The following is a 91,461-nucleotide window of genomic DNA, read 5'->3' on the forward strand; positions in this document are numbered from 1 at the left end:
AGAACTCTGTTGAGCCGATCGACCTCTGATATTTGGTAGTCGATCATCAGAAGTTCATACAACTCGTCATCTCGCATCAGCTTCATCTGACTCCTCTCAAAGCGCCTTGCGACGCCTAACGATTAAGCTAAGGGGCCGGCTTTAGCCGGTCCCAGCGAACGAAGTGAGCGCTTTGAGCGCATTGTTAGAGGTTTACTCATATGTGTCTGCGTAGCCACTTCTAATGAGTTGCACATCTGTTGCGTCGATGAAGTCTTGGTATTTAGCATTTTTGCAGTGGGCGCAAGCTTGAACTGGTTCTGCGCGTGTATTTAATTTTCTTGGATCTGGAAATATGGTGCCAATTTCAAGACAGACTAGTGCAATGGCTGAGCAGGTGGGGCATGAAATAAATTGAGGGTAGCCTTGGCCGCAGCAGGGGCAAATTACGCCTTTCGCATGCCACGTAGGGGGCTCAATTATCATGTTTACCTCTAACGTAATTTAGACCGCAAAACCTGCGGGATAAATTGGACCGTGCGGGATATTCTGGACACTGATTTCTCCTGGAGGCCGCTTGCAGCATAGCTTTGCAAGCGATGAGCTGATCAAACGTCCAAGTATAAAAATTCCATGAAACCCGGCACGCGTCAAGCCAGCAGACTATAGCTTGCTGCAGGCAGACACGAGGATTTCCAGCAGCCGCTGCAGCCAGTCAATGGCGGCTTCCAGGCGGCACTTCGGAACGGCGGCTCAGGGCCCGAAGCAGCCTTCGAGCAGTTGAAGGGCCAAGTCGGGCCCTTCTGATCTTCCTGCTGACTACTTGGCCACGTAGTCATGCCCGCGCGGATGCAACGGATGCGCAGGCTCCTCCACCGCCACCGCCGTATTCGCCCCAGGCACCGCCTTGCGTGCAAACAGCGTGTACATCGTCGGCACCACAAAGATGGTGAGCAAGGTGCCCAGCGACATGCCGCCCACGATGACCCAGCCGATTTGCATGCGCGTCTCGGCGCCGGCACCGCTTGCCAGCGCGAGGGGGATGGCGCCCAGCACCATGGCGCCGGTGGTCATCAGGATGGGGCGCAGGCGCTGTTCGGAGGCCTTGACCAGCGCATCGACCATCTCCATGCCCTGCTCGCGCAGCTGGTTGGTGAACTCCACGATCAGGATGCCGTGCTTGGTGATGAGCCCCACCAGCGTGATGAGGCCGATCTGTGAATACACGTTGAGCGAGCCGCCGCTCCACTTGAGCGCCAGCAGTGCGCCGATCATCGACAGCGGCACCGACAGCATGATGACCAGCGGGTCCACAAAGCTCTCGAACTGCGCGGCCAGCACCAGAAAGATGAACACCAGCGCCAGCACGAACACGATGCCCAATGCGCCCTGCGAGCTCTTGAACTCGCGCGAGGTGCCGTTGAGGTCGGTGGTATAGCCGGGCTTGAGCACCTTGGCGGCCGTGGTGTCCATGAAGTTCAGCGCCTCGCCCAGCGAGTAGTCCGGCGAGAGGTTGGCCGTGATGGTGGCCGAGCGGCGCTGGCCGAAGTGGTTCAGCTCGCGCGGGCTTACGCTTTCGCGCACGTTGACCAGGCTGGACAGCGGAATCATCGCGTCATTGCGGCCGCGCACGTAGATGGTGTCGATGTTCTCGGGCGTGGTGCGCCCGCGCGCCTCGGTCTGCACTATCACGTCGTACTGCTCGGCATCGCGCTTGTAGCGTGTCACGGTGCGTCCGCCCAGCATGGTTTCGATGGCCTTGGCCACCACGTCCACGCTCACGCCCAGGTCGGCGGCGCGCTCGCGGTTCACTTCGATGCGCAGCTCGGGCTTGTTCAGCCGCAGGTCCACGTCGGGGCCGACGATGCCGGGGTTTTGCGCGATCTCGGCCATGAAGGCGTTCACCACGCCGTTGAGGTTTTCGTAGCTGTCGGAGGTCTGGATCACGTAGGTAAGCGGGCGCGAGCGGAAGCCCTGGCCCAGGGAGGGCGGCGTGATGAGGAAGGCGTTGACGCCCGGCAGGCTGGAGACCTTGGGCTGCAGTTCGCGCGCCAGGTCCAGCGTGGTGCGCTCGCGGTTCTCCCAGTCCACCGTGCGGTAGATGACGCTGCCTTGTGCCACCGTAGGGTTGCCAATGTTGGCAAAGATGCGGTCGAACTCGGGGTAGTTCTGCCCGATCTTTTCCAGCTCCAGCGCGTAGCGGTTGGTGTACTCCAGCGTGGCGCCGTCGGGAGCCGAAACACTCGCCAGGATGGTGCCGCGGTCTTCCAGCGGCGAAAGCTCCTGCCGCATGCTGGGGTACACCACCGCCAGCGCGATGCCGCTGGCCGCCATCACGGCCAGCACCAGCCAGCGGGCCTGGAACACCGCACCGCGCCAGCCGCCGCGCTGGGGCGTGCCATCGGCGCCGCGCCGGCTCCAGCGGGCCGTGACCACCCAACGCAACAGCCGGCCGTAGGTGCTAGATAGCGACGTGAGCCAGCGCTCCATGGAGCGGTCGAACCAGTTGGGCTTGGGGTTGTGCTTGAGCAGCAGCGAGCACATCATGGGCGACAGCGTGAGCGCCACGAAACCCGACACCAGCACCGCCCCCGCCAGCGCCAGCGCAAACTCCACGAACAGCCGCCCCGTGCGCCCAGGCGTGAAAGCCAGCGGTGCGTACACGGCCACCAGGGTCAGCGTCATAGCCACGATGGCAAAGCCGATCTCCCGGGCGCCCTTGATGGCAGCCGAGAACGGGTCCAGCCCTTCCTCGATGTGGCGGTAGATGTTCTCCAGCATCACGATGGCGTCGTCCACCACCAGGCCGATGGCCAGCACCAGGGCCAGCAGCGTGAGCGTGTTGATCGAGAACCCCGCGAGCGACATCAACGCAAAGCTGCCCACCAGGCTGACCGGAATGGTGACGATGGGGATGATGGACGCGCGGAAGGTGCGCAGGAACACGAAGATCACCAGCGCCACCAGCACCACCGCCTCGGCGATGGTGGTGTACACGCTCTTGATGGAGCGGTCGATGAACAGCGAGTTGTCGTTGGCGATGTCGATGCCGATGTCGGGCGGCAAATCGGCCTTGAGCGTGGGCAGCATCTCGCGCACGCCCTTGGACAGTTCCAGCGGGTTGGCCGTCGCCTGGCGGATCACGCCCACCGAGATGGCTTCGCGCCCGTTCAGGCGCACGCGACTGCGGTCGCTGGCGGCGCCCTCTTCCACCCGCGCCACATCGCGGATGCGCACCGGAAAACCGTTCACGGTGCGGATCACCACGTTGGCAAACTGCGCGGACGTGGCCAGGTCGGTCTGCGAGGTCACGCTGAACTCACGCTGCTGCGACTCGATGCGGCCCGCGGGCAGCTCCAGGTTGTTGCGACGAATAGCATCCTCCACGTCCTGCGTGGTGAGGCGGTAGCCAGCCATGCGCTCGGGGTCCAGCCACACGCGCATGGCGTACTTGCGCTCCCCGTAGATGGGCACGTCGGCCACACCGGTCACGGTCTGCAGGCGGGGTTTCACGATGCGGTTGACCAGATCGTTAATTTCTAGCGGCGTGCGCGTTTCGCTGCTGAAGGCCAGCCACATCACCGGCGACGCGTCGGCCTCGACCTTGGCGATCACCGGCTCGTCTACTGCGTCGGGCAGGCGGTTGCGCACACGCGCGGTGCGGTCGCGCACCTCGGCGGCGGCGTTATCGGCGTCTTTCTCCAATCTGAAGCGCACGCTGATCTGGCTTTGCTCGGCCCGGCTGATGGAGGTGATCACATCCACCGCGTCGATGCCGGCAATCGAGTCTTCGAGCGGCTTGGTCACCTGCGATTCAATGACCTCGGCGGAGGCGCCTGCGTAGCGCACGCTCACCGTGACCACAGGCTCGTCGATCTTGGGGTATTCGCGCACCGACAGGCGCGTGAAGCTCACCGCACCGATCAGCAGCACCAGCAGCGACAGCACGGTGGCGAACACCGGCCGGCGGATGGAGATTTCAGCGAGTTGCATGGGCAGTTGGGGGGCGTCAAGAAGGAACGGAGCGGTTGGCAGCAGGAGCGGCAATCACGCCGGCGAGCGGGCGGGCGGCTGCGCAGCCGGTGAGCGCGGGCTGAGCGTGGCCGGAGCCGAGGAGCGGGTAGCCGGCGCCAGCGCCTGCTGGCAGGGGTTCGCGCCCGGAAGCGGATTGACCAGCGTGGTGCCAGCGAGGCGACCTGCGGCAGGCGCAGGCGATGCGGCCGGCGTGGAAGACGCCGCAACCGGCGTGCCATTGGACGCAGCAGCCGTTGCGGCGGGCGCGCCCGATGCCGGGCCGGCCGCTGGGCGTGCGCCATTGCCGCCCACGTTGTCGCCCGCCCCCAGCTCCACCACACGCACCGGTGTGCCGTCGCGCTGAACGCGCTGCTGGCCGGCGGACACCACGAGGTCGCCCAGGTTCAGGCCCTCAACGACCTCCACAAACCCGGGCATTCGCGCGCCCAGGGTCACCGGCGTGCGCTGGGCTACCCGCGTGCCCGGCTCCTTGCCATCCACGACCCTCAGCACGTAAGGTTTGGCACCGTCGGGCACCACGGCTTCTTCCGGGATCACGCGGGCATCGCCGCGCTCGGCAAACACGGTGGTCACGCGCGCGAACATGCCGGGGCGCAGTTGCAGACGCCGGTTGTCGATGCAGCCCCGCACCGCCACCGAACGTCCGTCCGCGTCGATCTGCGGATTGATGGCTTGCACCACGGCCGCATAGCGCATGCCGGGCAGGGCGTCAAAGGTCACCTGCGCGGTCTGGCCTGCGCGCACCTTGCCCTGAAGGCGCTCGGGAAGGCGGAAGTCCACATACACGGCATCCAGGTCTTCGACGTTGACGATGTCGGCGCCGTCTTTCAGATAGTCACCCACATTCACACCGCGGATGCCGGCGATGCCGTCGAAGGGCGCGACGATCTTCAAACGCGAGGCTGTGGCCTGGGCGAGGGCCAGCTTGGCCTGGGCGACTTCCAGGTTGGCCGCGCTTTCATCCACCGAGCGCTGGCTGATGAAGCCCTGGGCCACCAGTTCCTGGTTGCGCTTGTGGTTTGCTTGGGCAATGGACAACTCGGCCTGGCTTTGCTGCACCTGTGCACGGGGCAGTTGGTCGTCAAACTGCACCAGCACCTGGCCTCGCCGCACTCGCTCTCCGTCGCGGAAGTTGAGCGCGGTGATGCGTCCGCTGACCTCGGGGCGCAGCACCACGCTCTGGCGTGACCGCAAGCTGCCCACCGCCTCGGCATCGTCGCGCAAGGCCATCTGCCGAACGGCTACAGCCTCCACCGCCACCAACCGGGCTGCGCCGCCACCCCGCGCACCCCCGGCCCCACCCGGTGCAGAAGGTCCGGAGCCCGCAGCCGCCTGGCTGGCGGTTTCGGCGCGTGGCGCCTGTGACGGCTTTTGAAGCCACCAGGCGGCTACCGACGCGGCGGCGATGCCGACGACTGCGAAAACGAGGGTTCTTTTCTTGGACGCCATGGATCAATGAAACCGGGTGGGGACAAAAGTCAATCAGACAATGTATCAGTGCGTGTCTTGCGCCGCAGCCAACAGCACCAAGAACCCGGGGTCATCCCTGCGGGTTTTACGCGGGCTTTACACGGTGCGCGCAAAAAGGGCTCCCTAAGGAGCCCTGGCAACCCATGGTGGTGCGCGGCGCACCGCCTTGTGGCGGGCTATCCCCTGCCCAATGCTTGGTCTACCCCCTTATTGGCCAGACTGTCTGCCCTTTCGTTGCCCGGGTCACCCGAATGCCCCTTGACCCAGCGCCAGTCGATGCGGTGGCCACCCGTGCTGACCAGTGCGTCCAGCCGCTGCCACAACTCCACGTTCTTGACCGGTTGCTTGGACGCCGTGCGCCAGCCTTTGGCTTTCCAGCCGTGGATCCACTCGGTGATGCCCTTGCGCACGTATTCGCTGTCAAGGTACAGGGTGACGGCGCAGGGCCGCTTGAGGGCAGCCAGCGCCTCGATCACGGCCATTAGCTCCATGCGGTTGTTGGTGGTGCCCAGTTCGCCCCCAAAAAGCTCCTTCTCGATGGTCCCCGAGCGCAGAAGCACGCCCCAGCCGCCCGGGCCTGGGTTGCCCTTGCAGGCGCCATCAGTGTAAATCTCAACCTGATTCAATCTGTTGTCTTTCTGTCTGTGTGAACTCTGTGGGCCGGCGGCACCGCGCTGGCGGTGCGGGCACGGTTCGCAATGGGTACGGTGGCCGCAGCGCGCTGGCGCTGGGTGCGCCAGCCGGGCTCCATCAGCCGCATGCCATGCACACGCTTGACCGCCACGATGAAATACGCAGCTCCGAAGATGGGCCACCACTTTTCACCGAGCGAGTCCATGAAGCCCCAGCGGTCCAGCCACTGGGTGCTGCGGACGGCAGGACGATAACAGCCAAAACAGGCCGATTCGACCTCAAAGCTCAAAAGCCGCAGCCAGTCGCGCATCCGGCGATAGCCGATGAACTCTCCTACGTCGGGCAGATACAGCCGCCCCCGGCCCAGGCGCTGGTACAGCCGCGCCCGCCGCTGGCGCAGGCCCCAAAGGCTGGCAGGGTTGAGTCCGCTGATGACCACCCGCCCCTCCGGCACCAGCACGCGCTCCACCTCGCGCAGTGCGGCGTGCGGGTCGATGCTGAGCTCCAGCGTGTGGGGTAGAACCAGCAGATCCAGGCTGGCTTCCGCATATGGCAGTGCCACAGGCTCGGCCAGCAAGTCCACGGCGCGGCGCTGCAGGAGCGTGTCGGGGCCGTCCACCTCTGCAAAGGCAATGCGCCTCGTCACGGCCTCCTGCCCCAGCGCCAGCCATTGATGGGGCATGCGGTTAGCACGCAGGGCGTCGAGCATCGGCATACCCAGTTGCAGGCTGTGGTAGCCAAAGATGTCGGCTACCGCCTCGTCAAAGCAGGCCTGTTCCCACGCCAGCAGGTACCTGCCCGGCGGGGAGTCGAACCAGTGGTGCAAACCTATAATTTGATCGCTCATGAACTTGCTGCCACTGCCCGCCTTTACCGACAACTACATCTGGATGCTGCACGACGGCCTTCAGGCCGTGGTGGTGGACCCGGGGGATTCGGTCCCCGTGACCAAGGCACTCTCCGACCTGGGTCTGAGCTTGCAGGCCATTCTAGTCACGCACCACCACCCTGATCATGTCGGAGGCGTGGATGCGCTGCGCGACGCCACGGGTGCCACGGTCTATGGCCCCGCGCGCGAGCGCATTCCGGTGCCGGTGGTCCGGCTGTCGGCCGGGTACACCGTGGAGTGTCTGGGGCTGCGATTTGAAGTGCTTGACGTACCAGGCCACACGGCCGGTCACATCGCGTATTACTGCCCAGCCATGGACGGTGCGCCACTGCTGTTCTGCGGCGACACGCTGTTTTCGGGCGGCTGCGGGCGCCTGTTTGAAGGCACGCCCGCGCAAATGCTCCGTTCGCTGGACCAACTGGCCGCGCTGCCTGGCGACACGCGGGTGTGCTGCACGCACGAGTACACACTCTCCAACCTGAAGTTTGCGCGCGCCGTGGAACCCGGCAACGCGGCATTGCTCTACTACAGCAGCCGCTGCGAGGCGCTGCGTGCGCAGAACCTGCCCACCCTGCCCTCCACCGTGGCACTGGAGCAAGACATCAACCCTTTCCTGCGTGTGCGGCATGCCGCGGTGGCACAGGCCGCCCAGGCCCGCGACGCGCAGGTGCAACAAGAAGACGCCGTAGCGGTTCTGGCCGCGCTGCGCGAATGGAAAAACGAGTTCCGATGAAAATTCTGCACATTGCCTGCCTGGTCAGCGCGCTCTGGCTCACAGGCTGCGCCACGGTGGGTAGCCCCCAGGGCGACAACGCACCCACCACCAGCAGCAAGGCGCCGGCAACGCCCCCGGCAGCGCCGCAAGCCCCCCACACACCTGTTTTCCCCAGTGGCCCCCTGCAGCCCATTGCCCTGGCGCAAGCCACCAATGGCGAGGTGGCATCGTTGTCTGCCCCCACCGACCTGTGGGACCGCATCCGCCGCGGTTTCGCCATGCCCGACCTGCAGCATGAGCTGGTGCCGGACCGCGAACAGTGGTACGCAAGCCGGCCCGACTACATGCAGCGCATGACGGAGCGCTCCAGCAAGTACCTGTTCCACATCGTCGAAGAGTTGGAGCGCCGTGGCATGCCGACCGAACTGGCGCTGCTGCCCTACATCGAGAGCGCGTTCAACCCGCAGGCGGTCTCGGTGGCCAAAGCGGCGGGCATGTGGCAGTTCATGCCCGCCACGGGCACGTATTTCGACCTCAAGCAAAACGCCTTCCGCGATGACCGGCGCGACGTGCTGGCCTCCACCCGCGCGGCGCTCGACTATTTGCAAAAGCTCTACAACATGTTTGGCGACTGGCACCTGGCGCTGGCTGCCTACAACTGGGGCGAGGGCAGCGTGGGCCGCGCCATTGCCCGCAACCAGAAGGCCGGCCTGGGGACCAGCTACACCGAGCTGAACATGCCCGCAGAGACACGCATGTACGTGCCCAAGCTGCAGGCGGTGAAGAACATCGTGGCCAACCCCGAGGCGTTCAAGACCGAACTGCCGCTGATCGAAAACCACCCCTACTTCCAGACGGTGGACATCACGCACGACATCGACGTGTCGCTGGTGGCCTCGCTGGCCGGCATCCGCGAGGAAGACTTTCGCGCGCTGAACCCATCGTTCAACCGCCCCGTCATCTTCGCCGCGGGCACGCCGCAGATCCTTCTGCCCTGGGACAACGCCAAGGTGTTCCAGCGCAATCTGGAAGCCCGTCGCGAAGGCCAGTATGCGAGCTGGACGGTGTGGACCGTTCCTTCCAACATGAGCGTGGCTGAGGCCGCCCAGCGCGCGGGCATGAGCGAGGCCGACCTGCGCAGCGTGAACAGCATTCCTCCACGCATGTTGATCAAGGCGGGGTCGGCACTGATGGTGCCGCGCTCGACCACCACCCGCCAGGATGTATCGTCACACTTGGCGGACAACGGGCAGCTGGCCTTCACCCCCGAAGTGGTGACGCGCCGCACAACGGTGCGGGCGGGCAAGGGAGAAACCGTGGCCAGCATCGCGCGCCGCTACAAGCTGACGGCCGCCAACGTGGCCGACTGGAACGATGTGCGCGCCAATGCCGCGTTCAAAGTGGGGCAGCAGGTGGTGGTCTATCTGCCTGTACGCCCCGCGCGGGCCAGCAGCGCGGCATCACGCCCCAGCGTCGGCAGCAAGCGCCCGGCGGCGCCCCCTGCACGCAAGGGCGGAACCCCGTCGAAGGTCAAGCGGCGCTGACCGCTGCACCGTTGTCTGCAGGGCGCGCCACGCACAGGTGCGGCGTCATCGGTCAGAGTTTGAGCGAATGCATGCCCATCAGCCCCAGGATGCCCATGATGATGAGGTACAGCGCCACGATGGTGCTGAGCAGACGCGGCATGATCAAAATGAGAATGCCCGCGATGAGGGAAACAAGCGGGCCGATGCTGAGGGTAAATGTCATGGGAAAGTCCTTGAGAGACGGGTTGCACAGAACGCGATAGCAGCTTGCACAGACTAGCCAGCCGAAGCGTCGCCGAATGTAAGCCATCTTCCCGAGCAGAAGACTCCCACAGAGTCAGAGTGAGGCAAGAGCGAGACCGCAACGCCGGCTCGCAAGCAAGGCAAGGCTTCAGACGTTGAATTTCAGGCGTGCCTTGCGCACGAAGTCGTTGGTGAAAGTGCGGGCCAAATCCACCCGGGTGTCTGCAAGCTCCGGGTGCACCCGCGACAGCACCCGCAGCGCGGTGCTGGCGCCGTCGTCAGGCATGAGGCCGTTGGTGGAATAGGTTTCGCGCACGCGGCCAAAAGCTGCCAGGTACACGCCGCGGTCTCCCATCAAAAAACCGGCAGGCACAGTCTTGACGATGTCGGCCGGCACGGCCGTCTGCAGCCACTTGAGGGCGTGTACCACCCCATTGGCCAGAGCCTGCGCCTGCGCCGGGTTCTTTTGCACAAAGGCCTGCGGCGCATACAAGCAGCTCGCGGGCATGGGCCCGCCCAAAATCTCCTGCGAGGCCTTGAGCGAACGCAAATCGCCGACGATGCGCACATCGCCTTTTTGCTCCAGCAGCGTCATCAGCGGATCGGCGTGGCACAAGGCATGCACCTGGCCCGTGCGCAAGGCGCTCATGGCCGCGGCCCCCGAGCCCACGCTCGCAAAGCTCACATCCCCCGCGCCCATGCCAGCGCGCGCCAGCAGCAGGCTGGCCGCCAGATGGGTGGAGGAGCCCACGGACGATACGCCGATGCGGCGCCCGGCCAAATCCCCCAGGCCCTTGTACTGCGGCAGCGCCCGCAGGGACACCCCCAGCGCCAGTTGCGGCGCCCGCCCCTGCAACACCAGCGAGCGGTAAGCCTGCCCCCTCAGCTGCAGTCGGATGGTGTGTTCGTAGGCGCCCGAGCATACATCGGCAACACCTTCCTGCACGGCCTGCAGCGCCATGGCACCGGCAGAAAAATCACGCACCGACACGTCCAGCCCCTCGGCACGGAAGTAGCCCAGCTGATCCGCCAGCGCGAGCGGCAGGTGGTACAGCACACTCTGCCCGCCCACTGCAATCGTCAGGCGGCCCAGGGCCGCCGGCCCGTCGCCATGTGGCACGGCGGAGGATTGCAGCGGCGCTTGCGCCAGCAGCGTGGGCGCACACACCGTGGCAGCCGACAGGGCGGTCACGGCAGCAAACGCGCGGCGGCTGAGCAATGGGGAAGTCACAGGATCAAATCAGGCAAAAGAGGGCGAAACGCGGCGGTGCTACAAGCCAGGCACCCTAGCCGGTGTGCATGCTGCGTTGCAACAATCGTGCCGCAAACCGCGCACAACCGCATCAGGGTGAGCACCGTGGGGGTTTCTACGTAAGGGGCTGCGGCTGCCCCGCGCTGGTAAGCAGAACGCCCTGAGCCGGCACAACAGCAAGAACACGCCAACCACTCACGCTGGCAACCAAAGCCGCCATGTAGCGGGCGGCGCGTCGGGACGGCGGCCTATCGGTAGCCGATGAACAGAATCGCGATGTTCACCGCAAACCCGGCCGCCCACAGGGCGCTTCGCGCGGTGGGCATGTCCGACACGTACATCATGATGTAGAAGATGCGCAACATGACATACAAAAATGCCAGCATGTCCAAAAGTGTCTGGCCAGCGCCGAGCAGGTGCGCAATGATGACCGCGCCGATGAAGAACGGCAGGCTCTCAAAACTGTTGGCCTGCGCCGCATTGGCGCGGGCCCGCCAGTCGGTTTGCCGAGCCATCCATTCGCGCGGGTTGCGGTTGTCAAACCCACCGTCCTTGCGCGGTTTGCCAAAGCTGCCACTCTTGGCCAGCCAGGCGCAGCAGATGGGCAGCAACGCCGCGATCAGCACGCACCAATAAGCCACCGTAAACCGTGCAACGTGCATGCTGGTGTTCATGATATTTCAAGCCTTCTTGGGCTCCAGCGCTTACTAGACAAGCGCTGGCAGCTATTAAATCGGGAGTATTCTAGTCGCTGGCACGAGCAATCCGGCCGCCAGCAGCGCGGCTTATCTGCGGTCCACCAGCGCATGGGCGATCGTGCCCAGGTCCACATACTCCAGCTCGCTACCCACCGGCACGCCCCGCGCAAGCCGTGTGACGTGCACGCCCCGGCTTTTGAGGGCCTCGCTGATGACATGGGCCGTGGCCTCGCCCTCGGCATTGAAGTTGGTGGCCAGGATCACCTCTTGCACCACACCATCGCTTGCACGCTCCATGAGCTTGTGCAGGCCGATCTCCTTGGGACCCACCCCGTCCAGCGGGCTGAGCCGCCCCATGAGCACAAAGTACAGCCCCTTGAAAGCGCCCGTGCGCTCCAGCGCCGCCTGGTCCGCAGGCGTCTCCACCACACACAGACGCGTAGCGTCACGGTCCGGGTCCAGACAGGTGCTGCAGACCTCGGCCTCGGTGAACGTGTGACAGCGCGCGCAGTGGTGCACCGTGCCCACAGCCTCCGACAATGCCCGCGACAAGCCGAGCGCCCCTTCACGGTCATGCTGCAGCAAATGAAATGCCATGCGCTGCGCAGACTTGACCCCCACCCCCGGCAGCCGGCGCAGTGCCTGGATCAGGACATCAAGGGAATTGGTGGCGGGCATGGATAGTCAGGAGGCGTAAGAGACGACAGAGCCAGGCTTCGACAGGCTTAGCTCGAACGGATGGCGTAAGCGAGCGGAATGGCTCCGGCCTTCAAACCCCACCCTCAAGGGCGTAGCGAGCGGGATCAGCTGCTAGGCGGACGGAGCACAGGAACCGGAACGTACTTGCAGTACGTGAGGATTCCGAGCACCGCCCAACGACGCAGATGGCCCGCGCAGTAGCCAACCCCTCAAAAAGGGAATTTCATGCCGGGGGGGAGGCCTGGCATCCCCTGCGTCAGCTTGCCCATCTTCTCCGCCGAAGTCTCTTCAGCCTTGCGCACCGCCGCGTTGAACGCCGCCGCCACCAGGTCTTCCAGCATGTCCTTGTCTTCGGCCAGCAGGCTGGGATCGATGGTGATGCGCTTGACGTCGTGCTTGCAGGTCATCAGCACCTTGACCAGGCCCGCGCCCGACTCACCCTCCACCTCGATGAAGGCCAGTTCGTCCTGCGCTTTCTTGAGGTTGTCCTGCATCGCCTGCGCTTGCTTCATCAGGCCGGCGAGTTGTCCTTTGTTGAACATGGTGTGGTTTCCTTTTCGGTTTCTAACTAGTCAGTAAGTAACAAACAGAGCTTGTGGGTTCGTCATGCAGGCTTGATGCTGCCCGGCACGATTTTCGCGCCATAGTCGCGCATCAGCGATTGGACGAAGGGGTCGTTCATCACGATCTCTTCAGCACGGCGCTGGCGCTCGGCGGCTGCGGCCGCGTTGCGGCGGGCGGGGCTGTCGATGACCACGCCCACTTCCACGCTGATCTGCGTGGCATGCCCTGCAGCCTCCAGCGCGGCCCGCAGGCGCTCGCGCGCCACGGGCTGGTTCAAGGATTCTCGCTCCACACGCAGCAGCCAGTGGCCGCCGTCGCGCGCCACCAGCTGCGACTGCAGGGCCAGCTCGCGCACCAGCGCAGCAATGGCCTCGGCCTGCACCAGCTGCTGCACGGTCGCATGCCATACGTCCCCTTCTTCGGTCGGGGTGTAGCGGGCAGACACCGGCATGGGCGCGGACAGGGGCTGGGGTGTGGGCTGCAGCCGCTCGCCAGGCTCCGGTGCGGTACGTACGGGGATTGCTACAAACTCAGGAGCTTTCTGCGCTTGCTGAGCAAGCGCTGGAGCCGATTTTCTATCAAAATCTTCGGGCGAGCGGACAGGCAGTGGCGTGGCAGCAGCGCTGGCGGACCGCACACCCGGTGCCGCAGCCACAGCCGTGCTGCCGTCGTCGGGCGAGTCCGGCCAGGGTGGAGGCTCTTGGGACGCGTCTGGCGCCAGAGGCTGCGCTGCGGGCTGACGCTCAATGTGCGCTGCGCGCGCGGGCGCAGTTGCCACTGGCATCGGCGTCGGCAGCGGCGCGGCGGCTGCAGCCGGTGCCGCCGCAGGCTGCGTGGGTGCAGATTCAGGCTGCGCTAGAGTTTTTTTTTCAGCCGCCCCGCTCGGGGGTTTGAAAGCCAGCAGGCGCAGAAGCACCATGGTCAGCGCAGCGTACTCGTCAGGGGCCAGGCCCAGCTCGCCGCGGCCGTGCAGGCACAGGCTGTACAGCAGCTGCGTTTCATCGGCAGGCATCACGGCAGCCAGCCGCGCGGTCTCTGCGGCCTCGGGGTCGCCCGCGTCCACAGTGCCCGCCATCTGTGGCACGGCCTGGTACACCGCCATGCGCTGCAGCACAGCGCTCATTTCCTCCAGCGTGGAGGCGGCAGAGAGACCGTTCATGCGCAGCGCGTCCGAGGTTTCCACCACAGTCTTGCCATCACCCTGGGCCAGCGCATCGATCAGGCGAAAGACATACGAGCGGTCCACAGCGCCCAGCATCTGGCGCACGCCAGCTTCCTGCAACTGACCGCTGCCAAAGGCGATAGCCTGGTCGGTAAGCGACAGCGCGTCGCGCATGGAGCCGCGCGCGGCTCGCGACAGCAGGCGCAGGGCCTGCGGCTCAGCGGACACGTTCTCCTGGGCCAGGACCCGGGTCAGGTGCTCCAGCACCGTTTCGGGTGCCATGGGCCGCAGGTTGAACTGCAGGCAGCGGCTGAGCACGGTCACCGGCACCTTCTGCGGATCAGTGGTTGCCAGCACGAACTTGAGATATTCGGGCGGCTCTTCCAGCGTCTTGAGCATGGCGTTGAACGCCGTGTTGGTCAGCATGTGCACTTCGTCGATCATGAAAACCTTGAAGCGCCCCTGCACTGGCTTGTAGACAGCCTGCTCCAGCAGGCTCTGCACCTCGTCCACGCCACGGTTCGACGCAGCGTCCAGCTCGGTGTAATCCACAAAGCGGCCGCTGTCGATGTCGGTGCACGCTTGGCACACGCCGCACGGTGTGGCCGTGATGCCGCCGTTGCCATCTACACCTTGGCAATTGAGCGACTTGGCCAGAATGCGCGAGACCGTGGTCTTGCCCACGCCCCGCGTGCCGGTGAACAAATACGCGTGGTGCAGGCGCTGCTGCGTCAGCGCGTTGGACAGGGCCTGGACCACGTGCTCCTGCCCCACCATCTCGGTGAAATTGCGGGGGCGGTACTTGCGGGCGAGCACGAGGTAGGACATGGGGCGTGATTCTAGGGCCCACGGCAGACGGGGTTACGGCCTCGGTGGATTGCCTCACACCGAATCACTGCGCATGTAAGGGACAAGCAAAAATGGCAAGCACTGTTCCGAGGGTAGAATCTCGTCCTGACGGGCCTCCTCGCATGGTGAAGCGGCCAACCGGGTCAGGTGGGGAACCAAGCAGCCCTAACCGTGGAGTCAGTGCCGGGGGTAAGGCTCGTCAACTTCTCTTTTCTGCATCCCTTCTCTTTTCTTCCATCCGCACCTTGGTGCCGGTGGATGCCGTCTCCCTCTCCCTCTTGTTCTCTTGAGTTGCCCCTGAATGCGTCTTCGGGGCTCTGTCGGCGTTGTCCCACGATGGGATGCGGCGGTTGGAAACACGCGCCTGTGCAGGGTTTTTGCACACTTTGTGGCATCCGTTTCAACCGCTTTGCTACCCGGGTGCCCCATGCCAGCCCTCTCGACAACGCAATGTTCCGTGTCGTCGTTTTCCTTAAGGCGCGACCGCGCGCTGACAGCGCTGGGGGCCACCTGTCTGTGCTGGGCGTCATTGCAAAGCTGCCATGCAGTCGAGGCCTCGTTCGGCAGTGACGCGTTGTCGCGCTGGCAGGAAGAGTGGCAGGCGGAAAATCAGGCGTACGCGCCCAGCTTTGAATTGAACACTGCCATCCTGCCCAACGTGGGCGATGCGCTGAATTCAGGCGGTGCCTATCGGGGCGGCATGGCCAACGGCGCCGCTTCCAATTTTTCGAATGCCACGCAGCATCTCGACTTGACGCGCTGGCTCACGCCAGAGAGCCCCAACCGATTCGGCCTCACGCTCGGACTGAGCGGGCCCGTCAACTTCCTTCCTGCCCCAGCCAACAACTCCGCAGGCACCTCTGCGGGCGCTGCGCAACCGCCCATGCAGCTGGACCTGGGCGTTCGCTGGCGATCACAGTTGCAGCGAGGCCGTCACCTGGATGTCTCGGCATGGGCACAGACGCCCGACGCCATGGGGCTGATCTGGCAAACTCAGCCGCCTACATACGGCACGCGGGTGGAGGTGCAATGGGCCTCTTCACGCACGCGCGGGCTGATGCCCGAGTTCGGCGCCATTGGCGTGCAGCTGCAGGGCGGGTCACGCCTGGTGCTGCGGGCCCGCAAGGGCGGGCCGATGTTGTACTACCGCGCTAGATTTTGACTCCCCCCTGAGCCGCTGCGCGGCTTCCCCCCGGGGGGACGACGCCCTCGCTGCGGGGCGGCCCTTGCTTGGCGTCCGCTGGTATGGGCCGCGCCAGTTTTGAAGTCTGCTACGGCTTTTGCGACCGAATCCACCCCAGCGCACCTGCACCCGCCACGCGCCCGCTGGCCATGCTGGCGGTGAGCAAATAGCCGCCGGTGGGCGCCTCCCAGTCCAGCATTTCACCTGCAAAAAACACGCCGGGCAACGCGCGGGCCATGAGGTGTTCGTCCAGCGACTCAAAGGTGACGCCGCCTGCGGTGCTGATGGCTTCGTCGATGGGGCGGGCCGCCACCACCGTGACCGGTAGGGCCTTGATGGCGTGCGCCAGGGCCACGGGGTCGTTCATGCCGTCCTTGCCTAGGTGTTCGTACAGCACGCCGGCCTTGATGCCGTCGATGCCGAGCCGGCTTTTGAGGTGGCTGGACAACGAGCGCGAGCCGCGCGGGTGGCGCACCTCTACCAGCACACGTTCAGGTGTGTGGTCGGGCAGCAGATCCAGGTGGAAGGTGGCGTGGCCATGCGCCTCTATCTCGTCGCGCAACAAATGGGATGCCGCGTAGACCAGGCTGCCCTCCACGCCCGTCGCCGTGGCTACAAACTCACCCCGGCGCTGAAAACTGCGGCCCTGGCTGTCGGTAAATCTGAGCGCCACGGTCTTGAACGGCTGGCCCACGAAACGTTCGGTGAAATGCGGCGTCCAGCCCACTGCCGGCGCGGGCGTGCGGCCAATCAGCTCCTGCAAGAAGGCGCGACGCGTCTCGCCAGTGGGGGCGTCGGCGCGCAGCACGTCAAACCCGCAGTTGGCCGGGCGCAGCGGCGCCACCGATACACCCCGCTCCGTCAAATGTGGCACCCACGCCCCATCGGACCCCAGGCGAGCCCAGCTGGCGCCGCCCAGCGCCAGCACCACAGCGCTGGCGCGCACATGCACGGCGCCTGTGGGACCCGCAAAAACCAGCGTTCCGTCTTCGGCCCAGCCTTGCCAACGGTGACGCATGTGAAACTGCACGCCCTGCGCCCGCAGACGCTGCAGCCAGGCGCGCAGCAGCGGTGCGGCCTTCATGTCGGACGGAAACACACGGCCTGACGTGCCCACAAAGGTCTGCACGCCCAGGCCCTGCGCCCATTCACACACTTGCGGCCCGCCAAAGGACTGCAGCATCGGTTCGATCTGCGGCTGGCGCGCTGCAAAGCGGCTGGCAAATGCGGCGTGCGCTTCGGAATGCGTGAGATTGAGCCCGCCCTTGCCCGCCAGCAAGAACTTGCGGCCCACCGACGGCATGGCGTCGAACACATGCACTGACGCGCCGCCTTGTGCCAGCACCTCCGCAGCCATCAGGCCCGCGGGGCCGCCGCCCACCACGACGGCGTCGAAGTTGTGCGGTTCCAAGGCTGCTTCGTGGGACGGAGGAGTGGGTGCATTCATGGAGAGAAACCTTTGGATCAGCAGTCAACGATGTCGGGAAACGGCCGCGCTCAGAAGAGCGAACCTTGCACGGGGCCGGGGGCGCCCATGGGGGCTTCAGAAGGGGGACCATCCGACCCTTGCCCACCCGCCAGCGCAGCGGGGGCGAGAGTATGCCCCAGGGAGGCACTCGCAAATGCAGCGGCGTGGGCACCCTGCACCTTGTCCTCCCCCTCCTCCGGCACCACCACCAGACGCCCGTCGCCCGTGAGGAACGCAGCCCACACCGGCTCGCCGGGCACCTGCTGGCGCACGGCGGCGCGGTAGCGCTGCAGCTGGGTCATCAGCGCAGGCTGGCGCTCTGGCTGCGCCGCGCTTTTGTAGTCCAGCACCCACCAGCCCGCGTGCCCGGCGGGCTGGTGGCGATGCACCAGGCGGTCGATGCGCAGGCTCTGGCCCTGGTAGCGCAGCGGGGCTTCGTTGATGGCCATGTCCACCATGGCCTCATCCCAAGCCCAGGCGCCCTCGCCCGCCAGGATGCGCTGCGCCGTGTGCGCGGCGCTGCGCGCGGCCTCGACAGTGATGTCGAAGTCCATCGCCAGCCGCGCCACGCGCGCTGCGGGCCAGCCGTCGGCGCGCAAGCCAGCCAGCGCCGAGCCCGCAACGCCAGCCTGCTCCAGCAGCTGGTGCATGGCCTCGCCCCAGCGCGACAGCGGGGTGGATGCCGCAGCGCCAGATGCAGTCGCGTTGACAACACCGCCGGGCGCGTCGGACATACCTTCCACCCGCTGCTGCACGCGAAGCGCATCGGGCAGCGGCGGCAGTTCGGCCAGGGTGAATTCGCCGTGGTCGCTGGCGGCTGCGTCGCGCGGCTCAGCGGCCGGCACGCCTGCAGCCTCTGCAGCAGCAGTCGCATCCGCGTCCGCCAGCAGCGGCGCCAGACGGTTCCACCAGCTACCGGGCGCGGACACACTGGGCGCCACGGACGACAGCGCCAGGCAGTGTTTGGCCCGCGTCATCGCCACGTAAAGCATGTTCAGTTCTTCGCGCTGGCGGGCCTGCTGCTCGGCTGCCAGCGCAGCTTCGGCGCTGGGCGGCGGGCTAGATTCGCTGGCCAGAAAAACGAAGCCCGCGGGCTCGGTTTTCTCGCCGGGCCAGTCCACCAGCACGCCCATGGTTTCGGCCTTTTGCGGGCGGGTGTCGGTGTCCAGCAGCAGCACACAGCGCGCCTCCAGCCCCTTGGCACCATGCACCGTCAGCAGCCGCACGGCCTGCGCGTCCACGCGGCCGGGGGCACGCACGCCGCCTTTTTTCATGGCGCGCACAAATGCATACGGCGTAAGGTAGCGGCCGCCATCGTGCTGCAGAGCGGCCGACAGCAGAGCGCGCAGGTTGGCCAGCACCGCCGTGCGCTGCGCGGCCGGGGCAGCGGCGGCAAAGCGGGCCAGCACGTCGCCGTGCTGGTAGATGGCGTGCAGCGCATCGTGCGGCGGGAAGGCGTCCACCCAGGTCTTGTATTGAGCCAAATTGGCCGCCAGCGCTTGTGTACCAAGCGCTGGCGGCTCACATTTTTGAAGCAAATCAAACCAGCTGCTGCCGGCATGTTCGGGCTGGCGGCGCAGTGCGGCCAGGGCCACCAGCGTGTCGTCGCCCACGCCAAACAGCGGCGACTTGAGTGCGCGCGTCAGAGACAGGTCGTGCCCCGTGGACACCAGCGCATCGAGCAGCGCCACGATGTCCTGCACCTCGGGTGCGTCGAACAGGTCGGCCTTTTCGGGCTGCACGCAGGGCAGGTGCAGGGCGCGCAGGGCGTCCTGCATGGCAGCGAGCCGGTCGCGCTTGCGGGCCAGCACCAGCACTTCGTTCGGCGGCGTGCCCGCAGCGATCTGCGCGGCCACCCAGGCGGCGGCCTGCGCGCATTCGCGCATGCGCTGGGTTTCCTCGGCCTCGTGGCGCGGCTCGGTCAGGCTGTCGCGCCAGGCCAAGGGGTCCGCACCGCCGCCGCTGCCATCCGCCGGCAGGATGGCGGGCAGGCGCAGCAGCCTGCCGGGGTCTGTGGATTCGGTGGTGTGGTCGCGGAACCCGCTGGTCTCGCCCTGCGCCTGGGCCGCGTCCATGACGTGGTTGACGGCGGCGATCACGCCGGTGGCATTGCGGCGCGTGTGGTCGCAGCTCAACAGGTCGCCGCCCAGCCCGTCACGCACAAAGGCTTGGGCCGCGATGAACACCTGGGGCTCGGCGCGGCGAAAGCGGTAGATGCTCTGCTTGGGGTCGCCCACGATAAAGACACTGGGCGCGGTGTTGCCGCCGCCCGATCCTGCGTACCCCGCCAGCCACGCATGCAGCGCCTGCCACTGCAGCGGGTTGGTGTCCTGGAACTCATCGACCAGCAGATGCCGGATGCGCGCGTCCAGCCGCTCCTGCACCCAGCCCGACAGCACCGGGTCGGCCAGCATGACCAGCGCCGTGCGCTCCACGTCGTTCATGTCCACCCAGCCGTGCTGCTGCTTGACGGCGGCAAACTGCGCGATCAGGCAGCGAGTGAGGCGCGCCATGCGCTGCTGGTGTTGCCAGGCTTCGTGCTGGCGGCGTGCGGTCAGCAGACGCTGCAGTTCGGGCTCGGCCTCTTGCGCGGCAGCAAACTTCTCCAGGTTCTTGGAAAGCCGGTCTTCCTTGGCCACGAACAGGGCCTTGCGCAGCATGTTGAGCCGCTGGTTCGGGTCGGCACAGGCCAGCGCGTCGATGATGGCGTCGGCGGCCTTCTGGGGAGTTTTGTTGGCCTCGGCCCCCAGTACCTTGGCGCGGGCCAGCCAGCGCTGGTGGCAGGCATCGCCCTGCAGCGCGTCTGCCGGTTCGGTCAAGGTCGCGAGGTCGTGGTACTGCGCCTGGAATGGCGGCACCGACGCATCGACCACGCCAGCAGCGTCGGCCAAGTCAAACTCCACCCGCTTGGCCAGCGCCGCAGCCAGGGCCTTGTGGGTTTGCGAGCGGCCGTGGCGCGCCACCACGGCTTCGTAGTCGGCCCGCAGGCCGGGGCTGTCGGCCACCGCTTGCAAGAAGGGGCCCCACACCTCGCGCACGGCCTCGGCATCGTCTTCGAGCAGCTCGAAGTGAGCGGGCAGGCCCCGCTCTTGCAGCAGCGCCAGCGGTGCCGTGCCCAGCAAGGCGGCAAACCAGCTGTGAAAGGTGCGGATCTGCACCGGGCGGCCGCTGCCCAACATCTGGCGGTATAAATTTTGTAGCGCCTCGCGCTTATCCAGAGCGCGCTGAGGGCTGATTCCCCTTGAAATCAACTCCCGGGTCAGGTCCTCCAGCGGCGCATGGGCAAACGCCTCCAGCCACTCTTGCAAGCGCTGGCGCATTTCACCGGCCGCCTTTTTGGTGAAGGTGATGGCCAGGATCTCGTGCGGCGCGCAGCCGTCCAGCAGCGCGCGCAGCATGCGAGACACCAGCATCCAGGTCTTGCCCGCGCCGGCGCAGGCCTCCACGGCCACGCTGCGCGCAGGGTCGCAGGCAATGGCGTAGAACGCCTCGCGCGAGACGGGCTGGCCGTTGTGTTCGTACGCAGCGTTCATTGGATGCATCCCCTCGAACGGCGATGAGCGGTCGGCGGCTGAAACCGGCGCGGCCCGGGCGCGGGGACACCGAGCAAGGGCCGCCCCGCAGCGACGGTGTCGTCCCCCCTCCCGGCACAGCCGAGAGAGGGGGTGAAGGCGCGCAGCGCCACAGGAGGGTGCCCTCTTCTATTCATTCCAGAAATCTTTTCGGCACAGGCCGCGTGCGGCGCAGTAATCGCATACGGCGCCCTCGCCCAGCGCAGGCATGGGCGCACCCGCCGCGATGCGTGCGAAGTCGTGCTGGATGCCCTCCACCAGCAGGTCGCGCAGATGCACCACGTCCTCCTGTTCGTGCATCTGCGTCTCGCCACGCTCGCCCACGTTCACGTACGCGGCGCGCAGGGTGTCGTGGCTGAGCAGCGCGGCATAGAAAGCGAGCTGCGTGTCCTCTGCCCCCGCACCGATGCGCTTGCGGGTGACGGCGTCGTTCTCGGTCTTGTAGTCGATGACCAACGTGGTCGGTTCGCCCGTGGTCGATACAGTGTCGATGCGGTCGATGGTACCCACCAGTTGCAATGTGCCCAGCGGCTGCGTGGTCTGCACCTCGGCCTGGCGGAAGCGCCCGCCATCGCGCTCGTGCTGCGCCAGCCAGCGCAGGTAGCCGTCGCGCACCTGGGGCCAGCCCGCAGCAAAGGGCAGGAAGTCGCCCTCGCCCAGCCGCTGCGCCTGCGTGACGGCGTGGGCGGCGTGGTCCATGCGGGCCGTCCGCTCGGTCGGGTCATCGGTGGGGTCGGCCCGCAGCGCTTCGTGAAAGTGCTGCAGCACGGCGTGCAGCCAGTTTCCGAAGTCACGCTTGTCCACTTCGGCAGCCAGTTCATCGGCCTCCTGCAGCCCCAACTGGCGCAGCGCAAAGAAACGGTACGGGCAATGGCGCAGGTCGGCGTACGCGGTGGAAGAAAGCCGTTGCACGGGCAGCGCCTGGCCGGTGGGCATGGGGCGGGCGGTGGGCTGGGCGGCCACGGTGCGCGGGGCGCGTGTATCGGCACCCTGTATGCCTGTGCCCTCCAGCGGCAGGGCCAGTACCAGGGGGCTGGCCAGCAGGGGCTCGCCGCCCTCGTCGCCGGTGCGCCACAGCACATCTACGGCCGGGGTGCGCAGCGCCTGTTGCCAGGCGGCGCGCTGCGCGGCTTCCAGTGTTTCACGGGTGGGCAGGCCCCAGGCCTGGCGCTGCTGCGCGCTCCAGTCGCCCGGGGGTTCGGGGGCGGCCTGCAGGCGTTTTTCGTCACAGCCGGGCAGCACCAGGGCGGCAAAGGGGCGGGCCAGCAGCTGGGGCATGGGCAGCACGGTCACGGGCACGTCGCCGGACTGCAGGGGCACATAACGCGCAGCCTCCAGCACTTCATTGGCCCAGCGGGTGAACTCTGCCAGGGCCATGCGGCGGCCGGCGGCGCTCCAGCCTTCCAGTTCGGCGTCCTGGCCGGCCTGCAGGCGCAGCGCGGCCAGCACGCGCGCGCCTGCTGCATCGCACTCCAGCAGCGGCCACTGGCCGGTGGCCACCAGCAGTGCGCGCAGGGCAGCCAGCCATTGCGCCAGGGCGCGGGGGCCGGCCAGGGTTTGGCGCCAGGCGTCGGCCTGTTCCACACAAGCGGCCAGCGCTGCCCTGCCTGCGCCAGGGGTTCCCACCGCTCCCATCGCGCCGGCCCAGGTCGCCACGGCGGCCTTGCGCAGCGCGCGCTCCAGCGCATTGCCGGTGTCGGCGGGCAGCGTCGGCGCGTGTTTGAGCCAGTCCAGCACCTCGTCGGCCAACGCGTTCCAGGCGCAGGCCTTGAGGGCGGCCATCACCTGGGCCGCTGCGCGGGTGGTGGACAAGGTCCAGCCGTTTTCGTCGCGCACGGCCACGCCGCTGCTGGCCAGGTGCGCGCTGATGCGGCGCGTGAGGGCACGGTCGTTGGCCGCCAGCGCTACCGGCGTGCGACCTGCGGCGATGTGCGCAAGCACACAGGCGGCGGCACGCTGGGCTTCGTCCTCGGCATCGTGCGCGGCGTGCAGCGCGATGGAGCCGATGGCGGCATCGGCCACTGCGGGGCCAGCGCCCGCCAGGGTCACGGCAACGGCCTTGTCGCCCCAGTGAGCCAGCAGGGCGCGGGCCAAGGGCTCTTCCTGAAACCCCTGCAGCACCACCAGGGCGTCCACCGACTGGCGCACACCCGCTTCGAACAGCACATCGGTGGCATGGCGCGAGGCCAGCGTCCATTCCAGCGCAATGCGGGCCACCACCGCTTCCAGGCGCAGGGCCGACCCTTCGTCGGCCTCAGGCAGCAGGCTGCGCGCTCGGACGGCCCAAGCCTCGCGCTCGGTCAGCGGTACGGCCGCAACAGCGGGCGCCAACTGGGCTGCAGCCTCTTGCAAGGGGGCTGCCAGTACGTCGCGCTGGGCTGCCAGGCCTGCCTGGTCAAGCAGTGCGCGTGCGGTCAGCGTGTCACGCGCCACGTCGCCCGCCAAGTCGTTGCCCACGGGCACGAACACTGACAGTTGGCGAGCCCAGTTTCGTGTGGTTTCAAACCGCGGGGCAAAACCATCGGGGTGGCGCGCACCCCAATAGCGCTGCGCCACCGGCATGAGCTGGGCATAGGGCACCAGCACCACGGTCCGCGCCGGATGGGCGCCCTGCGCCTTGATATGCGCCTCCACCCGGGCCAGCGCCGCAGCCCAAAGCGCATCGCACTCATCGCTTTTCGCTATGACTGTCATAGCGTCGCAGGGCCCGGCCACACCGGTGAACGTGGAATTGGTTTCTGTCACAATCGCCAGACTTTAAACGTATACCGGTCGCCACCGGCCCAGACACAAGGAATCCGCCATGGCCAGCGAACTCATCAAACACGTCTCTGACGCCAGCTTTGAAGCCGACGTGCTCCAACCCGGCACACCCGTGCTGGTGGACTATTGGGCTGAATGGTGCGGCCCCTGCAAGATGATTGCCCCCATCCTCGACGAAGTCGCAGGCACCTACCAGGGCAAGCTGCAGATCGCCAAGATGAACGTGGACGAAAACCGCGAGATCCCTGCCAAGTTCGGCATCCGCGGGATTCCCACGCTGATGCTGTTCAAGGACGGCCAACTGGCCGCCACCAAGGTCGGCGCAATGAGCAAGGCGCAGTTGACGGCCTTCATCGACCAGCAACTGGCCTGACGCCCCTGCCCCGCCGGCGCGCCGCCTGCGGGGCTTTTTTTTTGCATCGCACGCGATGCGCATCCGGCGCCCGGGCGCCGTTGCTGCTCTCGTCACGGCAGCGCTTGAAACACCCGCTTTTTTTCCTGTCATAATTCCTCCCGATCACCGGCCTGCACGCATTGGCAGCCGAACCCAGATCCCCGGCGGGCCGGGCCTGCAAACAGCAGCCCTTCCGGCACCTGCCCACCTCCCCCAAGATTCATACCAGCTCCGCCAAGGAGTCAATCCATGCACTTAAACGAACTCAAGGCACTGCACGTGTCTGAAGTCCTGAAGCAGGCCGAAGAACTCGAAATCGAAAACACCGGCCGGATGCGCAAGCAAGAGTTGATGTTTGCCATCATCAAGAAGCGCGCCAAGGCGGGCGAGCAGGTGTTTGCGGACGGCGTGCTGGAGATCCTGCCGGACGGATTTGGCTTCTTGCGCAGCCCCGACACCAGCTTTACCGCAAGCACGGACGACATCTACATCAGCCCCAGCCAGGTACGCCGCTTCAACCTTCACACCGGCGACATGATCGAAGGGGAAGTGCGCACGCCCAAGGATGGCGAACGCTACTTTGCACTGACCAAGCTTGACGCCGTGAACGGCGGCCCCCCGGAGCAGAACAAGCACAAGGTGATGTTTGAAAACCTGACGCCGCTGTTCCCCAAGGAGCAGATGCGCCTGGAACGCGAGATCAAGGGCGAAGAGAACATCACCGGTCGCATCATCGACATCATCGCCCCCATCGGCCGCGGCCAGCGCGCACTCATCGTTGCCCCGCCCAAGAGCGGCAAGACGGTGATGATGCAGCACATCGCCCACGCCATCACGGCCAACAACCCCGACGTGCACCTGATGGTGCTGCTGGTGGACGAGCGCCCTGAAGAAGTGACCGAAATGCAGCGCACGGTGAAGGGCGAAATCATTGCCTCCACCTTCGACGAGCCTGCCGCACGTCACGTGCACGTGGCGGAAATGGTGATCGAGCGCGCCAAGCGCCTGGTCGAGCTGAAGAAGGACGTGGTGATCCTGCTGGACTCCATCACCCGCCTGGCCCGCGCCTACAACAACGTCGTGCCCTCCAGCGGCAAGGTGCTGTCGGGCGGTGTAGACGCTGCCGCACTGCAGCGCCCCAAACGCTTTTTCGGTGCTGCGCGCAAGGTCGAAGAAGGCGGCTCGCTCACCATCATCGCTACCGCGCTGGTTGACACCGGCAGCCGCATGGACGAAGTGATCTTTGAAGAATTCAAAGGCACGGGCAATTGCGAAATCCACCTGAACCGCCGCCTGTATGAGAAGCGCGTGTTCCCTGCCATCGAGCTGAACAAGAGCGGCACGCGCCGCGAAGAGCTGCTGCTGGCCCCTGAAATCCTGCAGAAGACCCGCATCCTGCGCCAGTTCATGTACAACATGGACGAGATCGAGTCGATGGAACTCATGATCAAGAACATGAAGGCCACCAAGACCAACGTGGACTTCTTCGACATGATGCGGCGCGGAGGCTAATTCTCCGCCTGTGCCATAATGGAGGGCTTTTTCTTGCGGAAAGTACATCGGACTGGCCGGTGCGGCTCCCGCAGTTGACTCAAAGGAAGATCATGAAAGAAGGCATTCACCCCAACTACCGCGAAGTTCTGTTCGTGGACCTGTCCAACGGTTTCAAGTTCGTGACCCGCTCGTGCGTGAACACCAAGGAAACCGAAACCCACGAAGGCAAGGAATACCCGCTGTTCAAGCTGGATACCTCTTCTGAATCGCACCCCTTCTACACCGGCACGCAAAAGTCCGTCGACAACATGGGTGGCCGCGTGGAGCGCTTCCGCAACCGTTTCGGCAAGACCGCAGCGAAGTAATTCGCCTCCTGCGTTCCCGCACAAAGGCAGCCCGGGCAACCGTGCTGCCTTTTTGTTTGCTTTTGCCTTTATTCTCGGTGGCTTCGCTGTGCACTCTACCGATCTCTGACGCGTGACCCCCCCCACCCCTGCCATCGTTACCCAGAACGCCGTGAGCCCGCTTCCGCGCTGGGCGCTGCTGCTGTTGTGCATTGCGTATGTGGTACCCGGCTTTGTGGGCCGGGACCCGTGGAAAAGTGCCGACGTCACGGCCTTTGGCTACATGCTGGAGCTGGCGCAGGGCCGCACGCCGTGGGGGAGCCCACTGCTGGGGGGCATGCCGCCTGAAACCGAAGGGTTGCTGCCTTATTGGCTGGGGGCATGGGCCATCCAGATTGCGCCGTCCTGGCTGTCGGCCGAAATGGCTGTGCGTGTGCCGTTTGCGACCCTGCTGGCGCTCACGCTCATGGCGACCTGGTATGGCGTGTACTACCTGGCGCGCAGTCCCGGCGCACAACCCGTGGCGTTTGCCTTTGGCGGCGAAGCCAATGCGCCCGACTACGCGCGTGCCATTGCTGACGGTGGCCTGCTCGCACTGATTGCCTGTCTGGGCCTGGCGCAGCTGTCGCACGAGGTCACCAGCTACTTGGTGCAGCTCAGCTGCACGGCCCTGGTGTTTTCTGCCGTGGCCGCCATGCCCCACCGTACCGTGGCGCCAACGGTGGCCTTGGTGGTGGGCATGGCCGGGCTGACGCTGGCGGGAGCGCCCGCGCTGGCTGCCATGATGGGGGGGCTGAGCATCGCAGTCGTGATTTTTGCGCCGGGCAGCAACGACGACCGGCGTCTGCGCTGGGCCGTGGTGCTGGCCGCAGGGATGGCGGCGGCCGCGGCGCTGGCCGTAGTGTTGGATCTGTGGCGCTGGCGGGTCGTAGGTGCCGAGACGGGTGGCAAGGAATGGCAGAGCCTGGCGCGCCTGCTGCTGTGGTTTGGCTGGCCCGCCTGGCCACTGGCGCTGTGGACGCTGTGGCGCTGGCGCAAGCAAATATTCAACATGCCCGGGCACCGGCATTTGCTGCTGCCGCTGGGGTTTCTGGTGATCTCCATTGCTGCCACAGTCACCACGGCGCCCGCGGACCGCGCCCTGCTGCTGGGGTTGCCCGCCATGGCGGCACTGGCCGCGTTTGCACTGCCCACCCTGGGGCGCAGCGTGGGCGCGCTGATCGACTGGTTCACGCTGCTGTTCTTTACCGTGTCCGCGCTGGCCATCTGGGTGATCTGGATCGCCATGCAGACCGGCGTTCCGGCCAAGCCCGCCGCCAACGTGGCCAAGCTGGCGCCGGGATTCGTGCCGGAGTTTTCTGCCGTCGCGCTGGCCGTGGCGCTGGCCGCCACCGTGGGCTGGGCGGGACTGGTGTGGTGGCGCGCCTCGCGCGACCGCGCGCCCATCTGGAAGAGCCTGGTGCTGCCCGCCGGTGGCGCCACGCTGGGCTGGCTGCTGCTGATGACGCTTTGGTTGCCGCTGCTGGATTTTGCGCGCAGCTACGCGCCACAGGTGCGCAGCGTGATGGCCGTGGTGGGGCCAGCCCCGGGCTGCGTGCAGACGCTGGGCCTGAGCCGCGCCCAGGTGGCTGCCCTGCAGTACCACGGCGGACTTGCATTGGAGCGTGCCGGGCTGCAGGATGAATGTGACTGGCTGCTGGCGGACATCGCCTCTTGGCCGGCCTCAGAACGTAAGGTGAATGTGGCGCTGTGGCAACTGCAAGCCACCCTGCCCCGCCCCACCGACAAGAACGACCAGCTCCTCGTGTTCCGCCGCACAGGGCCTGCGCCCTGATGTCCGAGCGCTCCATCATCACCCGCCATGCCCTCACAGTGCTGGCGGGGCAACTGGCCGTCATGGCTTTTGGGGTGACCGATACCATCGTGGCAGGCCGGCACGGCGAATCCTCGCTGGCCGCGCTGTCCGTCGGCTCGGCCATTTTCATCAGCGTGTATGTGGCGCTGATGGGCGGTCTGCAAGCGCTGCTGCCCGTGTGGGCCGAGCAGCGCGGTGCGGGGCAGACGGCCGCAGTGGGCCGGTCGCTGCGGCAGGCCCTGTACCTTTGCGCTGCGGCGTCCGCATTCGGCATGGCCGTGCTGCTCTCGCCAGCTCCGCTCCTGCGCTGGACGGAGGTCCCGCCCGAGTTGCGCGGCGAGGTGGAAAGCTATCTGGCGGTGCTGGCGCTCGCCTTGCCGCCCGCGCTGCTGTTTCGCATCTACAGCACGCTCAACCAGGCGCTGGGGCGGCCCAAGCTGGTGACCGCGCTGCAGGTGGGTTCGCTCTTCATCAAGCTGCCGCTGTCGGTGTGGTTCACCTTTGGCGGCGGCGGTCTGCCCGCAATGGGAGTGGTGGGCTGCGCCTGGGCCACGCTGGTGGTGAACTGCAGCATGCTGGTCCTGGCCGTGTGGCTGCTGCGCACCCAGGATTTCTACGAGCCACTCGCCCTCTGGCAGCGCATGGAACTGCCGCACTGGCCCACCATCGCCGGGTTTGCGCGGCTGGGCATTCCTGCCGGGCTGGCGGTGATGGTGGAGGTTACCTCCTTCACGCTGATGGCGCTGTTCATTGCGCGGCAGGGCACCACCGCGTCAGCCGCGCACCAGATTGCCGCCAACCTGGCCGCGGTGCTCTACATGGTGCCGCTGTCCCTGGCCATTGCCACAAGCGCACGCACCAGCTACTGGCTGGGCGCGCAGGACCCGGCCCGTGCACGGCAGGTGGTTTTTATAGGTTTTAGGCTTTCAGCGCTTATTGGCATTGCGCTAGCAGCTATATTATTGATAGCAAAAAATCAAATCGGAGCCGTCTATTCCGCCAACGCCAGTGTGATAGCCATGGCTGGCAGCGTGCTGGTATGGGTGGCGGCATACCACGCGGCCGACGCGCTGCAGACCTTGTGCGTGTTCGTGTTGCGCTGCTACCGCATAACCGTCGCACCGCTGCTGGTGTACTGTGGCCTGCTCTGGGGCGCCGGTTTGGGCGGGGGCTATTGGCTGGCCTACCGTGCTCACGGGCCGTGGGCCGGCAACCCGGCGCCCACGCCTTTCTGGGCAGCCAGTGCGGTGGCGCTGGCCGTGACAGCCGCGCTGTTCGTGGCGATGCTGTGGCGGGCCGTCAGCCCCGCAGCACAAACCCGCGCAGCCGGTTCGCCGGGAAGGTGACGGCAAACACCGATCCTTTGCCCAGCGTGCTGCTGATGTCCAGCGTCGCGCCATGGCGCTGCAGCACGTGCTTGACGATGGCCAGACCCAGCCCCGTGCCCCCGGTCTCGCGCGAGCGGCTGCGGTCCACCCGGTAAAAGCGCTCGGTCAGACGCGGAATGTGTTCTGGCGCGATGCCGGGGCCGGTGTCGCGCACTGAAAAAAGGGCGCTGCCGTCCTCCTGCCGCAGCCACTCCACCGTGATGGAGCCGCCGGCAGGCGTATAGCGCACGGCATTGCTGATGAGGTTGGACAGCGCGCTTTGCAGCTCGGCCGGTACGCCCGCGATGTCACCTTCCGCGCGCAGCACCTCGGCATGCGGGAAGTGCAGCGTGTGGGGCGTCTGGTTCTGCGTGAGCAGGGCCGACAGGGCCCTCCCTTCTTCCTCGCAGCGCCCCAGCAGCGCCTGCACCGGCGTCCACTCGGCCATGCCCGGCAGCGGGCTGCCCTCCAGGCGCGACAGCGTCAGCAGGTCCTGCACCACGCTTTGCATGCGCAGTGCCTGCTGGGCCATCATGCCCAGGTAGCGCGCGCGCTCCTCGGCCGTGAGAGGCAGGGTCTGCAGGGTCTCGACAAAACCGGTCAGCACGGTCAGCGGCGTGCGTATCTCGTGCGAAACGTTGGCCACAAAGTCCCGGCGCATGGCGTCCGCCTGCTCCAGCGCTGTCACGTCACGCGACAGCAGCAGGGTGCGGCCGTCGCCGTAGGGATGCAGATGCACGGAGATGCGCACGGGCCGCGAAGGGGTGCTGAACCGCCCCTCCAGCACCACATCGCTGCCAAAGTCCTGCGCGGCCAGATAGGCCGTGAAATCGGGGTCGCGCACCAGATTGCCGATGGACTGCATCACGTCGCGTTGTGCGTCAAAACCAAACTGGTTTGCCGCCATCTGGTTGCACCATTCGATGCGGCCCTGCGCATCCAGCAGCACCACCCCATTGGGCGTTGCCTGCAGAGCGGCCAGAATCTCCTGCAGCCGGTCCTGGCTTTCTCGAATCTGGGATTCCTGCCGGCGCAACAGGCGCCGGGCTCGGTCGGCCGCCTCGCCCCAGATCCCGCGCATCACGGGCACTTCGGCCAGGTCCCCATTACGCAGCCATCGCAGCACGCGCGCGCCGCGCAACAGGTCCCACACAAACCAGGCCCACGCCGCCAGGGCGGCACCCAGGGCAGCGCCCCAGGGCCCACCCTGCCATAAACCCAGACCACCCCCCGCAATCTGCCAGAGCAGAAAGTACGTAATTCGCCACAGCATGCGGTCAGCAAAGCCTTCCAAGAAACCAGGGTCGCGCAGGGCGCCCCATCCATACACTCAGGCTCGACCCGTCACGCCTGCAACTGCACCTGCGGCTGCGCGGTCAACCGGTAGCCGGCGCCCCGCACTGTTTCCACCATCACCGAGGCAGCACCCAGCGCCTCGCGCAGGCGCTTGACGTGCACGTCCACGGTGCGCTCCTCAATGAAGACATGATCGCCCCACACCTTGTCCAGCAACTGCGAGCGGCTGTGCACGCGCTCGGCATGCTTCATCAAAAAGTGCAACAACTTGAACTCGGTGGGCCCCACCTTGAGCGGCTGGCCCTGAAACGACACACGGTAGGTCGCGGCGTCCAGCACCAAGTCGGCAATGGTGACGCTGTCGCTCACCTGCTCCGGCGCGCGCCGGCGCAGCACGGCGCGGATACGCGCCAGCAGCTCCTGCGTGGAGAAGGGCTTGGTGATGTAGTCATCCGCCCCCGCGTCCAGCCCGGCGATCTTGTCGGGCTCGTCGCCGCGCGCGGTGAGCATGAGGATGGGAATGGGCTTGGTGCGGCTGTCGGCCCGCCACTTGCGGGCCAGCGACAGGCCGCTTTGGCCGGGCAACATCCAGTCGAGCAGGATGACATCCGGCAGCACGGCATCCAGCTCGCGCTGGGCCGAGTCGCCGTCTTCCGCCCAGAAGGGCTGGAATCCGTTGTGGCGCAGGTTCACCGCAATCAGCTCGGCGATTGCAGGCTCATCCTCCACGATCAGGACACGGGGAAGCTTTCTCATAACGATGCCAAAGCCCTTTCTTACAGGACTGCCGACTCGATCTCGTCGAGGGCAGTGTGGCGCACATCCTTGCCCTTGACCAGATAGATGATCAGCTCAGCCACGTTCTTGGAGTGGTCTCCGATGCGCTCGATCGCCTTGGCCAGGAACAGCAGATCCAGGCTGGGCGAGATGGTGCGGGGGTCTTCCATCATGTAGGTGATGAGCTTGCGCACGAAGCCGTCGAACTCCTTGTCGATGAGGTCGTCTTCTTTCAGGATGGCGACCGCGGCCTTGACGTCCAGGCGCGCAAACGCGTCCAGCGTCTTGCGCAGCAGGCCCGAGGCGAGCTCGGCCGCCGTGCGCAGGTCGCTCGATGGCAGCGAGCGCGGAGCGCCGCTCTCGATGATGGAGCGCACCATGCGGGCCATCTTGTTGGCCTCGTCGCCCATGCGCTCCAAGTTGGCCGTGGCCTTGGAGAAGGCCAGCAGCAGGCGCAGGTCGCGTGCGGTGGGCTGGCGGCGAGCGATGATGGACGACAGCTCTTGGTCGATCTCGACCTCCATCGCATTCACCCGCGTCTCGATGGAAGCCACCGTCTCCACGGCTTCCAGGCTGAACTGGGACAGTGCGTAGACCGCCTGGCGGATCTGCGACTCCACGAGGCCGCCCATCTCCATGACGCGGGCGGAGACGCTGTTGAGTTCGCTGTCGAACTGCGAGGAAAGGTGTTTGTCTGGCATTTGGCGTACAACCTCACGGTTTTGAATCAAATTGAGCCCTAGCGCTTATCTATAAAGCGCCACAAGCTATCAATAACGTAGCAATCACCGATCAGCCGAAGCGGCCGGTGATGTAGTCCTCGGTCTCCTTGCGCTCAGGCTTGAAGAAGATCTGCTCGGTGGCGCCAAACTCGATCATCTCGCCCAGATACATGTAGGCCGTGTAGTCGCTGCAACGGGCGGCCTGCTGCATGTTGTGGGTCACGATGGCAATCGTGTAGTCGTGCTTGAGCTCGTCGATCAGCTCTTCGATCTTGGCGGTGGACAGCGGGTCCAGCGCCGAGGTGGGCTCATCCAGCAGCAGCACCGAAGGCTTCACGGCCACGCTGCGCGCGATGCACAGGCGCTGCTGCTGCCCGCCGGACAGCGACAGGCCGCTTTGGTGCAGCTTGTCCTTCACCTCGGTCCAGAGCGCCGCCTTGGACAGCGCCCATTCCACGCGGTCGTCCATCTCGCTCTTGCTCAGGCTTTCATACAGCTTCACGCCGAACGCGATGTTGTCGTAGATGGACATGGGGAACGGCGTGGGCTTCTGGAACACCATGCCGATGCGCGCGCGCAGCAGGTTGATGTCCTGCTTCGGGTCCAGGATGTTCTGGCCGTAGAAGTTGATGGAGCCTTCGGCGCGCTGGCCGGGATACAGGCTGTACATGCGGTTGAGGGTGCGCAGCAGTGTGGACTTGCCACAGCCCGACGGGCCGATGAAAGCGGTGACCTTGTGCTCGGCGATGTTCAGGCTCACATTGCGCAGGCCCTGGAACTTGCCGTAGAAGAAGCTCAGATTGCGCAGCTCCAGCGCGTTCTTGGTAGCGGGGGCTGTAGCGGTTGCAGTGGCGTTCATTGTCAAATCCTGGGAATGGAGACGTTGTTCGTATCGTGAAGGCGATGGGCTGACGGATGGCGTCAGGTGCGGTTCTTCTCGCGCAGGAACACGCGGGCCACCACGTTGAGCACCAGCACAGACAGCGTGATCAGCAGCGCGCCGCCCCAGGCCAGGCGCACCCAGTTTTCGTAGGGGCTCAGCGCAAACTGGAATATCACAACGGGCAGGTTGGCCATGGGGGCGTTCATGTTGGTGCTGAAGAACTGGTTGTTCAGCGCGGTGAACAGCAAGGGGGCGGTTTCGCCGCTGATGCGGGCCACCGCCAGCAGCAGGCCGGTCATCACACCGCTACGGGCGGCGCGCAGGGTGACCATGGTGGACACCTTCCAGCGTGGTGCGCCGAGGGCAAAGGCCGCTTCACGCAGGCTGCCGGGCACCAGGCGCAGCATGTTCTCGGTGGTGCGCACGACCACCGGCACGGCGATCAGCGAGAGCGCCAGGCTGCCGGCCCAGCCGGAGAAGTTGCCCACCGTGGCCACGGCGATGGCATAGACGAACAGGCCCAGCACGATGGAGGGCGCGGACAGCATGATGTCGGTCACGAAGCGGGTGAGCTCGGCAATCTTGCTTTGCTCGCTGTACTCGGCCAGGTAGACACCCGCCAGCACCCCGATGGGCGTGGACACCAGCACGGTGAAGCCCACCATCATCAGGCTGCCGACGATGGCATTGGCCAAGCCGCCGCCTTCCGAGCCAGGCGCGGGTGTGGACTGCGTGAACATGTTCCAGTCCAGCGCAGCCAGGCCGTTGGCAAACAGCACGCTCAGGATCCAAAGCAGCACGGCCAGGCCCAGCACCATCGCGCCGAGCGACAGCGTCAAGCCGACGGCATTGGAACGCTGCCGCTTTTTGTAGAGTTGTTGGTTGAATTCCATGGAGCTTCTCTCAGAAGGTTTCGCTGTGGTTTTGCAGGATCAAACGACGCCCCGGCTTACAAGCCTTTGGCCTTTTCGGCGCGCAGCATCATGATCTTGGCCGCCGACAGGACCACAAAGGTGATCACGAACAGCAGGAAACCCAGGGCAAACAGCGTGGAGAGGTGGAAGTCGGCAGCCTCGCCAAACTCGTTGGCCAGGGTGGATGCGATGGAGGTTCCAGGCGAGAACAGCGAGGTCGGCATGCGGTTGGCATTGCCGATCACAAAGGTGACGGCCATGGTCTCGCCCAGCGCGCGGCCCAGGCCCAGCATGATCCCGCCGATGACGCCCTTCTGTGTGTAGGGCAGCACCACGCGGCGCACCACTTCCCAGGTCGTGCAGCCCAGGCCGTAGGCCGACTCGCGCAGGATGGGGGGAACGATCTCGAACACGTCGCGCATCACAGCCGCCACGAAGGGCAGCACCATGAACGCCAGGACGATGCCCGCCGCGAGAATGCCGAAGCCGTTGGTGCTGCCGCCGAACAGGAAGCCCACCAGCGGCATGGAGCCCAGCAGCTTTTGCACCGGCATCTGGAAGTAGTCGGCAAACAGCGGCGCAAACACAAACAGGCCGAACATGCCGTAAATGATGGACGGCACAGCCGCCAGCAACTCCACAGCGGTGCCCAGAGGGCGTCGCAGCCACACAGGGCAGGTTTCCGTCAGAAACAGCGCAATGCCGAACGCGAGAGGCACTGCAATCAGCAGTGCAATGCCCGCGCTGGCCAGGGTGCCGACGATGGCAATCGCGGCACCGAATTCTTCATTGATGATGTCCCACTCCACGCGCCAGATGAACTGGACACCGAACTTGTGGAACGTCGGCCAAGCGTAAACAAAAAGTGAAACGATGATGCCGAGCAGCGCAGCCAGCACCAGCAAGGACAGGCTTTGCGTAAGCCGGTGGAAAAATATGTCCTGAAGCCGTTGCCGCCGGGCAATAGCCACCATCGAGATGGTGGGGGCATCCGCTACCTTGGCGGATGCGGGTTGTGAACTCATGGTGGTTCCCACGCTCATGTTGACTCCCATCTGGCTTCTGGAGGCTCCACAAACCAGCGCCCATCGGCCAGCCAGGCCGACCCATGGGCGCTATTCTGGAGCAGACTGCTTACTTCTTGATCTGCGTCCACACCTTGGAGCGGATCTCGGCCGTCAGGCTGTCCGGCAGAGGTACATAGTCCAGCTCAGCAGCCATTTGCTTGCCATTCTTGAAAGCCCAGTCAAAGAACTTCAGCACTTCGGCCGACTGGGCCTTGTCTGCGGGGTCCTTGTACATCAGGATGAACGATGCCGTGCTGACAGGCCAGCTGTCGGCTCCCTTGGCATTGACCATGGAAATGCCCATGCCCGGCACGCTGAACCAGTCAGCACCTGCAGCGGCCGATGCAAAAGTCTTGTCGTCCGGATTCACGTACTTGCCATCAGCGTTTTGCAGCTGCAGGAAGTTCATGTTGTTCTTCTTGACATAGGCGTATTCCACGTAGCCGATGGCACCCTTCACGCGCGTCACGTTGGCGGCCACACCTTCGTTGCCCTTGCCACCCACCGAGGAGGCTGCGGGCCACTTCACGGCAGCACCCTTGCCCACGGTGTCCGCCCACTCCTTGCTCACCACCGACAGGTAGTCCGTCCAGTTGAACGTGGTGCCCGAACCGTCGGCGCGGTGCACCACGGTGATGGCCTGGTCAGGCAGGGTCTTGCCGGGGTTCAAGGCTGTGAGCTTGGGGTCGTTCCACTTGCTGATCTTGCCCAGGAACATCTCAGCCAGCACGGGGCCGGTGACGCGCAGCTCGCCGGGCTTGAAACCGTCCAGGTTGATCACAGGCACGGTGCCGCCGATGATGGCGGGGAACTGCACCATGCCATCCTTGTCCAGATCAGCGCCTGACACTGGCGCGTCTGTGGCGCCAAAGGCCACTGTCTTGGCGCGGATCTGGCGGATGCCACCGGAAGAACCGATGGACTGGTAGTTCAGACCCGTGCCGGTTTCCTTCTTGTAGGCTTCTGCCCACTTGGCATACATGGGGAAGGGGAACGTAGCCCCGGCGCCCGTGATGTCTGCCGCAAAGGCGGCGCTACCGACAGCCATCGTGGCCAGCGCTACAGCGACGGATTTGAGAAATGTGCGTTTCATTCGATAACCTTTTTGGGCTAGGGTTGACAGGAACAGGACGAACTCTAGGACGGCAAGATGACAATTCAGTGACACAAAGGGGCCTTCCGTCTTCTGGGAATGAAACATTTCAATGGCTCTGCGTTGTCACAAACCCGTCATCTATCAAGGCCACACTCCGCGAGTCCACGGGGGCTGCCCCAGCCTTCTCACGTACGCCCGCCGGGTGCCCAGGCACCACGCTCGCGGTACGATGCCGGGCCCAGCACCTTCAAGAACTCCATGCAGAACGGCACACGACTCGCCGCAGTCGATCTCGGCTCTAACAGCTTTCGCCTAGAAATCGGGCGCTATGAGTTCGGCCACATCCAGCGGGTGGAATACCTCAAGGAAACCGTGCGCCAGGGCAATGGCCTGGACGAAGACCGCAACCTGACCCCTGAAGCTATGGAACGGGGTTGGGCGTGCCTCGCACGCTTTGGCGAGCGCCTGGCCGGTTTCCCGGCGGCGCAGGTGCGCGCCGTGGCCACGCAAACCCTGCGGGAAGCTCGCAACCGGGACGAGTTCCTGTCCCGCGGGCGCGAAGTGCTGGGTTACCCGATTGACGTGGTGTCCGGGCCAGAAGAAGCACGCCTGATCTACCAGGGAGTCGCCCGGCTGCTTCCGCAGTCGGACGAGCGCCGCCTCGTGGTCGATATCGGCGGGCGGTCGACCGAGCTCATCCTCGGCCAGCAGTTCACACCGCACGCGGTGGCCTCGTTCCGGGTGGGCAGTGTCGCTTGGTCGCAACGCTACTTCGCCAACGGCGAATTCACTTTGCAGGCTTTCCTGGCCGCTGAAATCGCCGCCAAGGCCGTACTAGACGAAGCGCTGGAAACCTTCCGCCCCGACGCCTGGGACATTGCTTATGGCTCGTCAGGCACTGCGGGCGCCGTGGGCGACGTGCTTGCTGCCGCCGGAGGGTCCGAAGGATTGATCACCCGCGAAGGGCTGGACTGGCTGCAGGACAAGCTGCTGCGCGCACAGTCCGCGGACCGCCTACGCATGGACGGCTTGAAGGAAGAGCGCAGGGCCGTCATCGGCGGCGGCATCAGCGTTCTGCGCGCCGTGTTCGATCTGCTCGAAATCGACGAGATGCAGGTGGCCCAGGGCGCATTGCGCCAGGGTGCCCTGTATGACCTGCTGGACCGGGAGCAGCCGGGCACCGATCTGCGCACCAGCACCGTCAACGGCCTGATGCACCGGTTTGGCGTAGACATGGAGCATGCGGAGCGCGTGGCCCGCACTGCCTGCACCCTGTTTGAACAGGCTGCACCGCGGGGCAGCGAACGTGCGTCGCGCAAGCTGGAATGGGCCTCGCGCCTGCATGAAATCGGCTGCATCGTTTCGCACAGCGACCACCACCGGCATGGCGCCTACATTCTTGACAACACCGACGCCGCAGGTTTTGCACTGCCGGAGTTGCACCGGCTCAGCCAGCTGGTGCAGGGCCAGCGCGGCAAGGTGCGCAAGCTGGACGTGGACTTCAGCGACCCGGTTTTTGTCTTGCAACTGCTTAGCCTTAGGTTGGCTGTGGCACTGTGCCATGCCAGGCGCACGCCGGATACCCAGGGCCTATCACTGCGGCGCGAAGCGCAGCGTTTTTACATAGCGGCCCGCCCGGGCTGGGGCAATGCCTATCCGCAGTCCGCACATCTCTTGCGCGAAGAAGTGTGGGCTTGGCAGAAGACGCCTTGGGAGCTGGTGGCCGAACTGCCTTGAGCGGACGGACAAAACGGTATAAACTGTTTATACCGTTTACTTCCGTTTCTGCCATGACACCTTCCGCACCTGCTCCCGCACCGCTTCCGCCCTCCCCGACCGCGCCCCCTGCCGCCAAAGTCGCTAAAACAACAAAGCCCGCAAAAGCCGCCAAGGTGGTGAAGCCTGCCGAGCCAGCCAAAGCGGCAGCGCCCGCAGCAACAGCCAAGGCCGCGACGCCAAAGGCGCTCGCAGACTCCAAAGCGGTCGCGAAAAAGCCTGCCAATACCTCTGCCGCCACGGCAGCCAAAACGTCTGGCAAGGAGGCCACCAAAGAATCCAAGGCGAAGAAGCCCAAGCTGGTGCGCGACAGCTTCACCATTCCCAAAGACGAATACGCCGTCATAGACATCCTCAAGGAGCGAGCGACATCGCTGGCGCAACCCGTCAAGAAGAGCGAGATCCTGCGTGCTGGCCTTAAGGTGCTTGCCGGGCTTTCGGACAACGCGCTGCGCAGTGCCTTGCAAGCCGTCCCCTCCATCAAGACGGGACGCCCAAAGGCCGATGCACCAGCCGAATCGCCCGCCCCCGCTGCCAAACCGTCGGCCAAGCCCGCACGCAAGTAGTCCCTGCCCCGAGCGGTCTGCGGCCAATGCGCCGCTGCTACAGGAGCTCGGGCGACTGCACCGTCAGCAGCACTGTCTGGCTCTGGTCCAGCCGCTGCCGCTGGCGGAGCCACCACACCGCGCCCTTGCGCACAGAACACTCGGCCGCCTCCATCCCCAGCAACTGGGAGATGGTCTGACCCAGCACCGGCTGGTGCCCAATGATCAGCACCGCTCCGCGGGCGCGTGGCCACTGGGCCAGTTCCAGCAGATCCTGCGGCGTAGCTCCGGGCAGCAACTCGGCCCGCATCTTGAACTTGCGCCCCAGGGCGCTGGCGGTCTGCTCGGTGCGGCGGGCCGGGCTGGCGAGCACGCGCAGACCCTCGGGCAGTTGGCGGTCCAGCCAGGCGGCCATGCGCGCCGCCTGCTTTTCGCCCCGCGCCGTCAAGGGCCTGGCAAGGTCGTCCGAGCCTTCAGGGCATTCCTCTGCCTCCGCATGGCGCCACAGGATGAGATCCATCATGCGGCCCCTTGTGTGATGGGAGCCACCAACGCGGGGGATTTGGGGCCATACCGCACCATCAACGCATTTTGCGCGCCCAAGCCGTCGCCGGGGCGCGGAGCGCGGTCATAGGTTCCTTGGGCGTTCAACGTCCAGGCGTCGCGGTCATCGCACAGGTAGGCGACCAGGCACTCGTCCACAATTTGCTGGCGCAGCGCAGGGTCCGTCACCGGCCACGCCAGTTCCACGCGGCGCATCATGTTGCGGTTCATCCAGTCCGCGCTGGAAAGGTAAAGATCTTCGTCCGCCCCGCAGCGGAAATAGAACACACGGGTGTGCTCCAGAAACCGGCCAATCACCGACCGCACACGGATGTTGTCTGTCAGACCCGGCACCTGCGCAGCCAGCATGCAAGCCCCTCGCACGATGAGGTCGATGCGGGCGCCACGTTGACCAGCCAGGATCAGCGCGCGCATCAGTGCCTCGTCCGTGAGCGCGTTCATCTTGGCAACGATGCGCGCGTCTTCGCCGCGGCTTGCCGCCAGGCCCGCCTGTTCAATCTTCTCCAGCATGCGCCGGTGCAGATGGAACGGCGCCAGCATCAACTTGCGCAGCTTGGGAGGGCGGTTCTGGCTGGCCAGGTGGTTGAAGACGCCGTCCATGTCGGCCGTGATCTCGTCGTCCGCCGTCAGGTAGCTCAGATCGGTGTACATGCGGGCGGTCCGCCCGTTGTAGTTGCCGGTGGACAAATGCCCGTAGCGCCGCAAGTGGCGCCCCTCGCGGCGGGTTACCAGTAGCATCTTGGCGTGCGTCTTCAGCCCCACCACGCCGTATACCACCTGGGCGCCGATGGACTCCAGAGCCTCGGCCCAGTTGATGTTGGCCTCTTCGTCGAACCGCGCCTTGAGTTCCACCACTGCCATCACCTCCTTGCCGCGGCGCACTGCCTCGGTCAGAAGGTTCATGAGTTCGGAGTCGGCACCCGTGCGGTAAATGGTCTGCTTGATCACAAGCACCTGGGGGTCGTTCACGGCCTCGCGCAAGAACGCCAGCACCCCATCAAAGCTCTCGAAGGGCTGGTGGATCAGCACATCCCGATGGTGCAACTGCTCCAGGATGGGCATGTCCTGCCGAAGCTGGCGCGGCCAAGCGGCAGTCCACGGAGGGAAAAGCAATGCGGGGTCGTTCACCAGATCCACCAGCTGGTTGAGTCGAACGAGGTTGACGGGGCCATGCACGCGGTACAGCGCCGCGGAAGGAAGCCCGAACTGTTCCAGAAGGAATTGGGCAAGGAACGCCGAGCAGCCCGCCGACACCTCCAGCCGCACAGCTTGGCCGTAGTGGCGTTGCTGCAGACCCTGCCGCAGCGCGGTGCGCAGGTTGCGCACATCCTCTTCGTCCAGAGCCAGGTCCGAGTGGCGCGTGACGCGGAACTGGGAAAACTCGGTCACCTCGCGGCCCGGGAACAGGTCTGCCAAGTGCGCGCGGATGATGCTCGACAAACTCACGAAAAGCGACTCGTTCGGCGCCACCTTCACCGGCATGCGCACCAGGCGCGGCAATGCACGGGGCACCTTCACGATGGCAATTTCGTTCTCCCGCCCGAACGCGTCATGCCCTTTGAGCCGAACGATGAAGTTGAGCGATTTGTTGGCGACCTGCGGGAATGGGTGTGCGGGATCCAGCCCCACGGGGATCAGCAGGGGGCGCACCTCGCGCACAAAGTAGTCGTGTACCCACCGCTTTTGAGCGCCCGACCGGTCGCCGTGCGACACGATGCGGATGCCATGCTGAGCAAAGGCCGGCACCAGCGCATCGTTGTACAGGGCGTATTGCCGCTCTACCAGGTCGTGCACCTTGGTGGCCAGTGCCTCGAACGAAGCGGTGGTGTATGTGCCCTTGGTCTCCCCCCGCTTGGCCGCCGTGATATGGGCCTCGGCCCGCACCTCGAAAAATTCGTCCAGGTTGGACGACACGATGCACAGGTAGCGCAGCCGTTCCAGCAAAGGGATGTCGGTGCGCGCTGCCCAGTCGAAAACCCTCTCGTTGAAAGCCAGGATGCTGTGGTCCCGGTCCAGAAACATGTGCGGCCAGGGTTGCGCCACCTGCGCTGGCTGCAGGGGTTCACCAACGGGGGCTGCGGTGCTGGAAGGCGCGGCCGGGGCGGAGGCATCATGCTGCAGCTCGGCGGCATCATGGGGAGGCAAGGGCAACATGGGTACGCGGGCGCGGCAAGTGCGGGATCGCGCCAGTATTTAACGACCAGATGACAATGATGTGACAGACTTTGTGACAGACACAGGCGTTTCACCCGACGCACGCGCGGGCACCAGGTATTGCTGAAACAGGCGTGCGGCCTGGGCCCATGTGAAATCCAGGGCCCGGCTGCGTGCTGCCGCCCGCGGGATCGCAAGGGCTTCCTGCGCGGCAACCAGAAGGTTGTCACGGAGAACGCCTCCCCGGGGCTGCCCCCCGCACTGCGCTCCCAGCACCTCCATCGGGCCCTCGACCGGGTACGCGGCTACGGGTGTTCCACAAGCCATCGCCTCCAGCATGACCAGGCCGAAAGTTTCGGAACGGCTAGGGAACACGAACACGTCGGCCGCGGCATAAACCTGGGCCAGCGCTGCACGGTCCAGGATGCCCAGCCAACGCACCTGGGGGTATCTGGCGCGCAACCGTGTCTCCAGCGGTCCCACTCCACACACCACCTTGGTACCGGGCTGTTCCAACTGCAAGAAGGCCTCGATGTTCTTCTCGTACGACACCCTCCCCACGTACAGGGATACGGGATGCGCCAATGCCCCCGTGAGCGGGCTTGGGCATACCTCTCCCTGGAACGGGAACACCTGCGTGTCCACCCCGTGCGTCCACTGCCGCAGGTTGCAAAAGCCGCGCTGCTCCAGCATCCGCAGAACCCCCTGTGTGGGGACCATCACCCCGGACGAGGGCCGGTGGAAGTGCCGGAGCAGCGCATAGCCCCAGTTGAGTGGCACGCGCAGCGCCGCTTGCAGGATTTCAGGAAACCGCGTGTGAAAGGCGGTGGTAAAAGCCAGCCGGTGCCGCAGGCAGTAGCTGCGCGCCGCCCAGCCCAGCGGGCCTTCGGTGGCGAGATGGATGGCGTCGGGCTGGTATGCCGCCAGCATGCTGGCCACCTGCTTGCCAGGGCGCACCGCCAGATCAATGCCGGCGTAGCCCGGGCAGGGTCGCGTCCGGAACTGGCCGGGCTGCACCACCAGCACCTGGTGCCCGGCTGTTTCCAGCTCGCGCACCAGCTCCAGCAAGGTGGTCACCACCCCGTTCACTTGAGGCAGCCAAGCATCAGTTACAAGCGCGATTCTCATGCGGCCACTTCCATCGGGCTGCGCGATTCCTTCGCCGGTCCCGGGGTGGTCCTCTGCAGCAGCTCCAGCCGTCCATCCAGGTGCTCCACCAGCGCCGTGTGGCTTTCCACCCAGTCGCCATCGTTGCAGTACAGGGTGCCGTCGATCTCACGCATCTCGGCGCGGTGGATGTGTCCGCACACCACGCCATCGTGCCCCCTGCGGCGTGCCTCGGCGGCCACCGCCACCTCGAAGTCGGTAACGTAGTTCAGCGCGGTTTTCACCTTGCCCTTGAGGTAGGCGGAAAGGGACCAGTACGGCAGACCCATGCGGGCGCGCAGGATGTTGAGGTGGCGGTTCAGCTTGAGCGTGAACTCGTACAGGTTGTCACCCAAATACGCCAGCCATTTGGCGCACTGGATCACGCCGTCGAAATGATCGCCGTGGGTCACCCACAGGCTGCGTCCGTCCGCCGTGGTGTGCACCGCGTCGGCCACCACCTCGATGCCGCCAAAGGAGTGCCCCACGAAGGCGCGCGCAAACTCGTCGTGGTTGCCAGGCACGAACACCACCCTGCATCCCTTGCGAGCGCGGCGCAACAGCTTTTGAACCACATCGTTGTGGGCCTGGGGCCAGAACCATTTGCGGCGCAGTTGCCAGCCGTCCACGATGTCGCCGACCAAGTACAGATGGTCGCTCGGGTGGTGCTTGAGGAAGTCCAGCAGCGCAACGGCCTGGCACCCCGGCGTGCCCAGATGCAGGTCAGAGATGAACACCGCGCGAAACCTGCCCCCACCCGACATTGGCAGGCGCGTGTCGGTCGCCGCATCCTCGGGCGCCATGGCGTCGTTCATCCAGGGGCCGAGGGCGTCGAACGCGGCGCGCATCACGCCCCCAGGAAGTGCTTGCGGTAGCGTGGGTGCAGATCGCCCAGCCGCATGAGCATGGGCAGGTCGGCCGTGTTGAAGTCCGGGTCCCACGCCGGAGCCCCCAGCACACGCGCTCCCAGGCGCAGGTAGCCCTTGATGAGCGCAGGTGGCTCCACAGCGGTCGAGCCGTCGAGCTGGTCCACCGGCAAAGGTAGTCTGGGCAGCACGTGGTATTCAATGGGTGCGAGGTGCGTCTTGCGCACTTGCTGCCAGATGCTCGCTGCGGCATCACCGCTGACTACGCCGTTGTACAGCATCGGAATGCTGGCGCAGCCGATCATTGTGTCCAGCTGATTGCGCACCATGAAGTCGGCCAGCGCACTCCACAGCGCCATGATCACCCCCCCGTGGCGGTGGTCCGGGTGCACGCAGCTGCGGCCCAGCTCCACCATGCGGGGGCGCAGGCTGCGCAGGCGGGTCAGATCGAATTCCGTGTCGCTGTAGGTGCCACCCACCCGCTTGGCCTGTGCGGGAGTGAGCACGCGGTAAGTCCCAATGACTTGCTGGCTCAGCGCGTCGCGCACCAACAGGTGCTCGCAGTAGTCGTCAAACAGGTCCACATCGTGGCCGGGAATGGGGGTCGTCAATCGAGCGCCCATTTCCGCCGCAAAAACGTCGAACCGCAGGCGTTGTGCCTGGCGCACCTCGTCCTGGTGCCGCGCCCAGGTGACCTCAATCGCGCCACGCTCTGGCACAGGCCTTGCAATACCGGGACCAACAGCCGGACTATGAAGCGCAGGGGTTGTGGCGGCGTCGGAAGGCACAGTCAGGGTCAGATTGGGCAGCTCATTCATGGTGCGACATCTCCTTGTGGGAGGCCGACGTACACCCCGGCCCCTGCGCAGCAGTGTCGAGGGGGCGGGTGACGGGAACATGTCCAAACCATGTCAAAGCGATGACGCGTGCCCCAGCCGCATCCCAGGGGCAACCCGGGCGTGCGCCCGCATGCTCGGCCTTCATAATCGCCGGAGGAATTGCACAGTGGCCAATCTTGCCTCCACCTTCACACAACGGCCCACCCTCGCATCAGTGGTGGTGTTTGTGCTGGCCGCCGCTTGCGCGGGGGCGCTGGTGTGGACCCTGGAGCGGCAGGACCGGGCTCAGCAGCACACCCAGGTCGCCGACATGGCAGGCGACCATGCCCAGGCCTTGCAGCGTGCGATAGGCCTGGCGCTGTCGGCCAACAACGCGCTGGTGGCCCTGGTGCGCCAGGGCCAGGGCAGCGTGGCGCAGTTTGAAGACATCGGAACCCAGATGCTGCCCTTCTATCCTGGCATTGCCGCCATGGGGCTCTCCCCTGGCGGCGTGGTGAGGCAGGTGGTGCCCCGCAAGGGCAACGAGAATTCCATTGGGTTCGACCAGCTCAATGACCCGCGCCAGGGCGCGGAATCCGTGCGCGCCCGCGAGTCGGGTCAGCTCACGCTGGCAGGGCCCGTCGAGCTGGTGCAAGGTGGCCTCGGGGTAGTGGGCCGCCAGCCCGTGTACCTGGAGGATGCCAGGGGCGAGCGCCGGTTCTGGGGGTTCACCTACGTCACTATCCGCCTGCCCGACGTGCTGGCGGCCGCGCGCCTGCCGCAGCTGACCGAGCGGGGCATGCGCTACCGCCTTTGGCGCGTGCGGCCCGATGGCGGTCAGGAGCAGACCATTGCCGCATCAGACCCCGCCCCGGGCGCGGACGCCGTGGGCCGAACCCTCACGCTGCCCAATGGCGAATGGACCCTGAGCCTGGCGCCAGCGCGCGGGTGGGGAGACGGCGGTGTGCTGGCATCGCGCATCCTGGTGGGCCTGCTGTTTGCGCTGCTCATGGCCTACCTGGCCCGCCTGCTGGCGGCGCTGAAGGCGCACGAGCGCGGACTGGAGCTGCAGGTGGCGCTGCGCACCTCGGTGATCGAGGCCACCCAGCAACAGCTGCGCGCCACCATCGACGCCATTCCCGACCCGCTGTTCGAGATCGACGAAGAAGGCGTCTTTCACAGTGCGCACAGCCAGCGAGCCGATCTGCTGGCCGCCCCGGCCGCCCAGTTGATCGGCCGCAACGTGGCCGAGGTGCTGCCCGAGGCTGCGGCCCAGACTGTCATGGGAGCGCTCGCCGAGGCGCAGGCACAGGGCTGGTCTGCCGGTCGCCAGTTCATGCTGGAGCTGCCGCAGGCGGGCGCCACCTGGTTTGAACTGTCGGCCGCTCGCAAACCGTCCGCCCCTGGCGCCAGGCCGCGCTTCATTTTGCTGTCGCGCGACATCACGCAGCAGCGCCTGGCCCAGGACCGGATCCAGAGGCTGGCGCATTTCGACCCACTGACCGGCCTGCCCAACCGGGTGCTGCTGGCAGAACGGGCTCAGCGCCACATTGCCGAAGAGCAGGTGCGCGGCGGCAGTCTGGCCATGCTGTTTGTGGACCTGGACCACTTCAAAAACGTGAACGACTCCCTGGGCCACCGCATTGGCGACATCCTGTTGGTGGCGGTGGCGCGGCGGCTGGAGGCCCTGGTGCAAGGGAACGACACTGTGGCGCGGCTGGGCGGTGATGAATTTCTGCTGCTGTTGCCCGCCACCACGGCGGCGCAGGCGGCCGAGGTGGCCAACAAGCTGCTGGCGGCGGTGTCCCAGCCGTTCCAGGTCGATCCCTACGAACTGACCACCACGCTTTCCATCGGCATAGCGATGTACCCCGCGGACGGCGACACCTTCGACACGCTCTACCAACGCGCCGACGCAGCCATGTACCGCGCCAAGCAGGGTGGTCGCAACCGGCACGGGTTTTTCACGGCCGACCTTGAGGCGCGCACCGCCCGGATGCTGCAGATCGAAAATGCCTTGCGCAGGGGGCTGGAACGCAACCAGTTCCAGTTGCACTATCAGCCTCAGGTGTCGCTGGCAACCCGCCAGGTGGTGGGGGCCGAGGCACTGCTGCGCTGGCACCACCCTGAGCTTGGCAATGTGTCGCCCGCCGAGTTCATCCCCGTTGCGGAGAGCAGCGGCATGATCGTGGCGATTGGCGAGTGGGTGCTGAGCACCGCGGTGCAAGACGCCAAGCGCTGGCTGGACCTGCAGCTGCCGCTGCGGGCCGTATCGGTCAACCTCTCGGCGGTGCAGTTCCGTCACCCGCAGTTGCCCGAAATGGTGACGCGCTGCCTGCAGCAGGCTGGCCTGCCCGCACGCCGGCTGGAGCTGGAGCTGACCGAGGGCGCCGCCGTGGACGACCCTGTAGCTGCGCTCGCCATGATGGACCAGTTGCACGACCGTGGGGTGCGCCTGTCGATGGACGACTTCGGCACGGGCTATTCGTCGCTGAGCTATCTCAAGCGGTTCCAGATCTACAAGCTCAAGATCGACCAGTCTTTCGTTCGCGACCTGGACGACGACGCCAACGACCGCGCCATCGTCAGCGCCATCATCCGCATGGCCCAGGCACTGGGCATGCAGACCACGGCCGAAGGCGTGGAAACCGATGGGCAGTTGGAATTCCTGCGCCAGCAGGGTTGCGACGAGGGCCAGGGCTACCTGTTTGGCCGCCCCCTGCCCGCAGCGGAGTTCGAGGCATACCTTCGCCAGCACTTCGACGCCGCGCCCACACGGTAGATGCCGCGGCTGCGGGATAGCCCTCAGGGCCTCCAAAAACCCGCGCTGGTACAATTTGGTACAAATTACCGAGGCCGTTTGGCCATTTCTGGCCCTTTTGCCCTGTAACGGTCTTCATGCTTGCGCCGTATGGCACCCCGGATCTGCAGCGTCCGGCCATTGCCACCGACACCCCCTTGCAACGCACCCTGCGCGAGCAGCAGACCCTGCTCGACAGCGCGGGCGTGGGCATCGTCTTTTTGCGCCAGCGCAGCGTAGTGAGGTGCAACCAGCGCTATGCCGAAATTTTTGGCTACGCCAGCCCCGAACAGCTGGTAGGGCTGAACACCGAGGCGTTCTACCCTGACAGGGAGGCCTTCCGCGAACTGGGCCGCAGCGCCTATCCCGTCCTGGTGCAGGGCGAATCGTTCCGCGTCGAGCGCCAACTGCGCCGCCGGGATGGCACCTTGTTCTGGGGCAACCTCACCGGGCGCCTCATCAACCCGCAGGACACCACGGACGGCTCGATCTGGATCGTGGACAACATCGACGACCACAAGCGGGCCCAGGCCGCGCTTAACGCGGCGGTGCGTGAAAAGCAGCTGCTGTTCGACAGCGCCATGGTGGGCATCGTCTTCCTGCGCGACCGCCACCTGACCCGTTGCAACGGACATTTCGAGCAAATGCTGGGCTACGAGGCAGGCGAGCTGATGGGCAGTTCGTCGCGGCGGTGGTATGCCAGCGACGCCGCATGGGAAGAAGTGGGCCAGCGCTGCTACCCGCTCATGGCGACTGGCAACCCCTATGAAGGCGAGGTGGAGCTGTGCCGCAAGGACGGTACGACGGTGATCTGCGAGGTACGCAGCAAATCCATCGACCCCGCCGATCCGTCGCAGGGCTCCATCTGGATCACGATGGACATCACCGACCGCAAGCAGGCGCAGGCCGCTCTTGCGCGGGCGCACGAACACCTGGAGCAGCAGGTGCAGGACCGCACCCGCGAACTGCGCGAGACGGTGGACAACCTGCATCGCGAAATCACCGAGCGCAAGGCCGACCAGGAGCGCATCTACTGGCTGGCGCACTACGACGCCCTGACCGGCCTGCCCAACCGCGCGCTGCTGGCCGAACGCGCACAGCAGGCCATCCAGCTGGCCCAAGACAACAACACGCCGCTGGCCGTGATCTTCCTGGACCTGGACCACTTCAAACACGTGAACGACTCGCTGGGCCACCGGGTGGGTGACAACCTGCTGGTGCAGATCGCCCGGCGCCTGCGCGCCGTGGTGCGCGACAAGGACACGGTGGCCCGCCTGGGCGGCGACGAGTTCATCCTGCTGCTGCCGGGCGCCAACGCGCACGGGGCGGCCCGCGTGGCCGGCAAGCTGCAAGAGGCCTCGCGCCAGCACTACCAGATCGACCACCACGAACTGACCATGGCTCCGTCCATGGGCATTGCGCTGTTCCCGCAGGACGGCGCGGACTTCGACACGCTGACCCAGTCGGCCGATGTTGCGATGTACCGGGCCAAGCTGGATGGGCGCAACACCTTTCGCTTCTTCACGCCCGAGATGCAGGCCCAGTCGGTGCGCGCACTGCAGCTGGAGAACGCGCTGCGCCGCGCGCTGGAGCGCGACCAGTTCCACCTGCACTACCAGCCGCAGATGAGCCTGTCGACTGGCTCGGTGCACAGCGTGGAGGCGCTGTTGCGCTGGCAGCACCCGCAGCTGGGAGGCGTCTCACCCGCCGAGTTCATCCCCATTGCAGAAGACAGCGGGCAAATCCTGCAGATTGGCGAATGGGTGCTGCGCACGGCGCTGGCGCAGCTCAAGGCCTGGCGCAGCAGCGGGTTTCCGGGGCTGACCATGGCCGTCAACCTGTCGGCCATCCAGTTCCGCCAGCCACAGCTGCCCGAGTTGGTCAGCCGCATGCTGGCCGAGTTCGACCTGCCACCCGATTCGCTGGAGCTGGAGCTGACCGAGGGTGTGGCAGTGGATGACCCGCACGCCGCCGTGGCCACCATGGACCAGCTGCATGCGCGTGGCGTGCGCATGTCGATGGACGACTTCGGCACCGGGTACTCGTCGCTGAGCCAGCTCAAGCGGTTCCAGATCTTCAAGCTCAAGATCGACCAGTCCTTCGTGCGCGACCTGGGCGACGACAGTAATGACCGCGCCATCGTCAGCGCCATCATCCGCATGGCGCAGGCGCTGGGCATGCGCACCACGGCCGAAGGGGTGGAGACCGCAGGCCAACTGGCCTTTCTGCGCGAGCAGGGCTGCGACGAAGCGCAGGGCTACCACCTCAGCACCCCGCTTCCGCCCGACGAACTGGAACTGTTCATGCGCCGGCACACACGCACGGCGGAGCCGGCCCACTATCAAATTTAGAGCTGCCAGCGCTTGCCAGACAAAGGTTTCAGGCATTTATGACCTGAAGTCCTTGTGGATCAAGCGCTACCAGCTATGTTTTTTGCAGCATTCCATCGCGGTGGTGCTGGCTGGCGACGGCGATGGGTCAGTGTCCCAGGATCTTTGACAGGAAGTCCCGGCTGCGCTCGTTCTGCGGGTTGTGGAAGAACTCGGCCGGCGTGTTCTGCTCGACGATCTGACCCTGGTCCATGAAGATCACGCGATCGGCCACGGCCTTGGCGAAGCCCATTTCGTGCGTCACGCAGATCATGGTGATACCCTGGTTCGCCAGCTCGATCATGACGTCCAGCACCTCCTTGATCATCTCCGGGTCCAGCGCGCTGGTGGGCTCGTCAAACAGCATGATCTTGGGCGTGAGGCACAGCGCCCGCGCAATGGCCACGCGCTGCTGCTGCCCGCCCGACAGCTGCAGCGGGTATTTGCCCGCCTGCTCGGCAATGCGCACACGCTCCAGCTGCTGCATGGCGCGCGCCTCGGCCTCCTTCTTGGGCAGCTTGCCCACCCACATCGGCGACAGCGTGAGGTTCTCCAGCACCGTGAGGTGCGGAAACAGGTTGAACTGCTGGAACACCATGCCCACCTGTTTGCGGGTGGCGTCAACGGCTTTCACATCGTCTGACAGCTCCACACCGTCCACCACCAAACGACCTTCCTGGTGCTCTTCCAGGCGGTTGATGCAGCGGATCAAGGTGGACTTGCCGGAGCCCGACGGCCCGCAGACCACGATGCGCTCACCCCGGGCTACTTGCAGGTCAATGTCGCGCAATACATGAAAGTGGTTGCCGTACCACTTGTTGACTTTGTCGAAGATGATGATGGGTTCAGACATGGCGGTGTGGAATGGTGGTGGCACTAGCGCTGGCGTCCCTTGTTGGCCTGCTTTTCCACCCACAGGCTGTAGCGCGACATCGAAAAGCAGAACGCGAAGTAGATGAGCGCGATGAACAGGTAGCCCTCAATCTTGTACGGACGCCAGTCGGCGTCGGAGTTGAGCGCCAGGCCCAGCGAGCCGGTTAGCTCGTACAGGCTCACGATGGTGACCAGCGACGTGTCCTTGAAGATGGCAATGAAGCTGTTCATGATGCCGGGCACCACGATGGCCAGCGCCTGGGGTAGCACGATCTTGCGCTGCGTCTGCCAGTACGACAGCCCCAGCGTGGCCGCAGCCTCCACCTGCCCTTTGGGGATAGCCTGCAGCCCGCCCCGGATCACCTCCGCCAGGTACGCCGCCGCAAACAGCGTGATGCCCGCCAGCACCCGGATCAGCACGTCGATGGTGACGCCTTGCGGCATGAACAGCGGAAACATGAACGACGCCATGAACAGCACCGAGATCAGCGGCACGCCCCGCACCAGTTCCACATAAATCGTGCACGCCGTGCGGATGGCCGGCAGCGACGAGCGGCGGCCCAGTGCCACCACCAGCGCCAGCGGAAAGGCCATCACGATGGACAGGCTGGCCAGCAGAATGGTGAGCGGCAGCCCGCCCCAGCGGTCGGTCTCCACCTTGGCCAAGCCCAGCACATTGCCATACATCAGCGTGAAGAAGCTGGCCAGCACAACCGCCCACAGCAACACCAGCCAGGGCCGCCAGAAGTACCGGGTACAACTGGCCACGAGCATGGCCACCATGAGCAGCGTGGCCACCAAGGGGCGCCATTGCTCGTCAAACGGATAGCGGCCGAAGATGATGAGGCGGTACTTCTCGGCCACCACGCCCCAGCACGCGCCCACGCCGTCGGCACGGCACGCGTCGGAGTCGGGCCGCCACACGGCCTGGAACAGGCCCCAGTTCAGCAGCTGCGGCAGGTACCACAGCAGCAGCCCGGCAATGAGCACGGTGGACAGCGAGGTCTTCCAGTCTGCAAACAGGTTGGCGCGCAGCCAGCCCGCCAGGCCACGGCTTTGCACCGGCGCCGGCCGGGCGGCGATGGGCTCGAAGGTCTTGGCGGCCATGGGTCAGCGCTCCTTGATCGCGGCGCGCGCGTTGTACCAGTTCATCAGCAGCGATGTGATGAGCGAGGTGCTCAGGTACACCAGCATCACGATGGAGATGCACTCCACCGCGCGTCCCGTCTGGTTGATCGCCGTGTTGGAAATCGACACCACGTCCGGGTAGCCGATTGCCACCGCCAGCGACGAGTTTTTGGTGAGGTTGAGGTACTGGCTGGTCAGCGGCGGGATGATGACCCGCAGCGCCTGCGGCAGCATCACCAGCCGCATCTGCTGCCCGCGGCTCAGGCCCAGCGCCGATGCCGCCTCGCCCTGCCCGCCCGACACCGACTGGATGCCGGCGCGCACCACCTCGGCCACAAAGGCCGAGGTATAGAAGGTCAGCCCCAGCAGCACCGCCAGAAACTCCGGCGTGAGCGCGCCGCCATGCTCGACCGCAAACTCGCCTTTTTCAGGCAGGTTGAACTGCGCAGGCGCACCGCCAGCCAGCCAGCCCAGCAGCGCCCCGCAAAGCGCAATCGCCAGGGGCGCCCACACCAGGCTGTGCGCGTGCCCAGTGGCTTCAAACCGCCGCCGGGCCCAGCGCCGATAGCCCCAGGCTGCCACACAGCCCAGCAGAAGGCCGATGGCAGCCATGCCATGGCCGGTGCTCCACACGGGAATGGGAAAGTTCAACCCCCCCTTGCTCAAAAAGAACGGGCCTACTTGCCAGGGCTCATAGCTGGCGGGCAGGGTCTCGGTCAGCACCAGGTACCAGGTAAGCAACTGCAGCAGGATGGGAACGTTGCGAAACAGCTCCACATAGGCCGAGCACAGCCCCCGCACCAGCGCATTGCGCGAGAACCGCCCCACCCCGAGCAAGGTGCCCAGCACCGTGGTCAGCACGATGCCGACGACCGCCACGCGCAGCGTGTTGGTCACGCCCATCAAGAATGCGCGCCAATACGGCTCGCCAGAATCAAACGGGTACAGACCTTCGCCGATGTCGAAACCCGCCGGCTGGTTCAGAAAATCAAAACCGCTCTGGATACCGCGCACCTGCATGTTGTGCAAGGTGTTGCGCGCCAGAAACCAGACCACCAGCGCAACGAGCCCTACGGCCACCGCCTGGTAGACAAGGCCCCGGAAGGCTTGGCTGCGCCAGGACCAGGAGCGTTTTTTGGGAGGAAGACGAGGTGGAGGCATGCCTGCTCAATCCAGAACGAAGGGGCCCGCACCGCCGGCCGAGGCAAGGCGCGGACAAGCCAGGCACCACACCCCGGTGTGGCGACCTCGCTGCCAGTCAGTTAAATCACTCAGTCGCAACCGGTAACGCGCACCGCTGTGCGCAGGGCATGCAGCGTGCTGTGCGCGTCACACGCAGCGTCAGCGAATCGGGAAGGCATACATCAAGCCGTCCTTGTTCCACTGATTGTTCAGCCCGCGCGGCAGGGCCAGCGCCGACTTGGGACCCACGTTGCGCTCGAAGATCTCGCCGTAGTTGCCTGTGGTCTTGATGGCGCGCGCCAGCCAGTCGCGGTCCAGGCCCAGCAGCTTGCCGGTGTCTTCGGTGGTGCCCAGGATGCGCTGCACCACCGGGTCGGTGCTGGACTTCATCTGCTGCAGGTTGGCCTGCGTCACACCATATTCCTCGGCTTCGATCAGGCCATACACAACCCATTTCACGATGGCAAACCACTCGTCGTCACCGCGGCGCACCATGGGGCCGAGCGGCTCCTTGGAGATGAGCTCGGGCAGGATGAGGTGCTCGGCCGGGTCCTTGGCCTCCTTGTTGCGCACCGAGGCCAAGCCCGAGGCGTCGGTGGTGTAGGCGATGCAGCGGCCGGCGAAGTAGGCGCCGGTGGCGGCCTCCACCTTCTCGAACACCACGGGCTTGATGCCAAGGTTGTGGGCCTTGGAATAGTCGGTCAGGTTCTTTTCAGTAGTGGTGCCGGACTGCACGCACACCGTCTGCCCCTTGAGCTGCTTGGCACTCTTGATCTTGCTCTTGGTGGGCACCATGAAGCCCTGACCGTCGTAGTAAGTCACAGCGGTCTGGTGCAGGCCCAGCGACGCATCGCGCGTGAGCGAGAACGTGGTGTTGCGCGACAGCACATCCACCTCGCCCGACTGCAGCGCGGTGAAGCGTTGCTGCGCATTCAGCGGCACATACTTCACCTTCTCGCCATCCCCCAGCACAGCCGCCGCCACGGCGCGGCAGATGTCCACGTCCAGGCCCGACCACTTTCCGTTCGAATCCGCCGCAGAGAACCCGGCCAGGCCCGTGTTCACACCGCACACCACCTGCCCGCGCGACTTGATGCCGTCCAGCGTCTTGCCTGCATGCGCAGGCACTGCCGCAAAGGCAGCCAAGCTGGCCAGGCAGGCCGCAGCGATACGGAAAGAGGATTTGTTCATAACGGTCCACTCCAGCAAGTAGGTTTGAATTGCACGACCTCGAACCCCTGCGATGCGCGTTCTTGGTGCAGAGCCCAGACCTTAGCGACACGCACCGCCCGGGGGCATCGGTGTTTACGCGGGTCGTGCGAACCCTGCAGCGCCAGACCTGCATGCAGTTTTGCCACCACCACGCTCCTGAGGCGATGGAACAAGAATGGGCCGAAAGCGGCGGCTGCCAGAGGGCACGAGGAGCGCGCGTGCTGCAAGCCGGCCGGTGGCAGCCCCTCTCGCCCAGCTGAATTCAGCTGAGCAATTTTTGCAAGAACTGTGCCTGTCCCATCTCAGGGTCCAGCGTGTAGGGCGCGAAGCCCTCGCGCGCATAGGCCCGCAGCGCGCTGTGGTTGCCCGAGAGCACTTCCATCGTGAGCTTGCAGGCACCGCGCTGCCGCGCAATCGCTTCCACGGCGCGCAGCATCTGCTGCGCCACCCGGAGCCCGCGCCACGCGGGCACCACCACCACGTCATGCACGTTGACGAGCGGCTTGCAGGCAAAGGTGGAAAAGCCTTCAAAGCAGTTGATGAGGCCCACGGGCACCGGCGCTGCGTCGGCCAACGCGCCCGGCGCCGAGCCGCCGCCCTCGCGTGTCCACGCCATGACGCTGAACGCTTGCGGGCGAACGCGCAGGGCCTCGGCCAGGCCCTGCTTCACGGCAGGGCGCAAGGCCTCCCCGCCGCCCGCCGGGTCTTGTGCATATCCGTCCAGCAGATCGACCAACGCGCCGGCCTCGTACGGATTGCCGTAGTCAACCTGGCGGACCGTGATCAGCAGCGGGCCTTCCTCGTGGTGCCTGTGCATGCCTCAGCCCGCCCGGGCCGCGTCGACCAACCGCTGCGCGCAGGTGCTGGCCTGCTGGGCATTGCGGGCCTCCACCATCACGCGCAGCAGCGGCTCGGTGCCGCTGGCGCGGATGAGCACGCGGCCGGTGGCGCCCAGTTCCTCCTCCACCGCCTGGGTGGCCTCGGCAAGCCGTTGGTTAGCCTTCCAGTCCTGGCCCGGCTGCAGCCGCACATTGAGCAAGACCTGCGGGTAAAGCGTGACGTCGGCCAGCAACTGCGCCAGCGTGCGGCCGCTGCGAACACAGGCCTGCAGCACCTGCAGCGCGCTCACCAGGCCATCACCGGTTGTGTGGCGGTCCAACGCCAGTAGGTGGCCCGAGCCCTCGCCGCCCAGCACCCAGCGGTGCCGCGCCAGTTCTTCCAGTACGTAGCGGTCACCCACTTTGGCACGTACAAACTTCACACCACGCGCCTGCAGCGCCACTTCCACGGCCATGTTGGTCATTAGCGTACCGACCACACCCGGCACGTGCTCGTCGCGCGCCATGCGGTCGCTGGCCATTAAGTACAGCAGTTCGTCTCCGTTGTACAGGCGGCCTGTGGCGTCCACCACCTGCAGTCGGTCGGCATCGCCGTCCAGCGCAATGCCGTAATCCGCCCGGTTGGCCCGCACTGCGCGCACCAGGGCGTCGGTGTGGGTGGCACCCACGTCATGGTTGATGTTGAGGCCGTCGGGGGCGCAGCCAATCGACATGACCTCAGCTCCCAACTCATGGAACACCTTGGGGGCCACTTGGTAGGCCGCACCGTGGGCCGCATCCACCACGATCTTCAGACCCTTGAGCGTGAGATCCTGCGGAAAGGTGCTTTTGCAGAACTCGATGTACCGCCCGGCCGCATCCTCCAGGCGCCGGGCCTTGCCCAGGCTGGCCGAGTCGGCCCAGACGGGCGGCTCGTTCAGGGCCGCCTCCACATCCTGCTCCCACGCATCGGGCAGCTTGGTGCCCTGGGCACTGAAAAACTTGATGCCGTTGTCGGGGTAGGGGTTGTGGCTGGCGCTGATGACCACCCCCAGGCTGGCACGCTGCGCCCGCGTAAGGTACGCAACGCCAGGTGTGGGCAGCGGGCCCAGCAGCACCACGTCCACCCCGGCGGAGTTGAAGCCGGACTCCAGCGCGCTCTCCAGCATGTAGCCCGAAATCCGCGTGTCCTTGCCGATCAGCACCGTGGGGCGGTCTTCGGTGCGGCGCAGTACGCGCCCTACGGCATGGGCCAGGCGCAGCACAAAGTCGGGTGTGATGGGCGGCTGCCCCACCGTACCGCGTATGCCGTCGGTTCCAAAATACTGGCGTGTCATGTTGCAGCGTCTCCTCGTATCGTTTCAGCTTGTCGCTGGTTGTTGTGATTGCCGCGCGCTCGCGCGTGCGCCCTCTTCACTGTCTTAGCTCCTCATCTGTCGCTTATCGCTTGGTGGGCAACATGCATCCGCTCCATGGCTGCCCACACCGCCAAGGCAGCCACGGTCTCGCGCACATCGTGCACCCGCACAATCGATGCACCCCGCTCCACGGCCAACAAGGCTACGGCCACGCTGGGTGGCATGCGCTCCTCTACCGCGAGACCGGTCACCGCACCCAGCGACGATTTGCGCGACCAGCCCGCAAGCAGGGGGTAGCCCGCTGCGGCCAACACGGATTGCCGGGCCAGCAGTGCGAAGTTCTGCTCCACCGTTTTGCCAAATCCGATGCCCGGGTCCAGAACAATTCGGGCCTTTTTGACCCCTAGCGCTTGCAGATCAAGCGCCGAATGCTCCAAAAACGATAGCACCTCAGGCACCACGTCACCCTGCATAGGCTGCGCCTGCATGGTCTGCGGGTCGCGATGCATGTGCATCAGGCACACGCCGCACTGCGGGTGGCGCGCCACCACGGCGGCGGCACCCGGCTGGCGCAGTGCCCAGATGTCGTTGATGATGTCGGCCCCCAGGTCCAGCACGGCCTGCATGACCTCGGGCTTGTAGGTGTCCACCGAGATGGGTACGCCTAGCGAAACGGCATCCCGCACTAGCGGCACGACGCGGGCCAGTTCTTCCTGCAGCCCCACGGCGGGGCTCCCGGGCCGGGTGGACTCCCCCCCGATGTCGAGGATGTGCGCGCCGTGCCTGAGCAGTTCTTCGCAGTGGCGCAGGGCGCTGGCTGTGCTCGCGTGGCGTCCGCCGTCCGAAAAAGAATCCGGCGTCACATTGACGATGCCCATCACCCGAGGCGCCGAAAGGTCAATCGCAAAACGGGCCGTCTGCCAGATCATGAAACCACACACCGTTGCGCCCCTGTCGGCATCTGCGATACCGGCATGGGCCTCGAAAAGCCATGAAAAACGGGGCCGCAAGGCCCCGTGGGAAAACCAGTGAAGCGGATCCGGGATCCGATGCGCCCTGGTCAGGCGGCCGTCGGTGCCGGGTCCGTGCTCACGGCGGGCGTGCCGCCGTTGGAGTTGTCGCCGCCCGAAGACGGAGGCGTTCGCGGCGTCCAGTCCTTGGGGGGGCGCGGCTCCTTGCCGGCCATGATGTCGTCGAGCTGCTCGGTATCTATGGTCTCCCATTCGAGCAGTGCCTTGGCCATGGCATGCATCTTGTCGCTGTTTTCTTCAATCAGGCGGCGCGCCAGGTTGTACTGGTCGTCGATGATGCGGCGCACCTCCATGTCCACCTTTTCCATGGTCTGTTCGCTCATGGTGGTGGTCTTGGTGACGGACCGACCCAGAAACACTTCACCTTCGTTCTCGGCATAGACCATCGGGCCCAGCGCGTCCGTCATACCGTAGCGGGTGACCATATCGCGGGCGATGTGCGTTGCGCGCTCAAAGTCGTTGCTCGCGCCAGTGGTCATCTGGTTCATGAACACTTCTTCGGCGATGCGGCCACCAAACAGCATGCTGATCTGGTTGAGCATGTATTCACGGTCGTAGCTGTAGCGGTCCTGCGCGGGCAGGCTCATGGTCACACCCAGCGCACGGCCACGCGGGATGATGGTGACCTTGTGCACAGGATCGCACTTGGGCAGCAGCTTGCCGATGAGCGCGTGGCCAGCCTCGTGGTAGGCCGTGTTGCGGCGCTCTTCCTCGGGCATGACCATGCTCTTGCGCTCGGGGCCCATGAGGATCTTGTCCTTGGCCTTCTCAAAGTCCTGCATCTCCACGGTGCGCGCATTGCGACGGGCAGCCATCAAAGCAGCTTCGTTGCACAGGTTGGCCAGGTCGGCACCGCTCATGCCGGGCGTGCCGCGGGCAATGATGCCGGGGTTCACGTCTTGGCCAATCGGAATCTTGCGCATGTGCACGTTCAGGATCTGCTCGCGGCCACGGATGTCGGGCAGCGTCACATACACCTGGCGGTCGAAACGGCCGGGGCGCAGCAGAGCGGCGTCCAGGATGTCGGGGCGGTTGGTGGCAGCGACCACGATCACACCCAGGTTCGTTTCGAAGCCGTCCATCTCCACCAGCATTTGGTTGAGGGTCTGCTCGCGCTCATCGTTGCCGCCGCCCAGGCCCGCACCACGCTGGCGGCCCACCGCGTCGATTTCATCGATAAAGATGATGCAGGGGGCATTCTTCTTGGCGTTGTCGAACATGTCGCGCACACGGGCCGCGCCCACGCCCACGAACATTTCCACAAAGTCGGAGCCCGAGATGCTGAAGAAAGGCACCTTGGCTTCGCCCGCGATGGACTTGGCCAGCAGCGTTTTGCCGGTACCGGGAGGGCCCACCAACAGCAGACCGCGCGGAATGCGTCCGCCCAGCTTCTGGAACTTCTGCGGGTCCTTCAGGAAGTCCACAACTTCCTTGACTTCTTCCTTGGCCTCGTCACAACCCGCCACGTCCGCGAACGTGACCTGATTGTTGTTCTCGTCCAGCATGCGCGCCTTGCTCTTGCCGAAGCTGAAGGCGCCGCCCTTGCCGCCGCCCTGCATCTGGCGCATGAAGTACACCCACACGCCGATGAGCAGCAGCATGGGGCCCCAACTGACGAGAAGCGTCATCAGCAAAGAGCCTTCTTCGCGGGGTTTGACGTCGAACTTGACGTTGTTGTTGATCAGATCGCCCACCAGGCCCCGGTCGAGGTAGGTGGCGGTGGTGCGGATCTTCCGGTCGTCGTTGGTGACAGCCACGATCTCGGTCCCGCCCTGGCCTTCCTGAATGGTGGCGCTCTTGATGCGGTTGCTGCGGACTTCCTCCAGGAATTCCGAGTAGCCGACGTGGCCTGCGCTGGCGCCTGCACGGGTGTCAAACTGTTTGAACACCGTGAAAAGCACCATGGCGATGACCAGCCACACGGCAATTTTTGAAAACCACTGATTGTTCAAGCGGGGCTCCAGTTACGGGGAACAGAAAACGGACACACTGCCGTCACGGCTCGCATGTGTGGCTGATTTTAGGTGTTTCAAGCCGCGCCACCATGCGTATTCCCCCTTTCAGCCATGGAAACAGCACGGGTTTTGCGGTCGTTTTTCACGCCGCCTTGACCTGAGGCAAGCTCACCCAGCCCGGTTTTTGAGGCCCATTCCCACAAGAAACGTCTCCGACGACTTGTCCCGCGAGGCCTTGGGTTTCAACGGTTTGACTACCTTGAAGGTCTGTTTGAACAGCGTCACCAGATCGCTGTAACCGCTGCCGTGGAACAGCTTGACAACCAGGGCACCGTCCGGTTTCAAATGGTTGCAAGCAAAATCGACCGCCAGCTCCACTAGGTGGGCGATGCGCGCTGCATCGACTGACTCGATGCCTGAAAGGTTGGGCGCCATGTCGGACACCACCACGTCCACCACGCGGCCGTCGAGCGCCTGCTCCAGGCGTTCCAGGACCTCGGGCTCGCGGAAATCGCCGTTGAGGTAAGTCACGCCTTCGATCGGCTCCATGGGCAGGATGTCCAGCGCGATGATCGCGCCATTGAGTTGCCCCGCAGCCGCACCTGTGGGTGAAAGCCGGCGGCGCAGGTATTGGCTCCAGGCGCCGGGTGTCGAGCCCAGATCCACCACCGTGTAGCCCGGCTTGATGAGCCCCAACTGCTCGTCGATCTCCTTGAGCTTGTAAGCGGCGCGCGCGCGGTAGCCCTCTTTCTGGGCTAGCTTCACATAGGTGTCGTTCACGTGGTCGTTCAGCCACGCCTTGTTGACCTTCTTGCTCTGGGTTTTGACTTTCATACGGGCTCCATTGTCTCTCGCCGGCCGCACATGCGACCACGGCGGTTCCTGACTCAAGATGAAATCAGCGCCCGCGCCGCAAAGCCCGGCACTTAAAATGCCACCCATGCCCCAAATTCAACTGACTCCCTCCGAGCGCCGGGAACACCGCGCCAACGCCCATCACCTCGACCCAGTGGTGCTGGTTGGCGGCGACGGCCTGACCCCCGCCGTCAAGAAGGAGATTGACGCTGCCCTGAACGCCCATGGCCTCATCAAGGTGCGCGTGTTCAACGATGACCGCGCAGCGCGCGAACTGATGTACCAGCAGATTACGGCCGACCTGAACGCCGCGCCCATCCAGCACATCGGCAAGCTGCTGGTGCTGTGGCGCCCCCAACCGGAAAAAGCGCGCACGGTGGATGAAGACCGCATGCCTGGCCCACGCGATGTGAAGGTACTCAAGTTCAGCAAGCGCGGTGGCCAGCGCCCCGAAATCAAGCAGCTGCGTGTGCTGGGCAACCAGCGCCTGACGTCGGGCGGACAGATCAAACGCGCCAAGCCCAAGCAGAAGTCCGTGAAGAAGCGCCAGGCTGATTGATGAACAGCGCCCCGGCAGCTTCCGCAGGCGCCTCCCCCACCCGCCACATTCTTTGCATGAAGTGGGGCACGAAGTACGGCCCCGAGTACGTGAACCGGCTTTACGCCATGGTGCGGCGGCACCTGACGGGCGACTTCCATTTTGTGTGCCTCACCGACGACAGCACCGGCATCCGCAGCGAGGTGCAGTGCCTGCCCATTCCGCCGCTGGATTTGCCGCCCGGCATTCCCGAGCGCGGCTGGACCAAGCTGGCCACGTTCAGCGAAGACCTGCACGGACTGAGGGGCACGGCGCTGTTTCTGGATGTGGATGTGGTCATCACCGGAAGCCTGGATGGATTCTTCACACAGCCGGGCGAATTTCTCATCATTCACGACTACAAGCGTCCGTGGCGCGTCACCGGCAACTCGTCGGTTTACCGCTTCGAGCTGGGTGCGCACCCCGACGTGCTGGCGTACTTCCGCGGACACTTTGCCGAGATCCGGCAACAGTTCCGCAATGAGCAGGCCTACCTTTCGGACTTTCTGCACCGCCAGGGCAAGCTGCAGTACTGGCCTTCATCGTGGTGCCCTAGCTTCAAGTACCACTGCATCCCCCCCTGGCCCACCAACTACTGGCGCGCGCCGTTTGTTCCACACGACGCGCGCATCGTGATTTTCCATGGGGAATGCAACCCGCCGGATGCCCTGGCCGGCCGGCGCAACCGGCGCCTGCGCTACATCTGCCCAGCCACTTGGGTAGCAGAGCACTGGCGCGAGTAAACTGCCGCAGCGCGCCGCCTTCTCCGATCAAGGGTAGCGCGGGCGGGTCTCTATCCCCGGTCTTGAGGAGCTTCGTTCGAATCACCCGGTGGCGGCGCCCCGGTCTGCAGCGTGAGCCACAGCACAGCCAGCGCGCAGCACCACTGCAGCGCATACATCACGGTGCCAACCGAATGCCACAGGCGCAGATCCTGCCGCGCCACGATGCGTGGCGCCACGCCAAACTGGGTGAGCAGGGCCAGCAACATGCCACCCAGTATGAAAACCATAGCTGCTTGCGCCCATGGATAAAGCGCTGGAGCCTGTTTTGGTCTTGAAATGATCAGCAGCACCACGCAGCAGGCCACCGCCACCCATGTCTGCGCTGCAAACAACTTGGCCGCCATGAACCCCGCCAGCGACGGCGACGGGAGATGGGAGAACAGCATGGGGACCACCAGGAATCCGATCGCCGTCATGCTGCCCCACCACAATGCCGCGACCAAGGCGGGAAGACGCTGGCGCATACCACCGGGTCCGGGCTGCATCGTCAGAGGTAGCTGACAGCCACCACCTCATAGCGGCGGATGCCGCCTGGGGCCTGCACTTCCGCCGTGTCGCCCTCTTCCTTGCCGATGAGCGCGCGGGCGATGGGGCTGGAGATGTTGATGAGGCCCTGCTTCAGGTCGGCCTCGTCCTCGCCCACGATCTGGTACTTGACCGTATCACCGGAGTCTTCATCCTCCAGCTCCACCGTGGCGCCAAACACCACCTTGCCACCCCCGTCCACGGCGCTGGGGTCGATCACCTGCGCTACCGACAGCTTGCCCTCGATCTCCTGGATACGGCCTTCGATAAAGCCCTGACGGTCCTTGGCGGCGTCGTAGTCGGCGTTTTCGCTCAGATCGCCCTGGGCACGTGCCTCGGCGATGGCGGTGATGACCGCAGGACGCTCCACGGTCTTAAGGCGATGCAGCTCTTCCTTGAGCTTTTCAGCGCCACGCTTGGTAATGGGAATGGTCGCCATTCTTGTGAGTCTCCATAAATCAAGGCAGCAGCGGCACGGCAGCGCCGCTGCAGTTGGGCCCGCCTGCCCGGCACAGCCAGTGCCCGCAGACATTGCGACCCTACAAAAGGAAACCGCCGCGAGTTGCCGCGCGGCGGTGTCTGTTCAAGCGGCGATTATGCCGCGTTTGGTGGGGCTTAGGCCAGCAGTTGGGCGTGCAGCTCCTGCACCGAGTACACATCGAGCTTGTCCATGTACTTCATGCCTTCCACGGCCGCCTCGGCGCCGAAGATGGTGGTGAAGGTGGTCACGCGGGCCAGCAGCGAACTGGTGCGGATGGCACGCGAATCGGCGATCGCATTGCGGCGCTCTTCCACGGTGTTGATGACCATCACGATCTCGTTGTTCTTGATCATGTCCACGATGTGCGGGCGGCCTTCGGTCACCTTGTTGACGACCTGCACCGGCACGCCGGCCGCATCAATGGCCGCGGCCGTGCCCTTGGTGGCTACGAGTTCGAAGCCCATGGCGACGAGCTGGCGCGCAATGTCCACCGCGCGCGGCTTGTCGGCGTTCTTCACCGTGAGGAAGACCTTGCCGGCCGTGGGCAGCTTGGTGCCCGCGCCCATCTGGCTCTTCACAAAAGCTTCGCCGAAGGTCTTGCCCACACCCATGACTTCACCGGTGGACTTCATCTCGGGGCCCAGGATGGTGTCCACGCCCGGGAATTTCACGAACGGGAACACCGCCTCCTTCACGCTGAAGTACGGCGGCGTCACTTCCTTGGTGATGCCCTGCGAGGCCAGCGTCTGGCCGGCCATGCAGCGTGCGGCCACCTTGGCCAGCTGGATGCCTGTGGCCTTGCTCACGAACGGCACCGTGCGCGACGCGCGCGGGTTCACTTCCAGCACGTAGATCACGTCCTTGCCTTCAGTCTCCTGAATGGCGAACTGCACGTTCATCAGGCCGACCACGTTCAGGCCCTGGGCCATGGCGGCAGTCTGGCGCTTGATCTCGTCCACGGTGGCCTGAGACAGGTAGTACGGAGGCAGCGAGCAGGCGGAGTCGCCGCTGTGCACGCCGGCTTGCTCGATGTGCTCCATCACGCCGCCGATAAAGGTGACGCCTGTGGAGTCGCGCACGCAGTCCACATCGCACTCGATGGCGTTGGAGAGGAAGCGGTCGAGCAGCACGGGCGAGTCGTTGCTCACCTTGACGGCCTCGCGCATGTAGCGCTCCAGGTCCCGCTGCTCGTGCACGATTTCCATCGCGCGGCCACCCAGCACGTAGCTGGGGCGCACCACCAGGGGGTACCCCAGGGCGGCGGCCTTTTCCAGAGCCTCGGCTTCGGTACGGGCCGTGGCGTTGGGCGGCTGGCGCAGGCCCAGGTCGCCCAGCAGCTTCTGGAAGCGCTCGCGGTCTTCAGCCGCATCGATCATGTCGGGCGTGGTGCCAATGATCGGCACGCCTTCTGCCTCCAGGCCCAGGGCGAGCTTCAGGGGCGTCTGACCGCCGTACTGCACGATCACGCCAACCGGCTTTTCCTTGTCCACGATCTCCAGAACGTCTTCGAGCGTCACGGGCTCGAAGTACAGGCGGTCGGATGTGTCGTAGTCGGTGGAGACCGTCTCGGGATTGCAGTTGACCATGATGGTCTCGTAGCCGTCCTCACGCATCGCCAGCGCTGCGTGCACGCAGCAGTAATCGAACTCGATGCCCTGGCCAATGCGGTTGGGGCCACCGCCCAGCACCATGATCTTCTTTTTGTCGGTCGGCTCGGCCTCGCACTCTTCGTCGTAGGTGGAGTACAGGTAGGCCGTGTTGGTGGCGAACTCGGCAGCGCAGGTGTCCACGCGCTTGTAGACGGGGCGCACGTTGAGCGCGCGGCGTGCCTCGCGCACGGCCTTCTCGCTGGTCTTGAGCAGCTTGGCCAGGCGGCGGTCAGAAAAGCCCTTTTGCTTGAGGGTGCGCAGCGTGGTGGCATCCAGTGCTGCGAGCGCGCCTTCACCCTTTTCGGCCACCAGCTTGTCGATATCCAGCTCGATCTTCACGATCTGCTCAATCTGCACCAGGAACCAGCGGTCGATCTTGGTCAACTCGAACACTTCATCGACCGACAGGCCCATGGCGAAGGCATCGCCCACGTACCAGATGCGCTCGGGGCCGGGCTCGCCCAGTTCCTTTTCCAGCGTCTCGCGGTCCTGGGTCTTCTCGTTCATCCCGTCCACGCCGACTTCCAGGCCGCGCAGGGCTTTCTGGAAGGACTCCTGGAAGGTACGGCCCATGGCCATGACCTCGCCCACGGATTTCATCTGCGTGGTCAGTCGGCTGTCGGCCGTGGGGAATTTCTCGAAAGCAAAACGCGGGATCTTCGTGACCACGTAGTCGATGGAGGGCTCGAACGACGCGGGCGTGGCGCCGCCGGTGATCTCGTTCTTGAGCTCGTCGAGCGTGTAGCCGACGGCCAGCTTGGCGGCGACCTTGGCGATCGGGAAGCCCGTGGCCTTGGAGGCCAGCGCCGACGAACGCGACACGCGCGGGTTCATCTCGATGACGATCATGCGGCCGTCCTTCGGGTTCACCGAGAACTGCACATTGGAGCCGCCCGTGTCCACGCCGATCTCGCGCAGCACCGCGAGCGAGGCGTTGCGCATGATCTGGTATTCCTTGTCGGTCAGCGTTTGCGCAGGGGCCACCGTGATCGAGTCGCCGGTGTGCACGCCCATCGGGTCCAGGTTCTCGATGGAGCAGATGATGATGCAGTTGTCCGCCTTGTCGCGGACCACTTCCATCTCATACTCCTTCCAGCCCAGTAGCGACTCTTCGATGAGCAACTCGTTGGTGGGGGAGGCTTCCAAACCGCGTTTGCAGATGGTTTCGAATTCTTCGGGGTTGTAGGCGATGCCACCGCCCGTGCCGCCCAGCGTGAAGCTGGGGCGGATAACAGTGGGAAAGCCCACGTTCTTCTGCACCGCCCAGGCTTCTTCCATGCTGTGCGCAATGCCCGACCGCGCGGAGCCCAGACCAATCTTGGTCATGGCGTCCTTGAACTTGAGACGGTCTTCCGCCTTGTCGATAGCTTCGGGCGTGGCGCCAATCAGCTCCACCTTGTATTTATCGAGCACGCCGTTGTGCCACAGGTCCAGCGCACAGTTGAGTGCGGTCTGGCCGCCCATGGTGGGCAGAATGGCGTCGGGGCGCTCTTTGGCAATGATCTTCTCGACCGTCTGCCAGGTGATGGGCTCGATGTAGGTGACGTCGGCCGTGGCCGGGTCGGTCATGATCGTCGCGGGGTTGCTGTTGATCAGGATGACCTTGTAGCCCTCTTCGCGCAGCGCCTTGCAGGCCTGCACGCCGGAGTAGTCGAACTCGCAGGCCTGGCCGATGATGATCGGGCCAGCGCCAATGATGAGGATGCTTTTGATGTCTGTACGTTTTGGCATGTTCTGTCGATCAATCAGTCGATCGTGGGTTCTGCTGCCTGGGGGCCAGAGGTCTGGGCGGGGGTGTCGTCGCCGGTCTGGGGTCGTCGCTCGGCGAGCTTGGCCAGAAGTGCCTGGGCACGCTCGGCCGGCAGGTTTTTCTGCATGAGTTGCAGCAGGCCGTCGCCCTGGATCAGCGGGCGCAGCACTTCTTCTTCAGCGTCATAAAACGTGACCTCCCAGTCGCGCAGCATCTCCGCGAATTCCGCGTCGTCCATGGTCTTGCATTTGGCCACCAGCGTGACCAAGGGCATGGCCTTGTTCTCGACAAAAGACTTCTTGTAGGGCTTCTGGGCCCAGCGCACGGAAAACCACTCGCGGTGGTGCGGCGGCAGGGTCAGCACGCGCTTGTGAATGGCCTTCTCAAGCGATGCGAGGGGGAAGCTGAACAGTTTCATGGCGCTCTTCCTTGGGGCCTCAGGCCGGCGCTTTCGCGGCACGCATCGTGTCCGTGAAGCGATCAAACAGGTAGGCGATATCGTGCGGGCCGGGCGAAGCCTCAGGGTGGCCCTGGAAGCAGAACGCAGGCTTGTCCTTGTGCGCCAGGCCCTGCAGCGTGCCGTCGAACAAACTCACATGGGTAGCGCGCAGGTTGGACGGCAGCGAATCCATCTCCACCGCAAAACCGTGGTTCTGGCTGGTGATGCTCACGCGGCCGGAGTCGAGGTCCTTCACCGGGTGGTTAGCGCCGTGGTGGCTGTTGGTCATCTTGAAGGTCTTGGCACCGGCGGCCAGGGCCATGATCTGGTGGCCCAGGCAAATGCCGAAGGTAGGTACGCCGCTGTCCACGATGGTGCGCGTAGCTTCAATGGCGTAGTCGCAAGGCTGTGGGTCGCCAGGGCCATTGGACAGGAACACGCCGTCCGGCTTCATGGCCAGCACGTCCGCCGCAGGTGTCTGCGCGGGCACTACCGTGACTTTGCAGCCACGCTGTGCCAGCATGCGCAGGATGTTTTTCTTGACGCCGTAGTCATAGGCCACGACGTGAAACTGCGGGGCGTCGAGCTTGCCGTAGCCCTTGCCCAGCGCCCATTCGGTCTCGGTCCACTCGTAGGTTGCCTTGGTGGAGACGACCTTGGCCAGGTCCAGCCCTGCCATGTTGGGCGCTGCCTTGGCCGCTGCCAGCGTTTCGTCAATCAGCGCTTGCGTGACAGCCTGGCCCGGTGCGAGCCCCATGATGGCGCCGTTTTGTGCCCCCTTTTCGCGCAGGAGGCGGGTGAGCTTGCGGGTGTCGATGTTGGCAATGGCCACCGTGCGTTCACGCACGAGATACTGGGACAGCGTCTCGGTGGAGCGGAAGTTGCTGGCCAACAGAGGCAAGTCCTTGATGATCAGGCCTGCGGCATGGACCTTGTCGGCTTCGATGTCCTCGGAATTGACGCCGTAGTTGCCGATGTGCGGGTACGTCAGGGTGACGATCTGCTGGCAGTAGCTGGGGTCGGTAAGGATTTCCTGGTAGCCGACGATGGAGGTGTTGAACACCACTTCGCCGACGGTGGTGCCAACGTCTGCAGACGCAGCACCGATCGAATTGCCGATAAAGACCGTGCCGTCTGCGAGCGCCAGGATGGCGGGCGGGAAGGTTCCCTGTAGAGACAAAAGCACTGGGTTCTCCGGATGGTTACGGTCGCCCGGCGCCTGCAGGCCGCTTGCAAAGGATGTTTGCAATCGAATGCCGGCGGCTGCTCTCAGATGGGTTGTTGCTTTGGGTGCGGTCGGGCGACGCTGTTGCGAGAAAAGCTCCCGATTATACCCCTGGCCCATGACTGATCCGGAAATGCAGGTCTTGCATAACCTTGTCAAGCAGGTTTACACAGGGTCCCGCAGTGCAGTGCGCTGCAACCGCCCCCGTCCAGTGGGGCTACAGCCCAGCTCCACTCGCATGCAGGCAGATGGCCGCCGCTGCTGCCACGTTCAACGACTCTTCGCCGCCAGGCTGTGCGATGCGGATGCGCAGGGCGGCACGGTCTTCCAGGCCTTGAGAGACGCCCTGCCCTTCATGGCCCATCACCCAGGCACAGGGCCAGGGCAGTGCCGCGCGATGCAGAAAATCGCCTGCGTGAGAGCTGGTCACCAGCAGCGGCACCTGCAGCGCTGCCAGGTCGCTCTCACCCACGCCTTCAACCAGGCTCAGCGCAAAATGCGCACCCATGCCAGCGCGCAGCACTTTGGGCGACCACAGGGCCGCGCTGCCCTTGATCGCCACCACCTGCCGGAACCCGAAGGCCGACGCGCTGCGCAAGATGGAGCCCACGTTGCCGGCGTCCTGGACGCGGTCCAGCACCACCGTGGCGGCATGGGGCTGCACGGCCGCGTGGGGCGGCAAGTCCAGAAGAAAACCCATGCGGGCCGGGGATTCCAAACCGCTGATGTCTGCGAACAGCGCATCGGCGATTACTACGGTTTTGATAGCTGCTTGCGCCCATTCCACCTGCGCTAGCGGCCAAAAAGATTCAGAAAAAACAGACACCGCCGGGCGCAGCCCGCGCGCCAGGGCAGCCCGGCACAGGTGGTCGCCCTCCAGCCACACGCGCCCCTGCTTGCGGTAGGCGGTGGTGTCCTGGGCGAAGCGGCGCAGTTCTTTGACAAAACTGTTGTCGCGCGAGTGGATGGTGGTGACGGAGGGCGAAGTCATACAGCGGTGGTCGTCAAGGGGCCGACCTGCAGGCTCTGCGCCACGGGCGCAAAGGAGCGGCGGTGGTACACACACGCCCCATGCGTCCGCAGCGCCTCCATGTGCACGGCCGTGCCATAGCCTTTGTGTCCGGCAAACCCGTAGTGCGGAAACTCAACGTGTACCTGCTCGCACCATCGGTCGCGGTGCACCTTGGCCAGGATGGACGCGGCGGAAATCGACTTCACGAGCGAGTCGCCCTTGATGATGGCCTCGGCGGGCACGTCGAGCGTGGGCAGGCGGTTGCCATCCACCATCACCCGCACGGGCTTGAGCCGCAGGCCCAGCACGGCGCGGCGCATGGCCAGCAGCGTGGCCTGCAGGATGTTCAGCTGGTCGATCTCTTCCACGCTGGCTTCGGCGATGCTGCAGCACAGCGCCTTGGCGCGGATCTCGTCATACAGCTTCTCGCGCCGTGCGGCCGTGAGCTTTTTGGAGTCATCCAGGCCTGCGATGGGATGCAGATCATCCAGGATGACGGCCGCCGCCACCACGGGCCCTGCCAGGGGGCCGCGCCCGGCCTCGTCCACGCCCGCCACCAGGCCGGGCGGGTGCCAGGGCAGGCTGGCCTGCTCAGTCAGCAGCGGAGGGGTTGAGGATGATTTTCTGGATCGCATCGGCAGCCAGTTGGGGGGTGTTGCGGTGCAGGCTCTCGTGCAAGGCCGTAAAGCGCTGCTCCAACGCCGTGATTTTCTGCGGATTGTGCGTTCGCGCGTCCAGCCAATCCAGCGTCGCCGCGCAAAGGGCCTGCGGCGTGGCCGCGTCCTGGATCAGTTCAGGCACCACAAAGTCACGGCACAGGATGTTGGGCAGACCCACCCAGGGTTGCAGCTGCTTGCGCCGCATCAGCCACCAGCTCAGCGGGTGCATGTGGTATCCGATGACCATGGGGCGCTTGAACAGCGCGGCTTCAAGGGTGGCGGTGCCGCTGGCGATCAGCGTGGCGTCGCACGCCGCCAGCGCCGTGTGAGACTGGCCGGTGATGATCTGCACCCGGCCGCCCAGCCCGCATTGGTGTATCACCTGCTCAATGCGGGTTTGCAGGGCAGGAACGGCAGGCACTATTAATTTGATAGCTTGTCGCGCTTGCTGGATAAGCGCTGCAGCCTGAAAAAACGGTTGTGCAATGTACTGAATCTCTGACGACCGGCTGCCCGGCAGCACAGCCAGCACCTCGTCGCCATCGTCCAGGCCCAGCTGTGCGCGGGCCGCCGAACGGTCGGGCACCATGGGGATCACCCCCGCCAGTGGATGGCCCACGTAGGTGGCGGCAATGCCGTGCTGGGCGAGCAGTTCGGGCTCGAAGGGGAAGATGCACAGCACATGGTCGGCGCTGCGGCGGATTTTTTCCACACGTTCTGCTCGCCAGGCCCAGATGGAGGGGCAAACGAAATGCACGGTCTTGATGCCTGCGGCGCGCAGGTCCGCCTCCAGTCCCAGATTGAAATCCGGTGCGTCCACGCCGATGAACACATCGGGGCGGTCGCTGAGCAGGCGCGCGCGCAGTTGCTTGCGGATGCCCAGTAGCTCGCGCAGGCGGCGCAGCACTTCCATGCTGTAGCCGTGCACAGCCAGCTTCTCGCTGGGCCACCAGGCGGCAAAGCCACGGCGCTCCATCTGCGGGCCACCAATGCCAAAGGACGCGAGGCCCGGCCAATGGGCCTGCATGCCGTCAATCAACAGGCCGGCAAGCAGATCTCCCGAAGTCTCGCCCGCCACCATGGCGATGCGGGGGGAAGCACGCATCACCGCTCCTCAGCGCGCAATGCCGCGCGTGGACGCATCCAGGAACGCCAGCACCAGCGCCACATCGGCCGCCGCTTCGGGATGGGAGGCCTGCAGGTCGTTGATGGCAGCGCGAGCGGCCTCCAGCGTCAAGCCCTGGCGGTACAACGCGCGGTGCACCTGCTTGATGGCCGCCACACGCTCGGCCGAGAAGCCCCGGCGGCGCAGACCTTCCAGATTCAGGCCCCGCACGGACAGCGGGTTGCCGTCTACCATCATGAAAGGCGGTACGTCCTGCGACACGGCGCTGGAAAAGCCGATCATGGCGTGCGCGCCAATCTTCACAAACTGGTGGATGCCGGTCAGGCCACCCACCGTCACCCAGTCGCCGATCAGCACATGGCCGGCCAGCGTGGTGTTGTTGGCCATGGTCGTGTGGTTGCCCACATGGCAGTCGTGCGCGATGTGGGTGTAGGCCATGATCCAGTTGTCGTCGCCAATGCTCGTCTTGCCGCCCGCACCCGGCACGCCGCGGTTGAAGGTGCAGAACTCGCGCACGGTGTTGCGGTCGCCGATGACCAGCTCGGTGTCCTCGCCCTTGTACTTCTTGTCCTGTGGATCCGCCCCCAGCGACGCGAACTGGTAGATGCGGTTGTCCCGGCCGATGGTGGTACGCCCCTGGATCACGCAGTGCGAACCTACCGAGCTGCCAGCGCCAATCACAACCTGCGGTCCAATGACCGCATACGGCCCCACCGTGACGGAAGGGTCAATGCGCGCACCCGCCTCGATGATGGCAGTGGGATGGATGTTGCTCACGGTCCAGCGGTCTTGTCTTAATCTGTCAATTCAATGCATCAGTCGGCCAACCGGCCGATCAGCCCACGCTGCGCATGGTGCACATAAGCTCGGCTTCGCAAGCGACCTCTTCGCCCACGCTGGCCACACCCTTGAACTTCCAGATGCCGCCGCGTACGCGATCAATGGTGATGGTGAGGATGAGCTGGTCGCCTGGCTCCACGGGGCGCTTGAAGCGCGCGCCATCGATGCCCACAAAGTAGTAGATGTTGTTTTCGTCGGGCACCTTGCCCATGGCATCAAAGGCCAGCAAGCCAGCGGCCTGCGCTAGCGCTTCCAGGATCAACACACCCGGCATCACCGGACGACCGGGGAAATGCCCCATGAAATAGGGCTCGTTGAACGTGACGTTCTTTATGGCCTTGATGCGGGTGTTGCTCTCCAACTCGATCACCTTGTCCACCAGCAAAAAGGGGTAGCGGTGGGGCAGTTGCTTGAGAATTGCGTGAATATCCATCATCGAGTTGTTCTTCCGTCGTCTTTCATGCTGCCTTGAGAGCCTGTTCCAGCGCCTTGATCCGCTCGCGCAGGCTGTGCAGTTGTTTGAGTGTTGCAGCGTTTTTTTCCCAGCGCGCATTGTCGTCGATGGGGAACATGCCGGTGTACTGACCAGGCTGTGTCAGCGAACGCGTGACCACCGTGGCCGCCGAAATGTGAACGTTGTCGGCCAGTTGCAGGTGACCCAGCACGATTGCACCGCCCCCCACGGTGCAGTGCGCCCCGATGGTGGCGCTGCCCGCAATGCCCACGCAGCCCGCCATGGCGGAGTGTTTTCCGATGCGCACGTTGTGGCCCACCTGGATCAGGTTGTCGAGCTTCACGCCGTCCTCGATGACCGTGTCTTGCAGCGCGCCTCGGTCGATGCAGGTGTTGGCCCCGATCTCGACGTCGTCGCCAATGCGCACGGCCCCAAGTTGCTCGATCTTGACCCACTGGCCGTTTTCTGGCGCAAAGCCAAACCCGTCGGCACCGATGACCGCACCCGCGTGCACGATGCAGCGCGCACCGATGTGGCAGTCCTCGCCCACGGTCACCCGCGACTTGAGCACGGTGTGCGCACCCACGTGTGCCCCCCGCTCCACCACACACAGCGGGCCGATGGTCGCCGTGGGATGCACCTGCGCCATGGCATCCACTACCGCGCTGGGATGCACGCCCGCTGCCCGCGCCGGGGCATTGCGCTGCCGCCACAACTGGGTGGCACGCGCAAAGTAGACATAGGGGTTATCCGCCACGATGCAGGCGCCTCGGGCCAGAGCGGCTTCGCGCAGGGTGGGAGCCACAATGACACAGGCCGCCCGGGAGGCGGCCAGTTGTTGTTGGTAGCGAGGGTTGCTCAGGAAACTGAGGTCTCCCGGGCCCGCAACCTCCAGTGGCGCAATGCGGGCGATGGCGGTATCCCGCGCCCCACCCTCCAGCGAACCACCGAGCGCATCAACAATGTGCCCGAGTAGCAAGCTGCTCACGCGTCACCTGCCCAGCGGTTTTGCAGCTTACTTGGTGCCTGCAGTGGCATTCAGTGCCTTGATCACCTTGTCGGTGATGTCATGCTTGGGGTTGATGTAGACGGCCTCTTGCAGGATCACGTCGTACTTCTCGGCTTCAGCGACCTGCTTGACCACCTTGTTGGCACGGTCCAGCACTTGCGACAGCTCTTCGTTCTTGCGCGCGGTCAGGTCTTCCTGGAACTCACGGCGCTTGCGCTGGAAGTCACGATCCTGGTCCACCAGTTGGCGCTGGCGTGTGGTGCGCTGGCTTTCTGCCATGGTGGGCGCTTCGCGCTCGAACTTTTCACTGGCAGTCTTCAGGGTGTTGCCCAAGTCCACCAGCTCTTTTTCCCGGCGGGCGAACTCCTGTTCCAGCTTGGCCTGCGCGGCCTTGGCCGTGTTGGCCTCGCGGAAGATGCGGTCGGTGTTGACGAAACCGGCCTTGAAGGATTCTTGTGCTTGCACGGGAGCCGCGACGGCAATGGTGCCCAGCAGCAGAGCCAAGGAAATACGGCGGGAGAATGATTTCATTAGAAAGACGTTCCGATCTGGAATTGCAGTTTCTGGATTCTATCGCCAGCGAACTTGCGCACCGGCTGCGCAAACGCCAAGCGCAGAGGCCCCAGCGGAGAAATCCAGCTCAGGCCCAAGCCGACGGAGGAGCGCATGTCACTGAACGTGACCTTGTCATTCTCTCCGTACACATTACCCACATCCACGAAGGTAAACACGCGCAGGGTCCGGTCGTTCCCTGCGCCAGGAAACGGGGCAATCAGCTCCGCGTTCAAGGTGACCTTTTTAGGGCCGCCCAAAGATGCGCCAGTGACGTCGCGCGGGCCCAGCGTGCCCTGGTCAAAGCCGCGCACCGAACCCAGTCCGCCCGAATAGAAATTCTTGAACACCGGGAACGGACGACCGTTCATGCCCTTGCCCACGCCCACTTCGCCGTTGAACGCCACGGTGAAGCGCTTGTTGAGCGGCACATACTGCTGGTACTGGTAGTTGGCCCGCACATAACGCGCATCGCCCGCCACGGACCATTCGGAATTGAGACGCTGGTACCGCCCGGAATTGGGCGCGAGCGCGCTGTCGCGGTCATCGCGCGACCAGCCGATAGTGAGTGGAATCGAAGTGCTGCTGTAGCCGAACTTGTCGGCGTAGGCGAGATACGTGGCCGGGATATTGGTCCCTGGCTTGATCTTGGTCTGCTCCAGCCCGCCACCGAAGAACACCGTATCGGTCTCGCTGAACGGGATACCAAAGCGCACCGACGTGCCGGTGGTGATCAGCTCGTAGTTGCCACCCTGGTCCTCGTAAGGCTTATCCGTGCGGTAGTACACGTCCAGCGTGCGCGAGATGCCTTCCGGCGTGAAGTACGGGTTGGTGGTGCTGAACACCAGGGTGCGGCGGTACTTGCTGGTGTTTACGTCGATACCCAGGTAGTTTCCCGAGCCGAAAATGTTCTCCTGCTTGATACCGAACGAAAGCGCCACCTTTTCGGCGCTGGAGAAGCCAACGCCCATTTGCAGCGAGCCCGTGGGCTTCTCGGCCACGTTGATCACCAGATCCACCTGGTCCGGGGAGCCCGGCACTTCCTGGGTTTCGACATTGACTTCAGTGAAGAAGCCGAGACGGTCCACCCGGTCGCGCGATAGGCGGATCTTCTCTCCGTCGTACCACGAGGCCTCGTACTGGCGGAACTCACGCCGGATGACTTCATCCCGCGTGCGGTTGTTGCCGCTCACGTTGATGCGCCGCACGTAAGCCCGGCGCGCAGGCTCGGCCTGCAGCGCAAAGGTCACGCGGTTGTTTTCGCGGTCGATTTCAGGCACGGCTTCGACGCGCGCAAATGCAAAGCCGAAACGGGCGAAATACTCGGAGAACGCCTTGGTCGTCTCCGTGACCTGATCTGCGTTGTAGGGCTCGCCAACACGGATCGCAACGAGCGACTTGAACTCATCCTCACGGTCCAGGTAGTTGCCTTCGAGCTTGACGCCGGACACCACAAAACGCTCGCCCTCGGTCACGTTGACGGTGATGGAGATGTCCTGCTTGTCCGGCGAAATGGCCACCTGCGTGGAGTCCACACGGAACTCCAGGTAGCCACGCTGCAGGTAGTACGAACGAAGAGTTTCCAGGTCGGCGTTGAGCTTTGCGCGCGAATAGCGGTCGGACTTGGTGTACCAGCTCAGCCAGCCGCCGGTGTCCTGGTCGAACAGGCCTTTCAGCGTGGATTCGCTGAACGCCTTGCTGCCCACGATGCGCACCTCCTTGATGCGAGCGGGTTCGCCCTCCACGACGGTGAACGTGAGATTCACCCGGTTGCGCTCGATGGGCGTCACGGTGGTCACAACCTCGGCGCCATAGAGGCTCTTGTTGATGTACTGGCGCTTGAGTTCCTGCTCGGCGCGGTCGGCCAGCGCCTTGTCGTAGGGACGGCCTTCCGTCAGACCAACGTCCCGCATCGCTTTCTTGAGCGCGTCCTTGTCGAACTCGCGCGTGCCCGCAAAGTCCACGTCCGCGATGGTGGGGCGCTCCTCAACTACCACCACCAGCACATTGCCGCTGGCCTCCAGGCGCACGTCCTTGAACAGGCCCAGGCCGAACAGTGCACGGATGGCCGCGGCGCCTTTTTCGTCGTTGTAATCGTCGCCCACGCGCAGCGGCATGGAAGCAAACACCGTCCCGGGCTCCACGCGCTGAAGCCCCTCCACCCGGATGTCCTGCACCTTGAAAGGCTCCAGCGCCCATGCCGCGTTAGCGACAAAAATCATGGCGGCAATGGCCGATGCAGTGCGCACGCCCAGGCGATTGATGTGTTTTTTCATGAGTGAAGCTGGCGCCGCAGCAGGCTGGCAAGCGCGGCAAAAGAGTTAGCCAAAGAGCCGGGTGACATCGTTGAACAGGGCTATGGACATCATCAGAAGCAGCACAGCAACACCTGCGCGTTGCAGTCGCTCCATCCATGCGTCCGACACCCCCCTGCCGGTCACACCCTCCCAAAGATAATACATCAGGTGTCCCCCATCGAGGACCGGCAAGGGCAGCAGGTTCAGCACCCCCAAGCTGACGCTGATCAACGCCAGAAACACAAGGTACTGCGTGAGGCCCAGGCTGGCCGAGCGGCCTGCGTAATCGGCAATGGTCAGTGGACCGCTGAGGTTCTTGAGCGATGCCTCTCCAATGACCATGCGGCCCATCATGCGCAAGGTGAGCACTGACACGTCCCAAGTCTTCACCACGCCGGCCCACGCACCTTCCAGCATGCCGTACTCCACCGTCACGAATTCTGGCGCAGCGCCCACGTAGGCCCCAATCCGGCCCACGGTGCCGCTCGGTTCGGTCTTGGCGTCGGGCAGCACGTCGAGCGTGAGCACTTGTCCACCACGCTCGACCCGCCATGGCTGGGCCAGCGGCTCCTCACCGCGCACCGATTGGCGAATCAGCTCACGCAGCTGCTGGCCATCCACCACGTCCGTTGTGCCCAGCTTCAGCACCACGTCGCCCTGACGCAGGCCGGCGCGCTCCGCCGCTCCGCCAGCCATCACCTCGCCCAGCTCGGGCCGCGTCCACGGCCCCAGGATGCCGATCTTTCGGAACAATTGGGCGTCCGCCTCGCGTGTGTCGATGCGAGACATGTCGAGCAGAATTTCACGGTGCGATGCGCCTGCCTGGGGCACCACGTCCAAGCGCACCGTCTGGCCCTCCAGCGCGCCCCGGGTTAGCAGCCAGCGCAGGTCTTCAAACGAGCGCACAAGCTCCATGTCGTCAGACCCCAGAGCGGCGCGCTCCACCAGCTCGCCGCCGCGCAATCCCGCGCTCTGCGCCACAGACCCCGCCACGGGGCTGGCCAGCACGGCACGGGGTTCCTCCACGCCGTTCCAGTTCACCAACGAATACAACAGTACGGCCAGCAGCAGGTTGGCGGCTGGCCCCGCCGCCACGATGGCGGCACGCGAGCGCAGCGGCTGCGTGTTGAAGGCCAGATGGCGCTCTTCGGCGGCCACCGGCGCCTCGCGCTCATCCAGCATGCGTACATACCCCCCCAGCGGAAACGCACCCACCACAAATTCGGTGGGCGAACCCTTGGGCTGCCAGCGCAGCAGGGGCTTGCCAAAGCCCACGGAGAATTTCAGCACCTTGACCCCGCAGGCAACAGCCACGCGGTAGTGCCCGTATTCGTGCACGGCAATCAAGAGGCCCAGGGCCACGATGAAGGCAACAACGGTCAGGAGCATGGGTGGGTGTCCAGTTTCAACGCGCTGTGGCCTCAGGCCGCCAGTCGGCCTGCGGCGTGTTCTGCCGCATGGCGGGCTTGGGTGTCCAGGTCGAGCAGCGCTTCCAGCGAATCGGGCTTGGAGGGAGAAACCGCGTCCAAAGTTGCAAGGTTGACGGCATGGATGTGATCAAAGCGCAGCCGGCCCGACAAAAACGCCCCGACAGCGACCTCGTTGGCCGCATTCAGCACGGCCGTGGTTCCTTCAGCCGCCTTCAGGGCCTGCCAGGACAGGTGCAGGCCGGGGAAGCGGATCGCATCCGCATCCTCAAACGCCAGCGCAGACAGCGTGGAGAAATCCAGCTTGCTGGCGCCGCTGGCAATGCGCTCCGGCCAGGCCAGCCCGCAGGCAATGGGCACGCGCATGTCTGGCGTGCCCAGTTGCGCCAGGATGGACGCATCCTTGAACTGCACCATGGAGTGGATGATCTGCTGCGGATGGATCACCACCTTGATCTGGTCTGGGTGCAGATCGAACAGCCAGCGCGCTTCGATCACTTCGAGCGCCTTGTTCATCATGGTGGCGGAATCCACCGAGATCTTGCGCCCCATCGAAAAGTTGGGATGCGCGCACGCTTGCGCAGGCGTGATCTGCGACAGCGTAGCGGGATCCCGCTGCCTAAACGGCCCGCCCGAGGCCGTGAGCAGGATGCAGTCCAGCCGGTCCGCCCACGTGGCAGGGTCCTCGGGCAGGCACTGGAAGATGGCGGAGTGCTCGCTGTCGATGGGCAGCAGCGTGGCGCCCCCTTCGCGAACCGTCTGCATGAACAGAGCGCCGCCCACCACCAACGCTTCCTTGTTGGCCAGCAGCAGGCGCTTGCCAGCCCTTGCAGCCGCCAGGCAGGGAGCCAGGCCCGCCGCGCCGACGATGGCGGCCATCACGGCATCCACGTCGGGGTGAGACGCTACAGTTTCAAGAGCATCTTGCGCTTGCAGCACCTGCGTTGGAAGGCTGTTTTGCTTCAATTTTTCAGCCAACTGTGCCGCATGGGCTTCGCTGGCCATCACCGCATAGCGCGGACGGAACTGGGCGCACTGCGCCAGCAGCACGTCCACCTGCGTTGCCGCGCTCAGGGCGAACACCTCGAAGCGCTCGGGGTGGCGGGACACCACGTCCAGCGTGCTCGTCCCGATCGAGCCCGTCGAGCCCAGAACAGTCAGTCGTTGTTTCATCATTGCGTCGTCAGGCTCGTGAGCATCATGGCCAGTGGCAGCGTGGGGAGCAGCGCATCCACCCGGTCGAGCACGCCGCCGTGGCCAGGCAGCAGGCCGCTGCTGTCCTTGACCCCCGCGCTGCGCTTGATGAGCGACTCCACCAGGTCACCCGATACGCTCATGGCCACCATAAACAAGGCCCCGATCACCAGGAGCCACCAGCCCTGTTGGGCCATACGGCTGTAAAAGCTGGGCACCGCCGCTCCCCAGTGAGCGTCTGCAGCTACCCAGACAAAGGCCATGACCATCACACCCGCCAAGCCACCCCACACCCCCTCCCAGCTCTTGCCCGGGCTGATCGTGGGCGCGAGCTTGCCTTTGGTAAAGCGCAGTCCGAAGGCGCGGCCTGCGAAGTAGGCAAAGATGTCTGCGACCCACACCAGCAGCAGCACAGACAGCAAAAAGTTGATGCCCACCTTGCGCGCCTGCACGACGGCCAGCCAGGCCAGCCAGAGCGCCAGCACGCCCGCCACCAGACGCAGCGCTGAGGGAATGCGCGGCCACCCGGGCACACCGGCTTTCAGCAGCCAGGCCGTGGAGAGCACCCAGAGCCCCCCGCCCACCACCCAGAGCGCGGTCAACGGTTGGTCCAGCCAGCCCAGTGCCCACGAGCCCAGGCACAGGGCCACACAGGCGGCCCCAACGGCTACGGAGCCGGCCTGGCCAAAACCGCTGAGGCGCCCCCACTCCCAGGCCCCCGCCGCCATCAGCACCAGGACCACCACGGTGAATGGCAGCGTGGACGAATAAAAAAGGGCCGGCAGCAGGATGGCCAGCAGGACGAGGGCTGTGATGACGCGCTGTTTGAGCATGGAGCCTTTCGGAACCTGTGAAGGTTCTTAGCCCGGCATCGGATCGGGATGCGCGGACAGGATTTGTTCGGAGGTTTTGCCGAAACGGCGCTCGCGGCGGCTGAACGAGGCAATCGCTTCATCCAGCGCCGATTCATCGAAATCCGGCCACAGCCGGTCACTAAAAACAAACTCGGCGTAGGCCGACTGCCACAGCAGGAAGTTGCTGATCCGCATTTCGCCACCGGTGCGAATCACCAGGTCTGGGTCGGGCACATGCGCCAGACCCATGGCTCCCTGGAGGCTGGCTTCGGTGATGGGCTCTCCCCGCGCAGCCAGCGATGCTGCGGCCTGGGCAATGTCCCATCGCCCGCCATAGTTGAAACACACGTTGAGCACAAGCCGCGAGTTTTCGGCCGTGGCGGCTTCCGCCTGGACCAAGCCGTCGCGGACTTTGTCTGACAGCCCGGCGCGCTCGCCCACGAAGTACAGGCGCACGCCATCATTCTTGAGCTGTGGCACCTCGCGCCCCAAGGCCATCGCCAGCAGTTCCATGAGACCGGAGACCTCGTCTGCGGGACGGTTCCAGTTTTCGGAAGAGAACGCAAATACGGTCAACACCGCCACGCCACGCTCAGCGCATGCGCGCACACAGCGGCGCAGCGAGTCCACCCCTTGCTTGTGACCTGCCAAGCGCGGCAGAAAGCGGCGCTTGGCCCAGCGGCCGTTGCCATCCATGACGATGGCGATGTGGTGTGGCACCACGGGAAATACAGACATGGGAACGATCAAGCCCTGGGGGCTTAAACCGCCATGATTTCCTGCTCTTTGGCGGCCACCAGCGCATCGATCTCGGCGATGTGCTTGTCGGTGAACTTCTGTACGTCGGTTTCGGCGCGCTTCTGGTCGTCTTCGGATGCCAGCTTGTCCTTGACCAGCTTCTTGACGGATTCGTTCGCGTCGCGGCGCAGGTTGCGCACGGCAATCTTGGCGCTCTCGCCCTCGTTGCGCGCGAGCTTGGTCATTTCCTTGCGGCGCTCTTCGCTCATGGGGGGCATGGGCACGCGGATCAGGTCGCCCATGGAGGCCGGGTTCAGGCCCAGGTCGCTCTCGCGGATGGCCTTTTCGATCTTGGCGCCCATGCCCTTTTCCCAGGGCTGCACGCTGATGGTGCGCGAATCGATGAGAGCCACATTGGCCACCTGGGAGAGGGGCACCAGGGAGCCGTAATACTCCACCTGCACCGTGTCGAGCAGTGCTGGGTTGGCGCGGCCCGTGCGGATCTTCTGCAGGTTGTTCTTGAAGGCCGTGATGGACTGGTCCATCTTGGTCTCTGCGGTTTTCTTGATGTCGGCAATCGTCATGTTTTCTCCTGCGGCCAGCCTGCATCCGGTGCAGGCCCATCCATCGTGATCAAGCGTAAACCAGCGTACCTTCGTCTTCGCCCATCACCACGCGCTTCAGGGCGCCGTGCTTGATGATGGAAAACACCTTCACCGGCAGCTTCTGGTCGCGGCACAGGGCAAAGGCGGTCGCATCCATGATGCCCAGATTGCGGGACATGGCCTCGTCAAAGCTGAGCTTTGTATAGCGCGTGGCCGTGGGGTCCTTCTGGGGGTCGGCAGTATATACGCCGTCCACCTTGGTGGCCTTGAGCACCAGCTCGGCGCCGATCTCGGCACCGCGCAAGGCTGCTGCCGTGTCCGTGGTGAAGAAAGGGTTGCCCGTGCCAGCGGCAAACACAACCACCTTGCCCTCTTCGAGGTACTGCAAGGCCTTGGGGCGCACATAGGGCTCAACCACCTGCTCGATGGCGATGGCGGACATCACACGGGCCACCAGGCCTTGCTTGTCCATGGCATCGGCCAGGGCCAGCGCGTTCATCACGGTGGCCAGCATGCCCATGTAGTCGGCGGTGGCCCGGTCCATGCCGACCGAGCCGCCCGCGACACCACGGAAAATATTGCCCCCACCGATCACCACCGCCACCTGCACACCCAGACGGGTGACTTCGGCGATCTCCTCCACCATGCGAACGATGGTGGCGCGGTTGATGCCAAAGGCGTCATCCCCCATCAGCGCCTCACCAGACAGCTTGAGCAGGATGCGCTTGTGGGCTGGTGCAGCGTGGGACATGGGTGATTTCTCCAAAGGCAGGTACGGCGGTAAAAAAAGTGGGGGACGGGGCTGCGGTGCAGCCGATCAGGCAGCCGCGGCCTTGGCGGCAGCCACCTGGGCAGCCACTTCGGCAGCGAAGTCGTCAGCCTTCTTCTCGATGCCTTCGCCCACCACGTAGAGGGTGAAGCCCTTCACGTTGGTGTTGGCAGCCTTGAGCATCTGGGCCACGGTCTGCTTGCCGTCGGCAGCCTTCACGAAGACCTGGTCGGCCAACGAGACTTCCTTCAGGTACTTCTGCACGGCGCCGTCAATGCGCTTGGCCGTGATTTCGGCGCTCTGTGCAGGCTTGCCAGCAGCCACGAGTTCCTTGTTGGCTTCGTCGGCCTTGCCTTCGGCCACCGAGCGCTCCTTGGCGATCAGGTCGGCGGGCACGTCGGCGCTGGTCAGGGCCACGGGCTTCATGGCAGCCACGTGCATGGCGACGTCCTTGGCGGCGGTGGCGTCACCGTCGAACTCGACGACCACACCAATGCGCGAACCGTGCAGGTAGGCAGCCAGGTTGGAGCCGCTGAAACGCTTGAAGCGGCGGAACGACATGTTCTCGCCGATCTTGCCAATCAGGCCCTTGCGCACGTCTTCCAGCGTGGGGCCGAAGCTGTCTTGGCTGTAGGGCAACGCACCCAGGGCTTCGATATCGGCGGGATTGTGCTCAGCCACCAGCTTGGCAGCGGCGTTGGCCATGGCGATGAAGCTGTCGTTCTTGGAAACGAAGTCGGTTTCGCTGTTGACTTCGACCAGAGCGCCCGTGGTGCCGTCGATGTAGCTGGCGACCACGCCTTCAGCCGTCACGCGCGATGCGGCCTTGCCAGCCTTGGTGCCCAGCTTGACGCGCAGCAGCTCTTCGGCCTTGGCCATGTCGCCATCGGCTTCGGTCAGCGCCTTCTTGCATTCCATCATGGGAGCGTCGGTCTTGCCACGCAGTTCAGCCACCATGCTTGCGGTAATTGCAGCCATCTTTATTCCTTCAGTATTCAGTTCAATGGGTTCAGATTCGGGCTAAAAAAAAGGGGGCTCACCAGGGGCCCCGCTTTTGTTCGCGACGGATCGCGCAGCCGGGCGCTCAGGCAGCGGCTTCTTGCACTTCCACGAATTCGTCGGTGCTCTCGCCAGCGGCAGCCTTCACGACTTCGTTCACCGCATTGGCACGGCCTTCGATGATCGCGTCAGCGATGCCACGGGCGTACAGCGTCACGGCCTTGGCCGAGTCGTCGTTACCAGGGATCACGTAGTCGATGCCTTCAGGCGAGTGGTTGGTATCGACCACACCGATCAGCGGGATGCCCAGCTTCTTGGCTTCGGCCACGGCGATTTTGTGGAAGCCCACGTCGATGATGAAAATGGCGTCGGGCAGAGCAGCCATGTCCTGGATACCGCCGATGTCCTTTTCGAGCTTTTCGATTTCGCGGGAGAACGTCAGTTGCTCCTTCTTGCTCAGACTGTCGAGGCCAGCTTCTTGCTGAGCCTTCATGTCCTTCAGGCGCTTGATCGAGGTCTTCACGGTCTTGAAGTTCGTCAGCATGCCACCCAGCCAGCGCTGGTCTACGAAAGGCACGCCAGCGCGTTGCGCTTCGGTGGCCAGAATTTCACGGGCTTGGCGCTTCGTGCCGACCATCAGGATCGTGCCGCGATTGGCAGCCAGTTGCTTGGCGAACTTTTGGGCCTCCTGGAACAGTGGCAGCGACTTTTCCAGGTTGATGATGTGAATCTTGTTGCGATGGCCGAAGATGTAGGGGGCCATCTTGGGGTTCCAGAAGCGGGTTTGGTGACCGAAGTGGACACCGGCTTCCAGCATTTCGCGCATGGTGACGGACATAAAAATACTCCAAAGGTTGGGTCTAAAATCAGCCCCCATATTTGCAACGCCGTGTTTCAACGACGATTGCAACACCTTGACGGGGCTGGTTTGCGATTGGTTTTGCCGCGGCCGGCACGCACCGTGTGCAAGGTTTGCACCATTGCGCGACTGGTCCCAGCAAAACCCAAAGATTCTAGCACACCATGCTTCCTGACCTGATCGCCACCCGCGAGTTGCTGCGGGATGGCGCGACCACAGCGCCCGCCGAGCTGGAGCGCTGCATCGACGCCGCCCAGAGCCCCGCCAACGCCCACAGCTTCGTGAGAACAATGTTTGAAGAAGCGCGCACCACGGCGGTGCAGCCGGGCCTGGCACAGTTGCCACTGGCCGGGCTGGCGGTCTCCATCAAAGACCTGTTCGACGTCGCGGGCCAGCCCACACCGGCTGGTTCCACCGTGCTGGCCGACGCGCCGGCCGCCGCCCAGGACTGCCCGGCGGTGGCGCGGCTGCGGGCGGCCGGCGCAGCCCTGATCGGCCGGACAAACATGGTCGAGTTCGCTTTTTCGGGCGTGGGCGTGAACCCGCACCACGGCACGCCCGCCGCGTGGGATGCGCGCTCCGGCGCCCTGCCCGGCGCGCCGCGCGTGCCCGGGGGCTCGTCCTCCGGGGCGGGAGTGTCGGTCGCCACGGGGGCGGCGTTCATCGGGCTCGGGTCGGACACCGGGGGCTCTATCCGCATCCCGGCGGCGCTCAACGGCATCGTAGGGTTCAAGAACACCGCGCGGCTGGTGCCCGCCACCGGCGCCGTCCCTCTGTCCACCACCCTGGACACCGCCTGCGCCATGACGCGCACCGTGCGCGACGCCATCGTGGCGCACGAGGTGCTGGCCGCCCGCCGCGTGACGCGCAGCCTGGCGCCGCTGTCACAGTACAGGCTGGCCGTGCCGTCTACGGTGTTTCTGGACGGCATGGACGCAGCGGTGGCCACGGCCTTTGAGCGCACCCTTGCCCACCTGCGCGGTGCCGGCGCGCAGATCGACACCATCGCCCTGCCCGCCGTGGCCGATCAGCCCGCCTACGGCTTTGCCGCGCCCGAGAGCTACGCGTGGCACCGCGCCCTGCTGCAGCGCGCAGGCGACCGCTACGACCCCCGTGTGCGTACCCGCATCGAGCGTGGCGCCACGCTCATGGCCTGGGAATATGTGGACTTGCTGCAGGCCCGCCAGCAGTGGATTGCACGCATGCAGGCGGACATGGAAGGCTATGACGCCCTGCTGTCGCCCACCGTGCCCATCTTCGCACCCCTGCTTACCGACGTGGCACCGGCCGATGGCGCTGATGCCGTGCTGGACGCCGCGCGCGACGCAGAATTCTTCCGCGTAAACAACCTGCTGCTGCGCAACACCAGCGTGGTCAATCTGTTGGATGGCTGCGCGCTGTCGCTGCCCTGCCACGTGCCGGGGGAACTCCCGGTAGGCCTGATGGTCTGGCACGGGGCTTTGCGCGATGACACCGTGCTGAACGTCAGTTTGCAGATCGAGCAGGCACTACAAAAAAAATAGCTGCCAGCGCTTGACCATCAAGCGCTAGAGGCCAAAAACACCAAAATTCATGAATATTGCCATCGTGGGCGCCGGCATTGTCGGCGTCACCACTGCGTATGAACTGGCCCGCGACGGCCACGAGGTCACCGTGTTTGACCAGCGCAGCGCTGCTGCAGAGGAAGCCAGCTTTGCCACCGCCGGCCTGCTGGCGCCGTTGCTGCTCAGCCCCTGGGCCCTGCCTGGCTACGGGCTGCCGCTGCGCCTGCTGGGCGCCCAGGCCACCCTGCGTGTGGCGGGTGGCCTCAACCAGCGCAACCTGGCGTGGCTATGGCGCTGGCGCGCTGCGGGCCTGGCGCACAGTGCGCCAGCCACCGCGTTGGAGCGGCTTGCCCAGTACAGCCAGGCACGTGTGCAGACCATTGCCCAGCAGCACGAGTTGGACTTCGAAGCCAGTGAAGGTCGCCTCGTGCTGCTGCGCACCGAAGCAGAGCGCACCACCCTGCAGCCCGCGCTACAGGTGCTGCGCGACCTGGGCATGGCTGCGCACGAGATCGACGCCGCAGCAGCGCAAAAGCTCGAACCCGGCCTGTCGCCCGAGACGGCGCTGGCGGGCGCCATCCACTTGCCGGGTGCGGGCGCCGGCAACTGCCGCCTGTTTGCGCAGTTGCTGCGCCAGGGCACACAGGGGTCTGGCGTGCACTTTGCCTTCAACACCCGCATCGAGCGCATTCACAGCGCGCCCACAGGCCTTCAGGTCCACGGTGAGCCCGACCTTCGGCGCTTTGATGCCGTGGTGCTGTGTGCGGGCATGGCTTCGGCCGCGCTGCTGCCCGCTCTAGGGCTGCGGCTACCGATGACGGCTGTGTACGGCTACTCGGTCAGCGCGCCACTGCGCGAAGACACGCATGCGCCGCGCGCCAGCGTGGTGGACCTGGGCCATCAGATCTCCATCACCCGCCTGGGCCAGCGCGTGCGCATTGCGGGCGGTGCCGAGCTGGCGGGCGCCGACGCCGCGCACCATGCGCCCACGCTGCAGCGCCTGTACCGCACGCTGAACGACTGGTTTCCGGGCGGTGCGCAGCTGTCATCTGGCCTGCAGGTGTGGCGCGGCGCGCGCACCATGTTGCCGGATGGCGCACCGGTGCTGGGCGCCAGCGGCGTGCCGGGCCTGTGGCTCAATACCGGCCACGGTGCAGGCGGCTGGGCGCTGGCCTGCGGCAGCGCGCGGGCGCTGGCCGACCTGATCGCGCAACGCGAACCCGAGGTGTCGCTGGACGGACTGGGCATGCGGCGGTTCTGACCCGCCAGCGCTTTCCGCTTGAGATATGTTCAAAGCGGAAAGCGGGGGCGCACAATGGCAGGCGCCTGCCGTTTGCAGCGCCCCTGCCCTCGCCCCATGCACCGCATCACCCCTCACCAGCCCCACCCCCTGTTCAACACAGCCGCCACGCGCCGCCTGGAAAAAGCTGCCGCGGCCGCCCTGCCCCCCCACACCCTCATGCAACGCGCCGGCCTGGCCGTGGCGCAACTGGCCCAGGCGTTGGCACCGCACGCACGCACCGTTTGGATTGCCTGCGGTCCTGGCAACAACGGTGGTGACGGGCTGGAGGCTGCGATGCATTTGCAGCGCAGTGGCCGCAAAGTGGTCGTGACCTGGCTGGGCCAACCCGACACAGCCCCGGACGACGCCAGGGCATCGTGGCAGCGCGCACGGGCTGCGGGTGTGGCCTGGGGAAATACCGCGCCCGACGACCTGGATGCCAACGACCTGTGCATCGATGCGCTGCTGGGCATTGGCGTCTCGTCTTCACCCCACCGCACCGCACGCACACCCGATCCCCGGCTCCTGGACTGTCTGCAAGCCCTGCACCACAGCCCTGCGCCGGTGCTGGCCGTGGACCTGCCGAGCGGACTGGACGCAGACACCGGCCAGTTTGCAGCGGGCCTGGCGCCCGACACCCCAACCCACCGGCACCAACACCTGCACCACCACGCGCCGCCGCCACGCCACACACTGAGTCTGCTCACCCTCAAGCCCGGGCTGTTCACCGCTGCCGGGCGCGATGCTGCAGGCCAGGTGTGGCTGGACGACCTGGGCGTGGCTCCCGGGCATGAGCCACCCAATGCCTGGCTCTCCGGCCCCGCCCTGACCAGCCCCCGCGCCCATGCCAGCCACAAGGGCAGCTATGGTGATGTCGCCGTGGTGGGAGGCGAGGGCCTGTCAGCACGCGGCATGGGCATGGCAGGCGCCGCCCTGCTTGCGGCATCGGCGGCCCTGCACAGCGGCGCAGGCCGGGTGCTGGTGGCCTTGCTGGACGACGGTCATCTGCAACTGGACCTGCAGCAGCCCGAGCTGATGCTCCGTAGCTTTGACGCGCTGGCGCTGGAGCAGCTCACCGTGGTCTGCGGCTGTGGCGGCGGCCAGGCCATCGCTCGCGTGCTGCCCGAAGTCATAACCCGCGCAGCCCGCCTGGTGCTGGATGCCGATGCACTCAACACCATCGCCACCCAGGCCGCATTGCATGCGCTGGTGGTGGCACGTGGGCAGCATGGGCAGCCCACGGTCATCACCCCCCACCCGCTGGAGGCAGCCCGCCTGCTGGGCCTGACCACGGCCGAGGTCCAAGCTGACCGACTGGATGCCGCGCAACAACTTGCAGACCAATTCAACTGCGTGGCCGTGCTCAAGGGTTCGGGCACCGTCATTGCCGCACCCGACCGCGTCCCCGCCATCAACCCCACAGGCAACGCGCGGCTGGCCACGGCGGGCACGGGCGATGTGCTGGCGGGCATGGTGGGCGCGCAACTGGCCGCGGGTGCCAGCGCATTGCGCGCTGCGAGCGAAGCGGTGTACCAGCACGGACAGGCGGCGGATGCATGGCCAGCAGGCCCAGCCCTCACCGCCAGCGCACTGGCGCGGCGCGTGGGCGGGTGACAGGGGTCAATCCAACAGCGTGACCTGCTTGAGCGGCTTGAGCACGCTCGACGGCGTCATGCCAAAGGTCTGGCGGAACATGCGGCTGAAATGCGCCGAGTCCGCAAAGTCGCCGTGCAGCGCCGCGTCCGTGAGGCGCGGGCTGACCGCCAACCCGGCCATGGCCAGCCGCACTTGCGACCACACGCGGTAGCTGCGCAGGCTCACACCCATTTCGGCGCGGAACAAATGGTTGAAGCGCGAGGCAGACAGCTGCACCCCGGACGCCAATCCCGCCCGCGCCAGGCGCCCATGTTCCTGCTGCGGGCGGCGCAGGGCATGCAGGCTACGGGCCACGCGCAGGTCCAGCGGGGGCGCCGCCTGCAGCAGGTGGCGCTGAAGCAGGGTCGGTAGATCAAAGGCACGCAGATGGCCCTCCATGGCCGCACGCGCCCCCACCGGCGCCGCCACATCCAGGAGCACGCCACCCTGCCGCTGGAACACGCTGCGCAGGCTGCGCGCCTCCGGTGAATCCGGCTCCAGGTACACCAGCGCGACCACTTCACCGCAGGGATCGAACAGATGCTCCACCCCGCCATCCACCAGCGCGCTGTGGCAAGTCTCCACCGGCCCTGCACCCCAGTGCAACGCAAACCGGCCCGAGAGCCCCATCAGCAGCACGGGCGACGCGTGGAAATGCCAGCCCGTGGCCGGGATCTCGCCCACATACAGCGCGCGGTCAGTGCCCAGCGTCAGGGTGTTCTTGCGCTGCGGCATAGCCCAAACCTACAAGTTTTGCGGCACGGTTCTCGGTAGCCTTGCCCGGCCCCGGCGCGCGCCCACAGCGGAGCACCACGGCACCCCATCGTTCTATTGGAGACTGGTTCTTGAAACGCATTGCCTTCTATTCTGTTGCCGTCACCCTCGTGCTCAGCGGTGTAGGCCTCTACTACGGCGCCCCGTCGCTGCTGAAGGAGCCCCTGCTCCACCTCAACCGCAGCCTCTCGGGCATGGAAGAAATAACCACCACCGCCGCGCTGCACACCATCCACTACCTGGACAGCGGTGCGCCGTCCCAACCGGCGCCTGGCAACCCAGGCGCCACGCCTCTGGTGCTGCTGCACGGCATATTTGCAGAGAAGGACCATTGGGTGAATTTTGCGCGCCCCCTCACCGGCCAGTACCGGGTGATTGCCCCAGATTTCCCGGGTTTTGGCGAGAGCACGCGGCTGAACGACCAACCTTACGACTACGCCGCACATGTCCAACGCCTGGGCGCGATGCTGGATACGCTGGGCATCGAGAAAGCCCACCTCGCGGGCAACTCCATGGGCGGCACCATTGCGGCGCTGTTTGCATTGCAACACCCCGAGCGCGTGGCCAGCGTGGCCTTCATCGGCGCGCCCCATGGCATCCGCTCGCCACAGCCCAGCACCATGGACCGTCTTATCGATGCCGGGCAGCGCCCACTGGTGGCCCACGACGCCGCAGCCTTCAGCGCGATGATGGATCTTATATTTGAGAAGCGTCCGTTCCTGCCGTATCCCATCCTGCACGCCACGGAGCAGACAGCGCTGCGCAATGCCCAGTCCAACGCCCGCCTGTGGGATGCGCAACTCAAAGACCGCTATCTGCTAGAGCAACGGCTGGGCGACTTGCAGCAGCACCGCGTGCTCGTGTTGTGGGGCGATAAAGACCGCGTGTTTGACCGTTCGGGCCTTCAGCCTTTGCAAAAGCTGTTGCCCCAAGCGCAACTGGAGGCCCTGCCCGGCATCGGCCATCTGCCCATGATGGAAGCACCCGCCGACACGGCGCACAGATATGCGCGCTTTCTGGATCAAACGAAGCCAGCTCACCAATAAAATAGCCGCTAGCGCATGTTGAATATGCGCTAGCAGCTATCAATTAAGTAGCAATTTGCAGGCTGAACTGGAAGCCCTCAGGCCCACCAGCACAGGGCCGTCAGCCGCGGCGTGGCTTGCGCGCCTTGCCCTTGCTGGACTTGCCCGCCACCGCCTTCTTGACCGACGCCTTCAGCGACTGGATGGGCGAACGCGCCGCGCGCTCACGGTTCAGGCCCGCCTTTTCGGTGGCTGACATCGCAGCGCCTTTGTCTGCCTTGCGGCCACCCGCACGGCCACCGGCCTTGCGGGCCCCGCCGCCTGCACCATCAGCGCCAACACCCTTGTCCTTGAGCGCACGGCCGAGCAGCTCTTCGCCCTCGCGCACCAGGCGGAAGTCGATCTTGCGGCCATCCAGGTCCACACGGCTCACCTGCACCCGCACGCGGGCGCCGATGGCGTAGCGAATGCCCGTGCGCTCGCCACGCAGCTCCTGGCGGGCCTCGTCGAACTTGAAGTATTCGCCGCCCAGCTCGGTGATGTGCACCAGCCCCTCGACGTACATCGCGTCCAGCGTCACGAAGATGCCGAAGCTGGTCGCGGCGCTGACCACGCCGCTGTATTCCTCGCCCAGGTGCTCGCGCATGTACTTGCACTTGAGCCAGGCTTCCACGTCGCGGCTGGCCTCGTCGGCGCGGCGCTCGTTGGCACTGCAGTGCAGGCCGGCGGCCTCCCAGGCCTGGGTGTCGCGACTTGGCGGTGCCACATCCTTTCGGGGCTTGGTACCGGGCGCCGCCACGCGGGCCGCCAGGCGCTTGGCCAGCTTGGCATGGGCTTCGCCGGGTGTGGGCAAGGACGGCAGCGCGTACTTCGTCTTGCCCAGAATGGCCTTGATGACCCGGTGCACCAGCAGGTCGGGGTAGCGACGGATGGGGCTGGTGAAGTGGGTGTAGGCATCAAAGGCCAGCCCGAAGTGGCCGCTGTTGATGGGCGTGTAGATGGCCTGCTGCATGGAGCGCAGCAGCATGGTGTGGATCTGCTGCGCGTCGGGCCGCTCCTTGGTCGCCTCGGCAATCGCCTGGAAGTCACCCGGCTTGGGGTCGTCGCCAATCGTCATGCCCACAGCCATGGCCTTGAGGTAGTTGCGCAGGATCTCCTGCTTCTCAGGCGTGGGGCCTTCGTGCACGCGGAACAGGCCAGGCTGGCCGCCCTGGGCGATGAAGTCGGCGCTGCACACGTTGGCCGCCAGCATGGCTTCTTCGATGAGCTTGTGCGCATCGTTGCGGGTGCGGGGGACGATCTTCTCGATGCGGCCGTTCTCGTCGCAGACGATCTGCGTCTCGGTGGTCTCGAAGTCCACGGCGCCGCGCGCCTGGCGGGCAATGAGCAACGCGCGGTACACATCGTGCAGGTTGAGCAGATCCTTGACCCGGTCCTTGCGTTTGCTGGCCTCGGGGCCGCGCGTATTGGCCAGGATCGCGGCCACCTCGGTGTAGGTGAAGCGCGCGTGGCTGAACATCACGGCCGGGTAGAACTGGTAGGCGTGCACCTCGCCCTTGGCCGTGACCAACATGTCGCAGACCATGCACAGGCGCTCCACCTCGGGGTTGAGCGAACACAGGCCGTTGGACAGCTTCTCGGGCAACATGGGGATCACGCGGCGCGGGAAGTAGACGCTGGTAGCGCGGTCGTAGGCGTCGATGTCGATGGCGCTGCCGGTCTCCACGTAGTGGCTCACGTCGGCAATGGCCACCAGCAGGCGCCAGCCCTTGCTGCGGCCGACCTTGGCGGGCTCGCAGTACACGGCATCGTCGAAGTCGCGCGCGTCTTCGCCGTCGATGGTGACCAGGGGCACGTCGGTCAGGTCTACGCGGCGTTTCTTGTCCTGCGCACGCACCTTGTCGGGCAGGGCTTTGGCCTGGGCCAAGCATTCCTCTGAGAATTCGTGTGGCACGCCGTACTTGCGCACGGCAATCTCGATCTCCATGCCCGGGTCGTCGACTTCACCCAGCACCTCGGTGATGCGGCCCACAGGCTGGCCAAATAACGCGGGCGGCTCGGTCAGCTCGACCACAACAACCTGCCCCGGCTTGGCGGCGCCAGTGGCCCCCTTGGGGATCAGCACATCCTGGCCGTAGCGCTTGTCCTCAGGCGCCACGAGCCACACGCCGCTTTCCTGCAGCAGGCGGCCGATGATGGGCTGGGGCGGGCGTTCGATGATCTCGACCACGCGGCCTTCGGGGCGGCCGCGGCGGTCTTGGCGCACGATGCGCACGCGGACACGGTCCTTGTGCAGCACAGCACGCATTTCGTTGGGAGGGATGTAGATGTCGCCATCGCCATCGTCGCGGATGACGAAACCGTGTCCATCACGGTGCCCCTGCACGCTGCCTTCGATCTCCTGCGACAAATGTGCGGCAGGTTGGGTGCTAGGGGAGTTTTTTTTGATATACAATCTGAGTCTTTCCTGAAATGCCCAGGTGGCGGAATTGGTAGACGCACTAGTTTCAGGTACTAGCGAGTAACATCGTGGAGGTTCGAGTCCTCTCCTGGGCACCAAGTTTAACGAGAACCGGCGACGGTTTTCAAAATATCAAAGCCGCTGAGACTTCAGCGGCTTTTTTATTTTTTAGCTCGTTCAATGTGAGCCTGTAACGCTGTGAGGCCGACAACACCACAGGACCCGGCCTCCCATTTCTTTTGGCATTTTTTGGGCCAGCAGCCAAAACGTTTGAATTGTTGTTCTATAATTCGAGGCTAATCTGAAAGCCCAGGTGGCGGAATTGGTAGACGCACTAGTTTCAGGTACTAGCGAGTAACATCGTGGAGGTTCGAGTCCTCTCCTGGGCACCAAACACACAAAAAGCCGTTGCATCCGCAACGGCTTTTTTGTTTTCGGTGACCCGTCCTGAATAGCGTTGACACGAGGACCTTTCAAAAAGGGCATGTGTCATGGAATCGAGTGTCAAACGCACGCAGCGCGACTACACGCTGGCCTTTAAATTGGCGGTGGTGGA

The 91,461-nt window shown here is 65.1% G+C and carries 75 protein-coding genes, 2 tRNA genes and 1 other RNA gene; 21 read left to right on the plus strand and 57 right to left on the minus strand.

Annotated features, from left to right (window positions below; translation table 11 throughout):
- Positions 1-798: 798 nt before the first annotated feature.
- From ACK4HJ_RS16810 to ACK4HJ_RS16825, 4 genes are all read right to left on the minus strand, one after another.
- Positions 799-3,972, minus strand: coding sequence for an efflux RND transporter permease subunit (locus ACK4HJ_RS16810; protein ID WP_409833694.1), 3,174 nt, complete (start codon positions 3,970-3,972; stop codon positions 799-801).
- A gap of 54 nt (positions 3,973-4,026) precedes the next feature.
- The gene (locus tag ACK4HJ_RS16815) at positions 4,027-5,463 is read right to left on the minus strand and encodes an efflux RND transporter periplasmic adaptor subunit (protein ID WP_409833695.1); all 1,437 of its coding nucleotides are present in this window, start codon (positions 5,461-5,463) and stop codon (positions 4,027-4,029) included.
- Between the two features lie 197 nt (positions 5,464-5,660).
- Positions 5,661-6,110, minus strand: a complete 450-nt coding sequence (rnhA, locus tag ACK4HJ_RS16820; RefSeq protein WP_409833697.1) for a ribonuclease HI — start codon at positions 6,108-6,110, stop codon at positions 5,661-5,663.
- Positions 6,107-6,964, minus strand: coding sequence for a class I SAM-dependent methyltransferase (locus ACK4HJ_RS16825; RefSeq protein WP_409833699.1), 858 nt, complete (start codon positions 6,962-6,964; stop codon positions 6,107-6,109). Before ACK4HJ_RS16825 ends, rnhA begins: the two co-directional genes overlap by 4 nt.
- Between ACK4HJ_RS16825 and gloB the strand changes: the two genes are divergently transcribed.
- Positions 6,963-7,739 carry a hydroxyacylglutathione hydrolase gene (gene gloB, locus ACK4HJ_RS16830; RefSeq protein ID WP_409833700.1) on the plus strand — a complete coding sequence of 259 codons (777 nt, stop codon included), beginning with the start codon at positions 6,963-6,965 and terminating at the stop codon, positions 7,737-7,739. The genes ACK4HJ_RS16825 and gloB overlap by 2 nt on opposite strands.
- A complete protein-coding gene (locus ACK4HJ_RS16835) occupies positions 7,736-9,265 on the plus strand; it encodes a transglycosylase SLT domain-containing protein (protein WP_409833702.1) in 1,530 nt (509 codons plus the stop codon). Before gloB ends, ACK4HJ_RS16835 begins: the two co-directional genes overlap by 4 nt.
- Positions 9,266-9,317: 52 nt before the next feature.
- On the opposite strand, the gene ACK4HJ_RS16840 is transcribed toward ACK4HJ_RS16835, so the two are convergent.
- The 6 genes from ACK4HJ_RS16840 to dnaX form a co-directional block, all read right to left on the minus strand.
- Positions 9,318-9,470, minus strand: a complete 153-nt coding sequence (locus ACK4HJ_RS16840; protein WP_409833704.1) for a DUF3096 domain-containing protein — start codon at positions 9,468-9,470, stop codon at positions 9,318-9,320.
- A gap of 168 nt (positions 9,471-9,638) precedes the next feature.
- The gene (locus tag ACK4HJ_RS16845) at positions 9,639-10,721 is read right to left on the minus strand and encodes an ABC transporter substrate-binding protein (protein ID WP_409833705.1); all 1,083 of its coding nucleotides are present in this window, start codon (positions 10,719-10,721) and stop codon (positions 9,639-9,641) included.
- A 269-nt stretch (positions 10,722-10,990) separates the two neighbouring features.
- Entirely contained in the window at positions 10,991-11,416 is a 426-nt protein-coding gene (locus tag ACK4HJ_RS16850; protein WP_409833707.1) for an MAPEG family protein, read from the minus strand.
- Positions 11,417-11,527: 111 nt separating this feature from the next.
- Positions 11,528-12,118: a recombination mediator RecR gene (gene recR, locus ACK4HJ_RS16855; RefSeq protein ID WP_409833709.1), complete on the minus strand. Its 591-nt coding sequence runs from the start codon at positions 12,116-12,118 to the stop codon at positions 11,528-11,530.
- Positions 12,119-12,348: 230 nt separating this feature from the next.
- The gene (locus ACK4HJ_RS16860; protein ID WP_409833711.1) at positions 12,349-12,681 is read right to left on the minus strand and encodes a YbaB/EbfC family nucleoid-associated protein; all 333 of its coding nucleotides are present in this window, start codon (positions 12,679-12,681) and stop codon (positions 12,349-12,351) included.
- Between the two features lie 62 nt (positions 12,682-12,743).
- Positions 12,744-14,693, minus strand: coding sequence for a DNA polymerase III subunit gamma/tau (gene dnaX / locus ACK4HJ_RS16865; protein ID WP_409833713.1), 1,950 nt, complete (start codon positions 14,691-14,693; stop codon positions 12,744-12,746).
- A gap of 128 nt (positions 14,694-14,821) precedes the next feature.
- Here dnaX and ffs point away from each other — a divergent pair.
- An RNA gene (gene ffs, locus ACK4HJ_RS16870) (signal recognition particle sRNA small type) lies at positions 14,822-14,918 on the plus strand.
- A gap of 223 nt (positions 14,919-15,141) precedes the next feature.
- On the plus strand, positions 15,142-15,876 hold the full coding sequence (locus tag ACK4HJ_RS16875; protein ID WP_409833715.1) for a hypothetical protein: 735 nt from the start codon (positions 15,142-15,144) through the stop codon (positions 15,874-15,876).
- A 109-nt stretch (positions 15,877-15,985) separates the two neighbouring features.
- Here the strand turns inward: ACK4HJ_RS16875 and ACK4HJ_RS16880 are convergent, their stop codons facing one another.
- From ACK4HJ_RS16880 to ACK4HJ_RS16890, 3 genes are all read right to left on the minus strand, one after another.
- Positions 15,986-17,344: a TIGR03862 family flavoprotein gene (locus ACK4HJ_RS16880; protein ID WP_409833717.1), complete on the minus strand. Its 1,359-nt coding sequence runs from the start codon at positions 17,342-17,344 to the stop codon at positions 15,986-15,988.
- A gap of 50 nt (positions 17,345-17,394) precedes the next feature.
- Positions 17,395-20,907: a UvrD-helicase domain-containing protein gene (locus ACK4HJ_RS16885; protein WP_409833719.1), complete on the minus strand. Its 3,513-nt coding sequence runs from the start codon at positions 20,905-20,907 to the stop codon at positions 17,395-17,397.
- Positions 20,908-21,066: 159 nt separating this feature from the next.
- Positions 21,067-23,631 carry a PD-(D/E)XK nuclease family protein gene (locus ACK4HJ_RS16890; RefSeq protein WP_409833722.1) on the minus strand — a complete coding sequence of 855 codons (2,565 nt, stop codon included), beginning with the start codon at positions 23,629-23,631 and terminating at the stop codon, positions 21,067-21,069.
- Between the two features lie 109 nt (positions 23,632-23,740).
- Here ACK4HJ_RS16890 and trxA point away from each other — a divergent pair, with 109 nt between their 5' ends.
- From trxA to ACK4HJ_RS16915, 5 genes are all read left to right on the plus strand, one after another.
- On the plus strand, positions 23,741-24,073 hold the full coding sequence (trxA, locus tag ACK4HJ_RS16895) for a thioredoxin TrxA (protein ID WP_099656170.1): 333 nt from the start codon (positions 23,741-23,743) through the stop codon (positions 24,071-24,073).
- A 270-nt stretch (positions 24,074-24,343) separates the two neighbouring features.
- On the plus strand, positions 24,344-25,606 hold the full coding sequence (gene rho / locus ACK4HJ_RS16900; RefSeq protein ID WP_063459546.1) for a transcription termination factor Rho: 1,263 nt from the start codon (positions 24,344-24,346) through the stop codon (positions 25,604-25,606).
- Between the two features lie 92 nt (positions 25,607-25,698).
- On the plus strand, positions 25,699-25,953 hold the full coding sequence (locus ACK4HJ_RS16905) for a type B 50S ribosomal protein L31 (protein WP_015013594.1): 255 nt from the start codon (positions 25,699-25,701) through the stop codon (positions 25,951-25,953).
- A 112-nt stretch (positions 25,954-26,065) separates the two neighbouring features.
- Positions 26,066-27,766: a hypothetical protein gene (locus ACK4HJ_RS16910; RefSeq protein ID WP_409833724.1), complete on the plus strand. Its 1,701-nt coding sequence runs from the start codon at positions 26,066-26,068 to the stop codon at positions 27,764-27,766.
- On the plus strand, positions 27,766-29,133 hold the full coding sequence (locus ACK4HJ_RS16915; protein WP_409833726.1) for an MATE family efflux transporter: 1,368 nt from the start codon (positions 27,766-27,768) through the stop codon (positions 29,131-29,133). Before ACK4HJ_RS16910 ends, ACK4HJ_RS16915 begins: the two co-directional genes overlap by 1 nt.
- On the opposite strand, the gene phoR is transcribed toward ACK4HJ_RS16915, so the two are convergent.
- The 7 genes from phoR to pstS form a co-directional block, all read right to left on the minus strand.
- Positions 29,087-30,427 carry a phosphate regulon sensor histidine kinase PhoR gene (phoR, locus tag ACK4HJ_RS16920; RefSeq protein ID WP_409833728.1) on the minus strand — a complete coding sequence of 447 codons (1,341 nt, stop codon included), beginning with the start codon at positions 30,425-30,427 and terminating at the stop codon, positions 29,087-29,089. The two genes, ACK4HJ_RS16915 and phoR, sit on opposite strands and share 47 nt — an antisense overlap.
- A 71-nt stretch (positions 30,428-30,498) precedes the next feature.
- Positions 30,499-31,206 (minus strand): phosphate regulon transcriptional regulator PhoB, encoded by a 708-nt coding sequence (phoB, locus tag ACK4HJ_RS16925; RefSeq protein ID WP_409833730.1) that lies wholly within the window; start codon positions 31,204-31,206, stop codon positions 30,499-30,501.
- A 20-nt stretch (positions 31,207-31,226) separates the two neighbouring features.
- Positions 31,227-31,928 carry a phosphate signaling complex protein PhoU gene (gene phoU, locus ACK4HJ_RS16930; RefSeq protein WP_409833732.1) on the minus strand — a complete coding sequence of 234 codons (702 nt, stop codon included), beginning with the start codon at positions 31,926-31,928 and terminating at the stop codon, positions 31,227-31,229.
- Between the two features lie 91 nt (positions 31,929-32,019).
- Positions 32,020-32,808 carry a phosphate ABC transporter ATP-binding protein PstB gene (gene pstB / locus ACK4HJ_RS16935; RefSeq protein WP_409833734.1) on the minus strand — a complete coding sequence of 263 codons (789 nt, stop codon included), beginning with the start codon at positions 32,806-32,808 and terminating at the stop codon, positions 32,020-32,022.
- Positions 32,809-32,870: 62 nt separating this feature from the next.
- Positions 32,871-33,725 carry a phosphate ABC transporter permease PstA gene (gene pstA, locus ACK4HJ_RS16940; RefSeq protein ID WP_409833736.1) on the minus strand — a complete coding sequence of 285 codons (855 nt, stop codon included), beginning with the start codon at positions 33,723-33,725 and terminating at the stop codon, positions 32,871-32,873.
- 56 nt (positions 33,726-33,781) lie between these two features.
- Complete coding sequence (gene pstC, locus ACK4HJ_RS16945; RefSeq protein WP_409833738.1) at positions 33,782-34,771, minus strand: phosphate ABC transporter permease subunit PstC; 990 nt, start codon at positions 34,769-34,771, stop codon at positions 33,782-33,784.
- 109 nt (positions 34,772-34,880) lie between these two features.
- Positions 34,881-35,906, minus strand: a complete 1,026-nt coding sequence (gene pstS / locus ACK4HJ_RS16950) for a phosphate ABC transporter substrate-binding protein PstS (RefSeq protein WP_409833740.1) — start codon at positions 35,904-35,906, stop codon at positions 34,881-34,883.
- Positions 35,907-36,167: 261 nt separating this feature from the next.
- On the opposite strand from pstS, the gene ACK4HJ_RS16955 reads away from it, so the two are divergent.
- Together ACK4HJ_RS16955 and ACK4HJ_RS16960 are read left to right on the plus strand one after the other, a co-directional pair.
- Positions 36,168-37,646 (plus strand): exopolyphosphatase, encoded by a 1,479-nt coding sequence (locus ACK4HJ_RS16955; RefSeq protein ID WP_409833742.1) that lies wholly within the window; start codon positions 36,168-36,170, stop codon positions 37,644-37,646.
- Positions 37,647-37,804: 158 nt separating this feature from the next.
- Positions 37,805-38,251: a hypothetical protein gene (locus ACK4HJ_RS16960; RefSeq protein WP_409833743.1), complete on the plus strand. Its 447-nt coding sequence runs from the start codon at positions 37,805-37,807 to the stop codon at positions 38,249-38,251.
- 37 nt (positions 38,252-38,288) lie between these two features.
- On the opposite strand, the gene ACK4HJ_RS16965 is transcribed toward ACK4HJ_RS16960, so the two are convergent.
- The 5 genes from ACK4HJ_RS16965 to ACK4HJ_RS16985 are packed head-to-tail and all read right to left on the minus strand — an operon-like array spanning position 38,289 to position 43,778.
- Complete coding sequence (locus ACK4HJ_RS16965) at positions 38,289-38,753, minus strand: SixA phosphatase family protein (RefSeq protein ID WP_409833745.1); 465 nt, start codon at positions 38,751-38,753, stop codon at positions 38,289-38,291.
- On the minus strand, positions 38,750-40,948 hold the full coding sequence (ppk1, locus tag ACK4HJ_RS16970; protein ID WP_409833746.1) for a polyphosphate kinase 1: 2,199 nt from the start codon (positions 40,946-40,948) through the stop codon (positions 38,750-38,752). Before ppk1 ends, ACK4HJ_RS16965 begins: the two co-directional genes overlap by 4 nt.
- Before the next feature lie 39 nt (positions 40,949-40,987).
- On the minus strand, positions 40,988-42,076 hold the full coding sequence (locus ACK4HJ_RS16975) for a glycosyltransferase family 4 protein (RefSeq protein ID WP_409833748.1): 1,089 nt from the start codon (positions 42,074-42,076) through the stop codon (positions 40,988-40,990).
- Entirely contained in the window at positions 42,073-42,942 is an 870-nt protein-coding gene (locus tag ACK4HJ_RS16980) for a UDP-2,3-diacylglucosamine diphosphatase (RefSeq protein ID WP_409833750.1), read from the minus strand. The genes ACK4HJ_RS16975 and ACK4HJ_RS16980 overlap by 4 nt, the downstream gene beginning before the upstream one ends.
- A complete protein-coding gene (locus ACK4HJ_RS16985; RefSeq protein WP_409833752.1) occupies positions 42,942-43,778 on the minus strand; it encodes a GNAT family N-acetyltransferase in 837 nt (278 codons plus the stop codon). Before ACK4HJ_RS16985 ends, ACK4HJ_RS16980 begins: the two co-directional genes overlap by 1 nt.
- Before the next feature lie 187 nt (positions 43,779-43,965).
- Between ACK4HJ_RS16985 and ACK4HJ_RS16990 the strand changes: the two genes are divergently transcribed.
- Positions 43,966-46,560 (plus strand): EAL domain-containing protein, encoded by a 2,595-nt coding sequence (locus ACK4HJ_RS16990; RefSeq protein ID WP_409833754.1) that lies wholly within the window; start codon positions 43,966-43,968, stop codon positions 46,558-46,560.
- Between the two features lie 116 nt (positions 46,561-46,676).
- Positions 46,677-48,929 carry an EAL domain-containing protein gene (locus ACK4HJ_RS16995; RefSeq protein WP_409833756.1) on the plus strand — a complete coding sequence of 751 codons (2,253 nt, stop codon included), beginning with the start codon at positions 46,677-46,679 and terminating at the stop codon, positions 48,927-48,929.
- 127 nt (positions 48,930-49,056) lie between these two features.
- Here the strand turns inward: ACK4HJ_RS16995 and ACK4HJ_RS17000 are convergent, their stop codons facing one another.
- The 9 genes from ACK4HJ_RS17000 to ACK4HJ_RS17040 all read right to left on the minus strand — a co-directional run bounded on the left by ACK4HJ_RS17000 (position 49,057) and on the right by ACK4HJ_RS17040 (position 59,338).
- On the minus strand, positions 49,057-49,800 hold the full coding sequence (locus tag ACK4HJ_RS17000; protein WP_409833758.1) for an amino acid ABC transporter ATP-binding protein: 744 nt from the start codon (positions 49,798-49,800) through the stop codon (positions 49,057-49,059).
- A gap of 23 nt (positions 49,801-49,823) precedes the next feature.
- On the minus strand, positions 49,824-50,927 hold the full coding sequence (locus ACK4HJ_RS17005) for an amino acid ABC transporter permease (RefSeq protein WP_409833760.1): 1,104 nt from the start codon (positions 50,925-50,927) through the stop codon (positions 49,824-49,826).
- Between the two features lie 3 nt (positions 50,928-50,930).
- Entirely contained in the window at positions 50,931-52,109 is a 1,179-nt protein-coding gene (locus ACK4HJ_RS17010; protein ID WP_409833762.1) for an amino acid ABC transporter permease, read from the minus strand.
- Positions 52,110-52,289: 180 nt separating this feature from the next.
- Positions 52,290-53,321 (minus strand): amino acid ABC transporter substrate-binding protein, encoded by a 1,032-nt coding sequence (locus ACK4HJ_RS17015; RefSeq protein WP_409833764.1) that lies wholly within the window; start codon positions 53,319-53,321, stop codon positions 52,290-52,292.
- A 283-nt stretch (positions 53,322-53,604) separates the two neighbouring features.
- Positions 53,605-54,159: a GNAT family N-acetyltransferase gene (locus ACK4HJ_RS17020; protein WP_409833766.1), complete on the minus strand. Its 555-nt coding sequence runs from the start codon at positions 54,157-54,159 to the stop codon at positions 53,605-53,607.
- 3 nt (positions 54,160-54,162) lie between these two features.
- On the minus strand, positions 54,163-55,497 hold the full coding sequence (glmM, locus tag ACK4HJ_RS17025) for a phosphoglucosamine mutase (RefSeq protein ID WP_409833768.1): 1,335 nt from the start codon (positions 55,495-55,497) through the stop codon (positions 54,163-54,165).
- Between the two features lie 92 nt (positions 55,498-55,589).
- Entirely contained in the window at positions 55,590-56,447 is an 858-nt protein-coding gene (gene folP / locus ACK4HJ_RS17030; protein WP_409833770.1) for a dihydropteroate synthase, read from the minus strand.
- Between the two features lie 131 nt (positions 56,448-56,578).
- The gene (ftsH, locus tag ACK4HJ_RS17035; protein WP_409833772.1) at positions 56,579-58,501 is read right to left on the minus strand and encodes an ATP-dependent zinc metalloprotease FtsH; all 1,923 of its coding nucleotides are present in this window, start codon (positions 58,499-58,501) and stop codon (positions 56,579-56,581) included.
- Positions 58,502-58,672: 171 nt separating this feature from the next.
- A complete protein-coding gene (locus ACK4HJ_RS17040; protein WP_409833774.1) occupies positions 58,673-59,338 on the minus strand; it encodes an RlmE family RNA methyltransferase in 666 nt (221 codons plus the stop codon).
- 106 nt (positions 59,339-59,444) lie between these two features.
- Between ACK4HJ_RS17040 and ACK4HJ_RS17045 the strand changes: the two genes are divergently transcribed.
- Together ACK4HJ_RS17045 and ACK4HJ_RS17050 are read left to right on the plus strand one after the other, a co-directional pair.
- A complete protein-coding gene (locus tag ACK4HJ_RS17045; protein WP_409833776.1) occupies positions 59,445-59,918 on the plus strand; it encodes a YhbY family RNA-binding protein in 474 nt (157 codons plus the stop codon).
- Positions 59,918-60,679: a glycosyltransferase gene (locus tag ACK4HJ_RS17050; protein WP_409833777.1), complete on the plus strand. Its 762-nt coding sequence runs from the start codon at positions 59,918-59,920 to the stop codon at positions 60,677-60,679. The genes ACK4HJ_RS17045 and ACK4HJ_RS17050 overlap by 1 nt, the downstream gene beginning before the upstream one ends.
- 50 nt (positions 60,680-60,729) lie before the next feature.
- Here the strand turns inward: ACK4HJ_RS17050 and ACK4HJ_RS17055 are convergent, their stop codons facing one another.
- The 21 genes from ACK4HJ_RS17055 to rpsB form a co-directional block, all read right to left on the minus strand.
- Complete coding sequence (locus ACK4HJ_RS17055; protein ID WP_409833779.1) at positions 60,730-61,185, minus strand: DUF4149 domain-containing protein; 456 nt, start codon at positions 61,183-61,185, stop codon at positions 60,730-60,732.
- A 23-nt stretch (positions 61,186-61,208) separates the two neighbouring features.
- On the minus strand, positions 61,209-61,685 hold the full coding sequence (gene greA / locus ACK4HJ_RS17060; protein ID WP_409833781.1) for a transcription elongation factor GreA: 477 nt from the start codon (positions 61,683-61,685) through the stop codon (positions 61,209-61,211).
- A 176-nt stretch (positions 61,686-61,861) separates the two neighbouring features.
- On the minus strand, positions 61,862-65,107 hold the full coding sequence (carB, locus tag ACK4HJ_RS17065) for a carbamoyl-phosphate synthase large subunit (RefSeq protein WP_409833784.1): 3,246 nt from the start codon (positions 65,105-65,107) through the stop codon (positions 61,862-61,864).
- 14 nt (positions 65,108-65,121) lie between these two features.
- Positions 65,122-65,544, minus strand: coding sequence for a hypothetical protein (locus ACK4HJ_RS17070; RefSeq protein ID WP_409833786.1), 423 nt, complete (start codon positions 65,542-65,544; stop codon positions 65,122-65,124).
- A 19-nt stretch (positions 65,545-65,563) separates the two neighbouring features.
- The gene (gene carA, locus ACK4HJ_RS17075; protein ID WP_409833788.1) at positions 65,564-66,751 is read right to left on the minus strand and encodes a glutamine-hydrolyzing carbamoyl-phosphate synthase small subunit; all 1,188 of its coding nucleotides are present in this window, start codon (positions 66,749-66,751) and stop codon (positions 65,564-65,566) included.
- Between the two features lie 256 nt (positions 66,752-67,007).
- Positions 67,008-67,781, minus strand: a complete 774-nt coding sequence (locus ACK4HJ_RS17080; RefSeq protein ID WP_409833790.1) for a TrmH family RNA methyltransferase — start codon at positions 67,779-67,781, stop codon at positions 67,008-67,010.
- Entirely contained in the window at positions 67,778-68,437 is a 660-nt protein-coding gene (gene rnhB, locus ACK4HJ_RS17085) for a ribonuclease HII (protein WP_409833792.1), read from the minus strand. Before rnhB ends, ACK4HJ_RS17080 begins: the two co-directional genes overlap by 4 nt.
- Positions 68,394-69,566, minus strand: coding sequence for a lipid-A-disaccharide synthase (gene lpxB / locus ACK4HJ_RS17090; protein WP_409833794.1), 1,173 nt, complete (start codon positions 69,564-69,566; stop codon positions 68,394-68,396). The genes rnhB and lpxB overlap by 44 nt, the downstream gene beginning before the upstream one ends.
- Positions 69,567-69,575: 9 nt before the next feature.
- Positions 69,576-70,364 carry an acyl-ACP--UDP-N-acetylglucosamine O-acyltransferase gene (lpxA, locus tag ACK4HJ_RS17095; RefSeq protein WP_409833796.1) on the minus strand — a complete coding sequence of 263 codons (789 nt, stop codon included), beginning with the start codon at positions 70,362-70,364 and terminating at the stop codon, positions 69,576-69,578.
- Positions 70,365-70,422: 58 nt separating this feature from the next.
- On the minus strand, positions 70,423-70,863 hold the full coding sequence (fabZ, locus tag ACK4HJ_RS17100; RefSeq protein ID WP_291433164.1) for a 3-hydroxyacyl-ACP dehydratase FabZ: 441 nt from the start codon (positions 70,861-70,863) through the stop codon (positions 70,423-70,425).
- Positions 70,864-70,885: 22 nt separating this feature from the next.
- Positions 70,886-71,869, minus strand: a complete 984-nt coding sequence (gene lpxD, locus ACK4HJ_RS17105; RefSeq protein ID WP_409833798.1) for a UDP-3-O-(3-hydroxymyristoyl)glucosamine N-acyltransferase — start codon at positions 71,867-71,869, stop codon at positions 70,886-70,888.
- 27 nt (positions 71,870-71,896) lie between these two features.
- Entirely contained in the window at positions 71,897-72,421 is a 525-nt protein-coding gene (locus ACK4HJ_RS17110; protein ID WP_409833800.1) for an OmpH family outer membrane protein, read from the minus strand.
- Positions 72,421-74,718, minus strand: a complete 2,298-nt coding sequence (gene bamA, locus ACK4HJ_RS17115; protein WP_409833802.1) for an outer membrane protein assembly factor BamA — start codon at positions 74,716-74,718, stop codon at positions 72,421-72,423. The genes ACK4HJ_RS17110 and bamA overlap by 1 nt, the downstream gene beginning before the upstream one ends.
- Positions 74,719-74,763: 45 nt before the next feature.
- A complete protein-coding gene (gene rseP, locus ACK4HJ_RS17120) occupies positions 74,764-76,128 on the minus strand; it encodes an RIP metalloprotease RseP (protein ID WP_409833804.1) in 1,365 nt (454 codons plus the stop codon).
- A gap of 32 nt (positions 76,129-76,160) precedes the next feature.
- A complete protein-coding gene (ispC, locus tag ACK4HJ_RS17125) occupies positions 76,161-77,339 on the minus strand; it encodes a 1-deoxy-D-xylulose-5-phosphate reductoisomerase (RefSeq protein WP_409833823.1) in 1,179 nt (392 codons plus the stop codon).
- Positions 77,339-78,193, minus strand: coding sequence for a phosphatidate cytidylyltransferase (locus ACK4HJ_RS17130; protein WP_409833806.1), 855 nt, complete (start codon positions 78,191-78,193; stop codon positions 77,339-77,341). Before ACK4HJ_RS17130 ends, ispC begins: the two co-directional genes overlap by 1 nt.
- A gap of 27 nt (positions 78,194-78,220) precedes the next feature.
- A complete protein-coding gene (gene uppS, locus ACK4HJ_RS17135; protein ID WP_409833808.1) occupies positions 78,221-78,952 on the minus strand; it encodes a polyprenyl diphosphate synthase in 732 nt (243 codons plus the stop codon).
- 23 nt (positions 78,953-78,975) lie between these two features.
- Positions 78,976-79,536 carry a ribosome recycling factor gene (gene frr / locus ACK4HJ_RS17140; protein WP_094287828.1) on the minus strand — a complete coding sequence of 187 codons (561 nt, stop codon included), beginning with the start codon at positions 79,534-79,536 and terminating at the stop codon, positions 78,976-78,978.
- A 49-nt stretch (positions 79,537-79,585) separates the two neighbouring features.
- Positions 79,586-80,308 carry a UMP kinase gene (pyrH, locus tag ACK4HJ_RS17145; RefSeq protein ID WP_026436856.1) on the minus strand — a complete coding sequence of 241 codons (723 nt, stop codon included), beginning with the start codon at positions 80,306-80,308 and terminating at the stop codon, positions 79,586-79,588.
- 66 nt (positions 80,309-80,374) lie between these two features.
- Positions 80,375-81,304 carry a translation elongation factor Ts gene (gene tsf, locus ACK4HJ_RS17150; RefSeq protein ID WP_409833810.1) on the minus strand — a complete coding sequence of 310 codons (930 nt, stop codon included), beginning with the start codon at positions 81,302-81,304 and terminating at the stop codon, positions 80,375-80,377.
- A gap of 106 nt (positions 81,305-81,410) precedes the next feature.
- Positions 81,411-82,163 carry a 30S ribosomal protein S2 gene (gene rpsB, locus ACK4HJ_RS17155; protein WP_094287824.1) on the minus strand — a complete coding sequence of 251 codons (753 nt, stop codon included), beginning with the start codon at positions 82,161-82,163 and terminating at the stop codon, positions 81,411-81,413.
- Between the two features lie 185 nt (positions 82,164-82,348).
- Between rpsB and ACK4HJ_RS17160 the strand changes: the two genes are divergently transcribed.
- From ACK4HJ_RS17160 to ACK4HJ_RS17170, 3 genes are all read left to right on the plus strand, one after another.
- Entirely contained in the window at positions 82,349-83,707 is a 1,359-nt protein-coding gene (locus ACK4HJ_RS17160; protein ID WP_409833812.1) for an amidase, read from the plus strand.
- 49 nt (positions 83,708-83,756) lie between these two features.
- Complete coding sequence (locus ACK4HJ_RS17165) at positions 83,757-84,989, plus strand: FAD-dependent oxidoreductase (protein WP_409833814.1); 1,233 nt, start codon at positions 83,757-83,759, stop codon at positions 84,987-84,989.
- Between the two features lie 96 nt (positions 84,990-85,085).
- Positions 85,086-86,624 carry an NAD(P)H-hydrate dehydratase gene (locus tag ACK4HJ_RS17170; RefSeq protein WP_409833816.1) on the plus strand — a complete coding sequence of 513 codons (1,539 nt, stop codon included), beginning with the start codon at positions 85,086-85,088 and terminating at the stop codon, positions 86,622-86,624.
- 6 nt (positions 86,625-86,630) lie between these two features.
- On the opposite strand, the gene ACK4HJ_RS17175 is transcribed toward ACK4HJ_RS17170, so the two are convergent.
- Positions 86,631-87,380 carry a helix-turn-helix domain-containing protein gene (locus ACK4HJ_RS17175; RefSeq protein ID WP_409833818.1) on the minus strand — a complete coding sequence of 250 codons (750 nt, stop codon included), beginning with the start codon at positions 87,378-87,380 and terminating at the stop codon, positions 86,631-86,633.
- A 110-nt stretch (positions 87,381-87,490) separates the two neighbouring features.
- Here ACK4HJ_RS17175 and ACK4HJ_RS17180 point away from each other — a divergent pair, with 110 nt between their 5' ends.
- The gene (locus ACK4HJ_RS17180) at positions 87,491-88,465 is read left to right on the plus strand and encodes an alpha/beta fold hydrolase (protein ID WP_409833820.1); all 975 of its coding nucleotides are present in this window, start codon (positions 87,491-87,493) and stop codon (positions 88,463-88,465) included.
- 100 nt (positions 88,466-88,565) lie between these two features.
- On the opposite strand, the gene rnr is transcribed toward ACK4HJ_RS17180, so the two are convergent.
- Positions 88,566-90,899: a ribonuclease R gene (rnr, locus tag ACK4HJ_RS17185; RefSeq protein WP_409833822.1), complete on the minus strand. Its 2,334-nt coding sequence runs from the start codon at positions 90,897-90,899 to the stop codon at positions 88,566-88,568.
- Between the two features lie 19 nt (positions 90,900-90,918).
- Between rnr and ACK4HJ_RS17190 the strand changes: the two genes are divergently transcribed.
- Together ACK4HJ_RS17190 and ACK4HJ_RS17195 are read left to right on the plus strand one after the other, a co-directional pair.
- Positions 90,919-91,003, plus strand: a tRNA-Leu gene (locus tag ACK4HJ_RS17190).
- 209 nt (positions 91,004-91,212) lie between these two features.
- Positions 91,213-91,297 (plus strand) — tRNA-Leu (locus ACK4HJ_RS17195).
- Positions 91,298-91,461: the final 164 nt, after the last annotated feature.

The organism is Acidovorax sp. (assembly GCF_046294525.1).
Classification (GTDB): Bacteria; Pseudomonadota; Gammaproteobacteria; order Burkholderiales; family Burkholderiaceae_C; genus Acidovorax.

Bases quoted from the DNA above. Each gene is read 5' to 3' on its own strand.
- ACK4HJ_RS17170 (WP_409833816.1), top strand. From the start codon at position 85,086: ATGCACCGCATCACCCCTCACCAGCCCCACCCCCTGTTCAACACAGCC.
- ACK4HJ_RS16890 (WP_409833722.1), bottom strand. From the start codon at position 23,631: ATGACAGTCATAGCGAAAAGCGATGAGTGCGATGCGCTTTGGGCTGCG.
- ACK4HJ_RS16995 (WP_409833756.1), top strand. From the start codon at position 46,677: ATGCTTGCGCCGTATGGCACCCCGGATCTGCAGCGTCCGGCCATTGCC.
- bamA (WP_409833802.1), bottom strand. From the start codon at position 74,718: ATGAAAAAACACATCAATCGCCTGGGCGTGCGCACTGCATCGGCCATT.
- ACK4HJ_RS16905 (WP_015013594.1), top strand. From the start codon at position 25,699: ATGAAAGAAGGCATTCACCCCAACTACCGCGAAGTTCTGTTCGTGGAC.
- ispC (WP_409833823.1), bottom strand. From the start codon at position 77,339: ATGAAACAACGACTGACTGTTCTGGGCTCGACGGGCTCGATCGGGACG.
- tsf (WP_409833810.1), bottom strand. From the start codon at position 81,304: ATGGCTGCAATTACCGCAAGCATGGTGGCTGAACTGCGTGGCAAGACC.
- ACK4HJ_RS16840 (WP_409833704.1), bottom strand. From the start codon at position 9,470: ATGACATTTACCCTCAGCATCGGCCCGCTTGTTTCCCTCATCGCGGGC.
- ACK4HJ_RS16825 (WP_409833699.1), bottom strand. From the start codon at position 6,964: ATGAGCGATCAAATTATAGGTTTGCACCACTGGTTCGACTCCCCGCCG.
- ACK4HJ_RS16810 (WP_409833694.1), bottom strand. From the start codon at position 3,972: ATGCAACTCGCTGAAATCTCCATCCGCCGGCCGGTGTTCGCCACCGTG.
- ACK4HJ_RS17055 (WP_409833779.1), bottom strand. From the start codon at position 61,185: ATGCGCCAGCGTCTTCCCGCCTTGGTCGCGGCATTGTGGTGGGGCAGC.
- ACK4HJ_RS16915 (WP_409833726.1), top strand. From the start codon at position 27,766: ATGTCCGAGCGCTCCATCATCACCCGCCATGCCCTCACAGTGCTGGCG.
- rseP (WP_409833804.1), bottom strand. From the start codon at position 76,128: ATGCTCCTGACCGTTGTTGCCTTCATCGTGGCCCTGGGCCTCTTGATT.
- ACK4HJ_RS17080 (WP_409833790.1), bottom strand. From the start codon at position 67,781: ATGACTTCGCCCTCCGTCACCACCATCCACTCGCGCGACAACAGTTTT.
- ACK4HJ_RS17020 (WP_409833766.1), bottom strand. From the start codon at position 54,159: ATGCACAGGCACCACGAGGAAGGCCCGCTGCTGATCACGGTCCGCCAG.
- ACK4HJ_RS16850 (WP_409833707.1), bottom strand. From the start codon at position 11,416: ATGAACACCAGCATGCACGTTGCACGGTTTACGGTGGCTTATTGGTGC.
- pstC (WP_409833738.1), bottom strand. From the start codon at position 34,771: ATGAGTTCACAACCCGCATCCGCCAAGGTAGCGGATGCCCCCACCATC.
- ACK4HJ_RS16980 (WP_409833750.1), bottom strand. From the start codon at position 42,942: ATGCGCGCCGCGTTCGACGCCCTCGGCCCCTGGATGAACGACGCCATG.
- dnaX (WP_409833713.1), bottom strand. From the start codon at position 14,693: ATGTCCTACCTCGTGCTCGCCCGCAAGTACCGCCCCCGCAATTTCACC.
- ACK4HJ_RS16975 (WP_409833748.1), bottom strand. From the start codon at position 42,076: ATGAGAATCGCGCTTGTAACTGATGCTTGGCTGCCTCAAGTGAACGGG.
- ACK4HJ_RS17130 (WP_409833806.1), bottom strand. From the start codon at position 78,193: ATGCTCAAACAGCGCGTCATCACAGCCCTCGTCCTGCTGGCCATCCTG.
- pyrH (WP_026436856.1), bottom strand. From the start codon at position 80,308: ATGTCCCACGCTGCACCAGCCCACAAGCGCATCCTGCTCAAGCTGTCT.
- ACK4HJ_RS16885 (WP_409833719.1), bottom strand. From the start codon at position 20,907: ATGCATCCAATGAACGCTGCGTACGAACACAACGGCCAGCCCGTCTCG.
- lpxB (WP_409833794.1), bottom strand. From the start codon at position 69,566: ATGCGTGCTTCCCCCCGCATCGCCATGGTGGCGGGCGAGACTTCGGGA.
- carB (WP_409833784.1), bottom strand. From the start codon at position 65,107: ATGCCAAAACGTACAGACATCAAAAGCATCCTCATCATTGGCGCTGGC.
- ACK4HJ_RS17050 (WP_409833777.1), top strand. From the start codon at position 59,918: ATGAACAGCGCCCCGGCAGCTTCCGCAGGCGCCTCCCCCACCCGCCAC.
- phoB (WP_409833730.1), bottom strand. From the start codon at position 31,206: ATGAGAAAGCTTCCCCGTGTCCTGATCGTGGAGGATGAGCCTGCAATC.
- trxA (WP_099656170.1), top strand. From the start codon at position 23,741: ATGGCCAGCGAACTCATCAAACACGTCTCTGACGCCAGCTTTGAAGCC.
- ACK4HJ_RS17000 (WP_409833758.1), bottom strand. From the start codon at position 49,800: ATGTCTGAACCCATCATCATCTTCGACAAAGTCAACAAGTGGTACGGC.
- rpsB (WP_094287824.1), bottom strand. From the start codon at position 82,163: ATGTCCGTCACCATGCGCGAAATGCTGGAAGCCGGTGTCCACTTCGGT.
- ACK4HJ_RS17070 (WP_409833786.1), bottom strand. From the start codon at position 65,544: ATGAAACTGTTCAGCTTCCCCCTCGCATCGCTTGAGAAGGCCATTCAC.
- ACK4HJ_RS17005 (WP_409833760.1), bottom strand. From the start codon at position 50,927: ATGGCCGCCAAGACCTTCGAGCCCATCGCCGCCCGGCCGGCGCCGGTG.
- fabZ (WP_291433164.1), bottom strand. From the start codon at position 70,863: ATGATGGATATTCACGCAATTCTCAAGCAACTGCCCCACCGCTACCCC.
- phoR (WP_409833728.1), bottom strand. From the start codon at position 30,427: ATGCTGTGGCGAATTACGTACTTTCTGCTCTGGCAGATTGCGGGGGGT.
- pstS (WP_409833740.1), bottom strand. From the start codon at position 35,906: ATGAAACGCACATTTCTCAAATCCGTCGCTGTAGCGCTGGCCACGATG.
- rnhB (WP_409833792.1), bottom strand. From the start codon at position 68,437: ATGCGATCCAGAAAATCATCCTCAACCCCTCCGCTGCTGACTGAGCAG.
- frr (WP_094287828.1), bottom strand. From the start codon at position 79,536: ATGACGATTGCCGACATCAAGAAAACCGCAGAGACCAAGATGGACCAG.
- uppS (WP_409833808.1), bottom strand. From the start codon at position 78,952: ATGTCTGTATTTCCCGTGGTGCCACACCACATCGCCATCGTCATGGAT.
- ACK4HJ_RS16985 (WP_409833752.1), bottom strand. From the start codon at position 43,778: ATGAATGAGCTGCCCAATCTGACCCTGACTGTGCCTTCCGACGCCGCC.
- pstB (WP_409833734.1), bottom strand. From the start codon at position 32,808: ATGAACGCCACTGCAACCGCTACAGCCCCCGCTACCAAGAACGCGCTG.
- ACK4HJ_RS16880 (WP_409833717.1), bottom strand. From the start codon at position 17,344: ATGAATGCACCCACTCCTCCGTCCCACGAAGCAGCCTTGGAACCGCAC.
- ACK4HJ_RS17165 (WP_409833814.1), top strand. From the start codon at position 83,757: ATGAATATTGCCATCGTGGGCGCCGGCATTGTCGGCGTCACCACTGCG.
- recR (WP_409833709.1), bottom strand. From the start codon at position 12,118: ATGCCCGCCACCAATTCCCTTGATGTCCTGATCCAGGCACTGCGCCGG.
- ACK4HJ_RS16955 (WP_409833742.1), top strand. From the start codon at position 36,168: ATGCAGAACGGCACACGACTCGCCGCAGTCGATCTCGGCTCTAACAGC.
- ACK4HJ_RS17015 (WP_409833764.1), bottom strand. From the start codon at position 53,321: ATGAACAAATCCTCTTTCCGTATCGCTGCGGCCTGCCTGGCCAGCTTG.
- ppk1 (WP_409833746.1), bottom strand. From the start codon at position 40,948: ATGTTGCCCTTGCCTCCCCATGATGCCGCCGAGCTGCAGCATGATGCC.
- ACK4HJ_RS16815 (WP_409833695.1), bottom strand. From the start codon at position 5,463: ATGGCGTCCAAGAAAAGAACCCTCGTTTTCGCAGTCGTCGGCATCGCC.
- ACK4HJ_RS16875 (WP_409833715.1), top strand. From the start codon at position 15,142: ATGCCAGCCCTCTCGACAACGCAATGTTCCGTGTCGTCGTTTTCCTTA.
- ACK4HJ_RS17160 (WP_409833812.1), top strand. From the start codon at position 82,349: ATGCTTCCTGACCTGATCGCCACCCGCGAGTTGCTGCGGGATGGCGCG.
- ACK4HJ_RS17175 (WP_409833818.1), bottom strand. From the start codon at position 87,380: ATGCCGCAGCGCAAGAACACCCTGACGCTGGGCACTGACCGCGCGCTG.
- ACK4HJ_RS17110 (WP_409833800.1), bottom strand. From the start codon at position 72,421: ATGAAATCATTCTCCCGCCGTATTTCCTTGGCTCTGCTGCTGGGCACC.
- folP (WP_409833770.1), bottom strand. From the start codon at position 56,447: ATGATCTGGCAGACGGCCCGTTTTGCGATTGACCTTTCGGCGCCTCGG.
- ACK4HJ_RS16835 (WP_409833702.1), top strand. From the start codon at position 7,736: ATGAAAATTCTGCACATTGCCTGCCTGGTCAGCGCGCTCTGGCTCACA.
- glmM (WP_409833768.1), bottom strand. From the start codon at position 55,497: ATGACACGCCAGTATTTTGGAACCGACGGCATACGCGGTACGGTGGGG.
- pstA (WP_409833736.1), bottom strand. From the start codon at position 33,725: ATGGAATTCAACCAACAACTCTACAAAAAGCGGCAGCGTTCCAATGCC.
- ACK4HJ_RS17010 (WP_409833762.1), bottom strand. From the start codon at position 52,109: ATGCCTCCACCTCGTCTTCCTCCCAAAAAACGCTCCTGGTCCTGGCGC.
- phoU (WP_409833732.1), bottom strand. From the start codon at position 31,928: ATGCCAGACAAACACCTTTCCTCGCAGTTCGACAGCGAACTCAACAGC.
- ACK4HJ_RS16965 (WP_409833745.1), bottom strand. From the start codon at position 38,753: ATGATGGATCTCATCCTGTGGCGCCATGCGGAGGCAGAGGAATGCCCT.
- greA (WP_409833781.1), bottom strand. From the start codon at position 61,685: ATGGCGACCATTCCCATTACCAAGCGTGGCGCTGAAAAGCTCAAGGAA.
- gloB (WP_409833700.1), top strand. From the start codon at position 6,963: ATGAACTTGCTGCCACTGCCCGCCTTTACCGACAACTACATCTGGATG.
- rho (WP_063459546.1), top strand. From the start codon at position 24,344: ATGCACTTAAACGAACTCAAGGCACTGCACGTGTCTGAAGTCCTGAAG.
- ACK4HJ_RS16860 (WP_409833711.1), bottom strand. From the start codon at position 12,681: ATGTTCAACAAAGGACAACTCGCCGGCCTGATGAAGCAAGCGCAGGCG.
- ACK4HJ_RS17045 (WP_409833776.1), top strand. From the start codon at position 59,445: ATGCCCCAAATTCAACTGACTCCCTCCGAGCGCCGGGAACACCGCGCC.
- ACK4HJ_RS17040 (WP_409833774.1), bottom strand. From the start codon at position 59,338: ATGAAAGTCAAAACCCAGAGCAAGAAGGTCAACAAGGCGTGGCTGAAC.